Source organism: Lacticaseibacillus sp. 30, from assembly GCF_053819265.1.
In genome coordinates, this window is the sequence record NZ_JBSOQX010000014.1 from 1 (window position 1) to 84,359 (window position 84,359).

Sequence of the window (84,359 nt, forward strand, 5' to 3'; positions counted from 1 at the left end):
ACAAAATACCCCGGCTAGCCAGCCGAGGCGCGATTGTATTCATTCACTTTTACAGTGTGTGGAACCCAATATCAGTGCGATAATCCAAAACGCCTTGAATTTTCTCCATGGCTGTTTTTGCCGCTTTAACGGCATCTGGCAAAGACTCCGCCCCAGCTACTACGGAGAAGATTCTACCAGCGTGACTTTCCCAGCCGTGGTCACTTTTCGCCACTCCTGCTGGCAGCCAAGTTCCCTCTGGCCAATCTGTCGGCACAATGACGGGAACTGTCTTGAGCGCGCCGCTTGGGTACGCAGGATTAACGGCAACAAAGCAAGCATAGGCCTTATCGCTCAACGTCAAACTAGGTTGGCGGTTTGCTAATAAGTCGCTAATCAGTTGATAAAAATCATTTGTGATTTGCGGCAGCAGGACTTGCGTTTCTGGATCGCCAAAACGCATGTTATATTCCAAAATCTTCGGTCCGTCAGGTGTGAAGATCAGTCCAATGTACATGACCCCTTGACCATCTAAGCCATCAGCCTGCATGCCCTTTAACGTTGCATCCACAAGTTGATGGGCAGCGGTTACTTGATCATCGTTAAATTGCGGTAACGGACTAATCGCCCCCATCCCGCCTGTATTAGGACCGCGATCATTGGCAAAACGCCGCTTGTGATCCTGAGAAAGCGGTAGAACGACACGCTTTTCACCATTAAACAAGGCCATGACAGAGGCCTCTTCACCCGCAAGATATTGCTCAAGTAGCACGGTTGCGTCTGGATGATCGGCATACATTTTTTCAATCGTTTCATCCAGCGTTTCAGCGTCTTGAGCAATAACGACGCCTTTCCCAGCAGCCAAACCGTCCTTTTTCAAGACCAATGGCAAGCCCATTGTCGCGGCTTCGGCATGGGCATCAATAGCATTGTGAACCGTCTTGCTGGCGGCAGTCGGCAACTGATGGCGCGCCATAAAATCCTTGGCAAACGTTTTGCTGGCCTCTAACTGGGCAACTTTCTTGGTGACGCCAAAAATCGGTTGATCAGCTGCCTGAAAAGCATCAACAATCCCAGCGGCTAACGGCACTTCAGGACCCACAAAAGTCAGATCAATTTGGTGGGTCTCAGCAAAGTCAATCAACTTGGTAAAGTCATTGTCATCAATGTTGATCGGATCAACTCCCAGCAAGCTCATTGCCGGATTACCTGGTGCCACATAGACATGATCAACTTGCGGAGACTGTTTGAATTTTAAAGCAAGGGCACTTTCCCGGGCGCCGCCGCCAATGATCAAAACCTGTTTCATCGTAACCTCCTAGTGTATTTGCTGGTGGAGAAGCTTTTTAAACGCGTCTGTCTTTTCTCTTAAATGCGCTCATAGGCGCGGAAACCTATACATCAGAACCTTGAAGCTATCTGGCCAAAACCCAGCCAGTTCACCTTAAGGCCACTTATGCTCCGGTTTCTAAACGCGCCTGTTTTTCTCTTAAACGCGTTCTCAGGCGCAGAAACCTGCACATAAGGACCTTGAGGTGAACTGGCCAAAACCCAGCCAGTTCACCTCAAGGCCACTTATGCTCCGGTTTCTAAACGCGCCTGTTCACGCTCTTCTTTTTAATGTCTAAAATGACGGACACCAGTTGTCACCATCGCAATCCCGTACTGGTTAGCCTTTTCTATAGAATCTTTGTCCCGAATACTGCCGCCTGGTTGGATGATGGCTTTGATATCATGCTTAGCCGCGTAGTCAACGCAGTCGTCCATTGGAAAGAAGGCATCACTGGCCATGACGGCGCCAGCAAAGTTGTCGTTTTGTTGGGCCTGGGTGAGGGCTAACTCAACCGAACCAATCCGATTCATTTGTCCTGCCCCAATGCCTAACGTCTGATCAGCTTGGGCAACAACGATCGCATTACTCTTCACGTGTTTGACGACTGTTTGCGCAAAAGCAAGTGCCCTGAGCTGCTCGTCTGTGGGTTTCACCGTTGTCACAACAGTCATATCGGCCGGTGTTTCTGTCTGATTGTCCCGCGTTTGAATCAGTAACCCACCATAAATTGCTGTCGTCTCTGTTCCTAATTCAGCTGGCGTATCAGCTGTATTGATTGTAAGCAGCCGGACGTTTTTCTTTTTGGCCAACACAGCATAAGCATCATCATCAAATGCCGGTGCCATAATGATTTCAAGAAAAAGTTTGTGCATTTTTTCGGCAGTTGCTAGATCTACAGGCCGATTCAAGGCGATGATGCCACCAAAAATCGACATCGGATCAGCAGCATAGGCTTTGTCCCAAGCGCCTTCAATGGTTTTTCCAAGACCAATGCCACAAGGATTCATATGTTTGACAGCCACAACCGCTGGCTCGGAAAATTCACGAAGCATCGCTAGCGCAGCATCAGCATCTTTGATGTTGTTATAGGACAGTTCTTTACCGTGCAACTGCTTGGCAGCGGCAAGGCTAGTTGGATTCGGATCAGGTTCAACGTAAAACGCAGCTTGCTGATGGCTATTTTCACCATAGCGCAAATCTTGGCGCTTTGTGTAAGTCGGTGTGAAGTGCTCGGGAAATGGCTCAGGATCAAGATAATGCACAATTTGAGCATCATAAGCCGCTGTAATGGCAAAGACCTTAGCAGCCAGCTTTTGACGCAGATGAGCATCGTCTTGGTCAAGGCCGGTTAAAACAGCCTCGTAATCGGCCGGATCAACGACTGCCCAGACACTGTCGCTATTTTTAGCTGCTGCACGTAAGGCAGAAGGGCCACCGATATCGATTTGTTCGATAGCTTCTGCCCTTGTAACATCTGGGCGTTTGATTGTGGCGGCAAACGGATAGAGATTGACACAAACCAAATCGACCGGTTGAATATCGTGGTTAGCTAATGCCTCCATATGGTCTGGATCATCACGGCGTGCAAGAATGCCAGCATGAATCTTTGGATGCAGTGTCTTCACCCGACCATCGAGCATCTCGGGGAAACCAGTTACCTCTTCAACGCTGGTCACCGCAATACCGGCCGCAGCCAGTTCGCGATGCGTGCCGCCGGTTGAGACTAATTCAAATCCTCGATCAATCAAACCTTTGGCAAAAGAGACCAAACCTGTTTTATCCGAAACACTTAACAATGCACGCTTCACTTAAATCGCTCCTTCTTGAATGAGGTTCTTCACAGTTGCAGGGAAAATTTGATGTTCTTGGCGATGGATCGCCTGCTCAAGCTCGGCTAAGCTCATACCATCAGTGATATTGACTGGCACTTGGGCGATAATCTCGCCGGTGTCAATACCAGCATCCACAAAATGCACCGTGACGCCGGTGACTTTCACCCCATAGTCGAAAGCATCCTGAATACCTTGGCGCCCTGGAAAACTAGGTAGTAAAGCTGGATGCAAGTTGATGATTTTTTTAGGGAATGCCCTTAAAAGGGTTGGCCCGATGATACGCATGTAACCGGCCAAAATCAAGGCAGATACTGGTGGTAACTGTTCTAAGATGGCCGTCTCTGCCGCCGTTTTATTAGGATAGCTTTTAAAATCAACTACGATCGTCAAAATGTTGCGCGCGGCAGCCTTTTGAATCACCGGCGCCTGTGATTGATCACAAACCAGTGCGGCGATGCGATAGCCGCTATCTGGTTGATCAGCGGCATTTTCCAACGCCTCAAAGTTGGTGCCATAACCAGATGCAAAAACAGCTAGATCTTTCATCGACGACTCACCTGCCAGTGCAGCTTTTCGACAGGATCTTCGTCAACCGTGCCAATCACTTTACTGCTAGGAATCTCGTCTTGAACAAGACTAACCGCTTGTTCTGCCACGACAAGGATCATGCCAATTCCAAGATTGAAGGTACTACGCATCGTTGTTTCACTTAAATGTCCGGCATGTTGCAAACGATCGAACAACTCTGGCCGTTGCCATGCTTGCGGATCAATGTTTGCTACCAAACCGTCAGGCATCACCCGTGGGAGATTTTCGGTGATGCCACCTCCAGTAATGTGAGCGGCTGCGTGAATCAACCCTTGCTGCATGAGCGGCAATACCTGCTTCACATAAATGCGCGTGGGCCGCATTAATGCATTCATCATTTCCGAACCGTCATTAAGCGATTGACTCCCTAAGTCGGTCTCTGCCAACAGCTTGCGCACCAGTGAATAACCATTGCTATGGACACCTGAACTTGGTAGCCCAATCAAAACATCACCTGCCGCCACTTGTTGTGGTAGACGTTTTGAAGCAGCTACCAAACCAACTGCGAAACCGGCCAAGTCGTAATGATGTTGCGGATACATATCTGGCATTTCCGCTGTTTCGCCACCAATTAATGCCATTTGAGCCTGCTGACACCCATAAGCAATTCCGCGAACAACGGCCTCAGCGCGGTCAACATCCAAATGATCCACCGCCATATAATCAAGGAAAAAAAGTGGCTGGGCGCCTGACGCCAATAAATCGTTCGCAACCATAGCGACTAAATCAATTCCAACAGTTTCATGCGCATCGCATTGCAATGCCAACAGCAACTTGGTGCCAACGCCATCCGTGGCGCTGATCAAGGTTGGCTCCGAAATCTCCGGCAACCGATAAGCCGCGGCAAAGCCACCAACACTAGCTAAAACATTGGCATTCGTTGTTTCTTTTGCCAACGCCGCGATTCGTTGAACAGCTGCCTCGCCAGCTTCAATGTCCACGCCGGCGTCTTTATAATCAGTCATGCACTAACCTCCGCAACATTGACTTTGAGGGATGCCACTTCCTTATCCAAGGCAAAGGCATAATCATCTAACGGTGCTGGATACTGGCCGGTGAAATAAGCGACACACAAACCGCCATTAGGCGCCGTGGCCGATAAGCCGACACTCTCTTCCAGCCCCTGGGTTGAAAGGAATCCAAGCGACTCGACCGCTAAAAGATCCCGCATTTCAGCAACGCTATGATTTGCAGCAAAAAGTTCGCTGGTCGTCTGAAAATCAATCCCGTAAAAACAAGGAAAGCGCAACGGTGGGCTGGCAATACGTAAATGGACCTCAGCTGCGCCAGCCTCTTTCAACAACTTCACGATTTGTTTGGAAGTCGTTCCACGAACAATCGAATCATCGACTAAAACAATTCGCTTGCCGGCAACAACTGGTTTGATCACACTGAGCTTCATTTTGACGCTTTTTTCCCGCAATGCTTGTGTCGGTTGGATAAAGGTTCGCGCCACATACTGACTTTTCATTAAACCCATCTCATAAGGGATTCCACTGGCCTTCGCGTAACCAATGGCAGCAGACAGCGATGAATTCGGCACGCCGACGACAATATCCGCGTCCGCCGGTTGTTCTTTTGCTAACCGTTCACCCATCCGTACACGGGCCTGATGGACATTAATGCCGTGAATATCCGAATCGGGGCGGGCAAAGTAGATGTATTCCATCGAACAAACGGCTAATTGGGTATTCGTGGTGAAATGATCAATGTGCAAACCAGCATCATCAATCGTGATTAATTCCCCTGGCTGGACATCACGGACGAATTCAGCGCCAACCGCGTCCAAAGCCGCTGTTTCGCTGCACACAATATAGCCGCCATCTGACAACACCCCGACAACCATCGGCCGAAAGCCATGCGGATCAACTGCGGCATATAAACCATGTTCCGTCAGTAAGACAAACGCAAAACCACCATGAACTTCATTTAAAGCGGTCTTCAACTGTGTCAGCCAAGGCTGGCCAACTTGCCGTCGGATTAAATGCATCAAAACTTCCGTATCGGAGGTGGACTGAAAAATTGCGCCTTGATCTTCCAACTGCCGCCGCAAACTGATCGCATTGGTCAGATTGCCATTATGCGCCAAGGCAATGGCTTCATCCGAAAACCGGAAAAGCAACGGCTGAATGTTTTCCAGCACGCGTCCCCCTGCTGTCGAGTAGCGCACGTGGCCCAAGGCGGCGCGTCCGATTAATGGCGTCAATTGATCGGTATTCGTGAAAACTTCGCTCAGTAACCCCAACCCATAATGCCGCCGCATCCCGTCTTTGGTCAGCCCAACAATACCGGCGCCTTCTTGACCGCGGTGCTGTAGTGTGTGTAACCCAAGATGCGTGATGCTGGCGGCATTAGGATTACCCCAAACACCGAAAACCCCGCATTCTTCATTTAAGCCTTTTGGTTCATGTGGCATGGGAGCGCCTCCTCGAATGCTGTCTGTAGCTGTTGCAACGATGCAGAAAAATGTTGATTAACGGTTGTGACTTCAAATTCTGGTGGGGCCTGAACTCGACCAATCAATTGGGCCGGGCCATGCAATGCTTCAAATGCTGCCTGATTTTCAGGGGACACGGTGAGCAAGAAGCGGCCTTGCGTCTCGGAAAATCCCCAAGCAGTCGGCAATGTGACGTTAATCTGGGCGCCAAGTTGGGCATCAAACCCCATCTCTGCCAAGGCGACCAACAACCCACCATCGCTTAAATCGTGCGCTGCAGTAATTAGATGCTCGCGAATGGCCTTCAAAACAAAGTGCTGATGCTGCTTTTCAGCCTCTAAATCAAAATCGAACAGCTTGCCAGTGACTTCTCCTGTTTGCAGCTTCTGCAGTTCGCTGCCGTTAAAATCACCATGAGTTTCCCCCACCAGATAAATCAGATCATCTGCTTGCTTGAAAGCCGCCGTGGTGATCGTGCTCAAATCCTCAATCAAGCCAACCATGCCAATCATTGGGGTTGGATAGATCGCCTCACCATTCGTTTCGTTATACAGCGACACATTTCCTGAAATAACTGGGGCGTTAAAGGCTTTGGTAGCCGCAATGATTCCCTTCGCCGCCTCAGCCAGTTCGTAGAAGGCCTCAGGCTTAGTTGGGTCGCCAAAATTGAGACAATCGGTGATCCCAAGCGGTTCCGCCCCGCTGGCAACCAAATTGCGCGCAGCTTCAGCCACACTCATTGCCGCACCCACCTGCGGATCAAGATACAAGTAACGTCCCTTACTATCGGTGGTCATCGCCAGTGCTCGGTGAGTACCGCGAATCCGAATCACGGCTGCATCACTGCCTGGCAAGACGACGGTATTAGTTTGCACCTGCGCATCGTAACGCTTGTACAAAGATGACTTGTCAGCAATCGTCGGCATCGCCATCATGTCCGTCCATATTTGCACCGGATCAGTGATGATAGGGTCAAAATCCGCAGCCGGTTGGGCCAGTCGTTTTGGCATTTTCCCTTGTTGATGATAAATCGGCGCATCATCGGTCAACGAACTCACAGGCACATCGCAAACCAATTTACCATGGTGATAAAGCTGATACTGATGACCAGCAATCACATGACCAACAATCGCCGCATCCAAATCATAATCGGCGAAAACAGCCAAAACTTCTTGCTCAAAGCCGGCCCGAACGCATAGCAGCATCCGTTCCTGAGACTCAGACAACATAATTTCAAACGGCGTCATTTCGGCTTCACGCTGCGGAATCAGATCGAGATCTAACACCATCCCGCTGTTAGCCTTACCAGCCATCTCCACGCTTGACGATACCAATCCAGCTGCACCCATATCTTGAATACCAACAAGCGCCTCCTGATGATGCCCGGTAATTTCGAGACAAGCATCCATCAACAGCTTTTCCATGAAGGGATCGCCAACTTGAACCGCCGAGCGATCGGCTGCTTCTTCGTCAGAAAAATCCCCAGAAGCAAAGCTCGCACCGTTAATACCATCACGCCCTGTTTTGGCCCCGACATAAATCAAAGCATTGCCAACACCAGCAGCTTTACCTTTTTGAATTTGATCTTTGTCCATGATGCCAACGCACATGGCATTGACCAGCGGATTTCGGGTATAGCTCCCGTCAAAGTTTGTTTCGCCGCCAACTGTCGGAATGCCAATTGCATTGCCATAACCGCCAATCCCCGCGACAATCCGATCAACCAAATGTTGGGTATGTGGCTGTTCAATGTCGCCAAAAGCTAGCGAGTCCAACATCGCAACCGGCTTGGCACCAATTGAGAAAATGTCGCGGATAATGCCGCCCACACCTGTTGCTGCGCCTTCATAAGGTTCAACTGCCGAGGGATGATTATGACTTTCGGCTTTGAAGACCACTGCTTTGCCTTCGCCGATATCAATCACGCCAGCACCTTCACCTGGCCCCATTAACACGCGCTCATTTTTGGTCCAAAATTGGCGTAATACCGGCTTGCTATATTTGTAAGCGCAGTGTTCGCTCCACATACCGCTAGCTAACCCGATCTCGGTATCGTTTGGCTGATGGCCGATTAGTTCTGCAAAACGATCATATTCAGCCTCTGTCAGCCCAAGGTCTAAATAAGGTTTCTGGGTTGCAATAGCCTCGGGGCTCATCTCAACGTGCACCACGTACATCGGCTCCTTCCGTTTGGTTAATCAGCGATTGGAATACGCCCAAGCCATCCGTACCGCCCAGCAGTGCTTCAACAGCCCGTTCCGGATGGGGCATCATGCCTAACACATTACCAGTCTCATTGGTCACACCGGCAATATCGTGCATGCTGCCATTAGGGTTATCTGCATAACGGAAAACCACTTGGCCATTAGTTTCTAGAGCCGCCAACGTTTCCGGATCTGCGTAATAGTTGCCTTCACCATGAGCAATCGGTAATGTCAAATGTTCCCCAACTTGGTATTGATTTGAAAACGCCGTCCCGGCATTTTCTACCGTCAATGCAACTGGTTCACAGATGAAGTTCAAGTCGCGATTCCATTGCAAGGCGCCGGGAAGCAAACCGGCTTCGGTCAAAATCTGGAAACCGTTGCAAATGCCAATGACATAGCCGCCAGCCGCAGCAAACTGCTTTAGGGCAGCCATCACTGGTGAAAAGCGTGCAATCGCACCACTGCGTAAGTAATCACCATAGGAAAAACCGCCTGGCACCATCACAACATCATAAGCAGTCAAGTCGGTTTGAGTTGGCTTGATCAAGTCACACTCGGCTCCGGCAATGTCACGCACCGCCCATTGCAAATCAAGATCACAGTTCGAGCCCGGAAAAGAAATCACAGCCGCTTTCATGCGTTAACCTCCGCCATCGGTTCTAGCTCAAAGCGATAAGTTTCCATGTTGACGTTAGCCAGTAATTGGTCGCAGATCGTATCAACTTGCTTGCGAACGTCCGCTTCGCTGCCTGCTAATGTCAATTCAAAGTACTTGCCGTACAACACATCTTCAACATTGTGATAAGCCATTCGTCCCAAAGCAGTTTTAATGACCTCGGCTTTGGGATCCAGCACGGAAGGTTTGTAGGTTACGTAAATTTTAGCTTTAAACATGAGCAGCTCCTTTTTCTTGCAGGCGTGAAAGGACTTCTTCATAAACCGGGGTCAATGGTCCACGGTTTTGTCGGAAAACATCTTTATCGAGCGATGCCCCGGTTTGTTGATCAACTAAGCGAAAATTATCCGGAGACAATTCATCAGCCAGTACCAAAGTGCCATCCTTGAGCGTGCCGTATTCGAGTTTGAAATCAACTAAGGTGATCCCAATCGCCGCAAACCGTTGCATCAAATAAGTATTGATGCGATCAGTTAAAGCGCGCACTTGCTTGAGCTGTTCAGGCGTAGCTTCGTGCAAAGCGAAAATTTGGGCTTCATTCATGAACGGGTCGCCAAGTTCATCAGACTTGTAATAGTATTCGTGGATTGGCGGGTCGAGCTTCATCATCGGCTTAACATTGAACTTGGTGACAAAATGACCGGATGCATAATTACGCACAACTACTTCAAGCGGCAACATCGCGGCTTTTTTGACGATCATCGTCGTGCTGTCCGGCGAATCAAGATAATGCGTTGGTATACCGACAGCTGTTAATTCCTTAAACAGTAACGTCGAAATGGCCCGATTTAATTCGCCTTTGTGGGCAATCTGGGCTTTTTTCTCGCCATTTAATGCTGTGGCTTGATTGGTGTATGCCATCCACAACACATCAGGATCATCGGTTGCATAAACCTGCTTTGCCTTGCCGGTATACAATAATGTTGTTTTGTTCACCATGCTGCCTCCATTTGTTTAAGTATGTCCAACACATTACGATCATCAGTTACCGTAAGATGACCCATTTTGCGACCGGGGCGAATTTCGGCTTTACCATAATCATGCATGTGCCATTCAGGATGCTGAGGCCATTTCTGTTTGGCAATGGTTAAATCGTCGCCGAGCAGGTTGCGCATAACCGCTGGCTGCTTCAATGTAATCGGCGGTATCGGTAAGCCACAAATACTCAAAATATGTGCATCGAATTGTGAAAAGTTGCATGCCTCAATCGAGTAGTGTCCGGAATTGTGCGGACGCGGAGCCAACTCATTGGCCACCACATTGTCCCCTTCGATAAAGAGCTCAACGCCCAACACACCACGAAGATCCAGGCCAAGCGCAATTTTAGTCGCGAGATCATCAATCTTTTTGGCTAACACCGGCGAGATGTTCGGTGCAGGCGCAAGCGTGAGATGCAAAACATGGTGCTGATGGCGATTCTCAACGATCGGAAAAACACGCACTTGATCGCGGCCATCACGTGTCATCATAACGGAGACTTCACGATCAAATTGCTGCCGTTTTTCGAGAATGCAAGGACCATGCGTCAAAAGTTCGCGGGCGGCGGGAAAATCATCTGGTGTATTGATATCTTGCTGACCATGGCCATCATAACCGCCAGTGGTCGTCTTCAGGATGCTTGGTAAGCCGATGGTCGCGACTGCTTGTGCCAACTCAGCGGCACGGTTGACAGCGGCAAAAGGCGTCACCGGTACCCCATGTGTCTTTAAAAAAGTCTTTTCTTTGATCCGATCGCGGGTTATCGCCAAAATGGCGGTACCTTGAGGAATCCGCGTCTCGCTGCGAACGGTTTCCAACGCGGCTAAGTCAACATTCTCAAACTCATATGTGAGCACATCCGACGCATCTGCCAGTTGCTTTAAGGCGGCTTGATCATTGTATGGGGCAGTGATTTGGAAATCTGCTACCTGACCGGCTGGCGAATTGGGTGTCGGCTCTAAAATACCGACGCGATAACCCATCGACTTGGCGCTTTGTGTCAGCATGCGTCCCAACTGACCGCCGCCAATGATGCCAATTGTTGCTGGGGACGTCACTACATCAATCATTGAAGCGCGGCCTCGCTTTCTTTGGCACGCTTAGTTTGAGCATCGCGAAAAGCTTGCAGTCGGTCAGCCAGTTCTGAATCGTTCAGCGCTAAAATAGCGGCAGCGAACAACGCCGCATTGACAGCTCCGGCATCACCGATGGCCATCGTGCCAACCGGGACCCCGCCAGGCATTTGCACGATTGACAGTAGACTATCAACCCCATTTAATGTTCGTGTTTTGATGGGAACCCCGATAACTGGCAGCAATGTATTAGCGGCGAGCATTCCAGGTAAATGAGCAGCGCCGCCTGCACCGGCGATAATTGCACCAAACCCCAGTGCCACTGCCTGTTTACCAAAATCCGCCAGCTCGTCTGGCATCCGATGAGCCGAAATAACCCGCTTCTCATAAGGAATAGCCAATGACGTTAACTGAGCCGTCACTTGCTGCATGGTCGGCCAATCAGAGGTTGACCCCATGACCACTGCTACTTTTTGCATCTCGTTCCCCGCTTTCTTTAAGATGTTTTGAGAATAGCACGTCAGCCCGACAGATTCAATAAAAATGAGAACAATTCTCAATGTTATATTAATAATCGTTCGTGTTTCTCTTTTAAAATCTTAACCAGTCAGCTTTTCAATGTCTGAAATCACATCTGTGTTGCTAATATTCCTTTTGACAACTTATTGCAGTCGCCATCGCCAAAGGCTGCTACTCGCGCACAAAAAAACGCACATCACAGAGCGATGTGCGTTCATCAGATATGCGTTGTTGAAGTCTTAAACTTAGGCAGCCTTCGTTGAAAATGATTTGCCGTCCTTAGCAACAAAGAGTTGCGGGGCAACGGTGAGCAATACACCAACAACAACAATTGTTAAGACGGTGCTGAATAACGCTGATCCGCCATTGACGATCAACGAGTATACCCAGACATTCGTTCCTTTAGGCGCATACGCACCCCAGAAAACAACGCCAGCGATGAAATGGATAAAGTATTTAGCAAATGTGCCGATAATAATACCAGCAAAGGCATAGCCGCTCGCCTTCACTTTTTCACTACCGCGCACTGCCTTTTGGAAAGATGCAAACGTCAACCCCATTAAACCGACCAAGGTAAACGCAATCGGATATTCAAGAATACCTTGTAAAGGATTCAAGACACTGCCACCGCCAATACCACGCAAAATCAGATCCAAAATCCCCCAGACAAAGCCTGCCCATGCTGCAGGAACTAACCCACGCCGCATAGCCAAAACAGCAATTGGAATCAGACCATAATTCAGTTCAATTGCCGAAACACCCGTGGTATGTGGAATATAAGTCAATGCCATCGCAAAAGCTGCAATGATCGCAGTTTCCAAAATGACAACAAGTTGCTTGTGCTGTTGCATAAAAAAAGCCTCCTAGTGAGTCCCCGTTCACAAAGAAGGTCGCTTCCGACCATTCACAAATCCCTACGCTCGCATTAACGAACAGGTTCGAAGGGTCCGGGTTTCCCCGTTCTCAGCCAATGGCTCCCCTTTGTGAAGGTTCATCGAATTGTTGATACACCTTTATGGTATCAAACTTTTTGTAAAGCGCAACTTTTTGGTCTTGAACAAATGGCTTGTCATTAATGATTTAAGCGGGCTTTCTCCTCTCGGTGCAAAGTTTCGAGGGAGCGTCCAGCCGTTTCCGGCACAAAAATCAGAACGAAAAGCAATGAAATCAAATTTGTCCCGATGAAGCAAACGAATGTCCAGAACATGCCTATTTGGGCCAGACCAATCGGGAACAGAACGCCAACACCAAAGTTAGCTAACCACAAGCAGAAGGTTGCAGCACCCATCCCTATACCCCGAACCTGTTCAGGGAAGATTTCAGACATCAGCAGCCAAGTCATTGGACTGATAGCGCCTTGGAAGAACGCCAAGAACAGCATCATCATCCCGATTGTTGCAAATGCCCGGAATGGCGAACCCGCTGGTAGTCGACTAGCGAAAGTGACACCAGTAATCGCCACGGTTGAGCCAATCAATCCCACAATCAGCATTGGCCGCCGCGGAACATGCTTCAACAATTGCAACGTCACAATCGTTGCAGCAACGGCAGTAACCCCATTGGCAATGTTGGCGATCAAGGCGCTATCTCGCCCAAAACCCGTCATTTGTAAAATTGAGGTGCCATAATACATCATGACATTGATACCAGCAATTTGCTGAATGACGCCTAGGCCGATGCCAATCAGAACCAGTCGGCGAATCCATTTGGTTTTCAATGCTCGAACACTCGCCTGCTTATGTTTAGCATCTTCGGCAAGATTCTGTTTCAAATGGTCAATCTCTGCTGGCACTTCAGCAGCAGATCGCAACACTTCCAAACTTGAACGTGCTGCTGCCGGCCATCCTTTCATCATTAACCAACGAGGAGATTCCGGAACAAAATAAGTACCGATACCTAAGATAATTGCCGGAATGACTGCCAATACAATCATCCAGCGCCAGATACCCGGAACGTTACCAAAAGTGGTTCCTAAAAAGGCATTGAGAACAAAAGCAAGTAACTGGCCAGTCACGACCATCAGCTCATTTTGTGTGACTAACCGTCCACGATGACTCGTTGGGGCAATCTCTGCTAAAAAGCTCGGAACCAGCACAGAGACGCCACCAACGGCTAATCCAAGGATCAGCCGTGCGCCAATCAGCCAGCCAGCACTCGGGGAAAGTGACGAGGCTACCGTTGCCAGAAAAAATAAGCCCGCTAACATGGTGATGAGCCGCCTGCGCCCATAGCGATCACTTAAACGACCGACTAAGATGGCACCAAAAGCAGCACCCAGCGTCAAACTACTGGTGACCCAACCCTGTGATCCAGGGGCAAGTTTCAGTTCCGAAGAAATAAAAGGCAATGCGCCATTGATCACCCCAGTGTCATAGCCAAAAAGCAGGCCACCCATCGTTGAAATCAAAGCTACTAGCCGCAACCGTGTCTTCGCACTCGCAAGGTGACCGGTAAATCGATGATTGTGTGTTTTTGATTGATACATGCAATTCCCCCTACAAGTCCAAATGAACCACCGCTCACAGTGCCATACCATGAATCAGTAACTCAATTTTTAGTTTACATAATAACCTTAACACTTTTCTGAAAAGTCTGCAGTCAGTCACTGTTCAGATGCCGACAAATAGTCGCGCAATCACCTTTTTGCATGGCAAAGTTAAAGTCCCATTTTCGAGCGGGTTTCAGAAAAATCAATGCTAGCGAGCCCGATCAAAATCAAATTTTGGTCAAAAAAAGAAGCCGTCAACTTATTCAGTCAATAGCCTCTTTCTGATAATGAAAGTTTATTTCTGACCAGTTGTTTTCTTAACCAGATCAGCGTTTTCATCATTAGTGATATTTTGGTTCAAAGCAATTTCATCCATCTTAGCCATATCAGCTGTCGAAAGCTTCTTCATCAAGCTACGGACTTTAAGGACAGAAGTTGCGGACATTGAGTATTCGTCAAGACCCATACCAAGCAACAGTGGTACCATGATTGGATCACCAGCAGCTTCGCCACACATACCGGCCCACTTGCCTTCCTTATGTGCCGAATCAATCACATGCTTGATTAGGCGAAGGATGGATGGGTTGTATGGCTGATACAGGTAGGAAACATGCTCGTTCCCACGATCAGCGGCCATAGAGTACTGGATCAAGTCATTTGTACCAATGGAGAAGAAGTCAACGTACTTAGCAAACTGATCAGCCAAAACTGCAGCTGCAGGAATTTCGATCATAATGCCAAGTTGGATATCATCAGATACTTTGACGCCATCCTTGACTAACTTATCTTTTTCTTCAGTGAAAATCTGCTTTGCTTGCTTGAATTCAGCAATGGTAGCAATCATAGGGAACATGATCCGCAGATTGCCAAAGGCAGATGCACGCAACAAGGCGCGCAACTGTGTCCGGAAGATATCTTGGCGATCAAGACTGATCCGAATCGCACGATAACCCAAGAATGGGTTCTGTTCTTCAGGAAGCGGCAAATATGGCAGATGTTTATCCCCGCCAATATCCATCGTCCGAACAACAACAGGCTTCGGACTCATCGTTTCGACAACCTTCTTGTAGGCCTCGAATTGATCGTCTTCAGTTGGTAATTCAGCAGAATCCATGTACAAGAACTCTGTCCGATACAAACCGATACCTTCAGCACCGTTTGCCAGCACACCATCAAGATCCTTTGGCGTGCCAATGTTGGCAGCAACATCAAAGTGTTTGCCATCAGCTGTGATTGATTTGGCCGTCTTCAAAAGAGCCCATTCAGCTTTTTGCTTAGCAAATGCTTCAGCATCCTGCTTGAACTTAGCTACTTCATCATCGGTCGGATCAACAACAACTTCACCAGTTAAGCCATCAACGGAAATAAGATCACCGTTATTAGCCTTCTTGGTAATGTCATCTGTCCCAACAACAGCCGGGATTTCCAACGAACGTGCCATAATCGCACTGTGCGCAGTCCGACCGCCAATATCCGTGACAAATGCTTTGACATACTTCTTATTCAATTGTGCGGTATCCGAAGGGGTCAGGTCATGCGCAACCACAACGACTTCTTCATCAATTAATGCTGGATTTGGCAAATTGCGACCGAGCAAGTGTGCCATGATCCGCTTTGTCACGTCGCGGACATCAGCCGCACGTTCCTGCATATATGGATTGTCGGTCATACCTTCGAATGTCTTAATAAAGAATTCGGAGACTTCTTTCAAAGCCTGCTCAGCATTGACTTTTTCATCATTGATCTTAGTCTCTACCTGACCAGTAAAGTCAGGATCAGCCAAAATCATCATGTGCGCATCAAAAACCTGAGCCTCTTCTTCGCCAAGCGATTCAGCGGCCTTTGCTCGAATAACCTTTAACTCATCATTACTTTGATCAAGTGACTGCTTCAGGCGATCGATTTCCTTTGAAGGATCATCAACCGTCTTTTTTTGGAATGACAAATCAGGTTGAACCAGTAAATAGGCCTTCGCTGTGGCGATCCCATCACTAGCAGCGATTCCCTTCAAATGTTCAGCCATTATTCAGCCAAGCCTTCCTTTTTCATTGTGTCTGTAATAGCAGCGATAGCATCAGCCTCGTCTGCACCTTCAGCAGAAATGGTAACATCGGCACCTTGGCCAACACCCAAACTCATGACGCCCATGATAGACTTCAAGTTAACGCTCTTACCCTTGTATTCCAAGTTGATATCTGAGTTGAACTTACTTGCTGCCTGTACCAACAAGGTTGCCGGACGTGCGTGGATCCCGGTTTCTGCAATAATATTAAATTCGCGTTTTTCCATGACTGATCTGCTCCTTCGTATTAACTAGATTTCTAGTTTTTTTCCGAATAGTTTGTGTGCGCATTCGTACCCAAAACAATTCATGTAAACCTTACCATTTTTTGAAGCTTGTCACAAGCGCCACATCAGATTTGGCGCCTATATTAACGAGAATCAACTGATCGATAATGGTATTCAATGACACCATCACGTTTAGCCATTCCCACGATCTCTTCACGATCAGGATAATTCGTCCATGCCGCGCGAAACGCCATGAACGTTTCTGGCGTCACCGTGATTTTGTCCCGCCGACCAGTCTTTAACTCATCTATTAAAGCGACGTAATCCTGAGTCATCTATTTGCCTCACCTCACCTAATAAGAGTAGCATAAAAGCTGGTAAGGAAAAAGCGCAAGTGCTTGCTGTCACTGAAATTTTTGCAACTTTTTAGCACTCTTAGTGGCAGAGTGCTTGCATTCCAGAAATGTGGGTGTATACTATTGCCATAGGTCAAGAAAGGTCAAACCTTTTTCGACTGCACGTGGCACCTAAACAGATAGGAAGGTTGTGACAAAATGCTGTGTGAAAACTGTCATAAGAATCCAGCCACTATTCATCTTTCAACCGTTGTTAATGGCACTCGACAGGAAATTAATCTCTGCCAAAACTGTTATCAATTACTCAAGAACCAAGCAGGAGGAAATATGAGACCAACTGATGCAACCGATCCATTTGGTTTCGGCAGCTTAGATGATATTTTCCGTGCGATGAATCAGGGAATGGATCAACCGCAACAACCAAATGCTCAGACCCCGCCAACTCAGGCAGGCCGTGGCGGCAATGGTAATAACGGCCGCAATGGCAACCGTGGCAAGGGACTGCTGGGACAATTCGGCGTTGATCTGACTGAACAAGCACGGAATGGTCAAATTGATCCGGTCATTGGTCGTGACAAAGAAATTTCACGGGTGATCGAGATCTTAAACCGCCGAACAAAAAATAATCCAGTCCTGATTGGTGAAGCCGGTGTCGGCAAGACTGCTGTTGTTGAGGGCTTGGCATTGAAGATCGCTAATGGCGATGTTCCGTCAAAACTTCAAGATCGGCATGTCATCCGACTCGATGTCGTTTCACTAGTTCAAGGAACTGGCATTCGCGGTCAATTTGAACAACGTATGCAACAATTGATTGACGAACTTAAAAAGAATAAGAACATTATCTTATTTATTGATGAAATCCATGAAATCGTCGGCGCTGGCAATGCTGAAGGCGGTATGGATGCCGGCAATGTTCTGAAACCAGCATTAGCACGTGGCGAGTTGCAGCTCGTTGGTGCCACTACTAGCAATGAATATCGTCAAATTGAAAAAGATTCAGCCCTTGCTCGTCGTCTGCAACCAGTCCTCGTTGAGGAGCCAACTGTAGAAGAGACGATTAAGATTCTAAAAGGCCTGCAGCCGCGGTATCAAGATTTTCATCATGTTAAATATACAGATGCCGCCATTGAAGCAGCTGCAACTTTGAGCAATCGTTACATTCAAGATCGTTTCTTGCCTGACAAAGCGATTGACCTTCTGGATGAATCAGGTTCCCGGAAGAATCTGACCATTGCCACTGTCGATCCGGAAACGATCAAGACCAAGATTGACGACGCCGAGAAGCAAAAGCAAGCTGCTCTGAAGCAGGAGGATTACGAAAAAGCTGCCTTCTATCGTGACCAAGTTACTAAGTTAGAAGATATGGCTAAGAAACAGTCTAATCTGCCTGAAAATGAAATTCCGACTGTCACCGAAAAAGATATGGAACAGATTGTTGAAGAAAAAACCAACATTCCAGTCGGTGAACTGAAGGCTCAGGAGCAAGCACAGCTGAAGAATCTGGCTGGCGACCTTGAAAAGCATGTCATTGGTCAGAATGAAGCAGTCGATAAAGTTGCTCGCGCTATTCGTCGTAACCGGATCGGCTTTAACAAGTCCGGTCGGCCGATTGGGTCCTTCCTATTCGTCGGCCCAACAGGTGTCGGCAAAACTGAACTGGCTAAACAGCTTGCCAAAGAGCTGTTTGGTTCTGAAGACGCCATGATCCGGTTTGATATGTCGGAGTACATGGAGAAATTCAGTGTCTCTAAGCTTATCGGGTCACCGCCAGGCTATGTCGGCTATGAGGAAGCCGGTCAATTAACTGAAAAAGTTCGCCGAAATCCTTATAGCCTCATCTTGTTAGATGAAATTGAAAAAGCCCATCCAGATGTGATGAATATGTTCTTGCAGATCTTGGATGACGGCCGATTGACTGATTCTCAAGGCCGTACCGTTTCCTTCAAGGACACGATCATTATCATGACATCCAATGCTGGCTCAACCGATGCCGAAGCAAACGTTGGTTTTGGCGCAGCTTTAAGCGGTAAGACGCACAGTGTGCTGGATCAGCTTGGTAATTACTTCAAGCCTGAATTCCTGAACCGTTTTGATGACATCGTTGAATTCAAGTCATTGTCTAAAGACGACTTGTTGAAGATTGTGTCACTGATGATTCAAGATACCAACAATAACATCAAGGATCAGGGCTTGACGATTCATGTTACCGATCCGGTTAAGGAAAAGCTGGTTAATCTCGGTTACAATCCTGCCATGGGAGCTCGGCCGCTGCGTCGAGTCATTCAGGAACAGATTGAAGACCGCGTTGCTGACTTCTACCTTGACCATCCAAAGGCTAAGGAACTTGAAGCCCGCATCAGTAATGGTGAGATTACGGTTGGTGAACCTGCCAAGGCTGAAACCACTCAAAAATCTAAAAAGTAATTTGTTTTAAGAAAGCCCTCGAACTTCATTGCGTTCGAGGGCTTTCAATTCACATATTATTATTTTCCGTTAAACTGTTTTATAATAAAAACAGTAGGGAGAGAAATGGAGGGCATGAGCATGCGACTGATTAACGTGACCAACAGTTTCAGAAATCTAGTAAGCCAACAATTGAGTGGTACCGATGCCCGGCTGGTCAAGGTCTTCTCACTTGGCCAAACGACAGTTGTTTATACGGAGGCACCTTCCCATATCGAACTTCTTTTCACCAATGAGCGCCGCAATATTCAGCGTGCGGAAATTGCTTTCACACTCGAACGGCTTTTGCAAAAGGACATTGGCGATGTTTCGCCAATTATGGGTCATCATCTGGCAGAAGTGACTGTTCCCAAGCTTGAGCGGCAAGCAGAGTAACCCGAAGAAGGATAGCGCCATACTTGCCAATACCAATGAGACTTTTGCACATTGCTAGATTAATAAGCGCACACAAAAAGCGGCTGACATCGCTCAGCCGCTTTTTGTGTGCCACGATACTCATACCCAAACACCCTATTACATTTTGGCAGTTAATTTAACGTCAGGATACTTGTCTGCAAACCACCGTTCAGCGTATTGATTCTCAAATAGGAACAACGGGTCGCCGTGGATATCCTGAACCAATAAGTTCCGGGAACTGCTCATCTTTTCATCCAATTGATCTGGATTGATCCAGCGAGCCGTTCGCGAGCCAATCGGGGTCATAATCACTTCTGAATGATATTCATGCAGCATCCGGAATTGGAAAACTTCAAATTGAAGTTGCCCGACTGCTCCTAGAATATAATCATTCGTGTTATAGGTCTTGTAAAGCTGGACTGCCCCTTCCTGGACAAGCTGCTGCATCCCCTTATGAAATGATTTTTGCTTCATCACATTCTTCGGCGTAACGCGAACAAATAATTCAGGGGTGAACTGCGGTAATTTTTCAAATTGAATCGGTTCCTTGCCTTGATAAATGGTATCGCCAATTTGAAAATTACCGGTATCATACAACCCAACAATATCACCGGCAACCGCAGTTGAAACCGTTTCACGGGTGTCAGCCATAAATTCGGTTGAGTTATTCAGTCGCATCGTTTTGCCGGTTCGATGAAGGATGACATCCATCCCCCGTTCAAATTCACCTGAAACAATTCGGACAAAAGCGATGCGATCGCGATGAGCAGGGTTCATGTTTGCCTGAATCTTAAAGACAAATGCGGAAAACTCTGGGTTAGTCGGATTCACTTCCCCGCCTTGTTCTGTTTTCTTCGGTCCCGGTTCGGGTGCATATTGAACGAAACTATTCAAAAATGTCTCAACGCCAAAGTTAGTCAACGCCGATCCGAAGAACACTGGTGTTTGCTCACCAGCCATGATCTTTTTTAAATTAAACTGGTTGCCCGCGTCATTCAATAATTCGATATCATCTAATGTTTGCGTATAAATCGAATCCTGCGTCAATGGTTGACTTGGATCAAGCTGACCTTGGTCATTCAACGGCAAAAATCGATCATCACCTTCACGCCGATAAAGCTCGATTCGCTGATTCACTCGATCGTAGAGGCCCTTGAGTCCCTTACCCATACCAATCGGCCAGTTCATCGCATAGCCTTCGATACCCAGCAAGTCTTCAAGTTCAGCAATCAAATCCAATGGTTCGCGACCATCACGATCCAACTTATTCATGAATGTAAAAATCGGGATACCACGTTGTTTGACAACTTTGAACAGTTTCTTGGTCTGAGCTTCAATCCCCTTTGCCGAGTCGATGACCATGACTGCGGCATCAACCGCCATCAAGGTCCGATAGGTATCTTCAGAAAAATCTTCATGCCCAGGGGTGTCCAGAATATTAATGCGTTTGCCCTGATAATTGAATTGCATCACAGAGCTGGTAACCGAAATACCACGTTTCTTTTCGATTTCCATCCAGTCCGATTTCGCAAAATGTCCGGATTTTCGGCCTTTAACTGTTCCAGCCTCGCGGATCACGCCGCCAAACAATAAAAGCTGTTCCGTAATCGTTGTTTTCCCAGCATCTGGATGTGAAATAATCGCAAATGTGCGGCGTTTTGCGACTTCTTTTGCTAGTTCCTGTGGTTTCATCGTGCTTTCCTTCCAAAATTGACAAAATTTGCTAACAACGTTGCCTATTTACACAGACTGCATCGCTAGCTATCGGCCTCGTGGGAGGCTTCTTCTGGTACTGGTTCTGATGATAGATGGACATGAACATTGACGAGTCGTGACCCTTCAACTTTGCCAGTCGCCAACAACACACCTGGTGCCAGCTGCATTTTTTCGCTGTGATGCGATGAAGGAATGGCACCGAGTTGCGTCAGAACATAACCCGCAATCGTGTCAACATCCGGTGCATCCAAATCAGTTTTAAACAAATCATTGAAGTCCGAAATGGGCATCCGCCCTGAGACAACGAAATCATGGTCCCCTTGTTTCGTGAACAATTTTTCAACCTGATCCGATTCGTCATCAATTTCACCGACGATTTCCTCAAGCAAGTCTTCAATGGTCACGATGCCGACAACGCCACCATATTCATCCAATAAGATCGCCATTTGTTGTTGCTTTACTTGCATTTCAGTCAACAAATCATCGACTGTAATGGTTTCGGGAACAAAAACCGGCGCCGTCATGACCGATTCGATTTTAACATGATCAAAGCCGACGCGGCGTGCTTCCTTTAGCAGATTCTTGATGTGCACAATGCCAACCACGTGATCTTTGTCTTCTTCATAAACCGGAATTCGTGAATAGATATTGTTCAAAATCGCGTCAATCGCCGTGTGGTCAGGTTCTTGCGCATCAACCATAAAAGCATCCGTTCGCGGCACCATGACCTCGCGCGCCATCGTATCGGACAACGATATAATTCCCTCAAACATTTGATACTCATCGGGATCAATCGCCCCAGAATTTCGACCGCTTTCGATCATGGAAACCATTTCGTCACGGGTCACGGTTTCCCCTTCATGATTGAATTCCATCGGCGTCAGTTTCATTAACAACTTGGTTGAAGCAGAAAGCAGCCAAACAAACGGACGCATCACTTTGGCTAGCCAACTGATCGGGGTCACACTCATTTTAGCAACCCGCTCTGTCATTTGTAACGCTACCTGTTTGGGATATAATTCGCCAAAAACCAACGAAAAATAAGACAAGATCAGCGTGACTAAGATGACCGCTGCCTCATGCGCAAATGACCAGCCGCCAAAAATTGGTGCAACCCGATCTGCCAGTGTTGTTGCGGCCGAAGCAGACGCAAAGAAACCGGCAAAAGTGATCCCGACTTGGATTGTTGCCAGAAAATTACTCGAATCCTTCATGATGGTCACAAGCTTGGCGGCCTTATGATCGCCTTTATCCGCCTGCGCCTTCATACGAGTACGGGAACTTGAAACCACGGCAATCTCCGCCGCGGCAAATCCTGCATTGATTAAGGTCAAAATCACAATGAGGATCAATTGTCCCCATATCTGACCGTCTGGGTCACTGCCCATGCAAAAACACAACCTTTCGTAAAAAAACGGGGAATCATCCCCGCTTCGTTCGATTATTTCAGTATACCAAGTCTTTATTTATTTTTCAATTGTGGATCGGCTTGATCCTTGATCTGATGAGCTTCTCCAGCATTTTCCTCATCACTGTCAGCATCCTCGTCATGCTTATGTTCCTGATGGAAACGATAAAGCTCGTATAAGTATGTCACAACTGTTTTGATGACAGCATATGTCGGTACAGCTAGAATGGTGCCTAACAATCCCCATAGATTGCCTGCAACCATCAGCAAAATAATGATGGTTAAAGGATGAATGTCCAGTGAGCGGCCGATCACATTCGGATAAATAAAATTACCATCCGTCATCTGGATAATGACGACAACGACGACAACGAGTAGCATCTTTGTCCATCCCTCAGTGGCAGCAATTGCCAAAGCTGGTGCAATACCAATATAGGGTCCCAAATACGGAATAATGGTAACGATCCCCGCAATAAAGCCTAAGAGATACGCATACGGCATGCCAATAATCAGATAACCAATAAAAGTAAAAGTGCCAACGAATAAACATTCAATGGCCTGCCCGCCAATATAGTGAGACAGTGTCGAGTTTAAACGCGTAAAAACAGTTGCAACCTCTTCGTGATACCGATGAGGCAACATCTTTTGAATACTTGGCACAAAGTTTTCACCGTCTTTGAGAAAGTAAAATAGCATCACCGGGATTGTAATGATACTGATCATCATGCTGGCTACTGATCCGATAACCGTTGGCAAGCCGGTGGAAAAGCCGCCCAGAACTTTGCTCAACACCTTGCTTGGCGAAATTTGAAGACTGGCAACATATTTGCCAATATTTAGCCGCTGATACCAAGTATAGTGTGACGCCTTACTAATGAATGACCGGACGCCTTTTAAGAAATCCGGAATATTCGTAACAAACTGAGTGACCTGATAGATCAAGTTTGGCAGTACGGCCATGAATACCAGAACCAAGGCACCGATGACCACCAAGAAAATCAATAAAATCGAAATATTGCGACTGATGTGGAACTTCTGCAATAATTTAACAATCGGATTGAAGAGATAAAACAAAAAACCAGCAGATAAAATCGGAATGAGTAGCGTTGAGAAAAAAGTCGCCACAGGTGCAAACAAGAACGAAACCTGCGTCAAACCGATGACCACAAAAATCAAAATCAGAATTTCAACGGACCAAAACATTAATTTTGAATGCCGTAACCTATCAAACATATTCGACCTCCCCAGCAGCATTTTACTAGTGCTATAATAGCAAACAATTTATTAAAACGGAAAGAAGGTTCAACTTTTGGAAGTCAAAACGACAACAACCCTCGATTCACAGATTCATCAAGACAGTGTCCAGATTCGCACCCACGTTTTCGTGGAAGAGCAACATGTGCCACCAGAACTCGAAGTCGACACCGATGAAGCAAAGGCGACCTATTTTGTCATTTACGATGCAGGTGTGCCTGTTGCTACGGCGCGCATTCTGCCTGAGGGCGACGCCTACCACGTTCAGCGTGTTGCAGTCGAAAAAGCCTATCGCAAGCATGGCCTTGGTAAGATGGTGTTTGAAGCAATCATGACTTATGCTCGCGCCCAGCAAATTCAAGCGCTACGCTTAGGTGCGCAAGTTCAGGCGATTGGCTTTTACAAAGCCCTCGGTTTTCAATTGACCGATCGCCCTGAATTTCTTGATGCCGGCATCCGCCACCGTGAAATGATACTCAAGCTGGCTTGACAATCATTCAAATTTATCAGCTTCACTTGATTAAACCATGAGTATGTGAGAAAAATGCGATCCCAACACGAAGATATTGGGATCGCATCAATTCAACAAGCAGGCTAATCCCCTGCTTGTTTTTGTTTTTCATGCATCTTACTCATACTCATCCACACCTTTTAACTGATGAGGATCAATATATAGACGATAAGCCACTTGATGAACCGCGCCATTTTGAATCAGATAGCTTTCAAGATAATAAGGATGATCTGTTTGCCCGAGTCTTTCTGGCAAAGGATACCCTGCCTTTTCAATGAGTTGCAGACCCTTATTAAAGCTTGTTGCAAGTGGTAATTGTTTCAACAGCACACTTGTAGCTGGCTGCCTGACCTGACCAGCCGTTGCTTCAGGTAGGCGAAACGCTTCATAAGGTTTGGGAACCGCTGCATCAGCCGGTAACAAGCTGCCGATCCAATATAAAAAGGTGTCATATGGCGAAAAGACAACCATCGCCGATCGATTGGGTATCTCGGCTAAATCATCGAGCGTTTTAAACCCAAGTTGCGCTTCAAAGTCTTGCCACGCTGGTTGAAATGTACCAAGCTGATCACTGCTTTCGACGGTATAGGCATGACCCGCAAAAAGTTGAGCAGGTTGTTTTGGAATTTGTTTCATTTTTGCCTCCAAGTTTGACCGGTTGGGCTAGATCCGGTGCGCTAACTGAATGTAACGACGGTACCATAAATCGACATAGGCTTGTGAAAAGGGTCCTTTACCGTGGTTGATCCAATCGACAAGCACCTTCACATTAGCTTTTAAAATCCGATCAGTGGTTGCAGGATACTGCCAAAGTTTGCGATGGGCCTCGTATTCATCCACATCCAGCAGCCGTTTTTCACCATCGGCAAACACCTTGACGTCTAAGTCATAGTCAATATATTTTAAAGCTTCTTGATCCATTGTGTACGGAGTGGCCAGATTGCAGTAATACGACACGCCGCCTTCACGGATCATCGCAATCACATTGAACCAGTAATGCTTATGAAAGAAAATGATCGCCGGTTCCCGCGTCAGCCAACGGCGTCCGTCCGACTCCGTCACCAAGGTGTGATCATTGCACCCGATCAGGGCATCTTCACTGGTTTTCAAGACCATCGTGTCACGCCAGGTGCGATGCAGACTACCGTCATGTTTATAACTTTGAATAGCAAACGAGTCGCCTTCTTTAGGGATCCGCATACAAAACCCGCTTTCTTGGAAATTTCGTTCTTTATTATAGCAGAGCATGGACAGGCGCGCTTAGAAACTAGCAAGCGTGTGAAGCAACCCGATAAAAATCCGGTGTATAAGCCAACCTCATGTGTGATGGCCAGACTTTGTTCATTTGTGCCTGAGGTTGACTTATTGCAGCAGTGAACGCTTTTCAGCAAGAGTCGGTAGCTTACAAGGGCATGCAAAAGGATAGCTTGGTCTTTCAAAAAAATACGATCAACTTTCCGCCAAGTCGTCTAGCACTTCATCAATAGCTTCCACATCAAAGCCTTTACGAAACAAAGTTGTTTTAACTTTTTGTTTGCGCTCTCGATCATCATATTTCGCTTTTAGACGCCATTGTTTGGCTGCCTCAAGCTTAAGCAAGTCGCTTTCTGCCTCAGGATCGGGTTGCGGGTCGATGGTTGCGATAGCTGTTTGGATAGTAGTGTCATCGAATCCCTTTTGCATTAAAGCGACTCTGAGACGTTGCAGTTGGTCTTTATAAGCGCGATGCTGGTGGTGCCGAAGATTCTTCTGACCAGCGCGAACAGCCGCATCTAGCCATGCTGTTGTTGGAATAGCAGCTAACTCATTGGCCAACAAGTCTGGCTTGAGGCCTTTTTGTTGTAGCTTATGTTGCAGCGTTCGCGGCCCAAGTTCACCCATTTTCAGATGCTCTTCAATGTAACGATGCGCATAATCTGCATCATCCAAAAAGCCCAGATCGGTCAGACGCGTCAGCACCTTTTGAATCACATCAGCCGGTAAGTCTTCTTTAGCTAGCCGATCACTGACCTCTTTGCTCGTGCGACTTTGGTGGCTAATGTAGGTCAGCGCGATCTCTAGTCCCATAGCGGTGACTTCACTGCTCTTGATTTGGGCAATGGTCTCTGCTGTCAATACCATTCCTTTGGCCAAGCGGTAATCCACCAGCGTGGTTTCACTCACCGGAAATGCGTAAGTCCCGTCAATAAAAATATTATAGCGCCCACGCCTTTTTTGGGCGGTTATCTTTGTAATTTCACTCATGAACCCCTGTCACCTCTCTAATCACGTTGCCATTCTATGTTATACTTTTTATAAATAAATTTGGAGGCTCGTTATGTTTGAAGCCAGTTTCTTTGACCGGCACAGCTTAATTAATTATCAACTATTCCGGGCAATGAAGACCCTACAACAGACGACAATGTCGATCAATACGCTTAGCCGCAATACTGGGCTTTCGTATTCGCAGACTTATACGGCATTTCAGACCGTTTTAGCACAGCTCAACCAAATCTTACCTGACAAAAAGATTGACGAATCAAACTTCGCAGCAGTTTTGCCTGATGTTTCGATTGATCGTTATCGGTTCTCGCTATTAAAAAACAGTCTACCATTTGAATTTTTCGATGGGGTTTTCAAGAATCCGCATTCGGACTTTCACGCCTTCAAGCAGCACCATCAAACAAGTATTTCAACGTTGCGGCGCCGAATTTCGCCGTTTCGAGACTACTTAGCTGACAATGGTGTCACGCTAAATAGTACTACTTGGGCCATTGAAGGCGATGAATTGCATATACGCTTAGCCATGTTCACCTTCTTTACATTAGCCTATCGCGGGGCAGGATGGCCATTTTCAAGTGCAGAAGAGCGGGAAGCAAAAGCACTTCTCAAGGTAATCAACCAAACAAAACAGGCTTTCTTGGTGTCACCAATCCAACCAATGTCCAAAGAAGCTTTACTGATTCTCGCCATTCAGATGTTACGAATCAACTGTGGGCACGCCCTTTTACCAAATCGGCGAATGCAGCTGTTGTTTGACGGTGAAACTGAATTGCCAGATTTGATTTTTACGCCAGACTACTTTCCCAATTTATCTGCTTCTGAATTAAAAGCAGAAAAACAGTATTACTATTTTTCGCGTATGTATTTTATGACCGTCACTCGGCAACCACATCAAATTGATTATCAGATCATGACCCATTTTCAAAGTAAAGATAACTTAGTGAATCGATTTGTGCGACATCTGGTCACTTCTTTGAATAACCAATTAAAAGAAACCAAAAGTCAGTTAATTGCCGAAAATCAAGTCATGATAGCCAATCTTTACCGATTAAGTTTCACCGAGTATGTGCTGAATGGTCATTTTAGTCAGAGGCTTGATTTTGCTTCGACATTGCATGACGAAGCACGAACAAGCCAATTGACGGCCAAAATTCGCGACTGTTTGAAACGAATTCCCAAAATGGCGCCTGAGTCAATCTACGCAGACTTTACAAGCCAATTTATTAATGGTCTCTATATATTAGTCAATGATAATTATCCTGAACTCAATCGTGACATGCAAATGGTCGTTAACGTTTTGATTGAACATGATTCTTTCGTCAAACGGGATCTCTTAAACTTTTTAAACGATTTAGGCTTTATTCGCGTTGTGCCTCCAACCGAGGCGATCAATCCTGACTTGATCATTACAACGCTGACAAAGCCAAAACGGGTGATCCCTTGCATGGGCCACCCGTTTGATCCAACTGTTCCCTTGATCACTTGGTCCAAGGAACCCAGCGATCAAGACTATTTTCACCTTTTTCAACGCTTAAAACGCCTACAGCGCGAGCAACGAACAGCAGCCGATACGAATCAGACTCGTCAGTGAATCGGTTTTGCCATGTAGCCGACAAAGTAGACTAGGGCTTCATACCCGGCAAGTCCCAAAATGACCGCTGCAATTAGAATCGTTTGACTGAAGTTGCGATTAAACCAAAGAAAGACTACCATCGCAAACATCACAACAAAATAGGCATTTTGTAGGCTGCGATTGATTTGAATTTCAAATTGGGCATCCGGACTTTGATAGTCAATCGTGTGGATCGCATTAAACCGACCAACTTTATAAGTAATCTTATCGCCGCGTTGCACCTTTAAGTCTAGCGTCTCGCCAACTCGTATCGTATGCGGCGTGTCATTTTGCCACACCGTTGCTGTCATTTTTCTACTCATCGTATTCGAATAATTGATTTTCACATTAAATCCTCCCGATGATTCATTATACTAAACATTCTTAAGCCTCGTCACCATTTCTCAAAGCAAAGGAGCATTTCATGGCAGTCACTGTCAAAATCGGTCAGCGTTTTCCCCTGACCATCAAGCGTCTAGACATTAATGGCGCAGGTATCGGTTATTATCAACGGAAAATTACGTTTGTTACCGGCGCACTACCTCAAGAGGTCGTCGTCGCAGAGGTTACTGGGATTCACGACCGCTATCTTGAGGCCAAAGTTCATAAAATTCGGACGGCGTCACCAAATCGCGTAACCCCGGCAGAACCGCTATTTGGACAAATCGGCGGGGTCGAACTCAATCATCTCGCTTATCCGGCGCAATTGCGATTTAAGCGAGATGTCGTCGCACAATCGCTTGCCAAATTTAAACCGACTGGCTGGACCCATTATGATTTGCGGCCGACGATTGGCATGGCACAACCAACGCACTATCGAAACAAGGCCCAATTTCCTGTTCGGGTCATTGATGGTCACGTACGCGCAGGTCTTTATGCTCCAAACTCACATCATCTCATCCCTTTAACCAAGTTTCTGACCCAAGCACCGCTGACAATGAAAGTCGTGACAACCTTGTGTCAGATTCTCGAACAGCTTCAGATCCCGATCTATAACGAGAAAAAGCGCTCCGGAATTGTCAAAACATTGGTTGTTCGCGAATCATTTGCAACGAAAGAAGTCCAGGTCACGTTCATCACGAACAGTCCAAAATTACCGCACGAAGGCGAATTGCTCAATGCCATCGCCACTCAGCTTCCCATGGTGGTCAGCATCGCCCAGAATATCAATCCTGGCGAAACATCCTTAATTTGGGGCAAAGAAAGTCGCCTGCTGGCAGGTCTCCCTTATATCCAAGAAACACTGTTAGGCCGGACTTTTCAACTCTCACCACAAGCATTTCTCCAACTGAACCCAAAACAAACAGAGACACTTTATACATTGGCCGCAAAAGCACTTGATTTAGGGCCGCACGACACCTTAATTGATGCGTACTGTGGGATCGGAACAGTCGGCATCAGTTTAGCAAAAGGCAATCAACCTATTTACGGAATGGACACCATTGCGGAAGGCATTGCCGATGCCAAGGCAAATGCTAAAGCAAATGGCCTCACCAATGCCCATTATTCAGTGGGCAAGGCTGAAGACATTTTTCCAAAATGGGTTCAGGAAGGCATGAAACCAGACGCGGTCATCGTTGACCCGCCACGAGCTGGACTAGAGCGTGCCTTCATCGACGCCCTCCTTGAACTCGATCCACCCAAATTTGTCTACATTTCCTGCAACCCTTCCACCTTGGCCCGTGATCTCGTTTTCCTCACTAAACGCTACAAAGTCGACTGGATTCAAAGCATCGACATGTTTCCACAAACAGCACGATGCGAAGCAGTGGTAAAATTTACAAGAGCGTGAACAGCTGCGTTTAGGAACCGTAACATAAGCGGCCTCAAGCTGTAACCAGCCGGGCTTTGGCTGGTTACGGCTTGAGGTCCTTATGTGCAGGTTTCTGCGGCTGTGAACGCGTTTCAAAAAGAGCGTGAACAGCCGCGTTTAGAAGCCGAGCCATATACGGCCGTTTAGTTTCAAGGTCTGTATGTGTCAGATTTTGCGACTGTGAACGCGTTTCATCAGGCCACCACTTCACGGCACCCCACCCAAACCAACAATCCCGCAAACTACAGACGAGGTCTTAAAAAATGAAAATTTACTTTGCTAACGCCTTGTTCAGTCATGCTGATTTTAATTACAATGCGCAACTCGCTGCCCAAATTCGCCGCGCCTTACCAGATGTTGACATGTACGTGCCTCAAGAAAATGCCGCGATCAACAACAAAGAGGCATACGCCGATTCGAAAATGATTGCCGAAGCCGACACCAAGCGGCTGCTGTCAGCTGACTTGATGATTGCCATTCTCGATGGCCCCGTGATTGATAACGGGGTCGCTAGTGAAATCGGCGTTGCCTATGCTGCTAAGATTCCTATTTTGGGTCTTTACACGGACAGTCGACGGTTAGGCGCCGCCAATCAACAAAAACTCGGTGCTTTGCAACAAGTTGCAGAAAACCAGTTTCACTATCTCAATCTGTATACCACTGGTTTAATTAAACTTAACGGCGCCATTTTAACTGATGAGGATAGCTTGATCGCCAGTATCAAATCCCGTGCTTAAATCCGATTCTAGTGACATGTAAAAAAGCTTGCTAATATGTTAGCAGGCTTTTTTACATGTCACTATCAGCCGAATTAAGAAAATTAATGCATTTTCTTAAGCATAAAAAATTTGGTTTTACGAAAGTCATAAAAGATTTTCGAAAACGCAAATAATTTTCCAGAACTTAGATACGAATCGTCACGAACAACTAAACTTGGACTTCCGTCTGCAATCCCAAAGAATTTGGCTGGTAAGCCAGAAATCATTTCACACTCAATTACAGAGTCAATGAATCCAACTTTCAGACCAGGCTTTTGATCAATAAAAGCAAATAGGGACCCCTTTAATGCACTATTCGGAATGTTGTCCACAATCGATCTTAAATAATACGAGTGTTCTACTAAGAACGGTTGACCGTCTAGTGTTCGTTGCCGGGTCACCGAAATTAATGTCGTCTCATTCGGCAATTTCTGGCTTTCAGGCAAAAAATCTGCCTGATCTAGCGTAATGACTTGTTGATGAATTGCCGTTGTTTTAACAACTCGTCCCTGTCTCGCCATTTCTTCCGTCAACCCAACGTTATTTTGAAGCGATATGGCCCCCTCAACGTGGTGTGGGCGAGCAAAAGTGCCGCTACCATGTGCCTGATAAATGTAGCCCAAATTGGCAAGATCTTTTAAGGCTTGTCGTAACGTGTAACGAGTGACTAGATATTGACGCATCAATTCCGGCTCAGCAGGTAGTTGACCATCTTCATCTTGAATAGCACCTTGTTGAATCGCCTTGATTAATTGATTCTCGAGTGTTTTAATATCATAGCTACTTTCCCGCTGAGACAATTTATTTCCGCCTTTCAACTTTGCTTCCAAGCTCAGTCATTTCATGTTATTATACCGCCATTTACTGTTCCGGACTAGCTCCACGTCTCCAGTAAAAAAAACGCCCTTCGAAAGGCGTTTTTTTGACTACATGCATTTTCATGCTAGGCGAGATCATCCCCGTTACTACGAATCACTTTTTGAAACCAATCAAAAGAGGCTTTTTTGCTTCGTGCAAGTGTGCCTTTACCTTGATCATCTTTATCAACATAAATCACGCCATAACGTTTTTCCATTTGACCGGTTCCCGCCGAAACCAAATCAATAATGCCCCACGGTGTATAACCCATCAGCTTGACACCATCGACCTCAACCGCAAGTCGCATCTGATTAATATGTTGACGTAAATAATCGATTCGATAGTCGTCTTGAATATGGCCATCCTGATTGATCTTATCAAATGCCCCAAAACCGTTTTCGACAATAAATAAGGGTACCTCATATCGATCACTAAACCAGTTGAGTGCATAACGCAACCCGACTGGATCAATCTCCCAACCCCAGTCTGAACGTTGAAGCGTCGAATTCTTAACCTCTCGATTGTGTCCCATGGTAATAAAGTCTGTAGGTTCATCTTGTGAGGCTTCAGTGACATGGGAAGCATAGTAAGAAAATCCAATATAATCGACTTTCCCAGCTAATAAAACATCACGATCTTCAAGTGTGATGTCCAAGTTAAACGCATGTCGATCAAAATAACGATCCAAAAATGCAGGATACTTGCCCTTTACTTGGACATCTGCCAGATAATAATTAGTCTGCATCGTTCGCTCAGCTTTAAACACATCATTTGGATTCGGTGTTGCGGGATAAACAGGACCCATCGCAACCATACAGCCAATTTGAAAATCGGGGTTAATCCGATGCCCAATTTGGACTGCCAAGGCACTTGCAACGGCCTCATAATGAGCGGCTTGAAACATGACTGCTTCTTTATCTTCATCAGGCTTGATCAGTAGCCCAGAATTGGTGAACAGAGACCATTCATTCATCATGCCAACCTGATTATTGATTTCGTTAAAAGTCATCCAATATTTAACTTTGTCTTTGTACCGATCAAACACAACAGTCGCAAATTTGACGAAGAAATCAATCACCTTACGACTACGCCAACCACCATATTTTTTGACAAGGTGATAAGGCATTTCAAAATGTGACAAGGTAATCACTGGTTCAATCTGATGCGATAAAAGATCATCAAACACGTCATCATAAAATTTCAGCCCTGCTTCGTTCGGCTGTTCTTCATCACCATTCGGGAAAATTCTAGTCCAAGCTATGCTTGTCCGAAAACAGTTCAAGCCTAAATCAGCAAAGAGCTGATCATCTTCATGATAGCGATGATAATAATCAATAGCATCATGATTGGGATAATTCTCGCCTGATTGAACACCGTCTGTAATTCTGCGTTTAGTTTCATTATCGCCTGCGGTCATCACATCAGCAATGCTGACCCCTTTACCGCCTGCTTGCCACCCACCTTCGAATTGATGAGCAGCGACTGCGCCGCCCCACAAGAAACCTTTAGGAAATGCTGTCAAAATAATCCTCCTTATTTAGTCCTCGAACCATTTACAATTGGTCTGCCGCTTCTTAAGCCGCCGCCTCCGCTGCACCTTTTGCCTGCTCATCTTTATATAGTTTGCCATCATAGAACTTAATAAATGGGAACCAAATCAGGAAGGCTACAAGCGCACAAACGAAAGCTAAAACAATTGCTCGCCAATCGCCTGCCGTGCCGATGAACCCTGAAAGACCAAGTGGTGTTGGCCATGCCGGCTGTGCAATCATCGGTTTAACCCAATGCATTGAAATTGCGAAGTAAGCCATACTCATGGATGCCATCGGTGCTAAGAAGAATGGAATCGCTGTATATGGATTATAAACAACTGGCATACCGAAAAGAATTGGTTCGTTAATGTTGAAGAAAGCTGGAACAACAGATGCCTTGCCTAATGCACCAAGCTGTGCCGATTTTGCAAAGAAGGCGATAAAAATAACCATTCCAAGCGTAGCGCCTGATCCACCTATAGTCACAAAACAGTTATTAAATTCTCCGGCAAATGGGATGTTTGCCCCCTTCTGATTCAACTGCATATTGGAGAGAACAATTGGGGTAAGGAACGAGGTCACAATCGTTGCGCCGTGAATGCCAACGATCCAAAGCGCATGCATGATAAAGTAGACGACCATTAGTCCTACCCATGTACTGGTCAGGTTAGTAACAAAACCAAACGGAATAGCAACAATCTTATAGATATCGGTGTTGAATGCCATCAAAATACCATTAATGATAATGACAGTTAAGGCAATCGCAGCGGTCGGAATCAAAGCTGTAAAGGAACGTGAAACACCAGTTGGGACGGTATCCGGCATACTGACCACAATATTCTTTTTAACAAACCACGCATAAAGTTTTACTGCAATAATCGACATGATAATGGCCGTAAAGATACCAGTCGTTCCCAGCCGAGTTACCCCACCTGCGATGGCATAACCATCTATAATCTTGTTGTCCTTGGTGATTTCGGTGACCAAGGTCGCTGTCCCACCTTTAAAGACTAATTCAGGTATACACATAAAAAACGCCATCATAGAAAGCAATGCACCATTTAGAGGATTAATATCAATTTTTTCTTCCTGAGCCTGAATGCGAGTATATTCATAACCAAAAACTAAACAGAAATAAAGTGCTAAAATGCCCATGGTCGCGCCATTGGCAAGCATATACAAATTTGCAACCTTATCAAAAGAACCCTTCCAAATACCGACTAATGCCGGAAAACTTTGGGGGAGAACATTAATAATTAAAAACATTGATCCAACGATGGTAAATGGAATGGATGCCATTCCGGCAGCCATGACTCCGCGAACGATTCTGAACGAGGCAAGTTTTCCCATTGGTCCCATCAAATGATTGTTCATAAATTTAAACAATTTATTATTACTTGAATCCATAGTTTTGTCTCCTTGTTTGAGCTCATTGTATGCTTTGAGCAAATTTATTTATTTGTTGTAAATACCGATCCTGATTTTTTTCAATCAAACGGATACGCACTAAGAGATAAAAACATATGCCTAGACCAATTAACAGAACAGTCGTTGCCAGAGATAAACCCTTTTGTCCTAAAAATGGAAACAGTTTTGTCCCAGATCCAGCGACAATTATGGATAAGCTCAGGAAATTGCTTATTAACTGAACTACATAACCGAACTTAGTAAATGGTAACTTGCTATCTCTTCGCCAGTACTTACTTACTTGTTCAACCGCTACCACTGCATTTATAACGGTCAAACAAAACGGTACCCATTTCATCGCGCCCTGTGTGCCCAAACTAAGAAAAAACCAATATAAATTTGCAAAGAAAAAACCGGCGGTCACGTAACGGATTAATAAATAGCGATTAAAGTACATACTAGTTAAGCTTAATTCTCTCCGACTCTTGTCATATCTTGCTTTATTTTGGTCTGACATGCGTGTCACATTCCTTTCGCTTAGACTTATTTCGTAGCTAACTTTTTATAGAGGTCAACGATTTCCCCTGCTAAGTCTCGAAATGTGATTGCATTCATAACATGATCCTGTCCGTGCACCATCAATAATGATACTGGATGTTTTTTCCCTTGAGCTTCTTCGGTTAACATACCTGTTTGTGCATTATGTGCATCTGACAGAAAGCTGTCTGCCTCTTTCAGTTTTGCTTCTGCGGTAGAAAAATCACCGACTTTTGCAGCTTTAATTGCCTCAAAAGAAGATCCTTTTGCATTTCCTCCGGCCATAATTAGCTGCATGATCACTAGTTGCTCTTGCTCGTTCATCCTGACCTCCTACTGCTCGTCAATCAGCTTAAGAGCCGTTTTTAGAACATTTTCGCCTTTCATTAAGCCGTAATCCTGCATATTGATCACTTGAACTGGGATACTAAGATCCTTTTTGAAATCTCCCTCTAAATAACGCACTTGTGGTCCAAGCATCAGGACATCTGGTTTTTCTGAATCTAACTTGTCATGGGCATCTGAAGCCGAAGTAGCAAAGATTTTTGCTTCAATACCATCTTTGGTCGCTGCATCTTCCATTTTTTTGACTAACATACTGGTTGACATACCTGCTGCACAAACTAACATAATTGTCTTCTTACCCATTAGTTTTTCCTCGCTTTCAAAATTTCAAAGTTATTGTTCACCACAGAATGACTTTTTAATATCAGCATACTCGCTAGCTTAACGAGCCATATCAGAAGTCATTCGAATGACTATTCATTCGAACGACTTTTATAATACCAAGAAATCGCTTTCTTGTAAACGATTTCTTGAATTTTTTGAAATTTTGTCTCTACGCCTTATCGCAAAAGGCCGGCAACTAATAATGATGACTTCAAATAGCGATAAGCAAAAAAAGCCTTCCAGCAAGGCATATTAATTGCTGGAAAGCTTTGTAATTTATATTTTAAGTCAACCAGTTAAGCATTTGTTACCGGTTTCTCCGCATCTTCCAGTAACTGTCGGAATGGAATCAGACTTTCTGCATGATATTTCTTCACAAAAGCATCCACAGCAGCAGGATCCTGAGTTTGCTTGTCCAAAACAAGTTGTTCAACCGGAATTGGACGAAGATCAGAAATCTTCACATCAATGACAACCGGACCCTTACGATCTTTTGCCTTAGCAAATGCGGCTTTCAATTCGTCCAGATTGTGCACTTCAAATCCTTGAGCACCTAACGCTTCAGCTGCCTTACCATAATCGGCATCAATTAAATCAACCCCGGAGTGCGGCTGTTGCGTGTCATCCTGTTCAGCTTCAATAAAGCCCAAACTCTCATTCGTCAAAACAACGTTGATGATTGGCATATGATATTTGACCTGTGTCAGAATATCCTGCATGACCATGGCAAATCCACCATCACCAGAAATTGACCAAACTTGCCGATCAGGGAATTCCGCTTGCGCACCAATCGCTGCTGGCAAGGCATAACCCATTGTCGCATACCAGCCAGACGTCGTGAACACTTGATCATCATTGGTCTTCAGATAACGCATCCCATTGATGGTAACATTGCCAACGTCTACTTGGAAAATGGCATCTTTTTCGGCCATCTCATTGATCAATTTGAAGATTGGTTCAACGCGCAGTGGCGTGGAGCCATCATCTTCAAATGAAGTCATCCACTCGCGCCAATTTTCCTTGTTGGCCAGAGCAGCCCGATACCAAGCGCTTTCTGGCAATTGATCAGCCTTTTCGCTCAGTGCCTTGATGAACTTCTTAGCATCGGCCAAAACAGCTAAGTCAACCGTGTGACGACGGCCAAACTTGCTACCGTCAATATCAACCTGAATGTATTTAGCATTTGGTGCTATAAAGTATGGCTGGAATGGGAAATCCGATCCCAAGAACAAGACGGTGTCAGCACCGCGCGCAACTTCAACGCCAGGTTTAGAAGCCACACGGCCGGCCGAGCCCATGTTTGCCTTATAATCATCAGGCACGATTCCCTTAGCCAAGGCAGTCGTGATGATCGGAATATGCGTTTTTTCTGAGAAAGCGATGATCTCGTCGCGCGCACCCCGCGCGCCATTTCCAACATACAAGATTGGCTTCTTCGCATCTTTCAAGATATCCCAAGCTGCGGCAACCTGATCCGGGTCTGGATCAGGCAAAAGCGGCTTCTGGTACAGATTGGCTGATGATACATAATTGTCATCAATCTGGGTCCAACCTAAATCCTTTGGAATAGTCACAACGGCAACCCCGTTATGCTTATAAGCCTGACGAATCGCCTCGTCAACAACATGAGGCAATTGCTCAGCAGTCATGGCTGTACGGTTGTATACAGACACATCAGCAAACATTGGGTTCTCGTTCATTTCTTGGAAATAATTGGTGTTCATGGCAGCAGTTGGTACTTGCCCTACCAATGCCAAAACTGGCACATTATCATACTGTGCGTCATACAACCCATTCAGAAGATGAACAGCACCAGGACCGGCAGAACCAAACGTCGCCCCGATTCGACCCGTTACCTTAGCTTCACCTGCAGCAGCCAATGCGCCTACTTCTTCATGGCGAACCTGAACATAATTAATGGTGTGACGGCGATTGTACAGCGCATTCATGGTACTATCAAAAGAACCGCCCGGTAACCCATAAATATTATGGATACCCCAGTCTTCGAGCACCTTGATCATTGCGTCTGCGGCGTTTATTTTTTCTGTCATGACACTTGCCTCCAATATTATTACTTACATTTTGTAAGTTCTTTACGATTACGAGTATAACAATTTATTGATAACAATGCAAGCCCTTTCATCTGGTTCAAGCAACCTTAACGCCCAAATTGCGACCTTAGCGTATAAAACGCTTAAACTAGCAAGCGACGACACCATAACAGTCAAACAAGTGAACTAATACAGCATCACCACACCATAACATGCTTGGTAAATCTTTTTCACAAATTAACTTAATGATGATCAGGATCATGGATCAAAAAAAAGGACCGTCGAGGGACGGTCCTGTTCATCATCTTATTAGCTGTCAAGCATTACCGCTGCTGATATTGACGTTCTTGACCGATCACACCGGTCAAAACAAACTGACCATGATAATAAGTCGGATCACTACGATAATCTTCTGGATCATAAGGCACCTTATCGCTGAAAACAGCTTCGTATTCAGGAACGGTTAATTCCTGACGATCAGCCAACATTTTAGCGTGATTGGCTGCATGCAGTTGTGCGGCAAAATCCGGTTGCAAGATGCCGCTAAAAAATTCTGCCACGGCCCCGGAGCCATACGAGAATAAACCGATCCGGTCACCCGCTTTCAAGCTAGTATCATTGTCCAACAACGACAGCAGACCCAAATACAAAGAACCGGTATAAATATTGCCAACTCGCCGGCAGTACCGAGTGCTTGCCTCAAAGCGCCGTTGCAGTCGCTCGCCAGTGGCTTCATCTGTGTCCGGCAGAACAAGCTTTAAAGCTTTCTTGCCCATTTTGGTATACGGTAAATGGAATGTCATCGCAGCAAAATCACTTGCTGTGTGATGGCGTTGGGTCTGGTATCGTGACCAAATTGCTTGAAAAAAAGCTAAATATTGTTCCGTTGAATACTTTCCTTGTGCAATTGCTGTGTCTTGATAAACCGGCCGCCAAAAATCGTCAATAGATTCAGACCGATAAACCGAATCGTCTTCAATGGTCATGATGTGCGGCTCTGCTTTGATTAACATGGCAACCGCGCCCGCACCTTGTGTGACTTCTCCTGCTGTTGCCAAACCGTACCGGGCGATATCCGCAGCAATGACTAAAACGGTTTTATCTGGGTGAGCGGCGATGTAGTCACGCGCCATCATTAGTGCGGCAGTACCGCCATAACAAGCTTCCTTTAACTCAACGGCCCGCACCCACTCAGGGAGTGCCAATAAATCATGAATAAACAATGCAGCCGATTTACTGGCATCAACACCACTTTCAGTACCAACCAAGACCATGCCCAAGCTAGCGCGAATCGCTGGCGTCAACAACTTTGTCGCTGCATTCGCACCCATCGTGACAATGTCTTGGCTAGAAGGTGGTACCGCTTGCTCGTCTTGGCCAATGCCAATCGTATATTTGTCCGGATCATCACCTCGAACCTGCGCGAGTTTTACTAAATCAACGTAGAAATCTGGGGTGTCCATAGCGATTGCATCAATCCCGATTTTCATCTTTTGATTGGCCTACTTTCTTGTTTAAACGAATGGTTGTTAAATATTGTTGCGCATGTTTTAAATCCATACTACCTTGACGAAGTGCGTTCACAAGCATCGGCAATTCTGTTTCTGTTGCCCCGGCAGCAATGGCGAGGGCATTAGCTTGCAACTTCATGTGACCAGCTTGAATCCCCGGTCCAGCCAATGCTCGCATCGCAGCAAGATTTTGCACCAACCCGAGGGCGGCAATAACTTGCTGCATGATAGCTAAATTCTGATACCCACCGAGCCGACGGACAACCTGCGCCATTGGTAAAGCACCGATTGCCCCGCCAACTGCCCCCATCGGCAAGGGCAGCTGTAAGTGACCAACTAAATGGCCCTGATCCATATACCAGCGCGATAAAGGCTGATACCTGCCAGACGCACATGCAAATGCACCGATACTTGCTGCGACAGCGCGGGTATCATTGCCAGTAGCCAATACAGCACCAATAATACCGTTAAGAATGCCCTTGTTGTGGGTCACTGCCCGCTCAGCATCGACAAAGGCTAAATCGCTAAGCTGAACAATTTTCTTAGCAATCACATCTCCAGAAACAGCTTTCGTCGCTAAAGAAACCGGCTCAAGCGAAACCTCAGCCGTCACGAGTTCTGTTGGCGCGTTGGTTAGAATACTGACAAGCACATCACCGTCTACCCAGCTTGTCACCGCCGCTGCGACCGCTTCGGCAACTGTATTCGCATAATTGGCCCCCATTGCCTGTTGCGGATCAAGCGTTAAACGGATTTTCAAGAACTGCGCTCCTAGTGATTCGACTGTTAACTGATCAAGACCACCGCCACGTTGAATCATCGAAGGATGCGCAACCGCAATGACTTTCTGAATATCAGTCTGATGAGCCAAAATCGTTTGCCTTGCTTGCACTAAGTCGGTCAAGTTAGTCAGGACTACTTCAGCGACCACTCGATGCGCAGCTACATGGGTCCTAACGCCGCCGTTTGCAGTCGCAAGCCTGGCCCCATTACTGGCAGCTGCAATCACAGAAGGTTCCTCATCCGCTATAGGCACTTGATGTAGCTGTCCATTGACCAACAAATTGCGAGCAACGCCTAGGGGTAAAGGAAACTCGCCGATGGCATTTTCGATCAGACGCGCTCCTGTGACTTCAGGCAAGCTATGCGTACCAGCTAACAACGCAGCATCCTGTGTTGTTAACCACCCTTCTTGAACCAATTGATCACGGCGTTTTTCCGGAGACAACTCGTAAAATTTCATCACGATCTCCCTCAGACATGCATCGCGATTTGCATGGCGATACCGATGCCACCGCCAACGCACAATGCGGCAATGCCTTGGCGTTGATTACGTTCAGCCAGATCGTACAATAATGAGATTAAAATTCGGGCACCTGAGGCTCCCAATGGATGACCCAACGCTAAGGCGCCACCATTGATATTGAATTGTTCATCCTTTAAACCAAGGTCACGAGCCACGGCAACGCTTTGTGAGGCAAATGCTTCATTCAATTCAATTTGATCAATTGCCGCGATAGAGCCGCCGGTTGCCTGCAGTATTTTATCGATCGCCAGTTTTGGCGCATACCCCATAATTGCCGGATCAATACCCACCTCGGCAAAACCAGTGATCGTCGCTAAATAATGGAGCCCCAGTTGTTCGGCTTTCGATTTTGCCATCAGGATCAAGGCGGCTGCACCATCATTAATGCCGCTTGCGTTACCTGCTGTAACAGTACCGCCGACTTCAAAAACAGGCGGTAATTGGGCTAATTTAGCCAATGACGTGTCGGGCCGAATGGCTGAATCACGATCTACGATGACATCCCTGTGACGGGCAGCAATCGTCACTGGGGCGATCTGACTCTTAAACCGACCCTCAGCTGCGGCGGCCGCGGCGCGTAAATGCGAACGGAGAGCAAACTCATCTTGCTCCTGACGACTAACGTTAAATTGTGTCGCCACATTTTCCGCCGTGATTCCCATTGGCTGCTGACTGAAGGCATCATTTAATCCATCGCGACTCAAACCGTCGACCAGCGTTGTATCGCCAAATTTGTGGCCTGAACGAACCGCTTCGGCGTAATAAGGTACTTGACTCATGCTTTCGGTACCGCCCACAAGCACCGCGTCAGCCTCGCCGAGTTGAATGGCAGCTTGCCCAAGCCGCACTGCCTTCAGGCCTGAGCCGCAGACTTCATTGACAGTCATCGCCGTGCTGCTAGTGACCATACCGCTTTTTAATCCGATTTGTCGGGCAACATTCTGCCCAGAACCAGCCTGCATGACATTACCAAAGATCGCCTGATTGAGTAACGCTGGGTCAATTCGTGCAGCCTTAATTGCCGCCTGCGCTGCCGCAACCCCTAAATCAACGGCACTGGCGCCAGCCAAATCACCACCCAACTTACCAATCGGCGTCCGTTTGGCACTTAGAATCACAACTTCTTCCATGATGACCTCCTAAAGAGCGTGAACAGCCAACCGGCGCATAATCAAGAACGAGGGCAATGGCCGAGCCATTGTTCTCGTGGTTCTGATGTGCCGGTTTCTGTGGCTATGAACGCGTTTCGACAAGCATATGCTGAGATAAACCGTTTCAGTTTATCACAGTCGTTCAGATGACGCACTGATATAATAAGAGCGTGAGCCAACCCGGTTACACCGACTTTTGGGTTGGCGATCGCCTAAAAACGCTACTCATCTCCGTTTACTAAATAGATTGTATGCGATTGTTCCCCAAAGCAACAACCATCTTGACCAATCCTTAATGAATCATTTCGAAAGAAGGCTACCTCATGCGTGTCACCGATTTGCTGGCTTTACTAGCCGATCAAAATAAAAACGCCTCGGTGTTACTCGACACAAAGCCGACACCAAGTCGTTTTGACGATTTTAAGTTAACAACCGTTAATGATCAACCGCAACTGGTCTTTCAGCCTAATCCTGAGCGCAAAGCCGCATTGCGCGTTTGGGAATTGCAACTCTTACTGAACCAACCTGATTTACAGCAACGATTCGTTTATCTAGCTGATGTTGATGAACCGCGTGCGTTATTTGGATTTGTTAAACGGCAAATTGGCTTGCTGCTCAATTGATTACGCTGGATGTTTGGTCGCAGCTAACCGTTTAGCAACGCTTTCCAAATAATGATGACTTTCAATCATTTCGCGACAATCAAACTGATCCTTTAAGCCAATTTCATAAATCCGACTCGCATCTTGATTCAATAGTGGCAAGACCCGCGCCCAATCAATCCGTCCGCGGCCAAGCGGTAAACTATCATGCGTTTGCCCCATGGAATCAACAAGATGATAGTGCCGAATCAGCGGCTTCAGATGCGCTAGGCTGGCCATGAGCCGATCATTATCGCCATGTAACACAATAAACGTATGACTGGTATCATAGGCTAAAGGTAGATGCCAGCGCAACAAACGGTCTTCAAAGGTGGGATCACCATATCGGAAAATCGGTGACATGGAATTTTCAAACACGACATGGCCCGGTGCTTCCTGAGCAAAAGCAATCATGCGCGCCAAGGCAACGTCTTGTGCTTTGCCCACATCCGTCCAGCCAGCATAATCACCAGGCGTGTCAACGCGGTATCCGCCGTGAATCAAAGCCGTGGCGTTAGCTTTTTTGGCAAAGTTCATGAGTTTAACCGAACTTGTCATTAAAAAGTCATAGCGTGTAGGATACTTCGTCGGATTCATGGCAAGCTCATTGCGCTGGCCGCGAAACCGCATCGGATGATGAAAAACCACCGTTGGCACCTGACTCTGAACTAATGCTGCCATCTGTACAAAATGCGACCATCCAGCTTCGGTAAAATCATTTTCGGTGAGATGAAATTCAAATACATCAGGATGATATTGCAGCCGATCACGAATCTGCCGCTGATCTGTACTAGCCTTTAAGCCTAATAGCATGTACACTTTTCCTCCTTAATTCAAAACCCGCTCATGATCCCAAAAATTGCTCATAAGAACGTTAAGCATCGCTGACCAAGGCTCTAAGCGGCTTATGCTACGCTTTCGAAGCGCTCCTACTTGCACTTTCAAATTTCAGTTGTCTTTTTAACTTGGCAACCGGCGCATTAAACGTTTCAACTTTTTACGATCAATCAGCATCACACCCAAGTCGTCGGCCAAGGCGATCGCCGAATCAGAAAATTCGCTATTGGTGATCACCGCCGCTTCGTCGAGCTGGTAAAAATGATGGCCCGCCCAAACTTCCTGCACGGCCTTGTTGCCAACGAAACCGGTGTAACGCTTGCACTGAAAGCCAATCTTCTTACCTTTTTTGCGGGCAATAATGTCAATTCCTTGATCACCTGAAGCCTGCGTCAGTTGAATGTGATTAAACCCATTGCGCTTCAACAGATACGCGCAAAAAGACTCAAACTTTTCACCCTCCATAATATCGACAGTTTCCATTTTCAAATCACGAAAACGAAAATGATGATGATAAAGCATGATGGCATTGATCACAACAAAAAGACTGATGATCCCAAAACTAGCCGGATCACCATATTGCCGCAGTTGGCGGGGCAGAAAACTGCGGGCCCAAAAGCTGTAAGCGAGTGCCAAAATAAAGAGCCCCCACAACAGCTGATAGGCTTTTTTGAGTAACGTTCTCATGGGTCTACCCCTCTCTTTCCCTTTAAGCCTAGCAGATTCACCGCGTAATTGCATTGAATCTCTGCCAATTTTTCTGTACGCTTAAGGGATTGAGAGAGGAAGCGTTTTCGTCATGCAACTAAGTGCCAAGATCTTTGCCAAAGTCGGTAGCGAACGGATTACCCAGTATTCTTTAGTCAATGACCATCAGATGACGCTACGTTTTTTAACGTTTGGCGCTCGGGTTCAACAGGTTCGCCTGCCAAATGCTGCAGGTGACGATCCTAATCTGCTGCTCGGGTTCGTCACGCTGGAAGACTACTTACACCAACCCGGTTACCTAGGCGCCTTTACCGGCCCTTTACAGGCAGCTGACGCTGAGCTAGCCCCGGGTTCATGGCAAAACTGGAATTGGGCAGTTAAAACCAGTCAAGAAACCGATCTAGCCATCACCTTCACCCTAACATTACCTGAAAATGCTGACGGTCAGCCAGGTCAGCGAGAACTCAGTATTACCCACCGATTGACAAATGACAATTTGTGGCAGATTGACATGCAGGTGGCAACCACTGCCGACTTGAAAATACATCCCCGGCTCAATTTGCCTTGGCTGCTCACTGCCGACCCTGCCCAAACAATGCTTTCAGCCAAGTTGACTGCCGATGAACATGTTACCCCTGTCCCTAAAACTGCCCGCTGTGAGACTGCGCAACGTTATTCCCTTGCAGCCGCCGATTGGCAGTTGGCATATCTAAGCGATGCTTCATTCACGAGAATTGATTCTTACGCTGGTATCAACTCCGAAAACAATTTTAACGGTATTCTCGGCCAACCCAATGTAGCAGTCGGCTTTTCGCCGGAAATGAACCAAGACGCTCTGCCGTGGCTGTTGCCAGCCGGTGCAACTTGGCGGCATCATGCGGAATTTCACTTATCTAGCAACGCAAACTAAAAAGGTTTGACCCCACGGTATCTGTTGTGTGGTCAAACCTTTTTTCCAATCAGTGATGATTAATAGTTCATAAAAACATCCTTGAAGACTTTAACACTGTCAAAGACGTCTTTTAAAGTGACGTATTCATCCGTCTCATGAGACGTTTCATTTCCCGGGCCATAAATAGCTAAATCAAGACCGTCATGATAGAACAACGCCGCATCCGTGATGCCGGTGCGATAGGCCACTTGACCACGATTCAGCCCCGCACGTTGACGGGCTGTCTGTACCAACTGAATCAAATCATTGTCAGGTGAAGCCGCAGCTGCCCCTAAAACGGAATCAATTGACAGACTCAACCGAACACCCTTAGGCACTGTCGTTTTAGCTGCTTGTTTCAACGCCGCAATAAACGCATCATTATCCGCAATCATGGTTGTCCGGATGTTACCGCGCAAATATGCGGACTCCGGAATCGAGTTGATCTGATTGCCACCATGGATAATATCAATATTATGCGTGGCATGACCAAGAATGGGGTCCTCTTTTGCCTGCAACGGCGCTGTTGCAGTTAGCGCTGCATTCGCAAATGCAAACAACCCATGAATGGCATTTGCCCCTAAATCTGGCCGAGACGAATGTGCTGCTTTCCCGTGCGCGGTCAATGTGTAATCAATAATACCGCGTTCAGCAGCGTCAACATTGCTATTGCCGGGTTCGGCCACAAGCAGTCCAGTTAAACGATCTCCGTAACCGGCGGCAGACAGTTGGCGTGCGCCGTCATTATCAACTTCTTCACCAACTGTCGCCATCAATTGAATCCCATGATCCAATTTTTCATGGGCAGCTTGCTTGAATGCCACAACCGCTGCAGCCAGTCCAGACTTCATGTCAGTTGCACCACGACCGTACAACTTGCCATCTTCTACATGTGCTGAGAATGGTGGAAACTGCCATTTATTGACGTTCCCAGGGTCAACCACATCCATATGGCCATCCACACCGAGCCAGCGCTGGGCATTAGGATTACCGATCGTCAGCACCAAATTATCACGACCGGGCGCATAACTGATGCGTTCCCGTTTAATCAATCCGGCTTTCAACTCAGGGGCTAAAAAGGTTTCAATCAGGTCTGCTACCTGACCTTCTTTTGCTGCCACACTTGGTATCTTTACCATGGCACTGAGTAAATCAACGACTTGTTCTTCTTCTGTCAAGATAAGGCCTCCACTTATGATCGTTTGTATGCTGCTTTTGTTTGGCTTCGGACAGCCGCTCAGCACAACATTTAACGCTTATTTCCGTCTGAATCGTAATAATGCATGACCCAAAATTGGTGTCACGATACCGCCCAACAAGGCCTCGGCTACGGCGTTAATCGCCAAAGCCGTCATCAATAACCATCCTAGGTTGGTCGCATCCGCACCCGGCACAATTTGCGCTGCTTTACTGGCAAACATCAACCATGTAAACCCAATGACCAGCAAGGTGTTCGTCAAAGCACCGACAACACCGGCGAAAACCATTTTAACTGTTTGCGCCAACGGTGTTTGTTTTTTCTTGAACAATTGATGAAAAATAAATGCCGCCACCAAACCAACCATGACACGCGGCACGATGGCGATAATCGGATTTCTAAACAGCAGCAGGGTCACTGGATCAGTCGCTGATGTATACGCCCGAATCAGACTGGTTAACCCCCATAATAAGCCAAGGCTGGCACCGCCGCCATAGCCTAATACAATACCACCAATGATGACTGTCAAATGAATCGTTGAAATCGCAGGCCAAGCCGGAAAAATCTGCACATATCCGACCATTGGAATATAAGCCTGAAGAATAATCAAAGCACCAAGAATACCAATAATCGCAATATTATAAGCTTTTCCGCGTTGCGTCATGCGCTGCTACCTCCAAATTGTCTAAGTTTGATTTTATCAATTATACACGTTCGAGGAAAGTGATGCTGGGAGGAAGACTTTTACCGGAAACGCTAGGGAAAAGGTTGGCTGTCAAAGAATTCCCGCGATGGCGTTGCACAAAACACGCTCGTAGTTGGAGGAGACTACACATAAAGACCTCATAAATAAATGACTGAAAACCGGTCATTGACTTATCCGCCGGTTTCTAAACGCGTTCGCCACCCCAGAAACCTGCGTGTAAGGACCTTGACCGGAATGGCCAAACCCAGGCCATCACGGTCAAGTCCGCTTACACTCCGGTTTCTAACCGGGGTGGCGAACGCTCTTGAAAAATAAAGTTTGACTTTAAATCCCTAATTTCCTATAATATTTCTTGTGCTTAATTAGCCATGCGGGCATGGCGGAATTGGTAGACGCGCAAGATTAAGGATCTTGTGAGCATTATTGCTCATGGAAGTTCGAGTCTTCTTGCCCGCATCACAAAAGACCCGACCAACAGGACATCTTGTTGGTCGGGTCTTTTTTGCCACCTTAGATTGTCTAACTACCGGCAAGGCTCTCTAGCAGCTGTTTTAATCAATTATCATGTCACACAAGTCATTGAAAGGAGTTTCTCTATGCTTCGCGAAGCTCAATTTATCGATCTCGGTGCCATTGTTCACCTCTATCAACAACTAACCGCTGAAATGGCGACGATGGCCCCTGAAACTTATCGTCCATTAACTAGCGACAATCGTCAATATTTTGCCGACTACTTGCAAAATGACCTTGCTCGGCTTTTCGTGACCGAAACGGCTGGTACTTTAAGTGGGTTTGCACTTGTCGTTTTGGCTCGCACTGGCGACAATGCGGAATTTGTTCCGCAACATTTTGCCCAGCTGATCGATCTTTATGTGATCCCTGCGCAACGGCATCAGGGATTGGCTAAACAGCTTATGGACGCGGTTACGGCTTTTGCCAAAAGCCATGATGCCACTTTCATGCAGTTAAACGTTTTGAATGCCAATCAGACTGCCAAACAAGTCTATGCCAAAGCTGGGTTTGAACCGGTAAGTCTGATTTTGCAAAAACCGCTTAACTAGCCAACGTCTTTTGCAGGCGCAATTTACCGCGACAGACACCACACGCGTACCGCCGAACATCAATGTGCCGGCGACGAACGAATTGGCGACCGCAATGGGTGCATACATACACGTACTGATGGCCGTTCACTGGCAACGGTGGCGCAAAACGTGACCCGCCAACTGCAGTCAAGAGCTGCTTAAAGTCGTGATCGCGATGCTGATAGCCGCGATGGTGATCATATAGGTGGTAATGCACCAGCTCATGTTTAATAATGCCATCGGTGACACTCGCAGGATAAACCGCAAATAGCTTGGGGTTGAAGTCTAAGTTCATATCAGCCGGATGAAAGCGGCCACCCGTCGTTTTTAGCCGATTATTAAAAACAGCGTGATGGCGAAAAGGTTGATGGAATGCTTTCAACGAAATCGCCTCAACGCGGGCCTGTAATTCTTGATCTGTCATATCTACCTCCGAGCCAATAGTTTACTCCAAGTCACCCGTAGTTGCATCATGACATTTTGGTTCCTCAAACTGGTCTTAAAATATCAAAAACGAGTCCTCTGAGAAATGGCTAAATAGCCATCTCGAGGACTCGTTTTTAGTTTAACTGAAAAAGGCCAAAACATCATCACGGCTCATCGCCGCTTTTTTGGCTTGGTCAAAATCAGCCACAATTTTACCAGCATCTAACACAATCAAGCGGTTACCATAACGTAAGGCGTCTTCAACCTGGTGAGTGATCATCAAGCAGGTCAGTTGCTGATCGGAGACGATTTCGTTCGTCAGTTGCATGATCGCCTGACTGGTATGCGGATCAAGCGCCGCCGTATGCTCATCTAACAGCAACAGATCCGGTTTCCGCATAGTTGCCATCAATAGGCTGAGTGCTTGCCGTTGGCCGCCAGAGAGCTGCTCAGTCGGCTTGTCGAGGGCATCAGCAAGGCCATTGCCCGTCTTCGCTGCTAAGGTCTTCAGCGCCGCTTTGCTAGCCGTCATGCCGCGTGATCGCAACGTTAGCCGCTGACCGCGGTGACTAGCTAAGAGCAAGTTTTCGGCAACTGTCATTCGGGGTGCTGTCCCCATTTTAGGATCCTGGAAAACTCTGGCAATATGCCGCGCACGTTGCTCCGGTCGTTTGCCATTCAAAGTTTGATCAGCCAGCGTAATGGTGCCACCGCTGACTGGCATATCGCCTGTAATCGCGTTGAATAATGTCGATTTACCAGCCCCGTTGTTGCCCAAAACCGTTACAAATTCACCTTTAGCAACGGTGAGGTTCACGTCCTGAAGCAAAGTTTTCACTTCTGTACCAATGGGAATATTCACCGTAACGTTGGTTAAGGTTAGCTCAGCCATGTGCTTGCACCCCTTTCTGCAACACGCGCCGTAATCTCAAGCGATGATCAATTTGTGGCACCATGATCGCGATAGCCAAAACAACCGCTGAGATCAGTTTTAAGTCGTCGGCATTGAACCCTAGTGCAAGCACAACCAGCAAAACGAAGCGATAAAGAATGCTACCGAGAATCACGGCAACCAAACGCTGTGAGAGTGTTAATTCGCCAAATACAACTTCCCCGATGATAATCGCGGCGAGGCCAATGACAATGATCCCAATGCCCATATTGACATCAGCATAGCCATTGTTTTGAGCCATCAAACCGCCAGCCAAACCGACGAGACCATTACCCACCATCAGACCAAGTACCATCTGATGATCAGGATCAATACCGAGACTGCGCGCCATACTTGGATTGTCCCCTGCCGCAATAAACGCTTGGCCTAACTGAGTATTTAGAAACAGCATTAGCAAGCCAACCACCACAACAGCAACGATAACGCCGATAACCACACTATTGAAGTATGGCGGTAAATCTTTTAAGAACGCTGTCTGGAAAAGATTGGCTTGATGCAACAGCGATAGATTGGCGCGTCCCATAATCCGCAAGTTGATTGAAAACAACCCGGTCATCACCAAAATACCGGCCAACAAAACTGGAATTTTACCTTTCGTGGTCAACAACCCAGTTGCCAATCCAGCAAGCATCCCCGCACCGGTAGCCAACAGCGTTGCGACAATCGGGGAAATGCCATGAGTAATGGCACTCACGGCTACTGCCGCGCCAAATGGAAAGGTACCTTCAACCGTCATATCCGGGAAATCCAATACCCGAAATGTTAAGAATAAGCCAAGTCCGATTAAACCATATAATAAACCTTGACCAATCGCTGATACGCCGATACTCATTTGATCACCGTTCCTTTCGCCTCTGCCGATTTGATTAACGAGCTAGGTAAGTCGATGCCTAACAGTTTTGCTTGTTTTTCGTTCAAGATCAGTTTACCGGTGGTTTCAAAATGAATCGGCGTCGTTGCTGGCTTTGTCTTCCCACTCAAGATGTCTGCCAGCATCCGCCCAGTTAAAACGCCGAGATGATGTTGGTCAAGACCAATCGTTGCCAATCCGCCTTGTTCAACCATAGTGTCCACTGTTGGAAAAATTGGCACCCTCCGCGTATTAGCCACCGCAACCAAAGTTTGCATCGCACTGGCAACAGTGTTGTCAGTCGGCACAAAAATCGCATCTACTTGACTAACCATTTGTGTGGCCACCTGATTTAAGTCATTTGTTGAACTGATCGCGTACCGCTTAACCGTGAAGCCTTGCTTTGGCCCAAGTTTTTCGACCATTTTAGCCTGTGTTTGAGCGGAATCATCACTCGACGTTGCAATCACACCGAGAGTTTTGGCATTCGGCATAATTTGCCGGATTAATTTCAGTTGCGCGGCAATCGGTGCCTGATCAGATACCCCCGTGATATTGCCACCTGGCCGTTTAACATTCTTCACTAACTTTGCCGCAACTGGATCGGTAATCGCGCCAAGAATGATCGGTGTTTTCTGATTGACATTGGCAAGTGCTTGAGCCGATGGCGTAGCAATCCCAACTGTTGCCGCCGCATGTTCCTCAGTAAAGCGTTCGGACATGGACTTCAGATTGCTTTGATCATTTTCGGCATTTTGAAAATCGATCTTCACATTCTTCCCTGCAACATAGCCCTTCTCCTTCAAGCCATCAATAATCCCCTTGTGAATCGCATCTAATGCGGGATGTGTGGTCAATTGCAGGATACCCACAGTTGGTGTTGCCTGTGTCTGTGGTGTTGTCGTGCCGGTTTGAAAATAGGCAATCCCTAAGAATGCTGCCATAATGAAGATCAACCCTAGCATTCGTTTCATGTTTCCGCCTCCATTTTAAATTAATTCATGCTGTGCCCGCTTGGACTTAATCAGTTATGATTCATAACGCGCTCGCCAGCCCAGAAACCTGCACATAAGGACCTCAGACAGAAATGGCCAAAGCCCAGCCATTTCTGTCTGAGGCCACTTATGTTCCGGTTTCTAAACGGGCTGGCTCACGCTTACAAAAATTGCCGCGACAGGTGAGGACTCGTCGCGGCAATAAAAAAGTCCGCATAGTCCCACTTTTGGGGTATCTATGCGGACAAATTGAACAGAGAGCCAACATAGACACAACCTGCGCGTCTGGCAGGTTGCGTCTGCAACCTACCTAAAGTTGGCTTTGCCAAGCAGAAAAGGTAAGCAATGCTGTCATGTCGGTTTCCTCCGTCCTAGTTAATTGATTTGTTGTTAGATTAAAGATACGTGAGTAAAGTTCTCATGTCAAGTATAAGCTTAAACTTTTTTTGACAATTTTGACCAGCTTAAGACAACATGACTGAAATTTTTTGGATTTGCTTGGTGAATTTTTGAATTGCCTCGTCCTGAGCTTTTTCAGCTGCGTTGAAAGCTGCCACATCAACTTGCCGATCCGCGTGCAAACTTGCGGTCATCGCCTTACATGCCTCTGTGAAAGCGGCAAAATCACGTACAAGTGTATGATGGGGCCCCAACAATCTGGCTGGCGCCGCGACTTGCTGCAACTTGACAAGCAACGCTTCATAGTTACTTGTCCCCTCGCTAAACACGGTTTGCGTTTGTTGGTAAGCCTCAAGGTCGTAATCGGCCAACTTGTTCTCATCAATCGCCTTGCGCAGCGGTTCAAACAACGGCGCCATTTTTTCTTGGTTGTCTTGTGTGGCTTCAACGACCGCATTAATGGTCGTCCCATAGTTTGCTAACTTCATTTGTTGTTTATTCATGTGCTTCATCCTTTTCATCGGTTCATTAGCCGGTAATTAACGCATAAAAGCCTTGACTGTCATGACCGTTACAACACGGACATCACGGTCAAGGCTACTCCTATTGTTTTTTGACTGTAAGCAATCTTGTGGTGTCTTATGCGCGTTGCTTCCGTCGAGCACGTTCGAAAACTTTAACGATTTCAACAATGACGATCATCGCCACACCAGCCCCGAGAACCGTGATCCATTGATGCCAATCAAGCGATGTCACATGGAACAGGCCATTGAAACCTGGCACTAAAATCGTGACTGCCAACAACACGAAGGAAGCCAGAATCGCCCAGTTAAAGGCCTTATTCCGGAACGCGCCGACCGTGAACAGACTTTGATGGATACTCTTCACGTTGAAGGCATGGAACAGCTGAATCAAGCCCAGCGTAGCATAGGCCATCGTCAAAGCATCGGCGTGAATCGCAGCTGAGCCGCTGTGCACTGGATAGGTAATGGCAATCCAGTAAACGCCAAGCGTCAGCAGACCTTCGAGAATTCCTTGCCAGATAACCGCGGGGCCAACGCCGCCTGAGAAGAAGTTTGACTTCCGACCGCGCGGCTTTTGCTTCATAATACCTGGTTCAGTTGGTTCAACCCCCAGTGCAATCGCCGGGAACGTATCTGTCACTAAGTTAATCCAGAGAATATGCACCGGTGCCAGCAAATCCCAACCTAGCATGGTCATCATGAATAAGGTCAAGACTTCACCAAGGTTGGCCGACAACAGGTACTGAATCGCCTTTTGAATATTGGAAAAGACTTTTCGGCCTTCTTCCACCGCCACAACAATGGTTGCAAAGTTATCATCAGCCAAAACCATATCAGAAGCTCCCTTGGAAACTTCAGTCCCAGTGATGCCCATACCGATCCCAATATCCGCAGCTTTCAAAGCAGGCGCATCGTTCACACCGTCGCCGGTCATTGCCACAACCTTGCCTTTTTTCTGCCAAGCATTGACGATCCGTACCTTGTGCTCTGGCGCAACACGGGCGTATACACTGTACTTTGCCACGTTCTTTGCAAACTCATCATCACTTTGCTGATCTAGCTCAGCGCCGGTGATGACAGCATCATCATCGCCTTGGTCAATGATTCCTAACCGAACGGCAATTGCTTCAGCCGTATCGCGGTGATCGCCGGTGATCATCATCGGGCGAATACCAGCCGCTTTTGCCTCTGCCACCGCAGCTTCCGCTTCAGGCCGTTCGGGATCAATCATGCCGACCAATCCAGCAAAAATCATGTGATTTTCAACCGTATCGGAATCAACTTTTTCCGGTAAAGTATCGATGACCTTATAAGCCATCCCCAGCACACGCAACGCCTGTGTCGCCATGTCTTTATTGGCTTTCAAAATGGCATCGCGTTCACTGTCTGACAACGGCGCCGTATTTTCACCTGTTGCTAAGTCAGTCACCCGCTTCAGCAATTCATCAGGTGCACCTTTTGTTGCCACTAGCAACTTACCATCTGCACGCCGATGGATCGTCGTCATTAATTTTCGTTCAGAGTCAAACGGTACTTCTGCGATCCGCGGTTCGCCAGTGAGTGCTTTGGCAACATCGTAATTCTGGGTTTTCCCATAAGCAACAAGCGCAGTTTCGGTTGGATCGCCTAGTAACTTACCATCGTCTTGCACCTGTGTGTCGTTGGCAAAGTTCATGATGGTCATTAATGGATTGCCGCCATGAATACCAGCGCTTGCATCATTAAGCTGACCGTCGTAATAAACTTTTTCAACCGTCATCTTATTTTGAGTAAGCGTTCCAGTTTTATCACTCGCAATGATATCCGTGCTGCCGAGGGTTTCAACAGCAGGCAATTTACGGACCAGTGCATGGCGCTTAGCCATTTTCTGCGTACCCAATGCCAAAATGATGGTGACAATGGCTGGCAACCCTTCAGGAATGGCCGCCACAGCTAATGAAACGGCTGTCAGGAACATTTCTGGCAAGCTTGCCGCTTGACGCCAGATACCGACTGCAAACACAATCACCGCAATCACCAAAATCATGACCGTCAGCGTTTTACCGAGACTTTTGAGGTTCTCTTGCAGTGGCGTGTTGGTTTCTTCCGCCGAATTAATCATACCGGCAATGCGGCCGACTTCAGTTTGCATTCCTGTAGCAATCACAACACCGACGCCACGGCCGTATGTGATGTTACTGTTCATGAATGCCATGTTAGTGCGATCGCCAATTCCGACATCATCAGCATCCAACGGCGCCGTCGTCTTATCGACCGGCACACTTTCACCTGTTAACGCACTCTCTTCAATTTTAAGGTTGGCACTCTCAACTAGTCGTAAATCTGCTGGTACGACATCTCCAGCTTCAAGTAACACGATGTCCCCTAAAACCAGTTGGCTGCTAGGAATGGTCAGCACCTGATCACCACGACGAACATGGGCGTTAGGGGTCGACATTTCCTTCAGCGCATCAATCGCTTCCTCAGCTTTACTTTCTTGGAAAACGCCGAAAACCGCATTTAATAAGACAACAGCCAAGATGATCCCGGCATCCGCCCACTCACTGAGTAAAAAGCCGGCAATCAAAGCGGCAACCAACAAGACAATAATCATAAAATCCTTGAACTGATCTAAGAAACGGGCTAACATGCCCTTCTTTTCTGCCTGCGCAAGTTCATTTGGCCCATTCTCATTTAACCGTGTTTGTGCCGCTTCTTTCGTTAACCCGGTTAGACTAGTCTGTTCTTGCTTTAAGACTGCCTCACTGCTTAATGCATATGGCGGTTTGTTTGCCAAAGTAGTGCCTCCTTCGTATTTGGGCCGGTAGCCAAAAAGAGACCTATGGACTACCAGCAGTAGATCCATAAGTCTCACTATTTAAGACAACACCAGACATAGCCTTGTTGGTGACGTTGTCGCAGAATACTCTGCTAGTTACTCCCCTATGTTGGTTAAAGTATATCAGGTGCGGGTCATGCTTCGCAAGGCTTACTTGCGAAGAGCGTGAACAGGCCCGGTTTCTGGGCCTGCAAACGCGTTTAATCAGAGCAGAGCGTGCAAGTCCGGTTAGAAACCAGCATAAGTGGCCTTATTAGGCAGGCCATTCAGCCCAACTCACTAAATAGGTGAACCGCTAAGTCATGCAGATTCAATGCATGCGAATTGTAGTTGCTGAGCAAAATGACGGCATTTTGGCCATCATGACTTATCGCGGTTGAGGCCATCTGACCGGCGACGACACCGTTGGTTGAGTAAAAGTCAGCATGGTTATAAATACCCGCGTTGTAAACACCATCGTTGCGGTTACGCAATGTTTTTAAAGTTGAAAGCGGTAATACTTTCCCTGTATCAATACCCCGCAACAGCCGGTATAAGTCACCGGTGGAAGTATAGACATTGCCCGTGCCTAGTTCTCGATTATACCAAACTGCTGGTTCACCAATCGCAGTTTGATAAGGATTAGCAGCCGGGCCAGTGTAAGTGATAGCTCGCTCAGGATCTGTCAACATTGCGGGTAAAAAGCCTGTGTGCTTCAGGTTGAGCCGATCGAAAATATTGTTTTTGACTTGCTGCTCGTATGAACGACCAGCAACTTTTTCTATCACACCAGCAAGTAACACGTAATTAACTGCTTGATAAGCGTAATTATCCTGCGGCAGATAGGTTAAGTTGGCAATCGACCATTGAATAATATTAGCATCATCCATTACAGTTGGTTGATACTTACGCAAACTAAAGCCGCTGCGCATAGCCACCATCATGCGCAAAGTCACTTGATCGCCGGTTTTGATGCCAGTTAGATATTTGCCAACCGGATCATCCAAGCTGAGCTTGCCAGAAGCGGCCAATTGCGCAAGCGCAACCGCAGTCACGGCTTTTTGAATTGAACCAATCTGAAACAGCGTGGTTGGACCGTTGCGACGATGCGTCGTCGTATCGGCATCACCAACGCCATTGTTAAACACGACTTTGCCGTGCTTAATGATCAGGGCACTGCCAATAAACTTGTCATTGGTCAACTCTTGCTCAAGTGGTTGGCCTTCAGTCGTCGTCGCGACACGATCCAAGGTCATGGCCAATAGTTCTTCTTTTGATTTACCCCGATCCCGACGTACCGCTTTTGTGACTGTCTTTGCGGATTTTACCTTCGTATTCACGGCGGATCGGCTGTTTTGCTGCCACAAGTACGTTCCCGCACCAATGCTGACTGCACATAAAATCAGCATGACGCCCAACCAAATATAACGATGCTTCCCCGACATCTTAAAACCTACTCCTTTAAATGCATTCACGAGCGCAAAACCTTTATGTGAGGACCTTAAACCTAAATGGCCGCTCCTATACTTCGGTTTCAAACCGCCTCAGTTCACGCTCTTATCTAAACGCGCTCACTGGCCCAGAAAACCGGCCTGCTCACGCTCTTCCAAATTTAACTTTTCTGGACGCAAAAATACCACATTATCCAGCAAAAAGACAGCCCGTCGCATCACTGATTGCTATCGGTGATGCCTTGGCTGTCTTTAAGCGTTATTTCCAAAAATTATCGAAAACCGTGATTGGTAAATGCCGCTTGTGGGCGGTTTTTTGGTACCACTTTTCAATCGTTTCAGCAGCTTGATCACTGACGTCTTTTCCTTCCAAATAATCATCAATGTCTTTGTACTTGACGCCTAACGCAACTTCATCTGGCAGTGCTGGGCGATTGTCTTCAAGATCAGCTGTAGGGGCTTTTTCATACAAGTGTGCCGGTGCGCCTAATACCTTCAAAAGCGCGGCACCTTGTCGTTTGTCCAATCGATACAATGGCGTCAAATCAGCGCCACCATCACCAAATTTGGTGTAAAAGCCAGTCACGGCTTCAGCGGCATGATCCGTGCCAATCACCGCACCGGCATTATTGCCAGCAATCGCATATTGCGCGATCATCCGCATCCGAGCCTTGATGTTGCCTTTGTTGAAATCAGAAATCTTTGACCCATCAGCCTCAACCGCCGCGACCATTGCATCAACACTCGGCTTAATATTCACACGCTTGACAACATCAGCGTGCATAAAGTCGATAGCAGCCATAGCATCGGCTTCATCGGCTTGTTCACCATAAGGCAGACGAACGGCAATAAATTGATAAGCATCGTCGCCGGTTTCTGCTCGCATTTCCTGCATGGCCTTTTCGGTCAAAGCGCCAGCAAGACTCGAATCTTGCCCGCCCGAAATGCCGAGGACATAAGTTTTTAAAAAAGTGTTCTTTTTCAAATAAGCTTTTAAAAAGTCTACACTACGACGAACTTCAGTTTCCGGATCGATTGTTGCTTGAACACCCAATGCTTTGATGATTTCTGCTTGTAATGGACGCATAGTCAAACTCCTTTAATCATATTCAGATACAAATTTTTAATGAGACCTTGGGTTATCTTGTCCGTGTTGGCAAGCAAGACAACCGCGTTTTGGCCGCTGGTATCAATCATGGTACCTGCAGATTGCGAAGCCACCACCCCGTGCGTTAAGGTGTAGCTTCCAAAATTATAAACCCCCGCTGTGTACTGACCATTATCCAAATTCCGCAGTGCCTTCAATGAAGCAGTTGAAATGATTTTCCCTTGATTCACCGCCTTGATGATCTGATACAAATCACCCGCACTTGTATAAATATTGCCAGTACCCAGTTCCCGATTATAGTTCACAGAAGGCTCTGTGTACCGTTTTGCGTAAGGATTATTAATGGGACCACTATAACCAAACGCCTGATTCGACTCGTGAAACAACTCTGGCATAAACCCAGAGTGAGTCAATTTCAACTTTTTGAAAATTTCCTGTTGAATCAAATCGGCATACAGTCGGCCAGTCACTTTTTCAATCACGCCAGCCAACAAAACATAATTCACTGGTTGGTAATCATAACGAACCGTTCCATAATTTAAGTTGGCAATCGACCAACGGACAATGCCAGCATCAGAAAGCGAAGCACTCTGCGCACGCGTCAATGATAAGCCGCTACGCATGTTAAGCATCATGCGCAAGGTGACTTGCTTGCCTGTCCTAATGCCGGTCAAGTACTTACTGATCGGGTCAGACAAATGCACTTTGCCTTGTTCAACTAGTCGCATGAGCAACACGGCAGTCAACCCTTTTTGAATCGAACCAATTTGATAAAGTGTCTCCGGACCATTTAAACGTCCAGATTCAGCATCGGCATAGCCAAGTCCTGTGTTCAAAATAATTTTGCCACGTCTGATCATCAACGCAGTACCACTAAAATGATTAGCCTCCAATATTTTCATAAACGGCTTGGCTTCCGCCTGATTAACTGGCTGCATGAGCTTGTCAGTCGCGGATGTCGCTGTTCGCGTTTCATTTTGGAGGCGTTGCTCAACCGCCCGATGTCGGTTCAATTCTGTTTCATACTTACGCCGAGTCCGCTCTTCCTTAGCCTCAATCTGTGGCTTCAAATAAAAATGATCGTAACTCGCATAAGCAGCTATTCCAACTACAAGACCGACTAGTAAGCTAAGGATTAGCCAACGATACTGCGATCGCCTTTTCGATGCCCTCATAGATTATTCCTCGCGGTCAGCCACCGCTGATTTGACTGCTTTGATCAGATCCATCTTGTTGTCCCAAACCCGTTGCGACAAGTCTACCGGGTAGTCCTGTGGGTTCAGAATGCGTCGATATTCATCCCATAATGCGTTGGTACTCCGAGTGGCATATGCTTGGACTTCTTGTAACGGTGGTGTGTGATAAACCTGCTGGCCTTTGTCATAAATCGTCTGTAGAAGTGGCTTGGCTTCAAAATTTTTAACCGTTTTATTGATGTACGGGAAGTTCGGATGGAACATATAAAGACTTCGTTGTGTATCAATGGTTTCATCTGCCAAGGCAACATAATCGCCTTCAGATTTGCCATCATCTTGACGCGTAATACGCCAAACCTGCTTTTTGCCCGGCGTTGACACTTTCTCAGCATTGTTCGACAATTTGATCGTGTCGCGCATTTTGCCGGCTGCATCTTCAATTGATACCAACTTAAACACGGCGCCCAATGCCGGCTGATCATAGGCGGTAATTAAACGTGTCCCAACACCCCAAATATCGATTTTGGCACCTTGCATCTTCAAGTTCTGAATCGTATTTTCGTCAAGATCGTTTGAGGCGTAAATTTTAGCAGATTCATAACCTGCATCGTCCAATTGTTGCCGAACCCGCTTGGAGATGAAAGCCATGTCACCACTATCGATCCGGACACCAAGAAAGTTGATCTTGCCTTTAAACTCATTCGCAACTTTGATTGCTGCAGGCACACCAGAACGCAAGGTGTCATATGTATCAACGAGGAAAACAACATCCTTATTGCTGCGGGCATATGCTTTAAAAGCATCGTAATCATTGCCATAGGCCTGAACCAGCGAATGAGCGTGGGTCCCACTGATAGGAATACCGAATTCCTTACCCGCCAATACATTACTAGTCGCATTGAAGCCGCCAATATAAGCGGCCCGTGTGCCCCACAAAGCAGCCGCCGTTTCCTGTGCCCGCCGTGTGCCGAATTCCATCAGGGGGTCCGCACCAGCAACGCTGCGAATACGGGCGGCTTTGGTCGCAACCAACGTTTGATAGTTGATCATATTCAAAACCGCTGTCTCAACCAGCTGTGCTTGCGCCAATGGTCCCTCAATTTGCCAAATCGGCTCGTTGTTGAATACCAAGTCGCCTTCTAAAGCGGACTTAACAGTGCAAGTGAACTTAAGATGCCGTAAATAATCAATAAAAGCATCCGAATAGTCTGTTTGCGACTGCAGATAAGCTAAATCATCTTCAGAAAACTTAAGATGATTCAGGTAGTCCATCACATGTTCCAATCCCGCAAAAACAGCAAACCCCGAACCAAACGGTAAATCCCGAAAAAAGACTTCAAACACGGCATTGCGTTCGCTAATCCCCTGTTCAAAAAAGGTATTCATCATATTTAATTCGTAAAAATCGGTGTGGAGTGTAAGTCCTTCACCCAACTGTGTGGTCATCATGGCTCCCCTTCCGGATAAGTGGCAACAACAAACAAGCGCTCGTATAGACGCAGTGATGCTTAATTTATAGTTCATCATTATATACCATTCAGAGAAAATGGGACAGAGCGCGAACAGGCGCGGTAAGAAACCGGAACATAAGTGGCCTCAAGCCTAAATAGCTAGGCTTTGGCCATTTAGGCTTGAGGTCCTTATGTGCAGGTTTCTGCGCCTGTTCGCGCGTTTCGGAACCAGCACACTGACGGCTGGCCTTTGCCCATTCCTGTCTGAGATCCTTATGTGCAGGTTTCTGCGCCTGTTCGCGCATTTCGAAATCAACATAGCTTAGGCTCAGATTCCCTTTCAAAAAGCATCAAAACCAACGAAAAAAGCCAAAAAACAAGATGCCATCTTGCTCTTTGACCTTTCCAAATGCCTAGTGTTTATAACCAAGCAGCAAACATTACCGTTCTAGATAAAATTCAAATCTTTCGCCAACATACTGCGTTCGAACGTATTCAAACGGCGTACCGTCCTGCAAGAATGATACCTGACGCAAACGTAGGATCGCTTCGCCACGTTTGATGTCCAGATACTCTGAGATACGTTCGCTTGCTAGCATCGCACTGACAGTCTGTTGCGCACCGCCAAGCACATAACCGCCTTTTTTCTCCAAGGTATGGTAAAAACTGGCTGTCATTTCTTTTTTGGTAAAGTTTTTGACGAGGTTGTATGGAACCGCCGCCGTTTCAAAGCTAATCGGAATCTTATCCGCGTAACGAATCCGTTCCATGCGCAAGACTTGTTCTTTAGGCTCAAGTTTAAGTTTTTCAACTTCAGAACTTGTTGGCTGGGCCACGTGGTAGGAGACTGTCTTGCTGGATGGCACCTTGCCTTGTGCTTGCATCAGATCCGTAAAGCTTGTGACGCCAGACATTTTCTCTTGGACTTTCTGGTTGGCAACATAGGTGCCGGACCCGACGCGCCGTTCGAGAATGCCTTCATCGACCAATGTTTGAATGGCTTGGCGCAACGTCATCCGTGACACTTTAAACGTGACAGCTAAATCACGCTCAGAAGGAATTCGGTCGCCAACGCGCCATTTGCCTGCTTCAATATCTGCCCGAATCGCGTTATGAATTTGAATATAAACTGGTGCATCCATGAATGATCGCCTCCAAATCGTGGTTCAGTCTTCGGTGTCGTGTTTAACGCCATAGCTGTAGGTTGCAACCAAATCGTTATTGCGATCCAAAACGTTGATATCGGCATCTTTCCCGACTTCAAGCGTGCCTTTTGATGTCAGGTTGAATTCCCGTGCTTGGTTGACCGATGACATTTCAACGGCATCAAACAAGGAAGCATCCATGAAGCTCATCGCATTCTTAAAGGCATCTTTATACATCAGAACTGAGCCGGCAAGTGTGCCGTCTTTAAGCCGTGCCTGCTTATCTTTGACATAAACTGTTTGACCGCCTAATTCACTCTTACCTTCTGGCATGCCTTTGCTACGCATGGAGTCGGTAACCAATTCGATTCGTTCTGGTCCTTTTTGGTCAAAAGCGAGGCGGAGCATATCAGGCACGATGTGGAAGCCGTCACAGATTAATTCACAATACATGTTGTCTTCAAGCATCGCATGACCGGTAACACCAGGCTCGCGATGGCGCAGGCCGCGTTGAGCATTGTAGAGATGCGTCACATGTGTTGCTTTGCTATGCAACATCTGTTCGCGGGTAGCGTTACTGTGACCAACAGAAGGCACAATGTTGTGCGCCAACAAGTAGTCTTCAAATGCTTGTGACCCTTCGTCTTCTGGCGCATAGGTGATGAGCTTAACCAGATCACCGGATAATTCCTGCCACTGTTTCACTAAATCAACATTAGGATTCTTGATATATTCTTCAGGTTGGGCACCCTTGAAGACCTTACTGATGAATGGGCCTTCAAGATGCACGCCTTGAATAATGTGGTTGCGTTCAGCCGCCTGTTTAACGCCACGCATGGCTTTGTCAATATTCTCAGTTGACTGCGTCATGGTCGTTGCAAAAAGGGTCGTCACCCCTTCGTGCGTCATCATTTTCGTTGCCATTTCATCAATCTGATCTGCATCACCGTCCATGGCATCAAAGCCATAACCGCCGTGAGCGTGAACATCAATAAACCCTGGAATCAAGGTTTTCCCTTGAAGGTCGAAAGTCTGTTCACCAGATTGGGCGCGATAATCAAACATGTCGCCAACTGCCAAAATTTTGTCATCGAAACGAACATAGCCGTCATCGATGCGTTCTAATCCAGTATAGATCGTTGCGTGTTTCAATACTGTAACCGTCACAATACCACTCCTAATTGTTTAATGCTTCATTCGACAGATAACATATACCAGTATAACTGGTATAGACCAAGATTACAAGCTATACCTTCGTCGTACAACGTCATACTTATCCTTGACGATCCTTAGCAATGGTTGCGTCCACTCCCTTGATAACGGCAGACATGAGCCCTGCTTGCTCCATCGCCAACAAGCCAGCTACTGTTGTACCACCTGGGCTTGAGACTTGATCAATCAGATCAAATGGCGATTGCTCGCTGGCCAAAACATTTTGGGCACTCCCCATCACTGCTTGAGCAGCAATGGCTGTTGCCTGTTTTTTAGTTAACCCATACTTAACGCCAGCCCGCGATAGGCTATCGATGAATAAGTAAACAAAAGCTGGTGATGACCCTGCCAACGCGACAAATGTCGAAAATTGATCCTCAGGTAGCGCCATAGTTTTACCTAAGACGTTCAATAAGTCCAGTAAGCCATCTAATTGACCCGCAACACTATCATTAGCAGCGTAAGCCGTCATCCCCGCGTTGATAGCCACATTCACATTAGGCATAATTCGCAGGACCGGTTGATCTTGACTGCCAAGGGCATCTTCAAGGGTCGCCAGTGAAACACCGGTAAGCATCGAAACAATCGGTACCTGCCGTTGTTTGAGCGTTGGCCCGATTGTCTTTAGAATCGGCACACCAAGTTTGGGGGCAACAGCTAGGAAAACGATATCGGCAGTGTCTGCAACTGCCTGATTGCTCGCGACCGCTTTGGCGCCAATTTTGGCGGCATACGGTTCATAGTGAATCGGTTGCCCGCCATGCAGAACAATTTCCTCAGGCGTGACCGCATTTTTAGCTAACAAACCAGTGATGATCGCCCGTGCCATATTGCCGGCACCAATAAATCCAATTGTCATGGCCTGCCTCCTTTATGCTTGATGACTTTCTTCTGTTGCTGAATGGGTCTTGAACCAATCGACGAGGGCTGCTAATCGCGCTAGTCGCAGATTCGGTAGCCCGCTGCGAGACAGTTCATGCGTGGCATTGGGAAAGCGCATGAACTTAGTATCAACGCCATGCAATTTCAAGCCAATATAAAATTCTTCGCCTTGGCCAATCGGACAGCGTTGATCATTTTCACTGTGCATGACCAACGTCGGGGTTTGGGCAAAGTCGATATGGGCTAGCGGTGAAAAATCCCAAAGGCTTTTCACATCAGATAAATCACCGGTCCATTTTCCTTCGAGTTCCCAAGGTGTGAAGAAGTAGCCGATATCACTTGTACCGTACATACTCAACCAGTTAGCAATGGATCGTTGGGTAACAGCAGCCTTAAATCGGTGAGTATGCGTCACAATCCAGTTCGTCATAAAGCCGCCGTATGATCCGCCAGCCACATACAAACGATCAGGATCAATGGTGGTATCCAACTTCAAGGCTTCATCCACTGATGCCATACAATCCTCATAATCGCCTTGGCCGTAATGTTTAATCACGGCCGCTGTAAAGGCCTCGCCATACCCTAACCCACCGCGCGGATTCGGGCAGATGACGCCGTAGCCTTGAGCAGCCAAGAACTGCATTTCGTGGAAGAAGGTATACCCATAACCAACTGCCGGTCCGCCGTGAACATATAAAATGGCTGGATGAGAAGCTGTCGCCTGCTGTGGCGGGAAATACCAACCTTCAATCTCAAAACCATCGCGCTGGAAGTTAAATGTTTGTGGCGTCACCAACCCCATATCGCGTGTTACCCGACGATTAGGATCATAAATCACGTGTTCTTCTTCAGTCGCCAAATCAAAGTAGCTCAATCGGCTTGGAACCGTCATTGTGCTTTCCGTAAAAACAACCCCGTGATGATCCGGCGTTAAAGCGTAATCAGTTACATGCCGACGTCCGCCAATCAAAGGTGTCAGCTGCTCGTCGGGGCCGCCTGCATACAAGCTCGTTTTCCCGTGGTCAAAACCAATCGTCAGATAATAGTCGGCGGTGGCAAAATCAGCCACTTTTTCAGATAAATCCTGTTGAAAATCGCCATTAACGTGTCCCGGAATATCAAAATCAATATCATCGGCGACATCTTGCAACGTTTTGGTCGCTAAATCATAATGCCACAAGTGACTTTGCGACACATTTGGCAGATGATTGTCCGACCCCACAAGCAGCAATTGCTTGCCATCTGCTGAAAATGCTTCTGGCGATAAGGCCGCTTGCGGTAACTGATCATTAACCATGGTTACCTGTTGATCAGCTAAATTTAACAAATAAGTTGCTTGGCTAAAATCATTTGGGTCATCGGGCAAACGCTCTGCAGTAAATGCCAAGGTCTGTCCGTCTGGAGAAATCGCCCCGACTTCAAATTCATGCTCCCGGCCCATTACCAAACGACTGGTCTTTTGACGCAGGCGTTGGACCCGTAATTCATAAGCGACATGTTCTGGTAATAAGCCGACTCCATTTAACTTATAGGGCACACGTGAGACCGTCACCGGTTGTGGCCACTGCTTATCCGTCTTTTTCGGCTTTGCGCCAACTGTCGTCTGAATAAACAGTGCTTGACTGTCCGCTTGCCAACCAAAGTAGGACACGCCTTCTTTTTCAGCAGAAAATTGCTTGGCAGTACCGCCATTGACCGCCTGTACGAAAACTTGAGTCGTTTTATCGGATGCTTGACTCAAAAAGGCCAACCACTGCTGATCTGGACTAAGCAGCGGATGCCGATCATGTTTTTGATCAAAGCCATACGCGATAGTGCCGCCACGATGATTGACGAAACAAATGCGCTGATAATAAGTATTATCGGCCTCCGAAATGCGATTTTCCTGAACAAAGTAGCCATCATCTGTCGCACTTGGATACGACAATGATACCAATTTAAAAAGATCTGTCGCTTTGATTGCCATACGATCACGCCCTTCCTCATATTGCTTTAAGCGTAGCGGTTGGGCTATACCATGTCAATTAGCTGGACCGCTTGAAATAAAAAAAACGCATGGCCTCCGCCATGCGTTTACGTCTTCTATCGAACTTTAATACTGGATGGAGGAGATAGGATTCGAACCTATGAACCCGAAGGAGCGGATTTACAGTCCGCCGCGTTTAGCCTCTTCGCTACTCCTCCGTGTGATTGCTGCGAATCAACTTAAATAGCATACAAAAATGCGATTCAAAAATCAACAGCATTTGCCTGATTTTTGACCGCATTTTTCATGTCCTTAAAGGTGATAGCGTTCAAGACAACGTTGGCACGGTTAATGTCACAAGCGTCTGCCGCCATTCAGTCCACCAATCTTGACTCTGCCACTCGAATAATCGTTTTAAGCCATATCCCAGCGGCTGATGATAATACGTAGTACCGCTTAAAAGCTTAGGCGCATCGCGAAAATGCTCATGGCCGAACACCACTGCCGACACTTTACCTGTCAGCAAATCGCCGAGTTTGGCCGACCCCATTAGCGCCGTTGCCATCTGCCAAGGCGGCCGATCAACTGTGTACACCATTGCCTCACGAATCGGCACAAAATGCGTCACATAAATCATCTGGTGCGTCTGATTGGCCTGCAGCGCCGCCTTCGTGGTGGTCAAAACCCGTTGCATTCGCGCAGCATCAGTGACAGGCGCGTCAATGGCACTATCAATCCAAAAGGCGCGTTTCCATTGAGCATATTCCGCATCGGTTTTCATATTGCCAAGCTGTCCTAGCGAATAATCATACCAGCCATTGTTGCCAATAATGACGGCATTGGTGCCAGGCACCGGCAAAATCTTTTCATGCAGATACAGCGGATCAACCGCTGATTGAATTTCATCGTACGTTGCGCCATTCACCATATCGTGATTGCCCGCCAAAAAGCGAATGGTGACTGCAGACCCAACTTCTGCCTGCAGTGCGCGAAAATAAGCCAATGATTTGGTGAAGTCATTGTAAGTATCACCGGCATTCACATAGATCTGATAATCATGTTCAACCAGATAAGCGGCCTGCTTCTTCAGCATCTCAAAGCCATCGACGCGATTCACATCAAAATGGTTGTCAACACTGAACGCAATTTTCACCATCAGCGCACCTCCACCAAATTTTGTCAGCAGCATGGACCAAATGACGTTGAAGCTTCGAAGCCTAATTAACACCTTGCATTAATTTTTCGATCCGTGGTGTGAAGAAGGCCAGGACAACCGCAAAGCCAACGGACACCAAACCCACAATGGCGAAATAAGCCACCTCGTGATTTGGCGTATAAAACCGGACAATCTGCGCATTCACGGCTTGTGCCGAGGCATCAGCTAAGAACCACATGCTCATCATTTGTGACGAATAAGCTTTCGGTGCCAGTTTGGTTGTGACTGACAAGCCAACCGGAGAAATTAACATTTCCCCGATTTCAACAATCGCCCAACTCATGACCAGCCATAATGGTGAAACTTTGGCGCTGCTGCCAAACAGTATCACTGGGATAACCATCCATAAATAAGAGGCACCCGCAAAAATCAAACCAAGATAAAACTTTTTCGGCGATGTCGGTTGCCGTTTACCGAGTTTCATCCATAACCATGCAAAAAGCGGCCCATAAAGTAAAATAAACAATGGATTTAAAGTTTGAAAATTACCAGGGAGAATTTTAAAAAAGCCAAAATCCAGCTTTGTCTGTTGGGCCGCAAAAAGCGCCAACACGACAGACCCTTGTTCTTCAATGGCCCAAAAAATCATTGCTGCTAAAAACAGCGGGATATAGGCAATCACCCGTGATCGTTCAGTCTTCGTGACTTTTTTACTACGAATCATGAGCACAAAGTACCAAATCGGCAAGCCAATCGCGATTAAGGTAATCAGGCTGATTACGTTGGCAATCGTCAGCGCATTGAACCCGGCCATCGCCAGTAAAATGACACCAACAGCCGCAATTGCTACCACCACACGGATCACCAACGGACGAACATCTTCAGGCTTCAACGGATCAGGAGCAGTATTGTCAGCTGGGTTAATATATTTACGCCCGTCAATCACGTAAAAGATCAGGCCGACAAACATACCAATGGCTGCTAGCGAAAAGCCAGCATGAAAATTGACTTTATCCGCCATCCACGGAACAAAAATAGGTGCAATGAGCGATCCAAAGTTGATCCCCATGACGAAGATACTAAAGCCAGAATCGCGTCGCAGGTCATCTTCCGGATACAGACTACCGACCATCTCAGACACATTGGGTTTTAATAAGCCCGTGCCCAGAACGATTAAAACAATCGAGCCAAACAGTCCAGTCGCCCCAATTGGCAATGACAAAACAATGTGGCCTAGCATGATCAACACGCCGCCCCAAAAAACGGTTCGCCGTGAGCCCAACAACCGATCACTAATGAAGCCGCCGATTGTAGCACTTAAATAAACCAGTGACCCATAAATCGACATGATCGATAACGCAGTCGGCTGATCAAAACCCAAGCCGCCCTTCTCCACCGCGTAATACATGTAGTAGATCAGAATTGCCCGCATGCCATAGTAACTGAACCGCTCCCAGAATTCAGTCATCGACAGGGTTAATAGCCCCCGGGGATGCCCCATAAACGTGCGATCCTTTGAATTATTCAATTGAAATACATCCTCTCACTAGGAAATGATCCCCTAGCTGCTCTCATGGCACTTCCCTCAAAATGCCAATCAATAAACTATCATTATAGATGTATTTTTTGGTGAAGACAAATAGGCAAGAGCGTGAGCTGGACCGGGTAGAAACCGGAGCATAAGCGGCCTTGGGTGTGATGGCCAGGTTTTGGCCATTGCGCCCGAGGTCCTTATGTGTAGGTTTCTGGGCCAGCAAACGCGTTTATGAGGAGCGTGAGCTGGACCGGGTAGAAACCGGAGCATAAAGTGGCCGCGGTCCTTATGTGTAGGTTTCTGGGCCAGCGAACACGTTTATGTGAAGCGTAGGCAGGTCCAGTTAAAAAACCAGCACCAAAGCAAAAAAACTGAGTCAACATTCCCAGATGACCGCCTGTCCGCCAAAAAACGGTGTGTGGCGCAAATCATCGAGATATGTTGCTCAGTTCTTTTACCTAAATATGCGTTAGTCCGCGCGTAAAGCAATCGCAGCGTCTTTGTTGGCTGCCATGCGGGCGGGAATATGACCGCCGAGGACAGTCAGGATGGTGCTAATAAGAATGAGGATCACGGCATGAATCGGATTGAGTTGCGCGACATTCGGCAACTCTGTCATGCTATAAAGAATGGCATTGATTGGGAAGGTCAATAACCACGCGATAATGATCCCTAGAATACCGGAACTAACGCCAAGGATAATCGTTTCAGCATCAAACACACGCGTGATATCCTTACGCCGTGCACCCAAAGCCTTCAACACCCCAATTTCCTTCGTCCGTTCAAGCACGGAAGTATACGTCAGAATTGCAATCATGATCATCGAGGTCACCAGTGAGATGCCAGCGAAGGCCACTAGGACGATAGTAATGGCTGACATAATGCCACCGGTCATGCTGGAAATTGTCCCCGCTAAATCTGTATAGACAACCTGATCGGCTTTTTTCTTACCGTGATTAAATTTATCAAGATAACTCAGAATCTTGTCTTTATCCTTGAAACTGGTTGGATAAATCGTAATCTGCGTGGGTGTTTCCGAACCGCCTAATGCCGTGATCAACTGATCCTTAGTCGCTTTGTCCACACTTTGATTGGTAAAAATGTTCACGTCACTGGCTCGTTGTGCCTTGACGACATCAGAGTCTTTGTTCAATGCCACAAGATCTTTTGTTAACCGATCAGAATAAGCAAACCCTTGGCTAAGCAAGCCATCACTTGTTTTCGAGCGCGTCCGCAGAACACCAGCCACCGTCAGTTCGCGGTTGTCGTTTTGTTTATAAGCATTTGCGTAATCTTTCGTTGGGACATAGACATTGCCAGCAACATTCTGGTAATAGGCATTATTCGAGATTGCCTTGATCTTAGTGCCAACAATCTGGTTAAATTTCACTTTTTGACCATCTTTAACATCAAAACCGAGGTTCTTCAAAGCATTGATGTTCGTCGAGTTGTCCCGATCAACAATCAGAATAACATCCCCATCATGCTTCGGATAACTACCGGCAACAACCTCATAATTTTTCTTCAGATAACTGGTGCCGCCTTCGCGATCAACCGGATAAACTGATGAACTAGCGCTTGCCAAGCCACGTTGAGTTTGATTACTGCTTGGCTTAGCTGTCGAAAATTGGACTGACTTGATGGTACCATTCACGTCACGTAACAGATTCATACCAGTGCCATAAGTGTAGCCAATGTTGTCGGTTAGTTTCTTGCTAATGCCATTCACATAATCAATATACTTTTGATTTAACTTATTGGTGTGCTGCGCCTTATCACTAGCACTTTGCTTAGCCACAACTGTTGAGGTTGTTTTAAAAGTCGATGTCTTTGTATTGTCCGCCGCTCCCGCTGTTAAGCTAGTGGCGTTAGTCGAGATCGTAATCGGGAATTGCGCCAAAGTCTCCGCTTGCGTATTATCAATCTGTTTTTGAAAGCCCGAGGAAAGTGCTAAAACCACGGCAATGCCAATAATCCCAATACTGGAAGCAAATGCCGTCAAAAAAGTGCGACCTTTTTTGGTCATAATATTAGTAAATGACAATTTAAGCGCCGTGAAATAACTCATTTTGGTGCGATGCAGGTCAAAGCTGGCAGTTTTTTCTTCATCTTTGAATGGCCGTGAGTCAGAAAGAATTTTGCCATCCTTGAATTCAATCGTCCGTTCTGCATATTCATGCGCCAGTTGAGGATTATGCGTGACCATGATTACCAATCGCTCGCGAGATAAATCAGCGATTAAGCGCATAATTTCTTCACTAGTTTCGGTATCTAGTGCTCCCGTCGGCTCATCGGCCAATAGAATCGACGGCTCCGAGACAATTGCACGCGCAATGGCCACCCGTTGCATCTGGCCGCCGGAAAGTTGATTGGGTTGCTTACCCATATGTGCCTTCAAACCGACCTTCGTCAAAGCAGCCTCGGCCTTTTTACGGCGGTCTGCTGCTGACACACCACTCAAAGTCAGACCAAGTTCAACGTTTTCCAAAATACTCAGATGCATAATCAGATTGTAGCTTTGAAAAATAAACCCAACCGAGTTATTACGATAGGCATCCCAATCGGCTTCTTTAAAATTTTTGGTTGATCGCCCGTGTAAGAGCAAATCACCGGAATCATAACGATCAAGGCCACCGATCACATTCAGTAACGTCGTTTTCCCCGAACCACTGGGACCCAAAATGGCGACAAATTCTTGTTCCCGGAATTGAACTGAGACATCGTCAAGCGCTTTGGTCGTATAGTCGCCTGTCTGGTAATATTTTTTAATATGTTTTAAGTCTAGCAATCGTTGTTCTCCCCTTAATGCGTTTTCTGAAATAGAAAATAGTTGAAACGTTCGCTCGCAATCGCGATCCCCAAGCGGGTGTTAACGGCTAATCACTGATCGCACTTTTCTGCCTACGCCAAATCACGCGTTATATTAATGGTGCCTGTTTATACTTTGGAATGAAATAACTTGCCATATCTTAGCATACTTATGAACTACTTGATAATCAGCCCATAGTCTGAATTGGTGCGCTAGTCTAGAAACGCGCTACTGTTTCTCAATGAGATGTCACACGCAAACTAATCATGCCGCTAACTATTGTTGCATTTAAACACCAACGATGAGTCGATACCGGTCATGAGCAAAAAGTGGATACGAAAAAACCGAGCCGGGCTACCTGTTCAACAGGTTTGCGGTTCGGTAAATGCATATGTCAGCACTGATTAAGTGGGCTCCCTCAGTAACGGCTGCCAATAAATCAAATCCAGACTATGATCCGGATAGATGTAATAACTAATATTTAATTTTGCGAAAGGATTCGCCATTGCGGCAAGATAAATGGGTTGCGGAGCGTGAGCCAACCCAGCGACTGCGACCAGAATATACTTTGCCATCTGCTCAAATAAAGGTTGTGTGAGCCCAGTGGTTAGCTGAAATTCCAAGTCGACATAAATGAGTTCGCGGGTTTGTCGAGTAAGCGTGATGCGATGAATCGGCATGCCGCCAAAATTACCTTCACGATTGAGATCATCGACCATGCGCTTAATTTGTCTGTGCTTAAACTGTGGCCGCGCAAACATCATGCGCCAAACTGCCATGCCGTCATCCCCTTCTTTGAACGCACTCGCTGGCGCAGAAACCTGCGTGGCACGATCTCAATCACGTTGAGACTTCGGTTTCTAACCGCGCCAGTTCTAGCTTTGCCTCTATTATGCCACAAAGAAGCGGGTGATCGGCTTAAAAAATTGGGTCGAGGATTTTTGAGAAAGCTGTATCGATCTCAGCTCGAGCAGCCTGTTGTTCGGCTAAACCAGCGGCAAATCGGTCATGATCTACTTTGTCAGTGCCGATTGCTTGAAGCATGTTCAAAACACCGCCACGAATACCGCGCAAACCATTCACCAGTACTTTGTGGAAGGCCGCATAATTACAAGGTGCTGCTTCCGCATCCACACTGTCAACGAATGTACAAAATTTCATCACATTCTTGGTGAAGTACAAACGCAAATGATCGAGACTTTCACTTGCATAGCAATTTCCTTTCTCGATGTTTTTGCACGTGTGCACATATTCCTTAAAAACGGTTTCAAAAACAAGCAGTCGTTCCAAGTTCTGGTTCACAACTTCAACATAGTTTGGTTCTTGGCATCGTGTATGCATTTCATAGTCCCCCCTAGTCTTGTGACTTCATCAACTTACGCTCTTAATTATACCCACTAATGTCTTATAATCAATATAATTATTGTCTAATATTTAAATATCTAACGTTATATAACCCTCCAAAAGCCTATTATTATTACGATTTGCAAACATGACAGCAGTCTGTGAAAACCTTTTTCCTTGATATTGCACGCAATCTATTCAATTATGAAAACTTGTTTTATTTGAGTTGTGCCCCCATGTCTTGACAGACAACTAATTGTGATTTTCATGTTTCATGGCCAGTTGCACTGAAAATAAGATAACAAAAATATTTTTTAAATATTGACAATTTATATCTTAATATTTGACTTCCGGATGCTTGATCTGATTGGCAATTTGAATTTTGCGCCATTAGTTGTTAATTCAGTCACTTTAAAAGAACCTTTCAACAACGTTTCCTCGCAAGTTCGCAGAACATCACCTATAATTTAATCAAGCTGTTCGGTGTTATCCATACAAACATGGGTTACGCACTCTGGCTTTTGCAAGCGCACCGAGACGGCTATCTGGGAGGAACGTTAGGAAAGGTTATCCAAAGCAATATCCGCTCGATCGACAGACTTTATTTGGGATCAACACTATGGGGTTAATGAGCACAACAGCTTATTATTTATACACGGCAGTTCTGATGATGTTCATAACTGACTACTCAGGGATCTATTCCGGTGTACCCGGCAAAGCCGCTGCTGTGGCAACGACCCTGTTATTTGTTGGCCGGTTATGGGACGCTGTTAACGACCTCTGGACTGGCTATCTGATCGATATATCGCCGCGAACCCGGTGGGGAAAGTTTAAACCATACGTGTTAATAGGCAGTTTGTTAGCCGGTATTTTGGGTATGATGCTTTTTCACATTCCCCAAAACTTCTCCAATTTCGGTAAAGAGGTTTACCTCTATATCGTTTATTTTCTCTTTATGTTTGCTGCCACGATTATTGTGACGGTTCCGTTGACCAGTACCATGTCAGCCGACCAGGAAGTGCGTGCAAAGTTAATTTCATGGCCACGGATCACCAGTAATATTGTCGGGGTGGTTTTCGCCTTCTTCATGGCGATCGCAACGTATCTAGGAACAAAGCGCAACCCCAATATTCCCTTAACTGTCGATCTGATCGTCATACCATTTCTGATTTTGTCGTTGATCGGCATTGTCATGGTCAAAGAAGGTCCGGTTACCGAGGAGGCTAAGCCGCCAAGATTGCGAGATATTGGTCAGATGATCAAGATCAATCACCCTTTCCGTATCAACTTGTACTTTACCTTTGTCGGTGGGTTTGTTTGGGCATTACTGACCGCAACCTCGCTTTATTACATCAAGTATGCCTTTGGGGTGAAAAATCTCGGCACACAGTCCATGTATTTTGGCCTGCTAACCTTGATCACACTGGTCGCAGGCACACTTATTTCTCAAAAAGCAATGCAGTACATTTCGGCTATTCGCGGTGTTCAGTGGTGCTATCTGGCCATGGCACCGTTTCTAGTCATCATGTTTATCATTAATGAAATTCATGTCATTGATAATCCGTGGGTCTTCTACTTACTCATCGGTATTGTCATGACCATCGCCGGAGCACAGTTTGTCCCTGCCAATTTAATCATTATGGAAACAATGGACTACAACCGACTCAAACTTAATGCTGGTATGGAAGCGACTATCAATGCCGTGAATATGTTTCTGCAAAAACTGCAATCAGGACTAGCCACAATCGGCGTCGGTGCTGCACTACTGATCGTTGGTTACAACGCCCAAACGCTCGAAAAGGCATCGCATGTGCCAGACAACTTGTTGCAAAGTTTAGGCGTTGTCCTTTTCGCTATTCCTGCTGTGTTTTCTTTTTTAGCCTATCTGATTGCCCGACATTATCCATTGCAAGGTGCCGCTCGTGATGAGATGTACGCTGCTCTAGCTGCTAAACGGGTGACGAATACGCAGTCTTCAAAATCTAAATGATGCATCGATCAATCATTTAACTGGCAACACTTTTTCGACCTGAGCAGAAGTGACAGCTTTCGACGTGTATCATGCTCTCAAGGAGACGATCTTCATGACCAAACCTTCAGCTGTTAATATTCATCGCACTAATCCACCAGACTGGTTTAAACAAGCGGATTTCGGCATCATCATTCACTGGGGACCCTATAGTGTGCCAGCTTACGCGCCAGTCAATATTCCTGATTACGGCACTTTAATCAAAACCAAATCATTAGGTTATTTGTTTGAACATCAACCTTATGCGGAGTGGTATGGCAACAGCATGTTATTGCCAAACAGCCCCGTAGCAGCCTATCACCGGACGCATTATGGCAACACCTCTTATGCAGATTTCGCAAAAACGTTCAAGCAGACCGCCCAGAATGTCGATGTGCAGGCCTGGGCTGAAGCATTTGCCAATGCTGGCGCCAAATATGTCGTGATCGTTACAAAGCACCACGACGGCTTTGTCATGTTTGATCCGCACACCAAGAATCCGTACGAACCTGACTATCATTTGAACTTCGACTTTGTCGGTGAACTGGCCCAAGCTGTTCGTGCCCACGGAATGCGTTTTGGAACCTATTATTCATCTTTATTGGACTGGACTTTCCCGCATCTGCCAATCAAAGATTACGGCAGCTTTCTATTGGGCAACGACAAAAGCCAAACTTACAAAGATTATGTATGGCGTCAGTGGCACGAATTGATTGATCGATATCACCCAGATGTGCTTTGGAGCGATATCGGCTACCCAGATGATCACCGCTTGGAAACGCTGTTCAAGTATTATTATCAACAAGTCCCAGAAGGTTTAGTGAATGACCGCTGGCAACAATTTCCTGATTGGATGCGAACCAGTTGGATACGACCTATTTTCAATCTCGTTGCGGCGCAGGTCATTAAACGTGACCAACATCACTCAGACGATCTCAGCGAGGTTAAGTACTATGACTACCGCACCCTTGAATATCGTACTGACTGGCCGCAAACAAATCGTTATTTCGAAATGACACGCGGCATGGACAAAAGTTTTGGTTATAACCGCCTCAGTCGGCCAGAGGACTATATTACTGCAGATGACATCAAGCAATTGATCGCAGAGCTTGGGTCTAAACGTGGTCGACTTTTACTCAATGTTGGTCCGGATATGAACGGCCAAATACCATCTGCCCAGCTCAGCATTCTTCAACAGTTAAGCGATAGGTAGTGGCGTATCTAAAATCATGCCCAGTTTCCTCGTCATGATCATGCAAATCAAAAAGCACCTGACCGCACAAAAACGGTCAGGTGCTTTTTCATGTCAGTAGCTGAAGCCTTACCCAAGTTGATTAATAGCTGTCCAGCTAGCCAACGCTTCAGGTCGGAAACCGCTCCATGTTGCCAATACATCACCCGTCGCATCGTCGCGAACGCGCACAACTGGAAAACGATCATATCCGGCCTCACGAAATTTGACAATTTTTTGGTGACTCCACGCCCGTTTTAACGGATCATTGGCGTTAATATCAACAAGGTTTGATTCACCTCGGTGGTTCGTCGTACGAAAATGTTGACCGTGTTCTGCGAGCCAGCGTTTGGTGAGCCGGCATGACTCGCAGTTAGGCTTTTCATAAATCACAAAATGAATCGCCATACGCTGCACTCCTTTGCATGACGCTGCCATCTTTTTAGTGCAATGGGCTGCGTGTATTGAGGTTAGCTTTACTATCCCCTATTTTAATCATTCATGCAATGCGTATGGGTTTGTCCATGGTTAAATGACGATGGTTACCATCCTAAAACTTGGGGGTGGGTCTACCTTGTTCACATTGCGGCGGCTTGTTGGTCAAGGGCAGCGATGACGTCTTCAAGCGCACGGCTGGCATCAATAGGCAAACGATCATAACCATCATGGTCAACGTCTTTAGTCGCAATAAACGCCAACCTATCTTCCAAACGTTGACGGAGACGAGCGCGATAATCGTTGTCGCCAAAATCAACATTAAAACCGGATAACGGCAGATACCGCATCTTTGGTAGCAGGCCAAATGGCTTGAAGGCAGCTGTTTCGTCAACAATCTTGGCAATCGCGCCTAACGTATCGGCTGGTTTCACATTTTGACCGTTGTAAGAACCAGTATTCAAAATATAACAAGCTGTTTGGCGTTGTTCAAAGAGTTGATGGAAATCTTGATAATCCTCCCCCAACGGATAGCTGCGGAATGGGTTCGCAAACGGTTCGATGACAAGATGATCACGATCAACATCACCGATAACGTTTTCCGCTGTTGAGCGTTTGGTTGCCAGCGTCACGCCAAAAGCAGCGGCAAGATCAGGATCTTCCAGTTTCACCACCGGCGGCAAGGTATCATCCTTCATGATCCAGAAAATAGCATCGATACTCTCCGTAAGATGATCCACGCGATTCGGCGTGACGTAACGTGACTTCACGGTTCGTCCATTGCCGTTGCGAATATCCTGCGTCACCAGCGTTTTCTTACCAGCGGCATCTAGGGTCACCCCAACATTTTGAACCGTCAGAAAATACTGAATGCCCGGATCACTCAACGGATAATCCTGAGTTTTATCAAAATATGAAGGCTCAAGCGCCGTTGTTGCACCCGTTTGTCGATCAATCACAAAGGCATCGTCATGTAAGACCTTCACGGGATACTGATCGCCGTGACTGGCCAACGTGATCGTTGACTTGCCGGAACCGGACAAGCCAAACGCTGCCATCGTAAAATCGCCGTCCTGTCGCGTATATTGTTTCATACCGCCATGACAGGCGACAAAACCATTCCGATGCGCCGTCGCCCACGCAAGCGTCAACGTGCCCTTTTTCAACTCGCCAAAGTAGCGTAAGCCTAACACAATGGCGGCATTATGCGTTGGATCAAACACGGCCACCCCGTTTGGATACGCCGGATCATGCCAATCGGGATCGGCATAAAGATAAATATCATCCTCTGGGAGTGGGCGCGATTGTTCATATTCAGCATTGCGTTGCGGCGTATCAATTTGAAAATTCAGCAAGTACGTATACAAATTATTTGCATACGCTTCAGGCAGCATCAAATGCGCCTTGATAGCAAAATCAGAGGACAAGCCAACCGTGACATCCCCACGGAGAAAAGTCTTGCGACTCCCTAAAAAGACAGCTTCCCGAGCAATCGCCGCCAGTTTAGTCTCATCCACGTCAGGCTGACCAATAATCTGGCGGGCAGCTGCCGTCCGACCAACTACACGGCCGTCATTAGCCACTAACACCTTGGCATCTGGCGGCAATCCCAGTTCAGCCGTATGTTTGATCGGTAAATCCGTGATAATCACACCCGGCGCTGTTTTGGCTAAAGCATAGGCTTGGGCGATGGTAGTAACCTGCTTCACATTCTCCCCGTAAAATGCTGTTTCAACCGTGGCCTTAAGCGCTGAAAAATAGCCGCTCTGACTGGTGATGTCACTGCTTGAAAAACTTTGCTTACTTGTCATGGTTGAATCCCCCTCTTTGCGCGTGCTCTTCAGCCCAGGCTGAATCACGCACTATCTTTTTAACAACATGGATGCCAAATGAAAATGTTTGCATGGTTCAATTATACCGAGACGAAGCAGCGGACGCGAGTTTTAAAAAACCCAAACTAGCGATTTGCTTCACTAGTTTGGGCTCGCGCGTTGTTAGCTGTGATACGTTAAAAAATCATGCGGGTTAAGCCTTCCGCCGATTGTTCGCCTGCACCATTTTTGCATGATCGATCAGCGGGCATCCGACTTCTTCACATTGGCTACAACCAGCCTTATTTTTTTTGAAAAATGTACGGTATGCTACAACCGCAATAATTAAAACAACGATACCGCCAATAATCCATGTTGCCATGAGCTAAGACTCCCTTTTTTAAATGAGTTGACAAGTTAATAACTTGAAGCAATTGCCGGAACCGGCCGTTTGATTAACAGCCCATAAACAATGACTAAAATTGCGACTAAAACTAACCCGATGCTCATGACACTGGCTTGGCCGGATACCACGAGACTGCCTTGATAAATCAACATCGTGAGAAGATAAGCCACGCCAGTTTGATAGCCCACGGCACGCCATGTCCACCGTGCATCACCAAACTCCTTGTACATCGTACCAATCGCCGCAAAACATGGGGCACACAGCAGATTGAAAACCAAAAAGGCATATCCTGCCATCGCCGGATAGGTAGCGCGCAAAGCCTGACCAAAGCCGCTGGCACTGCCTGCCCCAAAACTGATATGTAAGGTACCGACACAATTTTCCTTCGCAATCAAACCGGCTAAAGTGGCCACGGTAGCATGCCAGTCGCCAAAACCCAGCGGTGCAAAAACCGGTGCGATCACCGTCCCTAGCCCCCGCAGCATACTGTCATTTTCGTCAACCATCTGTAAACCGAAATTGAAATTAGATAAGAACCACAGCAACACGCACGACAGAAAGATAATAGTCCCTGCTTTCTGCACAAAAGCGCGTGCCCGCGACATGACACTGCGATACAAGTTGGTTAGGCGTGGCAAGTGATAGGCTGGCAACTCCATCACAAACGGCGCTGGTGGACCAGCAAATAAGGCTGTTTTTTTAAGAAAAATCCCCGAACAGATCACGGCAATGATCCCCATGAAATAAGCGGATGGTGCCACCCAACTGGTGCTTGGAAAGAACGTGCCGCTGACCAGCGCGATCACCGTCAACTTAGCTGAACACGGCATAAACGTCGTCAACATGATACTCATTCGCCGATCTTTTTCGCTTTCAATCGTCCGCGTCGCCATAATCCCAGGAACCCCGCAACCAGTCGCTATTAAAATTGGAATGAAGCTTTTACCGCTCAGATTAAACCGATGAAACAGCCGATCCATGACGAACGCAATGCGGGCCATATAGCCGCAGTCTTCTAAAATACCCAAACATAGAAAAAGCATCATAATCTGCGGCAGGAAGCCCAATACGGAACCAATACCGCCAATCAGACCATCGACAATCAGACCGGATAGCCATGGGGCAACAGCCCAACTTTTCAAGGTGCCGCCGACGACACTTGGCAGCCAGCCACCAAAAACCGTGTCATTGAGATAATCACTGCCGATTGTGCCAATGGTTTGAATCGATAAATAATAAACGGCCCACATGACCAAGACGAATATTGGCAAAGCCAAATACCGATCTGTCACAATGCGATCGATTTTGTCGCTCATCGACATCACAAAGTCATCTTTGTCAACCACACACATCGCAATGACGCGCGCAATGAAGTCATAGCGGGCATTCACAATAATGCTATCGGTTGTATCATCAAACACATGCTCCGCCGTCCGTAAAATTTCATTCATCTGATGTTGTTCGTCTGAAGAAAAGGCCAATTGCTTGACCACTTGCGGATCTTTTTCAAAAACCTTAATGGCATACCACCGCAACCGATCGGCAGGCACCTTCTGGTCAATCACATCCTCAAGCATCGTCAGCGCTGATTCGAGTCGCGCATCATACTCAGGAAAGGCATAAGGCTTTGGTAGCGGCGCCTGAATGGTTTGCACCAACTCCTGTAAGGCAGCCGGTTTAGTTGCTGTCGTGGCAATGACAGGTACCTGTAATGCGTAACTCAGCTTTTTTAAATTAATCGTTCGATGGCCCGTTTTGACCAGCACATCCATCATGTTTAAAGCGACAATTAACGGCCGCCCGGTTTCCATAACTTGCAACGTCAAATAAAGATTACGCTCAAGGTTGGTTGCATCCACCACATTCAAGACCAAGTCTGGTTGATCATTTAGTAAAAAGTCGCGCGTCACGATTTCTTCACTGCTATAAGGTGACAATGAATAGGTGCCTGGAAGATCTTGAATGACTAAGGCATTATCCGCTTTCAGCCGGCCAGATTTACGCTCAACTGTCACCCCTGGCCAGTTACCAATATGCTGCTTAGCGCCGGTTAAGGCATTGAACAACGTGGTTTTCCCGCTGTTAGGATTGCCTACCAATGCTAACGTTTCACGTATCGCCATCGCTTGTCACCTCCGTCACCAGCACATGTGCCGCATCCTGCTTGCGAATGCTCAATTTGTAACCACGGACCGCTAGCTCAATCGGATCACCCAAAGGCGCAATCTGATGAATTTTGACCAACGTGCCTTTGGTGAGACCCATATCCATTAGGCGGTGACGCAACGGTGGATCCCCCTTAATCGTGCGGATCAAACCTGCCTGCCGCAGCGGCAGATCAGCCAAGGCAATGGCAGGGGTATCAGCATCCATGGCAAACGGTCGAACCACGAGTAACGAGGCAATTTCATCGCTAATTGCTAATCGCTGACCTTGAAAAAAAATCACCATGCCTGACAACTTGCTTGCAGGCTGAACCACGGTCACTTTTTTGCCAACGACTAAGCCCATTTCGGCAAGATGCCGCCGCAAAGCGCCACTGCCACCAACGCTCATCAGTAAGTAAGCGCCCGATTCCCGTACATCTATCAAGGCCTGCATCGCGCTCATCCCGCTTTCGTCACCAATTTTGTGCTACTGGTAGCATAGCATGTTTTCGCACGAGCAAGGAAAAAAATCAAACAAATGCTAATCTGACAGGCCACTTTTGCATACATGGTCTTGCCCATAGGATTTGAAAAAGCGTCTGTGATCAGTCTCAAGTACTGCGCACAGACGCCAATCGTGACTTCAATTGACTTTATTTAACTTTCGTCAAAACCGCTTTTGCAACGGTTGCGACATAATGCGGCTGGCCCTCTGTGGTCGGGTGCGTTTTGTCAGCTACAAACCAATCATCATGGCCTTCTGACGCCTTGTGCCAATCAACAATGTGCAGATTTCGATAACGATGACTCATTGAAACAAGATCGCGATTAACTTCATCTGTCCAAGACGTATCTGCATGGACATTAATCCAATATACCTGCCGCTTGCTGCCGAGAGTATTCATAATTGACGCGAACTCAGCATCGGTAAATGTGCCATTGCTTCCCAAGCCGATAATCACCGTGTCAGCAAGCTTGCCTGAAGCCGCTAATGATTTGAACAAATCCGGTGCCTCATAAATTTGTCGACTCACACCAGCATCAAAATAAATCTTCGGGAAAAGTTCCTTGTATAAATATTCGCTACCCAGCATGACCGAATCACCCACTGCTGTCACATCCAGTTGCTTGGCCGCTTGCACTTGATTAAAACTGAGGCCGTCAGCCGCAAAGTCTTTATAGACTGGATCTTTGGCCTTCTCAGAAGCTTGTGTTGCCTCCCGCATCTTTTTAGCCGAAGCTCGCGAGCGAACCGCTGCTTTAGAGCTTGAAGCAGAGGCGGCCGCCGCCTTTGCTTGTGCCTGTTGGTGAACACCAAACCAAATACCGCCGCCCAATAACACAACAGCCAAGATGGCAATACCCCAGATGAGTCCCTTTTTCGATTTTGTTTCCTGTCTATGCATGCCGCACCCCTTCAAACAATTAAGTTACCGTATGATGATATCATAGAAAGTAGCATGAGTGCGCGAGCGATATATGTAAAGCGTGGTGGTTAGTTCAGTGCTTAACCGAAGAAATGTTGATGACAAACGTCTGTCACGAATCAGTTTTGACCTCTTCACGCTGAGTTAATGGCGGCATGTCACTCGAATGAAGCTACACATTGAACAAAAAAATCCTTCCAGTTAATAACTGGAAGGACTAACGTGTTCAACGAGTGACGTTCCACGAAGAATCACTCATGAAAAGATGCCGGCTGCAGGAGTCGAACCTGTGACCCTCGGTTTACGATACCGATGCTCTACCAACTGAGCTAAGCCGGCATACTGACCCGTACGGGATTTGAACCCATGTTACCGCCGTGAAAGGGCGGTGTCTTAACCACTTGACCAACGGGCCATTGCTGAACAACAAATAAGATTATACAGGAGCACTATCGCACTGTAAAGCATTTTTTGATGGTAAATGAGATCATTGGCAGAATCATTTTCTAAGTTAAAATGATTGTCCATCTACTTTTTGTAAGTGTATCATGAAAAAGAAACGAATCGTCATGAAAGGATGTTGTTTTAGATGAAGATTGCGATTATTGGTGCCACAGGACATGCAGGTTCGGCTATTTTTAAGGAGGCCCTCAAACGAGGCCATGAAGTGACCGGTTATGTTCGCCATCCAGATAAAAGTGTTGGAATCTTGCCACCGGATGCAGATCTGATTCAACAAGATGCGTTCACGTTGACGCGCGAGCAGTTGACGGGTTATGACGCTGTTATTGATGCTTTTGCGACAACTGTTGAGCAAGCTTATCTCCACATTGATCTGGCCGACCACTTAATTCATGAGTTACGCAACACTGATAAGCCACGTGTGATTTTTATTCTCGGCGCAGGCAGTCTAAAGAATGGCGACCAGACATTGTATGAGACACTAAAAAAAGATCCACACGCTGCTGCTTTTATTAATACACCATTGAATCAATTTCGGGAACTGCAGTTGTTACGGTGGACCGATAATGTAAACTGGCTTGGTATTTCGCCAAGCGCTAACTTTCAGCCTGGACCAGCTACAGCCTACGTACGTGGTAAAGACGAGCTGTTGAAAGATGATAGCGGCAAATCTGTCTTAAATAGCGACACACTTGCCGTTGCCTTGCTAGATGAGCTCGAAAACCCGACCATCAAACAAGCACGCTTCACAGCTCGCAATGCTTAACCGCAACATTTTCTGGACATCACAGAGGAAGGGACATTTTGGCACAAGTAAAATTAACCATTCATTATGTTGATGAGACCGGCAAGTCGCTTGGACCTGAGAACCATTTAACGAACGCGGTGGGTCAGCGTTTTCGGCTAACGGCACCAACTCTGATTGGCTATAACTTTCAGAAGGCTGTTCTACCAGATGGCAGTGAGGTTGGCGATCCTACAGTGGTCGGAGTCATGACCAAAGATGAACAACAACTGATCTTTATTTACAGCGCAACCGCCTCTTTAACGTCACAGCCGATACCAGCAACATTGGTGATTAAATATGTGGATGAACATCAACAAGACTTACGTGATGTGCAGGTCTTGCACACAAAGACAGGTCATCCGTTTGAACTAACAGCACCTTTTTTCCCTGGTTATCAGTACCACCATGCATTACTGCCAGGTGGCATGGTGATGTCAGACCAGACAGTATCGGGCCGATTGATTCGCGCACATAACGAACTCATTTTCTCGTATCGCGTTCACTCACAAAATCACCCCAACAAGATTTAAGATCAAAAGCCATTTCTTCGGGAGTGGCTTTTCTTTTACATAAAAGCGCCTCTTACCTTTTCACACATTCGAGGCGCATTCTTATTAAAAAAACCTGCAACACAACATTCAGCTTTCGAGTGATTGTGTTGCAGGTTAATCAATGCTCTGAGTCATTGTCCTGACAAGAAACTAGTTAAGGCACTTGTTCCACCCTGTTGTTGCAGCGTTTTAGCATCTTGATAAGCCTGATAGTAATCGCCTGATGCAATCGCTTGGCGAATTGGCGTTACAGAACTCTCCTGAAAAAGCGCCGCAGCAGCCATTTCTGCTTGACTATGATTAACACCAGATGCCTTTTGTAAAAGTGAAGCGGCCTGATCTTGATCCTTAGCCGCAGCCATAATCGTACTCATTTTGGTTGCTTTCAACGTATCGGCAGCCCGTTGGATAGCTGCATCGGTTGTCGCATCACCAGTCTTTTGAGCTGTAATGCCGGAAACGAGACGAGCTTTAACTGCAGAATCAACAGGCGTGTCATTACCCGTCACATTACGAACCGTGTTATTCAGTTGAGGGAAAAAGAAAACCCCTGCGATAATGAGCAAGATCAACACACCCATGATAATTGAAAAGATCTTAAGTCCACGATGGGCGTGCTTTTTATTTTGTTGGCGTAATTGTAATCGATTGTCCATGTCTGTCACTTCTTTCATTTGTGATGGCTGGTACATATTATGAGAGTGATCGTACAGCGGGTCAAGTTAAACCAGTTATTCATGACTGGTCCAGCCTGTTCTTAATCCTTGTTTAAAGACCTGCAAATAATATTAAAAAAAGACACCCTTTGCAGGATGTCTCATGAG

At 46.6% G+C, this 84,359-nt stretch carries 76 protein-coding genes, 4 tRNA genes and 1 riboswitch; of the genes, 14 read left to right on the forward strand and 66 right to left on the reverse strand.

Features of this window, described 5'->3' with window-relative positions:
• Positions 1-49: 49 nt before the first annotated feature.
• The 16 genes from purD to ACWPAB_RS09960 form a co-directional block, all read right to left on the reverse strand.
• Positions 50-1,288: a phosphoribosylamine--glycine ligase gene (gene purD / locus ACWPAB_RS09885; RefSeq protein WP_003584857.1), complete on the reverse strand. Its 1,239-nt coding sequence runs from the start codon at positions 1,286-1,288 to the stop codon at positions 50-52.
• A gap of 308 nt (positions 1,289-1,596) precedes the next feature.
• Positions 1,597-3,120: a bifunctional phosphoribosylaminoimidazolecarboxamide formyltransferase/IMP cyclohydrolase gene (gene purH, locus ACWPAB_RS09890; RefSeq protein ID WP_003584858.1), complete on the reverse strand. Its 1,524-nt coding sequence runs from the start codon at positions 3,118-3,120 to the stop codon at positions 1,597-1,599.
• Entirely contained in the window at positions 3,121-3,690 is a 570-nt protein-coding gene (purN, locus tag ACWPAB_RS09895; RefSeq protein ID WP_003584859.1) for a phosphoribosylglycinamide formyltransferase, read from the reverse strand. It abuts the gene before it with no gap.
• Complete coding sequence (gene purM / locus ACWPAB_RS09900) at positions 3,687-4,697, reverse strand: phosphoribosylformylglycinamidine cyclo-ligase (RefSeq protein ID WP_003584860.1); 1,011 nt, start codon at positions 4,695-4,697, stop codon at positions 3,687-3,689. Before purM ends, purN begins: the two co-directional genes overlap by 4 nt.
• Positions 4,694-6,148 carry an amidophosphoribosyltransferase gene (gene purF / locus ACWPAB_RS09905; RefSeq protein WP_003584861.1) on the reverse strand — a complete coding sequence of 485 codons (1,455 nt, stop codon included), beginning with the start codon at positions 6,146-6,148 and terminating at the stop codon, positions 4,694-4,696. Before purF ends, purM begins: the two co-directional genes overlap by 4 nt.
• Positions 6,124-8,340 carry a phosphoribosylformylglycinamidine synthase subunit PurL gene (purL, locus tag ACWPAB_RS09910; protein ID WP_003584862.1) on the reverse strand — a complete coding sequence of 739 codons (2,217 nt, stop codon included), beginning with the start codon at positions 8,338-8,340 and terminating at the stop codon, positions 6,124-6,126. Before purL ends, purF begins: the two co-directional genes overlap by 25 nt.
• Positions 8,327-9,013, reverse strand: a complete 687-nt coding sequence (purQ, locus tag ACWPAB_RS09915) for a phosphoribosylformylglycinamidine synthase subunit PurQ (RefSeq protein ID WP_003584863.1) — start codon at positions 9,011-9,013, stop codon at positions 8,327-8,329. Before purQ ends, purL begins: the two co-directional genes overlap by 14 nt.
• Positions 9,010-9,270 carry a phosphoribosylformylglycinamidine synthase subunit PurS gene (gene purS, locus ACWPAB_RS09920; protein WP_003565984.1) on the reverse strand — a complete coding sequence of 87 codons (261 nt, stop codon included), beginning with the start codon at positions 9,268-9,270 and terminating at the stop codon, positions 9,010-9,012. Before purS ends, purQ begins: the two co-directional genes overlap by 4 nt.
• The gene (gene purC, locus ACWPAB_RS09925) at positions 9,263-9,991 is read right to left on the reverse strand and encodes a phosphoribosylaminoimidazolesuccinocarboxamide synthase (protein WP_003579705.1); all 729 of its coding nucleotides are present in this window, start codon (positions 9,989-9,991) and stop codon (positions 9,263-9,265) included. Before purC ends, purS begins: the two co-directional genes overlap by 8 nt.
• Positions 9,985-11,100, reverse strand: coding sequence for a 5-(carboxyamino)imidazole ribonucleotide synthase (gene purK, locus ACWPAB_RS09930; protein ID WP_003570555.1), 1,116 nt, complete (start codon positions 11,098-11,100; stop codon positions 9,985-9,987). Before purK ends, purC begins: the two co-directional genes overlap by 7 nt.
• Positions 11,097-11,582 carry a 5-(carboxyamino)imidazole ribonucleotide mutase gene (gene purE / locus ACWPAB_RS09935; RefSeq protein WP_003565990.1) on the reverse strand — a complete coding sequence of 162 codons (486 nt, stop codon included), beginning with the start codon at positions 11,580-11,582 and terminating at the stop codon, positions 11,097-11,099. The genes purK and purE overlap by 4 nt, the downstream gene beginning before the upstream one ends.
• A gap of 285 nt (positions 11,583-11,867) precedes the next feature.
• Positions 11,868-12,473, reverse strand: a complete 606-nt coding sequence (gene thiT / locus ACWPAB_RS09940) for an energy-coupled thiamine transporter ThiT (protein ID WP_003576020.1) — start codon at positions 12,471-12,473, stop codon at positions 11,868-11,870.
• Positions 12,474-12,515: 42 nt separating this feature from the next.
• Positions 12,516-12,613: riboswitch (TPP riboswitch) on the reverse strand.
• An 81-nt stretch (positions 12,614-12,694) separates the two neighbouring features.
• Positions 12,695-14,107 carry a sugar porter family MFS transporter gene (locus ACWPAB_RS09945; protein ID WP_003584864.1) on the reverse strand — a complete coding sequence of 471 codons (1,413 nt, stop codon included), beginning with the start codon at positions 14,105-14,107 and terminating at the stop codon, positions 12,695-12,697.
• A 298-nt stretch (positions 14,108-14,405) separates the two neighbouring features.
• Positions 14,406-16,133 (reverse strand): phosphoenolpyruvate--protein phosphotransferase, encoded by a 1,728-nt coding sequence (gene ptsP / locus ACWPAB_RS09950; RefSeq protein WP_003588118.1) that lies wholly within the window; start codon positions 16,131-16,133, stop codon positions 14,406-14,408.
• Entirely contained in the window at positions 16,133-16,399 is a 267-nt protein-coding gene (locus ACWPAB_RS09955) for a phosphocarrier protein HPr (RefSeq protein ID WP_003566007.1), read from the reverse strand. The genes ptsP and ACWPAB_RS09955 overlap by 1 nt, the downstream gene beginning before the upstream one ends.
• 143 nt (positions 16,400-16,542) lie before the next feature.
• Entirely contained in the window at positions 16,543-16,734 is a 192-nt protein-coding gene (locus ACWPAB_RS09960; RefSeq protein WP_003584866.1) for a hypothetical protein, read from the reverse strand.
• A gap of 219 nt (positions 16,735-16,953) precedes the next feature.
• On the opposite strand from ACWPAB_RS09960, the gene ACWPAB_RS09965 reads away from it, so the two are divergent.
• On the forward strand, positions 16,954-19,179 hold the full coding sequence (locus ACWPAB_RS09965) for an ATP-dependent Clp protease ATP-binding subunit (protein ID WP_003566010.1): 2,226 nt from the start codon (positions 16,954-16,956) through the stop codon (positions 19,177-19,179).
• Between the two features lie 120 nt (positions 19,180-19,299).
• The gene (locus tag ACWPAB_RS09970; RefSeq protein WP_003570563.1) at positions 19,300-19,593 is read left to right on the forward strand and encodes a DUF1827 family protein; all 294 of its coding nucleotides are present in this window, start codon (positions 19,300-19,302) and stop codon (positions 19,591-19,593) included.
• Positions 19,594-19,731: 138 nt separating this feature from the next.
• Here ACWPAB_RS09970 and ACWPAB_RS09975 read toward each other — a convergent pair whose 3' ends face one another.
• The 3 genes from ACWPAB_RS09975 to ACWPAB_RS09985 all read right to left on the reverse strand — a co-directional run bounded on the left by ACWPAB_RS09975 (position 19,732) and on the right by ACWPAB_RS09985 (position 23,971).
• Positions 19,732-21,306, reverse strand: coding sequence for a peptide chain release factor 3 (locus ACWPAB_RS09975; protein WP_003566014.1), 1,575 nt, complete (start codon positions 21,304-21,306; stop codon positions 19,732-19,734).
• A 65-nt stretch (positions 21,307-21,371) separates the two neighbouring features.
• Complete coding sequence (locus ACWPAB_RS09980) at positions 21,372-22,718, reverse strand: hemolysin family protein (RefSeq protein ID WP_003584867.1); 1,347 nt, start codon at positions 22,716-22,718, stop codon at positions 21,372-21,374.
• A gap of 74 nt (positions 22,719-22,792) precedes the next feature.
• Complete coding sequence (locus tag ACWPAB_RS09985) at positions 22,793-23,971, reverse strand: AI-2E family transporter (RefSeq protein ID WP_003579732.1); 1,179 nt, start codon at positions 23,969-23,971, stop codon at positions 22,793-22,795.
• A 76-nt stretch (positions 23,972-24,047) separates the two neighbouring features.
• Between ACWPAB_RS09985 and ACWPAB_RS09990 the strand changes: the two genes are divergently transcribed.
• Positions 24,048-24,482, forward strand: a complete 435-nt coding sequence (locus ACWPAB_RS09990; protein ID WP_016381484.1) for a GNAT family N-acetyltransferase — start codon at positions 24,048-24,050, stop codon at positions 24,480-24,482.
• A 138-nt stretch (positions 24,483-24,620) separates the two neighbouring features.
• Here the strand turns inward: ACWPAB_RS09990 and ACWPAB_RS09995 are convergent, their stop codons facing one another.
• The 3 genes from ACWPAB_RS09995 to recX form a co-directional block, all read right to left on the reverse strand.
• On the reverse strand, positions 24,621-25,139 hold the full coding sequence (locus ACWPAB_RS09995; protein WP_003566023.1) for a hypothetical protein: 519 nt from the start codon (positions 25,137-25,139) through the stop codon (positions 24,621-24,623).
• A 27-nt stretch (positions 25,140-25,166) separates the two neighbouring features.
• Positions 25,167-25,703 (reverse strand): nucleoside tri-diphosphate phosphatase, encoded by a 537-nt coding sequence (gene ntdP / locus ACWPAB_RS10000; RefSeq protein WP_003566025.1) that lies wholly within the window; start codon positions 25,701-25,703, stop codon positions 25,167-25,169.
• A gap of 249 nt (positions 25,704-25,952) precedes the next feature.
• A complete protein-coding gene (recX, locus tag ACWPAB_RS10005; RefSeq protein WP_003584869.1) occupies positions 25,953-26,747 on the reverse strand; it encodes a recombination regulator RecX in 795 nt (264 codons plus the stop codon).
• Between the two features lie 73 nt (positions 26,748-26,820).
• Between recX and ACWPAB_RS10010 the strand changes: the two genes are divergently transcribed.
• Positions 26,821-28,356 (forward strand): helix-turn-helix domain-containing protein, encoded by a 1,536-nt coding sequence (locus ACWPAB_RS10010; RefSeq protein ID WP_003566029.1) that lies wholly within the window; start codon positions 26,821-26,823, stop codon positions 28,354-28,356.
• Here ACWPAB_RS10010 and ACWPAB_RS10015 read toward each other — a convergent pair.
• A complete protein-coding gene (locus ACWPAB_RS10015; protein ID WP_003584870.1) occupies positions 28,350-28,724 on the reverse strand; it encodes a hypothetical protein in 375 nt (124 codons plus the stop codon). The genes ACWPAB_RS10010 and ACWPAB_RS10015 overlap by 7 nt on opposite strands.
• Before the next feature lie 77 nt (positions 28,725-28,801).
• On the opposite strand from ACWPAB_RS10015, the gene rlmD reads away from it, so the two are divergent.
• Entirely contained in the window at positions 28,802-30,169 is a 1,368-nt protein-coding gene (gene rlmD, locus ACWPAB_RS10020) for a 23S rRNA (uracil(1939)-C(5))-methyltransferase RlmD (RefSeq protein ID WP_003579736.1), read from the forward strand.
• A gap of 284 nt (positions 30,170-30,453) precedes the next feature.
• Entirely contained in the window at positions 30,454-30,927 is a 474-nt protein-coding gene (locus tag ACWPAB_RS10025; RefSeq protein WP_003566035.1) for a nucleoside 2-deoxyribosyltransferase, read from the forward strand.
• An 83-nt stretch (positions 30,928-31,010) separates the two neighbouring features.
• Here ACWPAB_RS10025 and ACWPAB_RS10030 read toward each other — a convergent pair whose 3' ends face one another.
• From ACWPAB_RS10030 to ACWPAB_RS10075, 10 genes are all read right to left on the reverse strand, one after another.
• Positions 31,011-31,748: a GntR family transcriptional regulator gene (locus ACWPAB_RS10030; RefSeq protein ID WP_032793254.1), complete on the reverse strand. Its 738-nt coding sequence runs from the start codon at positions 31,746-31,748 to the stop codon at positions 31,011-31,013.
• A gap of 143 nt (positions 31,749-31,891) precedes the next feature.
• Positions 31,892-33,328: a 6-phospho-beta-glucosidase gene (locus ACWPAB_RS10035; protein WP_003566039.1), complete on the reverse strand. Its 1,437-nt coding sequence runs from the start codon at positions 33,326-33,328 to the stop codon at positions 31,892-31,894.
• 52 nt (positions 33,329-33,380) lie between these two features.
• Positions 33,381-34,745, reverse strand: a complete 1,365-nt coding sequence (celB, locus tag ACWPAB_RS10040; RefSeq protein WP_016380442.1) for a PTS cellobiose transporter subunit IIC — start codon at positions 34,743-34,745, stop codon at positions 33,381-33,383.
• Between the two features lie 22 nt (positions 34,746-34,767).
• Positions 34,768-35,262, reverse strand: a complete 495-nt coding sequence (locus tag ACWPAB_RS10045) for a hypothetical protein (protein ID WP_003566043.1) — start codon at positions 35,260-35,262, stop codon at positions 34,768-34,770.
• 26 nt (positions 35,263-35,288) lie between these two features.
• Positions 35,289-35,606, reverse strand: a complete 318-nt coding sequence (locus ACWPAB_RS10050) for a PTS lactose/cellobiose transporter subunit IIA (protein ID WP_003566045.1) — start codon at positions 35,604-35,606, stop codon at positions 35,289-35,291.
• Between the two features lie 9 nt (positions 35,607-35,615).
• Complete coding sequence (locus ACWPAB_RS10055) at positions 35,616-35,930, reverse strand: PTS sugar transporter subunit IIB (protein WP_003566047.1); 315 nt, start codon at positions 35,928-35,930, stop codon at positions 35,616-35,618.
• 317 nt (positions 35,931-36,247) lie between these two features.
• Positions 36,248-38,002: a pyruvate oxidase gene (gene spxB, locus ACWPAB_RS10060; RefSeq protein ID WP_003566048.1), complete on the reverse strand. Its 1,755-nt coding sequence runs from the start codon at positions 38,000-38,002 to the stop codon at positions 36,248-36,250.
• 323 nt (positions 38,003-38,325) lie between these two features.
• Positions 38,326-39,492: a hydroxymethylglutaryl-CoA synthase gene (locus tag ACWPAB_RS10065; RefSeq protein ID WP_003575996.1), complete on the reverse strand. Its 1,167-nt coding sequence runs from the start codon at positions 39,490-39,492 to the stop codon at positions 38,326-38,328.
• Positions 39,476-40,756, reverse strand: coding sequence for a hydroxymethylglutaryl-CoA reductase, degradative (locus ACWPAB_RS10070; protein WP_003575994.1), 1,281 nt, complete (start codon positions 40,754-40,756; stop codon positions 39,476-39,478). The genes ACWPAB_RS10065 and ACWPAB_RS10070 overlap by 17 nt, the downstream gene beginning before the upstream one ends.
• A gap of 11 nt (positions 40,757-40,767) precedes the next feature.
• The gene (locus ACWPAB_RS10075; protein ID WP_003584871.1) at positions 40,768-41,949 is read right to left on the reverse strand and encodes a thiolase family protein; all 1,182 of its coding nucleotides are present in this window, start codon (positions 41,947-41,949) and stop codon (positions 40,768-40,770) included.
• A 344-nt stretch (positions 41,950-42,293) separates the two neighbouring features.
• On the opposite strand from ACWPAB_RS10075, the gene ACWPAB_RS10080 reads away from it, so the two are divergent.
• Positions 42,294-42,593, forward strand: coding sequence for a hypothetical protein (locus tag ACWPAB_RS10080; RefSeq protein WP_003566056.1), 300 nt, complete (start codon positions 42,294-42,296; stop codon positions 42,591-42,593).
• Here the strand turns inward: ACWPAB_RS10080 and ACWPAB_RS10085 are convergent, their stop codons facing one another.
• Positions 42,594-43,424 (reverse strand): TIM barrel protein, encoded by an 831-nt coding sequence (locus tag ACWPAB_RS10085; protein ID WP_003584872.1) that lies wholly within the window; start codon positions 43,422-43,424, stop codon positions 42,594-42,596.
• A gap of 147 nt (positions 43,425-43,571) precedes the next feature.
• Positions 43,572-44,135: a restriction endonuclease gene (locus ACWPAB_RS10090; RefSeq protein ID WP_003584873.1), complete on the reverse strand. Its 564-nt coding sequence runs from the start codon at positions 44,133-44,135 to the stop codon at positions 43,572-43,574.
• 112 nt (positions 44,136-44,247) lie between these two features.
• Between ACWPAB_RS10090 and ACWPAB_RS10095 the strand changes: the two genes are divergently transcribed.
• Positions 44,248-45,066, forward strand: a complete 819-nt coding sequence (locus ACWPAB_RS10095) for an aldose epimerase family protein (RefSeq protein WP_003584874.1) — start codon at positions 44,248-44,250, stop codon at positions 45,064-45,066.
• Positions 45,067-45,125: 59 nt separating this feature from the next.
• On the opposite strand, the gene ACWPAB_RS10100 is transcribed toward ACWPAB_RS10095, so the two are convergent.
• A complete protein-coding gene (locus tag ACWPAB_RS10100) occupies positions 45,126-46,265 on the reverse strand; it encodes a M20 family metallopeptidase (RefSeq protein ID WP_003566065.1) in 1,140 nt (379 codons plus the stop codon).
• Between the two features lie 78 nt (positions 46,266-46,343).
• Positions 46,344-46,949, reverse strand: a complete 606-nt coding sequence (locus ACWPAB_RS10105) for an ECF transporter S component (protein WP_003566067.1) — start codon at positions 46,947-46,949, stop codon at positions 46,344-46,346.
• A 412-nt stretch (positions 46,950-47,361) separates the two neighbouring features.
• On the opposite strand from ACWPAB_RS10105, the gene ACWPAB_RS10110 reads away from it, so the two are divergent.
• Both ACWPAB_RS10110 and ACWPAB_RS10115 read left to right on the forward strand, forming a co-directional pair.
• Positions 47,362-47,447: transfer RNA gene (locus ACWPAB_RS10110), tRNA-Leu, on the forward strand.
• 140 nt (positions 47,448-47,587) lie between these two features.
• The gene (locus tag ACWPAB_RS10115; protein WP_003584875.1) at positions 47,588-48,052 is read left to right on the forward strand and encodes a GNAT family N-acetyltransferase; all 465 of its coding nucleotides are present in this window, start codon (positions 47,588-47,590) and stop codon (positions 48,050-48,052) included.
• On the opposite strand, the gene ACWPAB_RS10120 is transcribed toward ACWPAB_RS10115, so the two are convergent.
• The 20 genes from ACWPAB_RS10120 to ACWPAB_RS10215 all read right to left on the reverse strand — a co-directional run bounded on the left by ACWPAB_RS10120 (position 48,045) and on the right by ACWPAB_RS10215 (position 72,267).
• Positions 48,045-48,497 (reverse strand): SprT family protein, encoded by a 453-nt coding sequence (locus tag ACWPAB_RS10120; protein WP_003566070.1) that lies wholly within the window; start codon positions 48,495-48,497, stop codon positions 48,045-48,047. The genes ACWPAB_RS10115 and ACWPAB_RS10120 overlap by 8 nt on opposite strands.
• Before the next feature lie 141 nt (positions 48,498-48,638).
• Positions 48,639-49,391 (reverse strand): ABC transporter ATP-binding protein, encoded by a 753-nt coding sequence (locus ACWPAB_RS10125; RefSeq protein ID WP_003584876.1) that lies wholly within the window; start codon positions 49,389-49,391, stop codon positions 48,639-48,641.
• Positions 49,384-50,283 carry an ABC transporter permease gene (locus ACWPAB_RS10130; RefSeq protein ID WP_003584877.1) on the reverse strand — a complete coding sequence of 300 codons (900 nt, stop codon included), beginning with the start codon at positions 50,281-50,283 and terminating at the stop codon, positions 49,384-49,386. The genes ACWPAB_RS10125 and ACWPAB_RS10130 overlap by 8 nt, the downstream gene beginning before the upstream one ends.
• A complete protein-coding gene (gene trpX / locus ACWPAB_RS10135) occupies positions 50,280-51,275 on the reverse strand; it encodes a tryptophan ABC transporter substrate-binding protein (RefSeq protein ID WP_003584878.1) in 996 nt (331 codons plus the stop codon). Before trpX ends, ACWPAB_RS10130 begins: the two co-directional genes overlap by 4 nt.
• Positions 51,276-51,760: 485 nt before the next feature.
• Positions 51,761-52,198: a hypothetical protein gene (locus ACWPAB_RS10140; RefSeq protein ID WP_003566078.1), complete on the reverse strand. Its 438-nt coding sequence runs from the start codon at positions 52,196-52,198 to the stop codon at positions 51,761-51,763.
• 136 nt (positions 52,199-52,334) lie between these two features.
• A complete protein-coding gene (locus ACWPAB_RS10145; RefSeq protein WP_003584879.1) occupies positions 52,335-54,995 on the reverse strand; it encodes a cation-translocating P-type ATPase in 2,661 nt (886 codons plus the stop codon).
• Positions 54,996-55,303: 308 nt separating this feature from the next.
• Positions 55,304-56,461, reverse strand: coding sequence for a serine hydrolase domain-containing protein (locus tag ACWPAB_RS10150; protein ID WP_003584880.1), 1,158 nt, complete (start codon positions 56,459-56,461; stop codon positions 55,304-55,306).
• A gap of 265 nt (positions 56,462-56,726) precedes the next feature.
• Positions 56,727-57,554: an ammonia-dependent NAD(+) synthetase gene (gene nadE / locus ACWPAB_RS10155; protein ID WP_003566083.1), complete on the reverse strand. Its 828-nt coding sequence runs from the start codon at positions 57,552-57,554 to the stop codon at positions 56,727-56,729.
• 2 nt (positions 57,555-57,556) lie between these two features.
• Positions 57,557-58,750 carry a serine hydrolase domain-containing protein gene (locus ACWPAB_RS10160; RefSeq protein ID WP_003579778.1) on the reverse strand — a complete coding sequence of 398 codons (1,194 nt, stop codon included), beginning with the start codon at positions 58,748-58,750 and terminating at the stop codon, positions 57,557-57,559.
• A gap of 3 nt (positions 58,751-58,753) precedes the next feature.
• The gene (locus ACWPAB_RS10165; RefSeq protein WP_003566087.1) at positions 58,754-60,217 is read right to left on the reverse strand and encodes a nicotinate phosphoribosyltransferase; all 1,464 of its coding nucleotides are present in this window, start codon (positions 60,215-60,217) and stop codon (positions 58,754-58,756) included.
• Positions 60,218-60,662: 445 nt separating this feature from the next.
• Positions 60,663-61,364, reverse strand: coding sequence for a GntR family transcriptional regulator (locus tag ACWPAB_RS10170; RefSeq protein ID WP_003566099.1), 702 nt, complete (start codon positions 61,362-61,364; stop codon positions 60,663-60,665).
• Between the two features lie 24 nt (positions 61,365-61,388).
• Positions 61,389-62,534, reverse strand: a complete 1,146-nt coding sequence (gene nagA, locus ACWPAB_RS10175) for an N-acetylglucosamine-6-phosphate deacetylase (protein ID WP_003579780.1) — start codon at positions 62,532-62,534, stop codon at positions 61,389-61,391.
• Between the two features lie 106 nt (positions 62,535-62,640).
• Positions 62,641-63,438 (reverse strand): pyrroline-5-carboxylate reductase, encoded by a 798-nt coding sequence (proC, locus tag ACWPAB_RS10180; protein WP_003566103.1) that lies wholly within the window; start codon positions 63,436-63,438, stop codon positions 62,641-62,643.
• 12 nt (positions 63,439-63,450) lie between these two features.
• Positions 63,451-65,427, reverse strand: coding sequence for a S9 family peptidase (locus ACWPAB_RS10185; protein ID WP_003579793.1), 1,977 nt, complete (start codon positions 65,425-65,427; stop codon positions 63,451-63,453).
• A gap of 137 nt (positions 65,428-65,564) precedes the next feature.
• Positions 65,565-65,645: transfer RNA gene (locus tag ACWPAB_RS10190), tRNA-Tyr, on the reverse strand.
• A 110-nt stretch (positions 65,646-65,755) separates the two neighbouring features.
• On the reverse strand, positions 65,756-66,583 hold the full coding sequence (locus ACWPAB_RS10195) for a metallophosphoesterase (RefSeq protein ID WP_003579795.1): 828 nt from the start codon (positions 66,581-66,583) through the stop codon (positions 65,756-65,758).
• A gap of 61 nt (positions 66,584-66,644) precedes the next feature.
• A complete protein-coding gene (locus ACWPAB_RS10200; RefSeq protein WP_003579797.1) occupies positions 66,645-68,111 on the reverse strand; it encodes a peptide MFS transporter in 1,467 nt (488 codons plus the stop codon).
• Positions 68,112-68,586: 475 nt separating this feature from the next.
• Positions 68,587-70,905 carry an ABC transporter ATP-binding protein/permease gene (locus tag ACWPAB_RS10205; protein ID WP_003579799.1) on the reverse strand — a complete coding sequence of 773 codons (2,319 nt, stop codon included), beginning with the start codon at positions 70,903-70,905 and terminating at the stop codon, positions 68,587-68,589.
• Between the two features lie 425 nt (positions 70,906-71,330).
• Complete coding sequence (locus tag ACWPAB_RS10210; RefSeq protein ID WP_003566829.1) at positions 71,331-71,705, reverse strand: hypothetical protein; 375 nt, start codon at positions 71,703-71,705, stop codon at positions 71,331-71,333.
• Positions 71,706-71,844: 139 nt separating this feature from the next.
• A complete protein-coding gene (locus tag ACWPAB_RS10215; protein WP_003566828.1) occupies positions 71,845-72,267 on the reverse strand; it encodes a hypothetical protein in 423 nt (140 codons plus the stop codon).
• 622 nt (positions 72,268-72,889) lie between these two features.
• Here ACWPAB_RS10215 and ACWPAB_RS10220 point away from each other — a divergent pair.
• Complete coding sequence (locus ACWPAB_RS10220; protein WP_050569249.1) at positions 72,890-74,260, forward strand: MFS transporter; 1,371 nt, start codon at positions 72,890-72,892, stop codon at positions 74,258-74,260.
• 94 nt (positions 74,261-74,354) lie between these two features.
• Positions 74,355-75,491, forward strand: coding sequence for an alpha-L-fucosidase (locus ACWPAB_RS10225; protein WP_003579803.1), 1,137 nt, complete (start codon positions 74,355-74,357; stop codon positions 75,489-75,491).
• 108 nt (positions 75,492-75,599) lie between these two features.
• Here the strand turns inward: ACWPAB_RS10225 and ACWPAB_RS10230 are convergent, their stop codons facing one another.
• The 8 genes from ACWPAB_RS10230 to ACWPAB_RS10265 form a co-directional block, all read right to left on the reverse strand.
• Entirely contained in the window at positions 75,600-75,917 is a 318-nt protein-coding gene (locus ACWPAB_RS10230; protein WP_003566825.1) for a thioredoxin domain-containing protein, read from the reverse strand.
• A gap of 170 nt (positions 75,918-76,087) precedes the next feature.
• On the reverse strand, positions 76,088-77,755 hold the full coding sequence (locus tag ACWPAB_RS10235) for a phosphoenolpyruvate carboxykinase (ATP) (RefSeq protein ID WP_003579806.1): 1,668 nt from the start codon (positions 77,753-77,755) through the stop codon (positions 76,088-76,090).
• A gap of 214 nt (positions 77,756-77,969) precedes the next feature.
• Positions 77,970-78,137 carry a FeoB-associated Cys-rich membrane protein gene (locus tag ACWPAB_RS10240; protein WP_003566823.1) on the reverse strand — a complete coding sequence of 56 codons (168 nt, stop codon included), beginning with the start codon at positions 78,135-78,137 and terminating at the stop codon, positions 77,970-77,972.
• Between the two features lie 35 nt (positions 78,138-78,172).
• Positions 78,173-80,284: a ferrous iron transport protein B gene (gene feoB, locus ACWPAB_RS10245; RefSeq protein ID WP_003579808.1), complete on the reverse strand. Its 2,112-nt coding sequence runs from the start codon at positions 80,282-80,284 to the stop codon at positions 78,173-78,175.
• Positions 80,271-80,762, reverse strand: a complete 492-nt coding sequence (locus tag ACWPAB_RS10250; RefSeq protein ID WP_003579810.1) for a FeoA family protein — start codon at positions 80,760-80,762, stop codon at positions 80,271-80,273. The genes feoB and ACWPAB_RS10250 overlap by 14 nt, the downstream gene beginning before the upstream one ends.
• 199 nt (positions 80,763-80,961) lie before the next feature.
• Entirely contained in the window at positions 80,962-81,714 is a 753-nt protein-coding gene (locus ACWPAB_RS10255; RefSeq protein WP_003579812.1) for an SGNH/GDSL hydrolase family protein, read from the reverse strand.
• Positions 81,715-82,001: 287 nt separating this feature from the next.
• Positions 82,002-82,074, reverse strand: a tRNA-Thr gene (locus ACWPAB_RS10260).
• A gap of 4 nt (positions 82,075-82,078) precedes the next feature.
• Positions 82,079-82,150, reverse strand: a tRNA-Glu gene (locus ACWPAB_RS10265).
• 174 nt (positions 82,151-82,324) lie between these two features.
• Between ACWPAB_RS10265 and ACWPAB_RS10270 the strand changes: the two genes are divergently transcribed.
• Together ACWPAB_RS10270 and ACWPAB_RS10275 are read left to right on the forward strand one after the other, a co-directional pair.
• Entirely contained in the window at positions 82,325-82,963 is a 639-nt protein-coding gene (locus tag ACWPAB_RS10270; RefSeq protein WP_003579813.1) for an NAD(P)-dependent oxidoreductase, read from the forward strand.
• A 38-nt stretch (positions 82,964-83,001) separates the two neighbouring features.
• Positions 83,002-83,514 (forward strand): MucBP domain-containing protein, encoded by a 513-nt coding sequence (locus tag ACWPAB_RS10275; protein ID WP_003579815.1) that lies wholly within the window; start codon positions 83,002-83,004, stop codon positions 83,512-83,514.
• 152 nt (positions 83,515-83,666) lie between these two features.
• On the opposite strand, the gene ACWPAB_RS10280 is transcribed toward ACWPAB_RS10275, so the two are convergent.
• Entirely contained in the window at positions 83,667-84,191 is a 525-nt protein-coding gene (locus tag ACWPAB_RS10280) for a hypothetical protein (protein ID WP_003566817.1), read from the reverse strand.
• Positions 84,192-84,359 lie beyond the last annotated feature (168 nt).

Bases quoted from the DNA above. Each gene is read 5' to 3' on its own strand.
- purD (WP_003584857.1), bottom strand. From the start codon at position 1,288: ATGAAACAGGTTTTGATCATTGGCGGCGGCGCCCGGGAAAGTGCCCTT.
- purN (WP_003584859.1), bottom strand. From the start codon at position 3,690: ATGAAAGATCTAGCTGTTTTTGCATCTGGTTATGGCACCAACTTTGAG.
- purM (WP_003584860.1), bottom strand. From the start codon at position 4,697: ATGACTGATTATAAAGACGCCGGCGTGGACATTGAAGCTGGCGAGGCA.
- purF (WP_003584861.1), bottom strand. From the start codon at position 6,148: ATGCCACATGAACCAAAAGGCTTAAATGAAGAATGCGGGGTTTTCGGT.
- purQ (WP_003584863.1), bottom strand. From the start codon at position 9,013: ATGAAAGCGGCTGTGATTTCTTTTCCGGGCTCGAACTGTGATCTTGAT.
- purS (WP_003565984.1), bottom strand. From the start codon at position 9,270: ATGTTTAAAGCTAAAATTTACGTAACCTACAAACCTTCCGTGCTGGAT.
- purC (WP_003579705.1), bottom strand. From the start codon at position 9,991: ATGGTGAACAAAACAACATTATTGTATACCGGCAAGGCAAAGCAGGTT.
- purK (WP_003570555.1), bottom strand. From the start codon at position 11,100: ATGATTGATGTAGTGACGTCCCCAGCAACAATTGGCATCATTGGCGGC.
- purE (WP_003565990.1), bottom strand. From the start codon at position 11,582: ATGCAAAAAGTAGCAGTGGTCATGGGGTCAACCTCTGATTGGCCGACC.
- thiT (WP_003576020.1), bottom strand. From the start codon at position 12,473: ATGCAACAGCACAAGCAACTTGTTGTCATTTTGGAAACTGCGATCATT.
- ACWPAB_RS09945 (WP_003584864.1), bottom strand. From the start codon at position 14,107: ATGTATCAATCAAAAACACACAATCATCGATTTACCGGTCACCTTGCG.
- ptsP (WP_003588118.1), bottom strand. From the start codon at position 16,133: ATGGCTGAACATTTGAAGGGAATCGCTGCTAGTGATGGGATCGCCACA.
- ACWPAB_RS09955 (WP_003566007.1), bottom strand. From the start codon at position 16,399: ATGGAAAAACGCGAATTTAATATTATTGCAGAAACCGGGATCCACGCA.
- ACWPAB_RS09960 (WP_003584866.1), bottom strand. From the start codon at position 16,734: ATGACTCAGGATTACGTCGCTTTAATAGATGAGTTAAAGACTGGTCGG.
- ACWPAB_RS09965 (WP_003566010.1), top strand. From the start codon at position 16,954: ATGCTGTGTGAAAACTGTCATAAGAATCCAGCCACTATTCATCTTTCA.
- ACWPAB_RS09970 (WP_003570563.1), top strand. From the start codon at position 19,300: ATGCGACTGATTAACGTGACCAACAGTTTCAGAAATCTAGTAAGCCAA.
- ACWPAB_RS09975 (WP_003566014.1), bottom strand. From the start codon at position 21,306: ATGAAACCACAGGAACTAGCAAAAGAAGTCGCAAAACGCCGCACATTT.
- ACWPAB_RS09980 (WP_003584867.1), bottom strand. From the start codon at position 22,718: ATGGGCAGTGACCCAGACGGTCAGATATGGGGACAATTGATCCTCATT.
- ACWPAB_RS09985 (WP_003579732.1), bottom strand. From the start codon at position 23,971: ATGTTTGATAGGTTACGGCATTCAAAATTAATGTTTTGGTCCGTTGAA.
- ACWPAB_RS09995 (WP_003566023.1), bottom strand. From the start codon at position 25,139: ATGAAACAAATTCCAAAACAACCTGCTCAACTTTTTGCGGGTCATGCC.
- ntdP (WP_003566025.1), bottom strand. From the start codon at position 25,703: ATGCGGATCCCTAAAGAAGGCGACTCGTTTGCTATTCAAAGTTATAAA.
- recX (WP_003584869.1), bottom strand. From the start codon at position 26,747: ATGAGTGAAATTACAAAGATAACCGCCCAAAAAAGGCGTGGGCGCTAT.
- ACWPAB_RS10010 (WP_003566029.1), top strand. From the start codon at position 26,821: ATGTTTGAAGCCAGTTTCTTTGACCGGCACAGCTTAATTAATTATCAA.
- rlmD (WP_003579736.1), top strand. From the start codon at position 28,802: ATGGCAGTCACTGTCAAAATCGGTCAGCGTTTTCCCCTGACCATCAAG.
- ACWPAB_RS10025 (WP_003566035.1), top strand. From the start codon at position 30,454: ATGAAAATTTACTTTGCTAACGCCTTGTTCAGTCATGCTGATTTTAAT.
- celB (WP_016380442.1), bottom strand. From the start codon at position 34,745: ATGGATTCAAGTAATAATAAATTGTTTAAATTTATGAACAATCATTTG.
- ACWPAB_RS10045 (WP_003566043.1), bottom strand. From the start codon at position 35,262: ATGTCAGACCAAAATAAAGCAAGATATGACAAGAGTCGGAGAGAATTA.
- ACWPAB_RS10050 (WP_003566045.1), bottom strand. From the start codon at position 35,606: ATGAACGAGCAAGAGCAACTAGTGATCATGCAGCTAATTATGGCCGGA.
- ACWPAB_RS10055 (WP_003566047.1), bottom strand. From the start codon at position 35,930: ATGGGTAAGAAGACAATTATGTTAGTTTGTGCAGCAGGTATGTCAACC.
- spxB (WP_003566048.1), bottom strand. From the start codon at position 38,002: ATGACAGAAAAAATAAACGCCGCAGACGCAATGATCAAGGTGCTCGAA.
- ACWPAB_RS10065 (WP_003575996.1), bottom strand. From the start codon at position 39,492: ATGAAAATCGGGATTGATGCAATCGCTATGGACACCCCAGATTTCTAC.
- ACWPAB_RS10070 (WP_003575994.1), bottom strand. From the start codon at position 40,756: ATGAAATTTTACGAGTTGTCTCCGGAAAAACGCCGTGATCAATTGGTT.
- ACWPAB_RS10075 (WP_003584871.1), bottom strand. From the start codon at position 41,949: ATGGAAGAAGTTGTGATTCTAAGTGCCAAACGGACGCCGATTGGTAAG.
- ACWPAB_RS10080 (WP_003566056.1), top strand. From the start codon at position 42,294: ATGCGTGTCACCGATTTGCTGGCTTTACTAGCCGATCAAAATAAAAAC.
- ACWPAB_RS10085 (WP_003584872.1), bottom strand. From the start codon at position 43,424: ATGCTATTAGGCTTAAAGGCTAGTACAGATCAGCGGCAGATTCGTGAT.
- ACWPAB_RS10090 (WP_003584873.1), bottom strand. From the start codon at position 44,135: ATGAGAACGTTACTCAAAAAAGCCTATCAGCTGTTGTGGGGGCTCTTT.
- ACWPAB_RS10095 (WP_003584874.1), top strand. From the start codon at position 44,248: ATGCAACTAAGTGCCAAGATCTTTGCCAAAGTCGGTAGCGAACGGATT.
- ACWPAB_RS10105 (WP_003566067.1), bottom strand. From the start codon at position 46,949: ATGACGCAACGCGGAAAAGCTTATAATATTGCGATTATTGGTATTCTT.
- ACWPAB_RS10115 (WP_003584875.1), top strand. From the start codon at position 47,588: ATGCTTCGCGAAGCTCAATTTATCGATCTCGGTGCCATTGTTCACCTC.
- ACWPAB_RS10120 (WP_003566070.1), bottom strand. From the start codon at position 48,497: ATGACAGATCAAGAATTACAGGCCCGCGTTGAGGCGATTTCGTTGAAA.
- ACWPAB_RS10125 (WP_003584876.1), bottom strand. From the start codon at position 49,391: ATGGCTGAGCTAACCTTAACCAACGTTACGGTGAATATTCCCATTGGT.
- ACWPAB_RS10130 (WP_003584877.1), bottom strand. From the start codon at position 50,283: ATGAGTATCGGCGTATCAGCGATTGGTCAAGGTTTATTATATGGTTTA.
- trpX (WP_003584878.1), bottom strand. From the start codon at position 51,275: ATGAAACGAATGCTAGGGTTGATCTTCATTATGGCAGCATTCTTAGGG.
- ACWPAB_RS10140 (WP_003566078.1), bottom strand. From the start codon at position 52,198: ATGAATAAACAACAAATGAAGTTAGCAAACTATGGGACGACCATTAAT.
- ACWPAB_RS10150 (WP_003584880.1), bottom strand. From the start codon at position 56,461: ATGTCGGGGAAGCATCGTTATATTTGGTTGGGCGTCATGCTGATTTTA.
- nadE (WP_003566083.1), bottom strand. From the start codon at position 57,554: ATGCGTCCATTACAAGCAGAAATCATCAAAGCATTGGGTGTTCAAGCA.
- ACWPAB_RS10160 (WP_003579778.1), bottom strand. From the start codon at position 58,750: ATGAGGGCATCGAAAAGGCGATCGCAGTATCGTTGGCTAATCCTTAGC.
- ACWPAB_RS10165 (WP_003566087.1), bottom strand. From the start codon at position 60,217: ATGACCACACAGTTGGGTGAAGGACTTACACTCCACACCGATTTTTAC.
- ACWPAB_RS10170 (WP_003566099.1), bottom strand. From the start codon at position 61,364: ATGGATGCACCAGTTTATATTCAAATTCATAACGCGATTCGGGCAGAT.
- proC (WP_003566103.1), bottom strand. From the start codon at position 63,438: ATGACAATTGGATTTATTGGTGCCGGCAATATGGCACGGGCGATCATC.
- ACWPAB_RS10185 (WP_003579793.1), bottom strand. From the start codon at position 65,427: ATGGCAATCAAAGCGACAGATCTTTTTAAATTGGTATCATTGTCGTAT.
- ACWPAB_RS10195 (WP_003579795.1), bottom strand. From the start codon at position 66,583: ATGGTGAAAATTGCGTTCAGTGTTGACAACCATTTTGATGTGAATCGC.
- ACWPAB_RS10210 (WP_003566829.1), bottom strand. From the start codon at position 71,705: ATGGCAGTTTGGCGCATGATGTTTGCGCGGCCACAGTTTAAGCACAGA.
- ACWPAB_RS10215 (WP_003566828.1), bottom strand. From the start codon at position 72,267: ATGCATACACGATGCCAAGAACCAAACTATGTTGAAGTTGTGAACCAG.
- ACWPAB_RS10220 (WP_050569249.1), top strand. From the start codon at position 72,890: ATGGGGTTAATGAGCACAACAGCTTATTATTTATACACGGCAGTTCTG.
- ACWPAB_RS10225 (WP_003579803.1), top strand. From the start codon at position 74,355: ATGACCAAACCTTCAGCTGTTAATATTCATCGCACTAATCCACCAGAC.
- ACWPAB_RS10230 (WP_003566825.1), bottom strand. From the start codon at position 75,917: ATGGCGATTCATTTTGTGATTTATGAAAAGCCTAACTGCGAGTCATGC.
- ACWPAB_RS10235 (WP_003579806.1), bottom strand. From the start codon at position 77,755: ATGACAAGTAAGCAAAGTTTTTCAAGCAGTGACATCACCAGTCAGAGC.
- ACWPAB_RS10240 (WP_003566823.1), bottom strand. From the start codon at position 78,137: ATGGCAACATGGATTATTGGCGGTATCGTTGTTTTAATTATTGCGGTT.
- feoB (WP_003579808.1), bottom strand. From the start codon at position 80,284: ATGGCGATACGTGAAACGTTAGCATTGGTAGGCAATCCTAACAGCGGG.
- ACWPAB_RS10250 (WP_003579810.1), bottom strand. From the start codon at position 80,762: ATGCAGGCCTTGATAGATGTACGGGAATCGGGCGCTTACTTACTGATG.
- ACWPAB_RS10255 (WP_003579812.1), bottom strand. From the start codon at position 81,714: ATGCATAGACAGGAAACAAAATCGAAAAAGGGACTCATCTGGGGTATT.
- ACWPAB_RS10270 (WP_003579813.1), top strand. From the start codon at position 82,325: ATGAAGATTGCGATTATTGGTGCCACAGGACATGCAGGTTCGGCTATT.
- ACWPAB_RS10280 (WP_003566817.1), bottom strand. From the start codon at position 84,191: ATGGACAATCGATTACAATTACGCCAACAAAATAAAAAGCACGCCCAT.